This window comes from Marinifilum fragile JCM 15579 (assembly GCF_001310955.1).
GTDB classification, from domain to species: Bacteria; Bacteroidota; Bacteroidia; order Bacteroidales; family Marinifilaceae; genus Marinifilum; species Marinifilum fragile.
The window spans coordinates 1-115,343 of the sequence record NZ_BAZX01000007.1 but is presented as its reverse complement, the minus strand read 5'-3'; the positions used below and the strand labels follow the sequence as shown (position 1 = coordinate 115,343).

The following is a 115,343-nucleotide window of genomic DNA, read 5'->3' as shown; positions in this document are numbered from 1 at the left end:
TCCGAATCCTGAAATGTTTTGCGATTGGCTCCTGTTATTAAGACTGAAAATGTTCCCAATGCCAACAACACAACAATTGCCAGACTGCGCTTAACATTTCGTGCAGCGTTTTTAACCGATAAGTCTTTTAAACTTGGAGTATGATTGCTGAGTTTTGTACCGATTCCATTTAGATAATTATGCACAAATGCAGAAAAAGATACTAAAAACAAACCTCCTGCAGATAGCAACAATTCAGCATTTTGTTCTAAAGATGATGAGAATGAATAGGCTATAATGGCAATACTCAATAGCAATGAAAACAAAGCAATCCAAATAGAGTAGGTTGACTTTTTACCAATAAGATTCTCTTGATGAACATCTTTAATCAGAGCTATAACCGATTGTTTCACCTTTCTTCGGGTTACAAATACGATGCATATTATAGCAATAATCACACCTGAAGCAAATCCAATTATCAATGTACTCATATCCAAATGAACACTCAGCATATTGGTTCGCACCACATCCTGCCAAACAGAATTCAATGCTGACAAAATTAGTTTGTTGTAAATTATACCCAACAATACGCCTAAAACGCCTCCAAGGATTACTGTAATGATCGATTCGTAAATTCGAATTGCAATAATTTTCGACTTGTTGAAACCTAAGCCAAGAAGAATGCCTGTTTCCTCATTTCTGTTATCCAGATTCAAAGAATAGATTAAAATGGTAAGCAGAATTGCTGCCGCAATAATAAAGAAGCTTAAGCTTAGGAACAAACCACCAAAATCTACCATATTGTTGGCTGCTCTTTTCCCTTCGTTTCTAACATCTGCAAAACCAATATTCAATAAATCCGGATGAATCAAATCTTGAATTTCCGATCTGACATCATTCTTTGAATCAAATCTTACAGCAGTATAAGTCCCGTATTTGTTACTCCATAAGTTAATGGCAGTATTCGATGAGATATATGCCTTTGGAGTTCCTTTGTACTTTTTCCAATAATCTTCATCCTTGGGTCTGATTTTTGAAAAATCAATGGGAACACCTGCTTCCCACTCACTACATGAACCTGCATCAGTTAACCCAGGAAATGATGGCATCATGGATTGACCCCAATGCGAATTAGTAATAGGTAAAATATCCTTAATGGTAAATGCTCTCGATTCTTCCACCAATTGTCTTAAAGCACCAATTGTGTAGTATTTAATTTGAAGCACATCCCCAACTTTAGCGTTCAAATCATCGGCTAACCATGAGTTAATAACAACTTCATTTTCTTTAATTTGATAAGTGTCAACTGAAGTGATAAAAGAATATGGTGTTTCCCTGTCATTTACATGCAAGCTATTCACAAAATAACTTAGTACATACTCTTTTTTACCCGAAATTTCATGAACCAAATCAGTAATTGGCGTATCAATAAAAACCCGATCAGATATCAACTCAACTTGAGAATTTTCTTCCAAGCTTTGAATTTTCAAACTGGCATCTTCCAATTTCCAGTTTTCAGACAAGCTTTCCTGTAATTGCTGCAAATCCAGCTCTTTTGAACCATTGGAAGCAACTAAAATCAAATTGGATACCGATTCCAATTCCAACTCTTTTGCTAAGAACTCTCTTGACAGAAATACATTGTATGGAGCAACCTGATTGCTCTTCAAGCTAAATCTACCTAATTGTGAATCATCACATATAGTCTTTACTCTTAGTCTTAAAGCAATATTCTGGTCTTCATCGGATACAAAAGGAGCATTGGCAGGAATTACACTTGCTTTCTTGAGTCGCAACAAAAAAGTATCGCCTTGCTTTACATTCATTCTGTCAGCAAGATTTGCACTCAGACAGGCTTCATCTGCTTTTAAATTATAAACCTGCGTATTGGATAAATTGTCAAAAGAAGCATCAACACCATAAACCTGAATGTTATTGATTCTTGTATTGCTTTCGGGTTGAACCGCTATACCATCAGTCTGCAAAACAGGAACCACATATGCATCCAGATCAGTTGCAATTTCATTTGCTAATTCTGCCCGAACAAAACGATCGCCAGTTGTCATGACATATTCTACTTTGCCCAAACGCAAATTCACCAGTTCATGCAAGCTATTTTTTACAGAGTCACCAACAATCAATGCTCCGGTTAATACTGCCGTACTTACAATTGTTCCGAGCAAAACAGCCAAATGCTGCTTTCGATAATACCACAAACTTTTGAGGATGTATTTCGTTTTATTCATGCAAAGAGGGTTCAAATTGAGATTTATTGCCTGAATTTACTTAAAAACCCAATGCATCCAATATTTTTTCGTTCAACTTGCGATTCTCCCCTTGGTATGGATAACAATGAATATGAATTGCCGGATTGAAATTCATCTCAATAATGGCATAATTGTCTTTTGTTGCTGGTTTAAAGATATCTTCAATCATCATATCCAAACCTGTAATTCTTACACCCAAAGCTGCCGCTGATTTGGCAGCAATTTCCTTATACGAAGGATGAATATCATCAGTAAAATCGATGCTATCACCTCCTGTGCTGATATTGGAATTTTCTCTCAGATATACAATTTCATCTTTTGCAGGAATGCTATCAAAATTTAAGTTCTGATCCTGTAAAAACATTGCTTCTGCTTCCTCCAGTCTGATTTTTTCCAAAGGTGTTCGGTATCCTCTACCACGCAATGAATCCTTATTCTTTTCCTCAACCAATTGTTTTATTGAACTGCTCCCATCTCCTCTAACATTGGCTGGTACGCGATGAAGAATTCCTGTAACCTTTTCATTAATTACAAAGAATCGATATTCCTTTCCAGAAACAAATTCCTCTATCAAAATGCTATTGTCATGCTCGAAAGCGATCTCAACTGCACGCTTGTATACCTCTTCACTATTATTTTCTTTCAAGATTGTTATTCCCAAGCCAAAGTTGGTTGATTTGGGTTTGATCACAATACCTTTTCCTTCGAACAAATCAAAATCTGATTGTGCTTCTTTCACATCGCGATAATCCAGACCAGAAGGAACTCTGATTCCGGCTTTTTCCAGAATTTTCTTTGTAACCAATTTGTTTTCCATCATCAGAACGCTTGAATAATTGTCTAATGATGTTCGTGTGGCCTGCATTACATATTCCGTTTTATCACCTCTGTGTAGGCTTATAAAGTTCTCGCTTCGATCTAAAATTTTAAATTCTACACCACGTCGCAATGCAGCTTTCATTAACAACTGAGAAGACAATTCCAGGTCTTCAAATCCGTGAAAACGGAAGCCACTCATCTCACTTTCGGTTTTGTATTTTTTTGCAAGCTTTAAATGAAAGTTAATAAAGCCTTCCTCTTCTATTTGCTGCTTTACTTTTAGCGAAGAACGTATGTTTGGATTAAGGATTAATCCTTCGGTCTCTTCTAAAGCCAATCGATAACATTCATTATAAGTAATTCCTGCTGATTTTGCAAAATCTTTGACCTCAAACAGGATATTTTGAAGCATCTCATCAATCTTCAGCATATTTCCATCGAAATCTTTCAACAAAAGATCAGGATTCATACCACTGCAAGCCACCCAATCGTGATTTTTAGCAGCTATTTTTTGCTCTGTTTCGCTGTATGTATTTTCTTCCTTTTTGAACAAGCAATACAACATAAACAGGTGAATAAAATACAACCTGTTTTTTGATACTCCCGACTTTTCGAAAGGATCCAAATCCAGAATTCGAACTTCGAGATGCGATATGCTCTTGCCATCATTCGCAAATTTCAAACGAATTGGCAAGTACAATTCCTCATCTAAAAGTAGTTTACCAGAACCAACAAGATTCTTCATAGATTCTTTAAATGACTCTAGACTATTGAAGTCAACAAAATACTCTTCGGCATTTCTATAACCAGCGGAACTTGTTCGAATAGAAACCGCTTTTCTACAGCCCATTCTCATTTTTTCGCCGGTACGTAAGGATTTCATCTTTAATGAAGGATCAGCCTCTGGACTTTCGCCAAACAACCAAACCAAAAGCCAACGGTAACGCATAAAGTTGCGAACCATTTTCAAGTAAACAGCTTCGCGAAAATTAACCTGATTCCCTTTCCACTTAATGGCTTTACAGAGTTTTCTTTCCAATCGATCTGATAATGAAAAATTGAAATGAATTCCAGACAACATCTGTCTTTCCTTTCCATACCTAATAGCCAGTTCTTCCCTGTATTTTTCCTTATGAACTCCTTCTTCTCCAAACTTTGCAATCGGAATTTCTTCCTCTTCTGGCAATAAAGGAGGTAGGCTTTGTGGCCATAAGAACTCCTCACCTAAATTCTCCGAAATCACATCATTTAATGTTTCCAAAAAACCATGAACCTCTGCAATACTCTTTAAAGGTGGTGTAATCATTTCCACCTGACTCTCAGAAAAATCGGTAGTAATAAATGGATGACGAAACTTATCGCCTAAAATCCCTGGATGTGGTGTATTGGCCATTTTTCCCATTTCATCAACACGAACATTTTCTTTTTCAATACCAAATAAACCATCCGTGATACTTGCTTTAATAGCGTTGCAAGTCAATGTTTCTGCAATATTATTGATTAAATGATCCATCTTATTAAATTTTTCCAAAAGTATTTTTCTTCATATATTCTCTAAGTAGCAAATACATTACAATTCCCTTCAATATACTACTTCCTGTGATACTCCACCATACACCATTTAAACTTAAAAATGTATAAAAGCCCAGGAAGTATGCTCCCGGCAAACGCAATGATGTAAAAATAACACTTACGGTTGCCGATATATTTGTTTTTCCCAAACCATTAAATACCCCGGCATTAATCATCTCCAGACACATAAATAGCTGAGAAACTGCTAAAATCATTAAATATTCCTTACCCATTAGAATACTTTCCTGTTCAGGAACAAATATCGAGAATAAGGTTTCAGGTAATAATAGAAAAATAAGGGTAGTTACTGATCCAACGGCAAAAGACATTCTCCATCCTGCCTTGTAAATATTCGGAACTTCAGTTAGATTTTTAGCTCCATAGCTCTGTCCCACCATAATAGTAACTGCCTGCATAAAACCACCTACTATCATAAATGTAATCGATTCTATTTGTACACCAATTTTTTGCACTGCAATGGCATTGGGCCCCCATTCGGCAATAATTCGAGCAAGGAAAATATAAATTATCGAGAATGATATTCGCTGAACCGCTGCTGGTGCACCCACCGCAAAAATGTTTTTAAATTTATCCATGCATGGTAGAATGCCATAGAAATTAATATTGGCAGTCTTTTTATAGATGAATAGAAAATAAACCAAACTCAGTAATCGTCCAATAATGGTAGCATAAGCAGCTCCATCAACTCCTAACGAGAAACCAAAGATTAATATAGGATCGAGTACAATATTTGCCGCAGTTCCAATTAAACTGGCTTTAAAGGATATTTTTGTTTTGGAGTGTGCATTAAACATGCTAATAAATAGGAGATTGGCATAGCTTAATATCACTCCAAATGTGCTAATCACCAAATAAGAAGTGGCCATTTCATTCACCTCCGGATCCTGCATTTGGAAGAAGTTGATGAACTGTTCGGGGAATCCCCAGAATATAGCTGAAAATACCGTGGCGATAATTCCAATTCCCCAAAGTGCAGAGGTAGCAAATCTACCAGCACCTTCCTCATCCTTGGCTCCTACTGAATGTGAAATTTTAATGTTTGCACCAACCGTAACAATTGATGCCATAGCCCATCCCAGATGAAGAAAGAAACCTGCCGACCCAACTGCCGCTACTGCATTACTTCCCAATGATCCTACCCATATCATATCGGTAAGATTATAAGCTGTGTGCAATAAATAAGACCCAATAATTGGAATAGCCAATTTAAATAGATCTTTTCCTACTGCTGAATATTGTTGTTCTCGTTGAAAAAAGTGAGTTATATATCTGATCATAAAAAAAACTCGAAGTACAAGTACAAATGTACAATGTATTTCGAGTTCTATTTCTTAATCTATTGTTAATTTATGAAATCACCCTCTACACCCCAGAAGGAGTACTATGGAAACTGTTATCATTCCTTCCAAAAACCTCTTTGATTTCCTAATCTAAACTTACCAGGTCCGAGAAGTGCTACAGCCAATGCTCCAAATATATAAAGTGCATTTAGTTCTACAACCAAACCACCATATTCGGTAAATTTAAATATTTCGTGAGCATGAGCCGCTGCTGTGGCTACCAATATGGTAAACGAAATCAATAATCCGGAAACTCTGGTATATAATCCTAGAATCATCAATATAGGAGCTACAATTTCACCAACATAAACTCCATACGATAAAAACTGCGGCATACCAGCTTGTCCAAGCACATATTTTACACCTCCAATGCCATGCATCAATTTGTGAATACCATGCGGTAACATTAAACCTGCAACACTTACTCTAAGTAGTAATTTTCCTAAATTTTCCATTCTTCAGTTTTATTAATTTCAAATCTAAAATAGAAAGTAATTCCTTAATAAATTGTTAACTAGCTATAATTTAATTTCGATCAATGGATAAACAAAATCGATTACCTTTGCTAATTCTATAACAATCAATCAACATTTGAATGAGAAGAAATCCGAATTTTCCTTTTGCACCAGCAAAATTTCCATTATTCTATGGCTGGGTAAGTATGGCTGCCGGTACTATTGGCGTACTTTGCAGTATTCCCGGACAAACCATTGGAGTTTCTGTCTTTACCGATTATTTAATTGACGAATTGCAATTGAGCAGAGATGTGCTGAGCACTGCTTATTTAATCGGAACCGTAGCGAGTTCTACCCTATTGACCTATGCGGGTAAAATATACGACAAATTCGGAGCAAGATTTACTGCCATTATTGCGGCATTAACCCTTGCCATTACGCTAATGCTATTTGCTGCTTCAACAGGCATAGCAAGCGGATTATCAAAAGCCTTCAGCATTAAATATTCTGTGGTTTCATTTGCAATGGTATCCATCTTCTTCTTTCTATTGCGCTTTTCGGGACAAGGGGTATTAACTCTTGCATCGCGCAACCTTATCATGAAATGGTTCGACAAACGCAGAGGTTTAGCCAATAGCATTTCCAGTGCCATTCAATCCTTTGGTTTTGCAGTTGCACCTTTGTTTATAGCCATGCTAATTGGTGAATTCGATTGGAGAAGCGCATACCAGATATTGGCAATATTAACCCTTTTGTTCGTGCTTTTTGCATTTATCGTTTATCGAGATAATCCTGAAGAATGTGGTTTAATACCAGATGGAAAAGTACTTGAAGTAAAATCGAAGAACAACACTTCTTTTACACCCAAAAGAGACTATACTTTACCCGAAGCTCGCAGCACATGGGTATTTTGGATTTTTGCCCTTGCCTTATGCTTTAGCGCTTTCTTTGTTACAGGTTTTACATTTAATGTGATCTCTATATTCGATTCATGCGGTTACTCCGAGCAAAAAGCCCTAAGCGTATTTATACCCACATCTATCGTTTCTATTATCACTGCCTTTGTGGGAAATATTCTTAGCGATTATACACGATTGCAAAAACTTTTATTGGTGTATTTAATTGGATGTTTGTTATCGGCACTTGGCGTGGCAATTCTTAATTATCCTATAGGATACTACATTTTAATATTTGGCAATGGTGTTATGGGAGGATTATTTGCAGTATTGGCATCGCTTACCTGGCTCGATTCTTCGGGCGCAAGCATTTGGGAGCTATTAGCGGATTATCCATGTCGCTTATTGTTTTTGCCAGCGCAATTGCTCCTTTGTTCTTTAGCAGAATTTATACACTTACCGGAAATTACTTCCTTGCAGGATATATTGGTGTGGCACTCGTAGTGATTCTTCTCCTTCTATCAGGAAAAGCAAAGAACCCGCAGTTAAATTAACTGCCTGTATTTTAAAGTCATTTGTAAAAATGAAAATAGCGCAAAGAAGTATTGAATCTATGCGCTATTTGTATGTAAAATCTTAGCGTTCTTTTCGTAAAACGCTCCTATGTGATACTTTATTTCTTCAAATTCACTACCAATCGATTAACGGGAATCAAATCGAAATCCCCAAATTGTTCCGCCTCGTAATGCCTGATAAACTCTTTATTAATCATGAAGATTTTGCTGTTGTAGGTATCCTGAGGATAGGTATTCTCTGCATGAAAGTCATCAAAATTGGTAAAGTTTAGCGGACAAGCCGATAACTCCCAGGCATCGCTCCCTGATTCATATATAATAGCGGAAGTCCGTGAGTTCGACAAATAAATGGACGTGATGCATAGATCTGACACAAATCATCAATCAGGAAGTTACATTCCTCTGCCTCATCATCCAGTTCTCGGTATTGTGCCGGAGGATTCTTTCTCAACTCATCAAGAATCGCAAAATACTCTACTGGTAATATCTGAAAATTCATACAACACTCCGAACAACCTTTCTTACATGCCATTTGATCTTTGTGCAGATTTGCCAGTTTCTCACTCAACTCACTTACTTCATCTCTTAATTGACGATACTTTGCCAATTCTTCTCTTGCCTTTTCGTTCATTTCTATTGGATTTTGTGCAAATGTAGAAAAAAGTATTCAACACACACCTTGAATCCCTCCCCTGAAAGGGAGACTTTGGTCGCTGCAAGCGTGCTTTTGATTACTGATAACTGTTCACTGATAACTGAAAAGGAAGAATTTCTACCAATTCAATTTTCTCAGGACTTACAGCAGCACGAATCGGATATACCTCTACTCCACTCTCGTAAGCTTTTTTTAGTGTTGCGGCATAATCAGGATCGATATCGAAGGCTGGCGTGAAGATTTCTACATCGCTGCGTTGAATTACATACACCATTACAGCGCGTTTACCTTCTGCTTTTACTCTCATTAAAGTTTCCAGATGTTTCTTTCCCCTTGTGGTTACCGCATCGGGGAAACGAGCATATTTTCCATCCTTTAAACTAACGTTCTTCACCTCAATAAAACATTCCTCATCCTCATTGCTGGCAAATACATCGAAACGGCTATCCTCGAATTTCACTTCTCGTTTTACTATAGTATAACCCTTTAAGGCTTCTATTTCCTGATTCAGCACAGCTTCATAAACCAATATATTGGGAACCGCTGTATTGATCCCTACCCAATCGCCATTGATCCTGATCATCTCCCATGTGTATTGGGTTTTACGTTTGGGATCATCAACATGGGTGAGATACACCTCCGCTCCTTCCTCCAGGCATGATTTCATACTGCCGGAATTTGAGGTATGTGCAATCACAACTTCACCACTATCCAGTTTCATATCTGTTAAAAATCTTTTGTATCGACGAAGGAATTTGCCATGAACAAGAGGCTTAGGAAATATCATAAATTAATGTTTGTACCGATTATTAATTAGTATGAGTCAATTGTTCGTTTTACTCCAAATGCCTCACTAATTATATATCGGCATGTCAATTTAATATCCCATAGTTCGCTTAGCTTACTCTGAGATTTAAATGGTATCAGAAAAATTCTACTCGAATGACAAATATATACTGATTTGAGCTACTTTTGCCTCATCAAAACCAAGAATCTAAACATGAGCAGCGAAATACTTCCTAAAATATTTATCTATAACCCAACATGCGAAATTGCCATTGCCAATGGTACAGTAAGCTATATGCCGAATAAAACACTTTCGCGATTTGAGAAGGATATAGATGTTTTGCCCATGCATTTTGCCGATGAAAAAGATGTGATTTTGGTCAATCAGTTGCCTGATCAGGAGTTTATAAAGCTTATGCAAGAAGCTGGTATTTCTTTGCCAGAATTCAAACTGTTCGAATCATCTATACAGGATAAAGACTTTGTAAAATCTACCAAAGAGAGTTTGGAACCTTGGGGATGGAGTCCAAGAATTCATCACATTTTCAAACACCTTAAAGATTCTTGTCAGCCAGAATTTAAGAATCGCCCCAATGCTGAATGGAAGGCGGATCACAAGGATTTATATAGTCGCAAAAAGGCATTGGAAGTATTGAACTTTTTTCTGGATCACACCAACAATTCTTTCTATATCGAAAAGAAACAAATTGCTAAAATATGTACTTCTGTTTCCGAAATTGAAAATCTGATTAATCAGTGGAAACAGATCGTGATTAAAGCTCCGTGGAGTTCTTCGGGTAGAGGCCTGCAAGTGCTTCGTCAGTCTCACCTAAATGATTCCATCATACAATGGATTAATGGCACCTTGGGTATTCAGGGCTATGTAATGGTTGAGCCTTTATTGAATAAGAAATACGATTTTTCTCTTCAATATTATATTGATGCCAAAGGTGAGTTGAATTATATCGGAAATGGTTTCTTTGCTACCAACAGCAATGGTCAGTATAATGGAAATAAACTAGGTGGAATGCCTACAGAAATGAAAGAATTTCTTTCTGATGATAAGATGCAACAGTTATCAGAAGACTTGAAGGAAGCTTTGATTGCTTGTGGTGTTGCGCAAAATTACTCTGGCTATTTAGGTGTTGATTGTATGCTATACAGAGATCAAAATGGAGAAATGAAACTTCAACCCTGTCTTGAAATCAATTTGAGATACAATATGGGTATTCTTGCCCTTAAACTTGACAAGCATATACATCCTGAAACCAAAGGAATATTCAAAGTACATTTTCAACCCAAATCTACTTTCGATCAGTTCCATAAAGAAATGGCAAAGAATCACCCATTGAAATGGAAGGATGGCAAATGGTTTGAAGGATATTTGCCTTTGGTGAGTTTTAATCAGAATAAGGTATTTGGAGCCTATTTGTTATTGGAGAGAAAATAATCTGTGCTTATAGTCTATTTTAACTCTTCAACTTTTCCAGACCTTCATAAAAAAGGAGCCCGAAAATCGAGCTCCTTGCAAAGACACATACTAGTTAGCTGTTATTGTAATCCTTATTAAGTCTGTTATTGCTGGATAAGTAAATCCATCATTTACTTCCATAACTGCTTTCACTTCTGTATCCCCTGTATTTGGTCCACTCTGACGTGGCGCTTGATTATTTCCTGCTCCTGGATACTCATTCACTTCGGTACCAGCATCCCATAACATCAATTGATCTGTAACATCACCCGTTACCGGAATTCCATTCTTGAATAGGTAAATTCCTTTATCTTCGAATGCAACAAACAAATCGTTCGACTGCACCAACATTGTAGCAAGATTAAAGTAATCTAGTTCGCTCGCCTCAAAAGTAAATTCATATGATTCTCCTGGGAATATTGGTGCTCCGCCACTTCCTCCAACAGGAACTGAAAATGCTCCATGTGCATTAACACCTTGTAACCCTTCTAATGAAGCATTTAAATCCGCTGGACTGCCATCCTCGGCAAGAGCTTCCAATCCATTCCCAAAATCAGGATTACCATCTTTAAACAATGGTAATCCGCCATGATTTACCACAAAAACACCTGGTGCAAATGGTGAAACAAAACCGCTATTGTCTTCTAAATACATTCCAATATCAGAGTTTCCTCCATCTTCTGCCAGGGCTTCCAACCCATTGACTGCAGCCATATTTTCCTCAAAAATTGGCATTCCTGAATTGTGCACAACCCATACACCTGGTGCTATTGGAGTTTGGAAAGCATACATATCAGATACGTTGGTAACTGTTACAGTAAATTCTGTACCACCATCATGACTTAACTCTACTTTGATCACCTGATCATTTGCCGGATAAGTAAAGCCATCAGCAACTTCTTTCACAGTACCATTTTCTGTAGTTCCTGTATTTGGTCCAGACTGACGTGGGGCTTGATTCACTCCAACTCCTGGTTCTTCGTTCACCTCTGTACCTGCATCCCAAAGCATTACTTCACTGGTTACATCTCCTGTGACAGCATCTCCATTTGCATCATAAAGCGCTAAACCTGTATCACCAAAACCATAAAATAAATCGTTGGATTGTACAAACATGGTGGCAAACGATAAATATGCACCTTTACCTGCATTAAAGGTATAGGAATAAGATCCTCCCGGACCTGCTGCATCAGTGGTTCCAGATTTAAAGAAAGCCTTTCCAGTTTGAACATTTTCTATGGTAACTGTAAAGTTTCCTGAAGCTACAGGAGGTAGAAATGTATCGTTGTCATCGTCGCAAGCAGATAAAACGAATAAGCTTGCGACTGCAAATAATAGTAAATTTCTCATAACAAACATTTTTTGGATTAATACTTTAAAACTTTAATTCAAAAGTACTTTCCTCACAATCCAAAAAATGTAAGCTGTATCACATAAAGGACAGAAAGTGGATTTTCTTATAAATTTTCTAGCCCTCGAATTCGAATTTCTTTTCTTGTGTAATTTATGATTCCATCCTGTTTTAGTTCATTAAACAGTCTGGTTACCGTCTCTCTTTTTGTGCCAATTAGATCGGCAAAGTCTTTTTGCGTCAGAAAATGATTTACAATTACCTCTGAACCACTTTCAATCCCATTCTCTTCAGCCATTTCTTTAAGAAATTCACACAAACGCGTCTTCACGTCTTTATACAAAAGAGCTTCGAACCTGCGCTCCATCTTCTTAATTCTATAGCCGATTAACTTATAAATGGACAAACCAAACTTTTCATTTTGGCGCATCAATTCATACATATCCGGAAGTTTCATTGGACACAGTTCAGTAGGTTCCATACAAGCTAAAGCATAATCATCCCTTTTCTCTTCTCCCAATAAAGCTTTCTCTCCAAAAATCTCCCCTTTACCCAAAATTGCTTTCACGATTTCTTCCCCTTCTTCGCTATAGGAAACTATTTTAACTTTCCCTTTACTCACCATAAAAATGGATTTGGAAGAATCTTCAGGAAAATATATAACATCTCCTTTTTTAAAGCCTTCAAAATGATCTTTTTGGTATTGCTTTAATTTATGTGGACATAGAATTTGAAATAGATTCACATTCTCGAAACACCAAATTGAGTTACTCATTTTATAAGTTGTTTGTGCTTTTATAATAAAGTAGCCCTCTCATAAGGATTGGGAGGGCTTCACTTTTGATCTTAATGATGGTGGTGATGTTTTTCTAACCAAAATACAAATGTGAAAAGTCATGAACTGCATTGTTCAATTTCTCAATAATTTGTAAATCGGTTGTTTGTTTGGCTTTCATTGCATACACACAGATTTCATGAAGTTTTGCCAATAATTTCTGATTCTTCTCCATTTTTTCTGCATCATCGGTAAGCTTTACACGCTGAAACATGAAGTATTGAGTGGCAATCTCCTGTAGTTTCTTAGCATGCTCTTCCTTGTTATTTACCCAGCGAACCAATTGATTGTAATTTACATTCTCCTGTGCGGACAATTCTACAATTTGTTTCATACTCTTCTCGATAGTAGTGATATGTTCGCTCATCAATACAATACGAACCGAATCGGCATATATACCACATGGAATCTCACAATGCGCAAACGCACTTTTTTGATTGCCAACCATTAAAAAGAATGCTAATACAAGTCCTAAACCCGCTGTTTTAATTAATTTCCTCATAACAACTAATAATATTTAATGATTATAAATTCTTATTTAAAATTAATCTATTTAATGAGAAATTCAAAGGCACCTAAGCATTATATGATTGCCGTAAAATTAAAAATTGACGTTTATTCGTAATTAGGCGATTTAACTTCCGCTAAACCATTTTTTAAAACTATTCACTTTTTCTCTACTTACAATCAACTCTTTATCGCAATCTGCATTTAAAATTACCTTTAAGCGAGAGTTTGAATGAACCAACACATCGTTAATTGCATTTATATTTACAATGAAAGAGCGGCTGATGCGATAAAATTGCTTTGGATCTAAAAGATCTTGCAGTTCTTCCATTTTATAATCAATAATGTACCTTTTTCCTTCATCCAATAAAATGAACACATCCCTTCCTTCAGCATAAAAAAGTTCTATACTTTCGGCTCTAAATGATTTTAACTTCTCTCCTACCTTCACCATGAATCTGGTCTTGTAATCCTTTTGAATGTTTGCCAATGCAACACTTAGTTCCTCTATGCTTTTTATGGATTGTTTGCCAAATGACTCTTTCATGCTTTCATACTTCTTAAGCGCATCATAAAGGCTATCAAAAGTAACTGGTTTTAGTAGGTAATCTACACTATTAAGCTTGAAAGCATTTAGTGCATATTCATTATATGCTGTGGTAAAAATAATTGGAGTTTTAACCTGAACTCTATTGAAAATTTCAAAACTTAAACCATCCACCAGATGGATATCTAAAAAAATTAAATCAGCTGAATTTTCAGGCTTCCAAGCCAAACTGAAGACTCTGTAATGGATTCAAATCTATCAAGCACCTTAATTTTAGGATCATATTTGTGTAATAGTCGCTCCAGTTTATCCGCAGCTAATACTTCATCTTCAATTATTATAACTTTCATTTTTAGGCTTAGTGTATTTTGTGTCAGTTAGTCTTCTATATTTATTTTTGGAATCGAAATTTGAATACGATTGTTAACTCTTTGCCATTCAAACTGAGAATCTGTGTAAAAAGTTAATGTCTTTTGTATCGACTCCTTCAATTTTTCAAACTTAGGCAATGGTATTAGTCGTTCAGATGACAAAAATCTAAATAGAATTGTTTCGTCTGAATCTTCAATTGAAATTTCCAATTTTGTATTCAAATCAACTTGCTGGCTGTATTCAATCAGTTGAATGGTTTGTAAAATCATGTTTGGAACTACATGGACATTCTTTATTTCATCCAGAGTCCAATTTACAATTAAATTATCTGAGTAATTGTAATTTCTAAGCTTTATATATTCATCGATTTTTAACTTCTCTTCTTCCAATGTTATTACTTCCGAGTATCGATTGCCAAGTATTCTTCTGTAAAATAAGGCCAGATGATCGATATACTCCTCTGCTCCTTCCACCTCGTCTTTCCTTATTAAACTTATTACACTTTCAAGTGATTCATACAAGAAATCAGGATTCAATTTGTTCTTAAACACTTCCAATTCAAACTCAATACTCTTTCTATTCAGTTCCTCTTTCTCGAGCAAGAGTGAATTTTGCCTATCCAAGAAACGAATGCTTAAATAAAACAGATGAAAAAGAATACCAACCAGTATGAATATAATAAGGAATGCAATGAGTTCGGAAGAAAATTCATTAATCCCAATCACGAACCTAAAGTAGGTTGCAAATAATACATACACCAAACCTACCGTGATTAAAAAGCTTCCAGCATAAATCACCGAAAATTTAATCAGTTTATTTCTTTTTAGAATTCTAAGCCTATCGGTTTTCAATAGCCAAAATCTGTAAGATTCAAATAAAATTGCAGTAACCGCCATCAGAAATATTAATTCTTCAGGACTAAAATTATTACTGATTTCAGCTAAACGATCAAAAATTAATAGCATTAAAAGATATACCAATATCGCAACACATGGTGGTGTAATCAATCGGTATATATTGTTGTTTAAATAATTGGTTTTCATAAGGTAAACATTAATTATTTTCCGATTGAAGTATTAAAGGCAAGCTTACTTTAAAGTGCTCATTTTTATCCAGCAGAATACTGTCATTGGTAAAATATGAATATCGTTTTTTAATATTCTCAATGCCAATTTGAAATGATTCTGGTTGCTCTCGTAATGGATTTATGTTGTTTTTAACGCACAAATAATTATTATCAATTTCTATATCAACTAACAAAGGAGATGTTTGTGAAATTAGATTGTGCTTAATGGCATTTTCAACAAGCATTTGAACAGAAAGTGGTGGAACATATGATTCCATAGCATTTTCAGGAATATTAATTTTTAATTCATAGGCCTCCTGAAATCTTACTTGCAACAAATAATTGTATGATTGAACAAAATCCAATTCCTTCTGGAGTGGGATTAACGGCCTATTGTTTTGCTTAAATATAAATCGATAACTTTCAGCAAACATTCGAATAAACTTCTCAGCCACTTCCTTATCCTTGTAAAGTAAAGATGAAATGGTATTTAAAGAATTAAATAAGAAATGTGGATTCAATTGGGATTTCAATGCTTCAAATTGTAGATTTAGCTGATTGTTCATCAGCTCCACCGATTTGATTTCCTCTTCGCGCATCTGATTGAATGAGTAGATCATGAAATCGATAATACAATACACAAGAACCACCAAAAACAGTATCAAAAGTGTCTTAAATATTTCATCATTGTATATCAACCAAAATTGAGAATAACTTAAATCACCCTTTAAAGAAATCAAGAACATTTCGGAATAAATGGCGATTAGAATCAAACCAATAATATACAAAGTTGAGCTTTGGATTAAAAAACGTATGGCGTGTCGCTGTTTCCAACTCACCAATTTATTGAGATACTTTCCAACAAATAAGGTAGAAATACCAGCCCAAAAACCAAATATTGCACTAGGCAGATATCCGGTTAACTGATATTCAAAACCAGGTAATTCCCCTACATAACTATAAAATGCAAGAATGTAACATAGCATTCCAAGTATAGGACCAATGATAATAAAGCGGAGGTTTTTATTCACGATTATGGATTTCTCTGAATTTACAATTAAAGATACGGCAATGATTTTGTCGAATTGCAATCTTTCTAAAAGAATTCGATTTATCGAGTTTTTCACCCGATAAATCGATCTTATAACATCTATTTCCTTACTTTCCTTTTGAGTAAATGGCTTTCATTACTTTGCCATATTCGTACTCTGAGCTTATTCCCTGTGTTGCTTTAATTAAAGCATCTTTAATTTCCTCATCGTCCAAATTCATTTCGTGGGTAGCTATTAGAAGAAAGCTTGCCAATTCGTAATTTGATGAAATATTTTCTGATTTGGAGATAAGTGTCAGTTGCTGCTTCTTATTTAGATTCCCTTTCATTAAAAGGGATTTATAAAATTTGCTCAATTCATAGCTTGATGAAATTTCATCAGAAGCTTTCAATAAAAAGTCAAATCGATCCTCTCCCAGTTGTTCATACTCAATCAATTGATCTAAAATCCCTTTATAAGTATAATTCGATGATATATTTCCTAACAATTCAGTGAATTCATTTAAATTGGATTTACTAATCATCTCTTCTCGAATCATTGAGTTGATGATTTGTCCCATCTCATAATCAGAAGATACAGACTCAGTAAGTTCTATAATTTTATCCACATTGCCTGATGACAATCCTTCATTCTTAATGATCGATTTAATAATCTGCGATTTTTCATAGTTGGATGAAAGCTCTTCAACTTCACTCAACAATTTATTCATTTGTGCATTTGTAAGCTTATCATCAGCAAGAGCCATCTTCATTAGGTTTGACTTCTCGTAAGATGAGCTGATATCTCCCATTGCATCAATAAAATGCGTAAAGTTTTCTTCATTAAGCTCATTTAATTTATAAACCGATTTTAAAACCTGGGAGAGTTCATAATTGGACGAAATCTCTTCTAAACTGTTAAAAAATTCAGCCGAAATCTCAGGATCCTGAATAAATATAGGGTTGTATTTTTTATAGATCTGCGACAATTCATAATCCGAATTAATTCGATATGGAAATTCTCTAAGCAAACTCTGCAATTCACTCTTATTTAGGCTATTATTCTTTAGTAAATATTTAACCATACGCGAACGATAATAATCGCTATCCGTCTCCTGTAGTTCTTTCAAAAATCCTGTAACACCAGATTTCTTGTATATTTTATTCACTCTATTTTCGAGGTCAATGCCCGAATTTCTAACAATATCCGGAAGCATTTTCTTCATCCATGCACGACCTTTAGGTTCAAAATCAACCTCTTTACTACCCTCATAATAAAGATAATTAATTGTTCCCTCATCGGATCTGATATACAACTTACGTTTCATACCGAAGCTAACCATGCTTATTTTAATGTAAGCATCATCCGACATGGCTTTTACATCTGTATAGTCTTCATTAAATTCAATATCACCATTGGTAGAGATTTTAATATTTTCAACCCGCCAATTGTTATTCTTCGTAATCACAATATCCCAATCGCCATTGCCTGCATTTCCAGCATTACATGATAATGTCGACAACATTACGACTGCCATTAGGCTTAGTAAAAATTGTAAATGTGTTTTCATATGCTTGTATATTATTTTTTGTGACTTTTATATTTTATCCTACGATACAATATTCCAAATAAAGCATACAAGAAAAAAACAAATTGACATCAACTGTAGTTTGGATGTAATGAATTGTAATAAGAAAGTAGTGGGCAAAAAAAAGCCATCTCAATTGAGATGGCCCATATCTTAAATACGATAATTCTTACATGTTCATACCACCACAAACGTGAAGAGTTTGACCTGTTACGTATGAAGACAAATCAGATCCTAAGTACACACAAGTTTTAGCAATTTCTTCTGGTGTACCACCTCTTTTCAATGGAATTTTACCAGCCCAGTCTTTTACTACATCTTCAGGTAATTTACCAGTCATTTCTGTAATAATGAAACCTGGAGCAATTGCATTAGAACGGATACCTCTAGAACCTAACTCTTTCGCAACAGACTTCGTGAATCCGATGATACCTGCTTTAGAAGCTGAATAGTTTGCCTGCCCAGCATTACCGCTAACACCAACTACAGAACTCATGTTGATGATAGAACCACTGCGCTGCTTCAACATTGTTCTTTGAGCTGCTTTAGTAAAGTTGAAAACAGATTTCAAGTTCACATTAATTACTGCGTCCCACTGCTCTTCTGTCATACGCATTAATAAAGTATCTTGAGTAATACCAGCATTGTTTACCAAGATATCAATAGCACCAAATTCTTTTACGATTTCAGCAACTACCTTATCTGTATCAGCAAAGTTACTTGCGTCAGAGGCATATCCTTTTGCTTTAACTCCGTAAGAAGCAATTTCCTTTTCAGTTTCCATTGCTTGTTCGTTGTAGAACAAATCAGTAAAAGCAACATTACAACCTTGTTTTGCAAATTCAATTGCAACCGCTTTACCAATACCACGAGAAGCACCGGTAACAATCGCTGTTTTTCCTTCTAATAACTTCATTTGAAATTCTATTTTTATTAAAAATATATTCTTTATTAAGGATGATGTTCCCGCTTCAAAAGAAGCTCAAACACCAAAATCGCTAACAAATATAAAATATTTTCAGCGATATCTACTTTTGTTTATGTCTCCTAAAAAAGAGAATATCTGTATTTGTTAAAATTCAAAACAAAATTAACTTTATTATACCACACAAGTCCAATACATTACAATCCTAATGCTAATTAATCAACGTGTAAATTTCTTCTAGAAGTTCACTTGCTTTTCCTTGAAGAAAAAAATCAGTAATTCCATCTGTGTAGTTCGATTCTTCCGTATTGATTTCGATGACTATTGCTCCATTTCGTTTGGCCTCGGTAGGAATCATAGCTGCAGGCATTACCTCTCCGGTTGTTCCAATTACCAACACCACATCAGCAGCTCTAGCCGCCTGTAAAGATTTTCGATAAGCAACTTCTGGTATATCTTCACCAAAAAACACAAAATCTGGCTTCAAAATTTTCTTGTCCTTTACACATTTGGGAGGCAATTCATCCAAATTCACCTCAGATGGAAGATAGATTTTACCGCATTGCAAACAAATCAGTTTTTGGGAATTGCCATGAAATTCATACACAATTTTTGAACCTGCCTCCTGATGCAAATTATCGATATTCTGAGTCACCACCGCTTTTAGCAACCCCTTCTCCTCTAGCTGTGCCAACACTTTGTGTGCACCATTATAGCTTGCTTTTCCAAAAAAATCATAAAAGATAGACTTTATAGCCTTCCAGGATTCAACAGGATTCAAGTGAAAATAATCTAAATCCAGACATTGGGGATCATATCTACTCCACAATCCATTTGGTCCTCTAAAGGGCGGTATTCCACTTTCAACGGATACTCCCGCACCTGTAAAAGCAATCATCGATTTTGAATTGGAGATGATATCGGCAACCTTTTGTAAATCTTCTTTCATCTTATAATAATTTTCTTGTAGCTGTAAGATGGAACTTACTATTCATAAATAATTCCCGAATAAAATTCAGAACGGGCTCTTCTCGTATGTGCTGATAGCTATCGGGGTAGTAATTATTTATCAACGAACGTTTCATGATATAATTCAATATTTTACTTGTAACAATGAATGTAAATCTCCATTCTAAAGTTACATTAAAATCCTCTCTTAAAATTTCTTTTCAAAGCTTTACTGCTGATTTGTTGATACTTACAACTAGTAACGATTTATTAACATTGCTGTAATATTCCTGTAACATTAGTGTTTTAACATTGCAGTGTGAAAAGATACAAGTTAGTCTTTTATATACTATGTAACGTATCAAATCAGATTTTAAAATATTAAAAAAATAAGAATAATCGTTTTTAAAACTAAAATTTAAACCAGAATGAAAAAATTTCAATTGCTTTTTACTGCTGTTATTGCAGTTGCCCTAATGGCAAGTTGCGGAAATGCAGGTAAGGATAAAGCTGCAAGTAACGAAAAAGCTAAGACAATTACAGGTGCTGGAGCAACTTTTCCACAACCATTTTATAACAAAATATTCAAGAGCTACACCAAAGAAAAAGGTCTATTGGTAACCTATGGTGGAATTGGTTCTGGTGGAGGAATTCGAAGCTTAAAAGATAAAATTGTTGACTTTGGAGCAAGTGATGCATTCTTAAATGATAAGAAGTTAGCTGATATGCCAGGAGAAGTTCTACACGTTCCTACTTGTTTGGGAGCTGTTGTAGCTGCTTATAACTTACCAGGCAAGCCTGAGTTAAAATTTACTCCTGAATTAATGGAAGGTGTTTTCATGGGTAAGATTACCAACTGGAGTGATGCCAAAATAGCAGCTGTGAACCCAGATGTAAAATTACCAGATATGGAAATTACGGTAGTTTATCGTTCAGACGGATCAGGTACTACTTTCATCTTTAGTGATTACATGAGCAAAGTAAGTGCTGAATGGAAAGAAAAAATTGGTGCTGGTAAAGCTTTAAAGTGGCCAGTTGGTATTGGTGCAAAAGGAAACCCTGGTGTTGCTGGTACAATTAGCCAAACCGAAGGTGCTATTGGTTACATCGGATCTGAGTATGCTTTCGCAATGGGCATTCCTGTAGCAAGCATCCAGAACAAAGCTGGTAACTTTATTCATCCTTCTGTTGAATCTGTAAGTGCATCTGCAAAAGGCGAAATGCCAGCTGATACTCGTGTAAGCCTAACCAATACTGATGCTGTTGATGGATATCCTATCTCTAGCTTTACCTGGTTAATTCTTTACAAAGAACAAAACTACAACGACAGAAGCGCTGATCAAGCTGCACAAACCATCAAATTAATTGAGTGGGTTGTAAGTCCGGAAGCTCAAAAAGAAACTACAAAAGTACACTATGCTCCTCTTCCAGAAGCTGCAGTAGCTAAAGCAAAAGCAGTTCTTAATAAGGTAACTTATAACGGAAAAGCATTAAAATAAAACAATTGACTTTGGTCAAACAACGAGCTTGTCTCAACTTGTTTTCAATTAGTTCTCCAGACTATTAGCTGATACAAGCTCGTTCTTCTATTACACTGAATCGTTCAAATCTTATGAACAGCGAAAAAATCTTCAAATATTTATTAGTTGGCAGCGGTATTCTTATGGTGTTAATTGCCCTGGGAATTGTTGCTACACTATTTGTTGGCTCCATCCCTTCTTTTAAAGAGTTTGGGTTTGGATTTTTATTTTCTACAGAATGGGATCCAACAGAAGGACGTGAAACCTATGGTGCTTTACCATTCATAATAGGTACTCTCCTAACATCCATTCTGGCTTTAATCATTACATTTCCATTCGCTTTTTCAATTTCCTTATTCTTAGGCGAATATTTTAAAAATGGTGCCTTGCCTTCCTTTTTAAGATCGGTAGTTGATCTATTGGCTGGTATTCCATCGGTTGTATACGGATTGTGGGGGTTTTATGCACTAAAACCATTGGTTGCAGAATTGGGTCTTAATGCACAAGGATTCGGAATATTCACATCATCGGTTATTCTAGCGATCATGATTATTCCATATGCTTCTTCACTTGGTGCCGAAGTAATCTCAATGGTTCCTGGTAGTTTAAAAGAAGCTGCTTATTCACTTGGAGCAACACGCTTCGAGGTAGTAAAAAACGTAATTGTTCCGAACGCAGGTTCTGGAATATTTGCAGGTTATATACTTGCACTGGGTAGAGCAATTGGTGAAACCATGGCAGTTACCATGCTTATTGGTAATTCCAATAATATGCCATCAGGAATTTTTGATTTGGGAAACACCATGGCCAGTTTAATTGCGAACCAGTTTGGCGAAGCAGAAGGATTAAAATATACTTCTCTTATTGAGATCGGCTTGATCCTGTTCGTCATCACCGGTATAGTAAATTATATCGGAAAATTAATCATGAAAAAATTATCGGCTTAGCCTTTATTATATAAAGAAATGAATATCTCTACAGAAATATCAGACAGGAAAATGAAGCAACGCTTGTTGAAAGACAAGATTTTTACCAATGTAATGATCTTCCTTGCTTTTCTTTCAGGTGTGCCTTTATTCCTGATTCTATACCAATTGGCAATAAAAGGATATCGTCAGTTGAACATTGGCTTTTTCTTTGAAGAAGCACCTGATACCATGGAAGCAATGGTGGCTGTTGCAAACAACGAGATTATTCCTGGTGGAATTGCCAATGGTATTGTAGGTACATTAATCATTGTTGGGTTAGCTTCATTAATCGCTATTCCGTTAGGTATTATTTGTGGAACCTATCTTGCCGAGAATGCAGGAGGAAAATTTGCAGGTTTGGTTAGGTTTATTGTTGACATGCTTCAGGGTGTGCCATCAATCGTTTTGGGGGTAATCGGTTACATCTGGATTGTTAAGCCAGTGACCAATGGTTTCTCCGCTTTGGCTGGTAGTGTTGCCTTATCAATTATGATGTTACCATCAATTGTGCGATCAACAGAGGAAACATTAAAAATGATACCAGGCACATTAAAAGAAGCTGCTTTATCACTAGGTGTTCCATATCACAAAGTGATTCTTAAAGTGATTCTACCAACAGGTATCTCAGGTATCCTAACCGGAGTAATCCTTGGGATATCACGTATTGCAGGAGAAACTGCCCCTCTTATGCTTACAGCTTTGGGAAGCACTGTTGTTAATACCAATATCACAGAGCCATCAAGTGCTGTACCTCTCTTGGTTTGGGAGTTTTATAACGATCCTAACCTGGTAAATATGATATGGAGCGCCTCCTTATTCTTATTACTATTAATCCTAGGTCTGAATTTATCAGCTAAAGCAATCGCGAAAAAATGGAAAGTACAATACTAAAACAAGTGCAAATGCCTACAGAGCAAAAATATAAAGAGAACGTCGTGATAAAGAATCCAATTGAAAATATTGAATCTCCAGTTTTAAAAATCGATGATTTGTCGGTTTCTTATGGAGGAGATAAGTATGCAATACAAAATGTATCTGCAGGTATTGCCAAAAACAAAATCACAGCAATTATGGGTCCTTCGGGCTGCGGAAAAAGTACACTTTTAAGAGCCATTAACCGCATGCACGAATTGTATCCAAATACTCACAATAAAGGTGGAGTTTATCTGGGCAATGAAAACATCTACGAACTAAATCCAATTCAATTAAGAAGAAAGATTGGTATGGTGTTTCAACGTCCAAATCCATTTCCTACCATGAGCATTTACGATAATGTAATCGCAGGTTTTAACTTGAATGGAATTAGACTAAAGAGATCTGAAAAAGATGAAATCGTTGAAAAGTCGTTGCGAGAAGTGGCACTTTGGGACGAAGTAAAAGATGCACTACACAACAGAGGAACTTTCTTGTCTGGAGGTCAGCAACAAAGATTGTGTATTGCACGCGCTTTGGCATATACTCCTGATATTATTTTGCTTGATGAACCTACTTCGGCTCTTGATCCAATTGCAACTTCGAAAATTGAAGACTTGCTGGTGAAATTGAAGAAAGACTTTACCATTGTGTTGGTAACGCACAACATGTCGCAGGCTGCTCGTATTTCTGACTACTCCATGTTTATGTATCTTGGAGAGTTGGTAGAGTATGGCAAAACAAAACAAATGTTTACCACACCTAAAGACAAGCGCACCGAAGAATATCTAACAGGTAAATTTGGTTGATACATCATCATGCCATGATTCGTTCCCGAAAGCTTTCGGGATCCTAATTATTAATTCGTAATTATATTAAAATGTCAATTAAAAAAGATAAAAAATTCGATAAGCTTCATGCTGATTTCAGCAAAATGAAATTGATCCTTCAGGAACAATTTGAGATTATGGATGAAATCGTATCATATGGTCTGGATATTATCGATGTAAAGAGGGTGGAAAAGTTTGAATCAAATGAAAACAAACTTGACAATCTTGAAATTAAAATGAGCGATAATATCATTCTAACCATGGGCTTACAGCAACCAATGGCTAGTGAATTGCGTTTATTGATATCCTATTTTAGGATGATTGGATTCATTGAGCGAATTGGTGATCAGCTAAATAACGTTTTAAGATTTATTCAGAAAATGGAGCCTCCATTTATTCCCGAAAAGCATCGCGATTCGTTGTTAAACATGTTAGCAATTAGCGAAAAAATGGTACGTAAGGCTTTAATTTCTTTTGAGGATAGCGATATGGAATATGCTATTTGGACCATTAAAAATGATGAATTTGTTGATGAAATGAGATACGATCTTATGAAACGAATGGTAAAAAAAGAAACTCCGGAAGGCGTTGACCAGCATGACATCTATAATCTACTAAACTTTGGAAACATTTTAAGTAGCATTGAAAGAGTTGCAGATAATGCAACCAATATTGCCGAAGCTTCCATTTACTATCAACAAGGCATTGACTTGCGTCACAAAGATATATCTGAAGAGGAGTAAATGGTAATCAGTGATCAGTAACCAAAGATTAGTGGCCTATTACTCCTAATCCATAAACTCTATCATCTCTCTGGGAACTTTCAAGATCTGAATACTTAAACACTTTACTAAAAATAAATAAGCTTAAAAAACCCCCAGAAAGATTTCCAAAAAATGAAGGATTTAAAGATATTAGTAGTCGATGATGAAGAGGATTTGTGTGAAATCCTGCAATACAATCTCCAACAAGAAGGTTTTCAGGTGGATACTGCCTTTTCATCAGAACAAGCATTAAAACTAGATTTGAGCGAATATGATTTCTTTCTGTTAGACATCATGATGGGAGAAATATCAGGTCTGGAATTGGCTAAAATTATTCGTCGTAATCCCGATTTGGCAGATAAACCAATACTGTTTATCACTGCCAAAGGGAGTGAAACGGACAAATTGCTTGGATTTAAAGCTGGTGCCGATGATTATGTCGCAAAACCTTTTTCCGTAAAGGAAGTTATTGCCAGAATTCATGTAATTTGCAAACGTGTTTTCTCTGAATCGAAAAACGAATCAAATTTTGAATATGAAAAATTGAAATTGATTCCAGAATCGAAGCAAGTTACGATCAACAATATTGATGTAGGTTTAACCAAAACAGAGTTTGAAATTTTACACCTGCTTTTAAACCATGCAGGAAGAATTTACTCTCGTGATGAAATCATGAATAAAATTTGGGAGAACGACACCTTTGTAGGCGATCGAACTGTTGATGTGAATGTACGACGAATCAGAAAAAAAATTGGAGAATATCACAATTTAATTAAAACCAAATCGGGATATGGATATTATTTTGATCCCGTGAAACAATAGTTAATTCGTTTTTATACATGACAACAAACTTTCCTAACTCTGGATCAAAATACAAGAAGCGTTTATTTGTCTACTTCTTTTTGATAGTGTTGATTTTTTCTATGCTAATTGGTGGCTTCCAATACAATCAGGAAATTGCCTACCGAAGAGAAAAATTAGAATATGCGCTGAATATTTATACCGAGCAGGTTCAAGAGTTGATCAAACAGAAAGACTTAATCACCAAAAACGAATTTGCAGAAGTTGATTCATTAAGAAGCTTAATGCCTGACCACAATATACGATTGACCGTAATTTTGAGGGATGGTAAAGTTGTTTATGATTCTGATGTTGAAGACATAACCAGACTTGACAACCACATTCATCGACCGGAAATTCAAAAGTCGATTTATAGCAATAAAGGAAGTAACATCAGGTTATCGGGCTCAACAGGACAAACTTATTATTATTATTCAAAGCATTACTACACTCACTTTGTAAGGGCAGCTCTTCCCTACAACGAGAGTGTAGTTTCTTTTTTAAAGGCCAATAAACTGTTTTTCTACTTCCTAATCGCATTGTTTGGCGTAACCATAGTGTTCTTGCTTTATGCAACACAGCATTTTGGAAACTCCATTGCCAAACTTCGAAAATTTGCAATTAACGCGGCCAAAAACAGACCAATTGATCCAAGTGAGAATTTTGGAAAAACCGAACTGGGCGAAATCAGTCATCAAATTGTAAAAATTTACAATAAGCTTAGAAAAACCAAAGAAGATTTGGTTAAGGAGAAGGAAAAACTAATTATGCACCTGCAGATTGCCCAGGAAGGTGTTGCAGTTTTCGACAAAGACAGGAATTTAATCCTTTGGAACAGCCATTTCATTGATTACATCAATTACCTGTCCAACATTTCAACACATAACTACCAGGAAATATTCGAATTGCCTGAATTGACAGAGATTAATGATTTTATCACAACAAACATAAAAAATCTGGAGAAGAACTACATTCCCAATGTTGATATTATTAGCTCTAAAAATGTAGTTACCGTTGGCCATAAAATGTTTCTTTACCAGGTTGTGGTTTTCCATGATTGCAATTTCGAAATCTCGATTAACGATATTACCAAATCGGAAAACGAAAAAACCATAAAGCAAGAAATGACCCTGAACATTGCGCATGAGTTAAAAACTCCTGTTACAGCAGTTTCCGGATTTTTAGAGACCATTAAAGATAATCCGGAAATGCCTGAGGATAAGAAAATCCTTTTCATTGAACGATCCTGTGTGCAAATCAACAGATTATCGAATTTAATTCAAGATATTTCGGTGCTTACCAAAATGGAAGAAGCACAACAATTGTTTACCATTGAGAATGTAGATATTGGCAAATTGTTAAATGAAATGTTGGATGATTTTGAATTGAAATTGAACCATGCCAAAATGAATATCAATCTTCATATTCCTCAGGATTTAACCATTAAAGGCAATTCTGAGTTGTTGGATTCTGTTTTTAGAAATCTAATCGATAATTCGATAAAATATGCCGGAGAAGGAAGCTCAATAGAAATTAGAAACTATTTTGAGGACAACAATTACCATTACTTCTCTTATCATGACAATGGAATTGGAATTTCGGAGGAACATTTGCCAAGAATTTTTGAACGTTTCTATCGTGCCGATAATGGCAGATCCAGAAAAATGGGAGGCACAGGTCTGGGCTTGTCCATTGTTAAAAATGCCGTTGGATTTCATAAAGGACGTATTTTTGTAAAAGCACGAAAAGAAGGCGGTACAGAATTTTTCTTCTCTTTAAAGAAGCAGTTATCTTAAAGTCAAACTGTTCAACAGTCCAACAGTTCGACAGTTCGACAGTTCGACTATAGGACGGTTAGACTGTTATACTTTTAGACTATTGAACTGTTGGACTATTAGACTTTATCCTTATCTTCAAGCTTCATCAAACTACAAAAGTATGTACAAAGCAAATGAAGATAGGTATGAAAATATGCCTTACCGAAGATGTGGAAGAAGTGGATTATTGCTACCTGCCATTTCCTTAGGATTATGGCATAATTTCGGACATGTAGATCTTTACGACAATTTCAAGCAAATACTATTTAGAGCATTCGACAGAGGAATTACGCACTTCGATTTGGCCAACAATTACGGTCCGCCTCCAGGTTCGGCCGAAGAAAACTTTGGAAAGATCCTACGTGAACACCTGAGTCATTACCGCGATGAAATGATCATTTCCACCAAAGCAGGATATCACATGTGGTCAGGCCCATATGGTGATTGGGGATCACGCAAGTATTTGATAGCAAGTCTTGATCAAAGTTTAAAGCGAATGGGTTTGGATTATGTGGATATCTTCTACTCTCACCGACCAGATCCCAATACACCACTTGAAGAGACCATGATGGCTTTGGATCATGTGGTACGACAAGGCAAAGCTTTATACGCAGGAATTTCTAACTACAATGCAGATCAAACTCGTGAAGCAGCTAGAATATTGCGTGAATTGGGTACTCCTTGCCTGATTCATCAACCTAGATATTCGATGTTCGATCGTTGGGTTGAGGATGGATTGCTGGATCAGATCGAAAAGGATGGAATAGGTTCAATCGTCTTCTCTCCACTTGCCCAAGGATTGCTTACCAACAAATACCTTAAAGGGATTCCGGAAAATTCACGAGCTGCCAAATCTCACGGATTCTTGCAAAAAGAACAGATTACCGATAAGGTAATTGATAAAGTAAAAGCCTTAAACCAAATGGCAGAAAAAAGAGGACAAAGCCTGGCACAAATGGCCATTGCATGGCTATTGAAAGATGAGCGTGTAACTTCTGTTCTGATTGGTGCAAGCTCTGTTTCTCAACTCGATCAGAATATTGATAGTGTAAACAACCTAGACTTTGAGATTTTTGAATTGGAAGAAATTGAAGAAATCTTAACGATTGAGATCTAAGTACAGATAATTAAATGGTAAGCCTTTTGATTTGCAATCTGTCATTTATAGAATGTATTGAATGCACTTTCCATTTATTTCATTTTTAAGACTCTTTATGATTTGGAGTGGGTAATTCTTTAGATTCATTATTATATACCTTTTCCTTGTTACATTCACCAAAGTGGGCATTGGAAGGTCAAGCTGATTAGACACAGAAAAATTTTTAGTAAGACGGGGAAGCTGAGAACTTGTTCGAAGATCACCCCACCGCACTTAAATTTTTCAAGTATAAATAGTTTGAGCTTACACGCCCTAGATTTTTTGCATCCTTTTTCATCAATGGAAAAAGGGTGAGCCATGCGGCTCGAGCAAAGCGAAGTTAAACTAAAGAATTGTAGGATAATTTGTTCAAATAATGATTGATTTATTTACCCACTATATTCTATTAGTACCACTTTTATTTACTAAACAATAATTTTTTGACCTCAAACCCAAAATTTTTTGACCTCGATCGTGGTTCTACCCACGCTTGAGGTTAAATTTTAGGAGTAAGTGTGGTTCGAGGCACAGTTTGGACCAAACTTTTTAACAAATAGGTGGGTAAAGACACATTCCGTGTTAAAATTTTTAATTGAGACTGTGTCTTTTTTAAGCCCAAGTGTGTCTCGAACCACGATAGGTGGTGTCTTTTTTAAGCACAAACGTGTCTCAAATGACGATAGGTGGTGTCTTTTTTAACAAATACTCACATTTCTATACATTTTCTGGCTAACTGGATATACCTACTAAGTTAATCCAAACACAATGTCCTTGAAGCATTGGATATTGCTACACCTCTATTATCATGAAATAAATTTATGTATGAAAATTATTTGTTGATTGGTACTTTTTTGTTAATTTCAAACTTGATTTATTGTACAATTAAAATAATTGCCATATGAAATTATTAAAACCCTACGTAAATTTGATCAGGTCAGCATCAAATGGAGTTTACACACTTAATTCGGTAGTATCGGTACCAAAAGGCTATGCTTTAAATACGCTTAGCCAAGGAGAAATTGAAAAAGATGGACAAAAGCTTTGGGCAGTTACTGCAACCATAACCTCTAATGGAAGTGTTGGAACAGAAATCGCTGAATTCTCAGTGCCATTGGAACAAGGTCCAACCGATGAAGTTAAAACAGTGAGTATGGTAATGGTGGATACCGCATTGATGGCCAATCCTACAGAAGACAATAGCACTGATGTGGATTATGATGATGCTGAAGAATTAATGTAATCGTTATTTACAACCTCTATTGATGGACATTAGTTTTAAAACTAATGTCCATTTTTATAGTTTATAATTTTTATCAAAAATCAATGTTTTTCGTATATTAGTTACGCAAAAATATTCTTTCATATTCATGATTAAACGAATACTATTTATATATTTTATAATTTCTCCTTTATTTCTATCTGGACAAATAAACAAATTTGTAGATAAGAAATTAGACTCAATAGTAGGTACGAAAGGAAAGATTCAATTTTTAACTAATTGGACGAATAAAAATTATAAAAAACTACCCGATCATGCACAATATTATTCTGAAAAGTGTATTGAACTTGCCAAAATAAACAATGAATATTCTGCAATAGGTGATGCGTTTAAAACTATTGGTGCAATTCATTATTTAAAAGAACAAAATCTTAAAGCTTTAAACTCTTATTCTCATGCGATGAAGCAATATAAGCTAGCATCTGATTCTTTAAAAACCTATCAGACAATTTATAATATGGGAATTGTTTATAGTAAAAATGAAGACTATGAATTGGCTCTCAAAAGCTATCTATCTTGTTTAGTCTTCTTTGAAAATGAAAAGAAAACTAAAGCTATATCTTTAACTCTTAACAGTATTGGGGTAGTTTATAAAAGACTTAAAGATTATAAAAAGGCACTTCAGTACTATGAAAATTCAGCTAAAATATGTGCCGAAAACAACTTAAATTCAACCCTTTACTTATCTAACACCAATATTGCCAACATCTACTCCATTCAAAATAAATTTCAGGAAGCCCTAAACTATCACAAGAAAAACTTAGATGTACTTAAAGCAGAGCCCAACAAATATCGACTGGCGCAAACTTACCACAACATTGGTGCTTGTTTTCTTGAGATGAAACAATACGCCATAGCTATTGACTACCTAAAACGGAGTTTACAATTAAAAGAAGAAATTGGAAATAAAAACTTAATCATTACCTCTTTAAATGGATTGTCTCATGCAAACTATCAGATGAACAATCTGGAAGATGCGTTATCTTATAGCAGAAGAGCATATCAATTGGGAAAAGAGGTTGGTAATATGGAATTACAAAAAAATAGCACCAAAGAAATTTTCAAAATTTACACACATAAAAACCTCGCTGATAGTGCAATTTTTTATTTTGACATTCATGAGAATTTACGTGATAGCATTATTAACAAAGAAATCTATAAACAAGTTTCCGAAATCCAGACCAAATACGAAGCTGAAAAAAAAGAAGCGCAGATTGCAATATTAGAGAAAGAAAACAATAGCAAAGCCATACAACGAAATGCTTTGTTTGTGATTCTGATATTGATTGGAGGATATGCGGGATTTATTGTCTATTCATATAACAGAAACAAAAAGCTAACAAGATTACTTAGCTTGCAAAAATCACGAATCGAATGGTCAAAAGAACTTCTCGATCATAGGAACAAAGAATTAAAATTGTCAAACCAAACCAAAAACAAACTGTTCCAAATCATTTCTCACGATTTGCGTTCTCCTTTGGCTTCGGTATCGGGTATTTCCCATTTAATACAAATTCTTTTAAAGCAAGGAAGGTATCACGAATTGGATGAAACCAGCCAGGATTTGAACGAATGCGTAACCCGTGTTCTTAACCTTACCGATAACCTTTTGTCTTGGTCTTTAAATCAATCTGGCAAATTGCCTTTTACTCCTGTCATTATTCCGGTTAAGAATCTATTGTCCGGCATACTGGAAATCTACAAAACTGGTGCTCAACAAAAGAATATATTGCTGGAACTATCCATTTCGCAAAACCTTTTTGTGTATGCCGACCGCCCCATGTTGGAAACCGTGGTTCGTAACCTTTTAAATAATGCCTTAAAATTTACACCCGAAGGTGGCTTAATCGTTCTTGGGGCTGAAATGAAAGCAGATCATACCGAAATCTGGATTGAAGACAATGGTGTAGGCATATCGGATGAAGCAATTTCTCTCATATTTGAATTGGATACTAGCAGTAGTGGAACACGCGGAGAAAAAGGAAATGGATTGGGCTTGATACTTTGTAAGGATTTTATCGAGAGAAATCATGGTAAAATTTGGGTAGAAAGTAAAGAGGGACAAGGAACAACCTTCAGGTTTACAGTGCCGAATGCCGAAAAAATCTATACAGAGGAATCTTTATCTCATCAATAAAATAGTATTCATTTTTAACTTGTAGAGACGTAGCATGCTACGTCTTTACTTTTATGCGAACTATTTATTTACAAAAACTTCATAGCCCATTTGTTTTATGGAAAGAGAATAATTACTAATTTTGCGCCCTGAATTAATAAAAGGTCTAGATAAAATGATTTCAGTTTCAAACTTATCAATTCAATTCGGGAAAAAACCCCTTTTCCAGGATGTTAATATAAAATTTACTCCAGGTAACTGCTATGGAGTTATTGGTGCTAATGGCGCTGGTAAGTCAACTTTTCTTAAAATTATTTCGGGAGAATTAGATTCTACTACAGGAAAAGTAATGATGGAACCAGGTGAAAGAATGGCTGTTCTAAAACAGAACCACTTCGAATTCGACGAGTTTACGGTATTGGATACGGTAGTGATGGGACATGCTGAGCTTTGGGCTATCATGCAGGAAAAAAATGCCATTTATGCCAAGCCTGACTTTTCGGAAGAAGATGGAATTAAAGCATCTGAGTTGGAAGAGAAATTTGCCGAAATGGATGGTTGGAATGCTGAAAGCGATGCTGCAGAACTTTTAAGTGGTCTTGGCATAAAAGAAGCGTTTCACTATAGAACCATGAAGGAATTGAGTGGTAAGGAAAAAGTACGTGTATTGCTTGCACAGGCACTTTTCGGTAATCCGGATAACTTACTTCTGGATGAGCCTACCAACGACCTTGACCTTGAAACTGTAATGTGGTTGGAAAACTATTTGGCCAACTTTAACAATACTGTGATTGTTGTATCTCACGACCGTCACTTCCTGGATTCGGTATGTACTGATATTGTAGATATCGACTTCGGAAAAGTTAAGATGTTCTCTGGTAACTACTCATTCTGGTACGAGTCTAGTCAATTAGCAGCTCGTCAGCAGGCACAGCAGAACAAAAAAGCAGAAGAGAAGAAAAAAGAGCTTCAGGAGTTTATTTCTCGATTTAGTGCCAATGTTGCAAAATCGAAGCAAACTACTTCTCGTAAGAAGATGTTAGAGAAATTGAACATTGAAGACATTCAACCATCAACTCGCCGTTACCCTGGTATTATTTTCCAGCAGGAACGTGAAGCTGGTGATAAAATTTTCTCATGTACAGGATTGAGCAAAAGCATTGAGGGCGAAACCTTATTTAAAGATGTTGAGTTCACAATCGAAAAAGGAGAAAAAGTGGTATTCCTTTCAAAAGATCCTCGTGCAATGTCTGCTCTGTTTGATATCATCAATGGAGAAGCGAAAGCAGATAGCGGATCATATGAATGGGGTGTTACCATTACTCCAGCTTACTTGCCATTGGATAACTCAAGCTTCTTCCAGGAACCAGTTACTTTGATTGATTGGTTGGCACAATACTCTAATGACACCAGCGAAATTTACTTGCGTGGATATTTGGGTAAAATGTTGTTCTCTGGTGAGGATATCTACAAAAAAGCAGATGTTCTTTCGGGAGGTGAAAAAGTTCGCTGTATGGTATCAAGAATGATGCTTAAAGATGCTAACTTATTGATTTTGGATACTCCAACCAACCACTTGGATTTGGAATCCATTCAATCGTTCAACAATGCGCTTATCAACTTTGGCGGAACTGTATTGATGTCATCTCATGACCATGAGTTTATTCAAACCGTAAGTACACGTATTATCGAATTAACTCCAAATGGAATTATCGATAAATTAATGGATTACGATGACTACATTACAAACGAGAAGATTAAAGAGCAACGTGAGAAAATGTATCAGGTATAAGTCTATATAAACCTTCAATAATTCATCCCCCGGGCGTTCGCGCTTGGGGGATCTTTTTTTCAGTGATCAATGAGCAGTAATCCGTGATCCGCAAATTATATAATCTAATATTATTCATTCTTCATTAATAATTGCTTATTAAGAATTGTTCTACTATATTTGCATCACTACAAAAACAACCCATCATCTGTATTTTTCGAAATACATAAAAACACAATACTTTATGATTCCAAAAATTGAACGTGCTACAATCGTAGTATTAGATAGCGCAGGTGTTGGTTATTTACCAGATGCTGAAGAATTTGGTGATGTTGGATCGAACACCATCGGAAATATTGCAAAACATTGCGGAGGTATCAGCCTGCCTAACATGCAAAAACTTGGTTTAGGTAACATCATCGATATTGATGGTGTTGAGCCTGAAAACAATGTAAATGGAGCTTATGGAAAAGCTGCTGAAGCATCAAAGGGAAAAGATACAACTACAGGCCACTGGGAAATTGCTGGTGTAAAACTTGAAAAAGCCTTCCCTACTTATACCAATGGATTTTCTGAAGAAACCATCAAGTTGTTTGAGGAAAGAACCGGTAGAAAAGTAATGGCAAACAAGCCAGCTTCGGGAACAGCAATTCTTGATGAATATGGCGATGAGCAAATGAAAACAGGTAATTGGATTGTTTACACATCTGCCGACCCTGTTTTTCAGATTGCAGCACACGAAGAAGTAATTCCTTTGGAAGAATTGTACAAAGCTTGTGAAATTGCTTTAGAGATTTGTTCTGAGCATGAACCAGTAGCTCGTGTAATTGCACGTCCATACCTGGGAAGTGGAAAAGGTAACTTTACTCGTACTCCCAATCGTCATGATTATTCGGTTACGCCACCTCAACCAACGGTATTAGATCGTTTAAAAGAGAATGGCTTGGATGTGATTGGAATTGGTAAAACCAAAGATATTTTTGCAGGACAAGGAATTACCGATTCAAGAGGAACCAACAAAGATAATGTGGATGGCATTGAAAAAACGCTTGTTGCTCTTGAGGAAGATTCTAAAGGTTTAATCTTTACCAACCTTGTTGATTTTGACATGGTATATGGGCACAGAAGAAATCCTGAGGGATACAAAGATGCTTTGGAAGAATTCGATAAATATCTGCCTCAAATTCAAGAAAAGCTAAAAGAAGATGAAATTCTGATTTTAACCGCAGACCACGGTTGCGATCCAACCTACAAAGGAACTGATCATACAAGGGAGTACATTCCTTTAATGGTATATGGTAAGCAAATCAAACTGAATGTTAATTTGGGAACCAGAACTACTTTCGCTGATATTGCAGCAACAATTGAAGAATTGCTACTAGGCAATAAAATTGAAGGAAGTTTTGCCAAAGACCTATACTAAAAGTTTTCAAACCAATAAAAAGAGCTGTTTCTATTATGAAACAGCTCTTTTTGCTATTAATTAAGTTTACTTAAAACATTCTTTATTTTATCAGGATCTGCTTCGTAATATTCAAATTCAGGAATACTTCCCTCTCCTCCCATATTGATATTCGGATTCTGGTATTTCATCTTACTTTTTACCAGTTTTTTGGAGGAACAATGGAATTCACTGGCTCCAGTAATTTCTTTTAGCTTGCCAATATTGTTTTCGTTTACACCACTTCCCGGCATGATAATGATTCTGCCTTCTGCTCTATCCACAAGCTCTTTCAACAAGTCAATTCCCTCTTCTGCTGTTTGCATTCCACCCGAAGTAAGAATTCTATCCACACCCATTTCCATTAGTTCATGCAATGCCTCAAAATGATTTTCAACCATATCGAATGCTCTATGGAAGGTAAAACTCATTGGTTTTGCCAAATCAACCAGTTCTTTTGTTCTCTCCCTGTCAATTTTTCCATCTGCAAGCAAAACTCCTGATACAACACCTTCTACTCCTTCTTCTTTACACGAAAGAATATCCTTCTTCATGCATTCAAATTCGATATCTGAATAACAAAAATCGGCACCTCTAGGCCTAATGATAACATGTACCGGAATACTTAGTTTTTCTTTTACCAATTGTATAGTAGCCAAACTGGGTGTTGTACCACCTTCATAAACACCTGCACATAATTCAATACGATTCGCACCAGCTTGCTCAGCAATTATTGCTGACTTCACAGAATAACAACAAATTTCTAACATTCTATCAAATTTCTTTTCTTGGATTAAGATTTGAAAAGGTAAAAGTAATTTTCTCTCCTCACAAAACACAATAATTTTTAAAATGGAATCGTATTCCACCCCAATTAACTGATTTAACAACCTTTAATTTTATAAATTACGTAAAAAGAACTTTTTTCATTAATTTGTTGTGGATTGATTAACCCAGATTTACCAGACATGATCCACCAAAAACCAATTTTACTATTCCTTAGTATTTTGTTGTCATTGGGTAATATTTTTGCACAACAAAATAACATTCGTTTTAAACGCATCACAATTAATGATGGACTGTCGCTTAGTTCTGTTTATTGTATCTTCCAGGATTCTAACGGATTCATGTGGTTTGGAACCGAAGATGGTTTAAATCGATACGATGGTAGAAACTTTGTGATATACCGAAGTGATCCTGACAACTTAAATACTATAACTCACAAATGGATAGAGCAGATATTTGAGGATAGCAAAGGAAAACTCTGGTTCGGATCTCGAGGTGGACTTACTCGATTTAATCCTGTTAATGAACAATTTACCCAATTTAGAGGCATTGGAAGTAATAAAACTTTAACAAACGATACGATTACCCACTTGTATGAGGATTCTCATAATCGCTTATGGATTGGCACTTTAAATGGAATCAATTGCATTGACATAGCAAAATTAAGTACCATTAACATTAAAAACTCCAAAAATGTCTCCTCCAGGATCAATGGAATTCTTCAGGTAAATTCTAATAAAATTTTAATCGCAACAGATATTGGATTATACTCATACAACCAGGAATCCAATCAAATCATAAAAGAAAAACTTTCTGATTCCCAGGAAGACTTACAAATAACTACTTTGGTTCAAACAGCTAGATCCGTTTTAGTAGGAACCAACAATGGATTTTATATTCTTGATAAAAGCCTAAAAGTCAAGCCTCAGTATTTCCTAAAAGATATTGAAGTGGACAGAATAATACTCGACAAGGACTCCACAATATGGATTTCTACCGATAAAGCATTACTGTACAAAACTAAAGACGCTGTAACATTCAAGAAAGCCGTAAAATCATTCGAATCAACAAATAGCCTTTCCATTAACACAGCTCCCCCACTAATAATGGATAAAAACAACAATTTATGGTTTGGCACATTTGGTTCAGGCTTATTTCGACTAGATCCCGACGGGCAGAGAAAATATCACTACAAAAATAACTCAGCAGATTCGCAAAGCCTATCTGAAAACTCCATTAATTGTATTTTCGAAGACAAAAATGGAGTAATTTGGATTGGAACCTTTGGTGCAGGTATTAGCATCTATGATCCGCAATTGCATAAATTCAATTTATTAAAACAAGATCCTTTAGACCGAAATAGTTTGCCTGGTAATTTTATTTGGTCAATATGTGAAGATAGAGATTCCAATGTTTGGATTGGAACAAACCACCATGGACTTACCAAATATCAGGTAAGTCAAGATACATTTATCAGGTACGATTTTAGACAATCCCCAAAACTTCCACATAAAGCCATCCGAAAAATTTATGAAGATCAAAAAGGACTTATCTGGATTGGTACTGATGGTGATGGGCTCATTCGCTTTAATCCAATGAATGGGAAAAGAAAATACTACAAAAATGACCTAAACAACAAGCAAATCGATTAGTAACAATTCTGTTCGAGTAATTTTTGAGGACAGTGAGGGTTTACTTTGGATTGGCACACAAAATGGCTTAAACCTATTCGATCCGGAAACAGAAAAATTCACACAATTTAAACACTCAGATAATGATCCCAACAGCATTTCCCATAATTTTGTTTATTCAGTAATTTTCGAAGATGCAAAAGGGAATATTTGGATAGGAACCTATGGCGGAGGCTTAAACGTATATAACAAACAATCAAAATTATTCAGAAGCTATACCTATACCAGCAATTCGCAAAACACAATTTCGGATGATGTGGTATTCTCAATTTACGAAGAAGAAAATGGAACTTTGTGGATTGGAACAAACAACAAGTTAAACAGGTTTAATCCGAACACTGAACAGTTTGAACATTTTGGAACAGAAGATGGATTGCCCAATAATGTAATTTATGGAGTTCTTCCCGACAACAAAAACAATTTATGGCTCAGCACCAATTATGGAATATGTAAGTTCTCATTAAAAAACTATTCCTGCAATAATTTTGATGTTCATGATGGATTGCAAAGCAATGAATTTAATGGAGGCGCATTCCATAAAGGAAAAAGTGGCTTGCTCTATTTTGGTGGAGTTTATGGACTAAATATTATAAATCCCAATAAAGAAATTACAGAAAACGCAATATATGATGCGGTACTCACAAAACTCGAAATCCATGGTCAACCTGTAAATGTTGTACCATTAAAATCAAATGACAATAAAATATCATACAATAAAGAAAATGACTCTTATGGTTTTTCGAAAAGTATAGCCTTTACCGATTCAATAGAATTGGATTTTGAACATCGATTTATTTCATTTGAATTCTCCACCTTATCCAACTTTACTCCCGACAAGGTAAATTATGCCTATAGACTTAAAGGTTTGGAAAAAAAATGGGTGTATTCTGAAAAAAGGAATTTTGCCTCCTACTCCAACCTATCTCCAGGTAATTACACTTTTCAAGTAATTGCTCAAAATCCTTACGGAAAATGGAGCGAAACTCCCAGAGAGTTACAAATAATCATTCACCCTCCTTTTTACATGACTTGGTGGTTTATTCTTCTTCTTGTGCTGATAGTTAGTGGAATAATTATTTTTGTATACGGATATCTTTTAAACATCAAAACCAACAAATTACTCAGTGCACAAAACGAGAAAATTAAAATTGCCAATAAAAATCTAAAAGAATCGGAACAAAACCTAAAAGAGTTAGTTGCCACCAAAGACAAGTTTTTTAGGATTATATCCCATGATTTAAAAAATCCATTTACCAGCTTGCTCTCAATTAGCGAAATGATTCATGAAAATTACGAATATGTAGATGAAGAAGAGAAACAAATTGGCATTCGAAAAATACATGAATCTGTTAAGCACATTTTTAATTTGCTAGAAAACCTTCTTACCTGGTCGCGTTCGCAAACCGGAAAAATTAGTTTTGAACCCAGTGAATTTGATTTGTGTGAATTGATATCTGACACCATAAGTCTATACGAAGCTTCGGCTGAAAAAAAGCAAATTAATCTCACAATATTTTGCCCTGAAGAAATAAGGGTGAAAGCTGATAGAAACATGTGTAGTTCTGTTTTAAGAAACCTGATTAATAATGCAATTAAATTTTCTCATAATAACAGCGAGGTTTCGGTAAACGTTATTCCACAAACCAATTTTCATGAAATTCAAATCATTGATCAAGGGATTGGAATTGATAAGGAGAACATTGACAAACTATTCAGAATTGACCTTAAATATAAATCTTCGGGTACAGCAGGAGAAAAAGGCACAGGATTGGGACTAATACTTTGCAAGGAGTTTGTAGAAATCAATGGAGGCAAGATAAAAGTTGAAAGTAAATTAGGCGAAGGAAGTACATTTTTATTCACTCTTCCCTCTGCTTAATTTTTAAGAACCTGTTAAAATAAACTTCCTCCATTTGTATTTCACAAGAATTTAAAGATATTTGCATCTGTATTTATACAAATTTATAGCAAAGAAAAATCTGATGAGAGAAAAAGTTCTTCAACTGGCAAAAGAGAAAAATGCAGTTATCTTAGCACACTATTATCAAACTCCCGATATTCAGGAGATTGCGGATTTCAAAGGTGACAGTTTAGCGCTTGCACAAAAGGCAACTGAAGTAGATGCTGATATTATTTTGTTTGCAGGGGTTCATTTTATGGCCGAAACTGCAAAAATCCTTAATCCAAATACCAAAGTTCTTCTTCCTGATTTGGAAGCTGGATGCTCTTTGGCAGAATCTTGTCCTGCAGAAGATTTTGCAAAATTCAAAGCAAAATATCCCGACCACATGGTGATCTCATATATCAATTGTAGTGCAGAAATAAAGACTCTTTCTGATTTAATTTGCACATCGGGAAATGCTGTACAATTGGTTGAATCATTGCCTAAAGATCAAAAAATTATTTTTGCTCCTGACAAAAACCTTGGTCGCTATATCAACGAAGTTACTGGTAGAGATATGGTTTTATGGGATGGGACTTGTGAAGTTCATGACATTCTTTCAGCGGAAAAAATCATGAAAATGAAAGTTGAAAATCCAGATGCAACTTTAATTGCTCACCCAGAATGTCCTCAGCCTGTTTTAATGCTCGCTGATTTTGTTGGTTCTACAACAGCGATGTTGAAATACACCAAAGAAAGTGATGCCAAAAAATTTATTGTTGCTACCGAAACTGGTATTTTACATCAAATGAAAAAAGATTCACCTGAAAAAGAATTTTTAATTGTTCCTGCTGATGAAACATGTTCGTGCAACGACTGTGCATACATGAAATTAAATACCATGGAGAAAATTTATTTGGCTCTTAAAAATGAACAACCGGAAATCATCCTTCCCGATGATGTAATGGAAAATGCCAAAGCTCCAATTGTAAAAATGCTTGAAATGTCGAAACAGTTGAAACTGTAATTATATAAGAAAAGCCATCAAATATGATGGCTTTTTATTATTCTTCTTTTATTTCTACTCCAGCTAATACACAAGCCTCTTTAAAATGTAATTCATCAACTGCCTTGTATAAAACTGCAAAGGCTGAGTGTATCCAAACTAATGATACAAATACACCTACAACAAGGCAAATAATTCCTAGAATTATAATAAAGAACGATAGAATGCCCATTCCAAAAATTGTCCAGAAATAACCTTTCGTAAGATAATAGCTTAGTTTAACTGCTTGAATTGGATCCACGTTTTTATCCATTACCAGATAAGGAACAAATACCAGTTTACACAACAGGTATATTCCAGGAATAATCAGTAATATAAATCCAAATCCAGTTATACCAATAACCAGTAAATGACTAAGAATAACTACCAGGTATTTTTTAAAGCCTGAAAGTATTTCTTCGAATTGTGGCTCTTTCTTTCTGGCTGCACTTAAATATATCCAGTCAAAACCATAATTAAATGGTGTAATGATCATCACATAGTAGACAAATCCTATTAAATTAAAAAAAGAAATTCCCACAGAATAAGAATCACCAGCATTTTCAAGGTACTGCTTATACCCCATTGGAATATCTAGCAATGCTGCAAGAATAACTGCAAGAAAAAGAATCAAAAAATGATTCTTCAAAACCATCCATCCTTCCTGAAAACATCCCCCAATTGTAGGGTAAACTCTTAAAACCAGTTCCTCTTTACAGAAATCAATTTTCATATTAATTTAAATAATTAGTTGGGTATAGAATTGATTAAAATTAGGTATAAAAACCGAGATGTCTATGTTTATATGATTATTAATAAAATACATGTACAAACTCAAGTCTATTAAATGTAAATAAAAAAACAATTTTCAATAGGGTAAATTCAAACTCATGCATCATAGTAATAGAAACAGGAAATTAAACGATCGTAATTCCATATTAACAGCAATAATATAAACAGATAAAATCATTTTGCCATGAGAACAAATTTTATTTCAAAAATTACCATTCTACTTTCGGCATTTTTATTATTGTCCTCCATTTCTGTATCAGCAGGAGAATGGAAGAAAAAAAAGAAGAAAGAAAAGAATAAGGTACAGCTTGTAATTGATACCTTAAAATACGATGTATATAAAGGTAAAGTACAGGATATAGATTCTAAAGATCCTCTAATTTTTGCAACAGTTGCCGTAAAGGGTGTGAATGTAGCTACAGTTTCAAACAGCGAAGGTGAATTTACACTTAAAATTGCCAAAGGTTTACCTGTTAGCAAAATTGAAATTAGTCATGTAGGATACAAAAACCTTGAAGTTGATATCAAATCTTTAAAACCTAAGAAGAATGTATTGCAACTTCAAATGGCAGTTGTTCCTCTAAATGAAGTCAATATTTATCCTTTAGATCCTGAGCAATTGGTAAGAAGAATATTGATGAAAGTAGGTGAAAATTACTCCACAACACCTAATATGATGGAAGGATTCTACAGAGAAACCGTTCGAAAGAACAGAAGCTATGTAGCAATATCTGAAGCAGTTGTCAACATTCACAAATCAGGCTATAAGCAAGCCAAATCAGACCAAGTGCAGGTTTTTAAAGGAAGAAAAAGCCAAGACGTTAAGAAAATGGATACCCTTCTTTTTAAATTACAAGGTGGACCAGCCACTGCATTGTTACTTGATGTAATTAAAAATCCATACAACTTACTTTCTGAAGACTTTAGCCAGAGCTATAAGTTCTCTTTAAAATCAATTACTCAAATCAATGGAAAATTACATTACGTAATTGAGTTTATCCAAAAAGAAGCTGTTGACATTCCTTTGTACTATGGTTTACTTTATGTAGAAACTAAAAATTTAGCCTTGACAAGTGCAAAATTCAGCTTGAATCTTGATAATCCGGAAGAAGCAAGTAAGTTATTCATTAGAAGAAAACCAATTGGTGTTAAGGTAATACCAACCTCGGCTGATTACATTGTAAACTATCATGAAACCGGAGGCAAGTGGTACTTTAACTATGCTCGTGGAGAAATCAATTTCAAATGTAATTGGAAAAGAAAACTATTCAATACCAACTACACAGCCATGACTGAAATTGCAATTACTGACAGAGATGAATCCAATGTTGTAAAATTCAATCGACATGAAAAATTTAGATCAAATCAAGTAATGGTTGATGAGATTGGAAACTTTGCAGATAAGAATTTCTGGGGAGCACATAACACAATTGAACCAGATCAATCTATTGAGGCAGCAATTCGAAAATTAAAAAGAAAAGCTCGTTAAATCCAATTAACCTACTATTAACTGTTAAAGCACTAATGGAAAGAATTACAAACTCTTTATATGGGGATAACAAAGAGTAACCTGTGGTTCTTTCCATTAATTCCTTAAGAAAGCATCAATAAATTATATTTTTAAATTAAACATATCCTAAGGAATTAAAAACTAAATATCCTATATTAGGAAGTAATTAAACTAATATACAAGGAATACGAAAACGAGGATGTCGGAAGATACAAACGCCATATTATTAAGCATTCAAAAAGGCAATATAGAAGAGTTTGAAAAATTATTTAAGTTTTATTACCCACTGTTATGTCATTATGCAGTAAAATTTGTCAAAAATCCAGATCAAGCAGAAGAAGTTGTTCAGAATTTATTTTGCCAGATTTGGGAAGACAGAAAGAAACTCAAAATTCATAGCTCTTTTAAAGCTTATTTGTACAGAGCAACCTACTTAAATAGCTTGCAATACTTAAGAAAAAAAGGAATTAGAAACCAATACGAAGATCATTTAAAAAACACCAGAATTAACGATTCATCCACAAATCATAGCCTGGAGGAAAAGGAAATTCAAACGATTATACAAAACACACTATCAAACCTACCAGAAAGATGTAGTAAGATATTTAAAATGAGTAGATTTGAAGGATTAAAATATCATGAAATAGCTGATAAACTTTCCATATCGGTAAAAACCGTTGAAGCCAATATGGGCAAGGCTTTAAAGGCATTTCGCAAAAATTTAAAAGATTACGTTAGTATTATTGTGCTTTAAAATAAAATGAAGAACGAAACATCACATAACATTGAATGGGAAATCATTTCGAAGTATTTAAGCGGAGAAATGAGTGAGGAAGAAAAAGCAGCCTTTAAAAAGTTGATAGATTCAAACTCAGAATATGCTCAAATTGTTGCAGCATCAGAAAAGGATTTGGGCTTAATTAAGGATGTAATGCAAATCGGAGAACAATACAATGCGGATATTGCCTGGAGCAAAGTAAGCAGAAAAATTGCCGATAAGAAAAGTGGTAAAAGAATATCTCTAAATGTCAAGAGGGTTCTTCAGTTTGCAGCAATGATTATTGTAGTAATTGGCCTAGGTCTGCTTTCTAACAAAGTTTACAATGATTATCTATCACCTTATCAGACATTTATTTCGCAAGCTCATGAAAGTAACAAATCTATTGTTCTTGCAGATGGATCAACCGTTACTCTCAACGGAGAAGCCAAACTGGTTTACCCAAGAAAATTTAATGCTAACACCAGAAATGTAAGTCTGGAAGGTGAAGCATTTTTTGATATTGCAAAAAATCCAAACAAAGCTTTTATCATTACTGCAAAGGGTGCTGAAATTAAAGTCTTGGGAACATCTTTTAATGTAATTGCCAAGGATGATAAAGTTGAGGTTCTGGTTGAATCGGGTAAAGTTAAATTTTCAGAAATCAACAATAAGGAATCCGTTATACTAGAGAAAGGGGATTTTGCGATTTTAAAAGAAAGCTTACTAAGCAAAAGCTTAATGAACGACGATAATTACTTGTCATGGAAAACGCAAAAAATGGTATTCCGAAGAATGGAACTGAAAGAAGTTGCCAAAGTAATCGAAAGAACTTATCACGTTCAAATTCAGTTTGAAAGCGATGAAATTGCAAAAGAGAAAATTAATACCACTTTCGATCAGGAATCGCTTAGTCATGTTTTAAATAATATCTGTATGTCATTTAATTTGACATATGAGAAAAAAGGTCAAACTATCCTATTAAAAAAAGGAATTTAGTCATCTATGAACAATATTAGAACATATCAAAAATGCTTAATGAAAAAACATACAGTACTTTTCATTCTGCTATTGCTATGCTTTAATATAAATGCTCAAACTCATTTGTTGGACAAAAAGATAAACCTAAACTTATCTGAAACCACTATTGAAAATGCACTGGATAGCATTGAACAAAAAGCCCAATGTTACTTTACCTATAATGCAGACCTATTTAAAAATCGTAAACCTTTAGATATTAATATTAAAAGTGAAAAACTTTCAAGCGTATTAAGAAAATTAATTCCTGATAAAGACCTTAATTTTCATGTTACCAAAAAGCATATTGTAATTGTTCCTGTAAAAGAAACGCTGAATGTACAAGCACCTAAGGAAATTATACCATACATCTCCTACCGAAAACTTGCCGGTATTGTTACGGATCAGAATTCAAAAGAAGCCTTACCATATGCAAGTATTGGAATAAGGGGAAAACATGTAGGTACCATAACCAACCAAGATGGTGAATTCTCATTAAGTATATCTTCGGAGAACTTAAATGACACCTTGGTATTTTCATATGTTGGCTATCAAAATAAGGAAATTGTTGTATCGCATCTGAAAAACAATCAAATTGAAGTGGCGCTGAAGGAAGATTTCATTTCACTTCAAGAAGTCATTATTCGCAATAATGACCCTTTAGTCTTGGTTCGTGCAGCTGTGAATAACATTTACAAAAACTATCCTCAAAAATCAACGAACCTAACCTCCTTTTACAGGGAATCGGTGATGAAAAATAACAAATACATGATTTATTTGGAATCAGTATTAGACATTTACAAAAACTCCTATTCTCAACAAAATGCATTGGAAAGAGTAAAAGTTTTTAAAAGTCGAAAAATCTATGATGTTACCAGATTAGATACCATTTCGTTTAGGCTAAAGGGTGGAATACAGGGATGTTTACAATTAGATATCGTAAAAAACCTACCTGAGTTTTTGAATGAGGAATATACGCATCTATACAATTATCGTTTGGTAGATATCAGCACCTACAACAACCGTTCGGTATATATTATTGAATTTAAGCCCAGACCCAAACTAAGTGAACCTCTATTGGAAGGAAGGTTATTTATTGAAACCACTAATTTGGCTATTATTCGCGCTGAATTTGGTTACGAAAAGTATCGATTGAATGAGCTTAAAGACAGATTCATTGTAAAAGGCAGTTCAAAAACCAAGGCGAAACCAACCATGGTAAATTATGTAGTTAGTTATCGCGATATCAACGGAAAATATTACTTAAACCATACATTGGGGAATTTAAAATTCAAGGTGAAAAATAAAAAGAAATTGTTCTCCAGTTATTTCTCCACTTCATTCGAGATGGCAACCACAAATATAAAATCGGAGGATGTTGTTCGCTTTAAATACAAGGAATCCATACCACCAACAACCATCTTTTCCAATCACCGAACAACCTACGATCCTACATTTTGGGGAAAAAGCAATTTTATAACACCCGAAGAAAGCATTCAGGATGCCTTAAAAAGAATCAACAACAGCATGCAACAAATCGCTTTGGGCAAGTCGGGACTAAATTAACATGAGGTCCGAGTAAAATTAAGAATTGTTGTATCTTTCGAGAAATTATTGAATTGAAAGTATGCCTTGGACTTGTCCCAATTGTAAGAGAATTCTTTCCGGACCAAATCAATATCATTCGTGTTATATTACCGATAAGGAAACACATACCAAGAAAATGGGTGATCGTGTAATGGACACCTTTACTCTATTAGAAGAATATGTGAACACTTTCGAAAATATCGAGATTTTGTACCTTAAAACCTGCATTCAGTTTAAAATTGGTGCAAATTTCTTATCCGTTTACCCTAAAAAAGATCGACTCGTATTGGAATATCAACTCCATCAGGAAGAAGATATTTTCCCTGTAATCTTTTGCAAACGAATATCTAAAAACAGAGTGCTCCATAGGCTTGTAATAGCCGAACCAGAAGATTTCGATACACAAATAAAGGATTGGATAAAGGCTGCCTATTGGACTGTTAGGAAAAAATAATTTATATTTTTGCTTCTCCTCTAATTACAATTGAAATTTTATTAGATGATAAATAATATAAAAAGCATACTTAAAAATCTATCTGGATTAATTATCGGAGCAGTATTCCTTTTTCTTACCCTACATGAAAAACCATTAGGTCCTGTATGGGAAAGTTTAGCAGGAGCCGATTATTTTTTCATCTTCCTAAGTTTTCTGTGCCTGTTTTTGGTATTTTACCTAAGAGCATTGCGTTGGAAACTATTAATTGAAGAAGCAGGAGAAACTCCTAAATCAGATAAAGTGCTTACCTCCCTCCTTTTAGGCTATTTCGTAAACAGCTTTACGCCTAAACTTGGCGAAATCATTCGTTGTACATCACTTCAAAAGAACTCGAAAGTTCCCGTGCCCGTATCTATGGGAAGTGTAATGGCCGAACGTGCATACGACTTATTAATATTAGGATTAGGAATTGTAAGCATATTCTTTATCGAAGTGGACAGACTTCAGGGAATAATAGATTCAACCATTGGTGGCATTTCACACATCTACGGATATCGTTACTTCTATGTATTGCCTATTCTTCTAATTCTCTTTGTCGTTTTGTTCTTGGTAAGTCTCAAAAAACTTAAAAAATCAGAGAAACCAATTATCCAGAAAGTTATAGGATTTTTACAAAGCATGTTTGAGTCGCTAAAACATGGTTTATTGCTAAAAAAGAGATTCAAGTTTATCCTACTTACCCTGTTAATTTGGATAGCATTGGTAATTTTAAATTACATATACCTACTATGTCTGCCTGAAACATCAGAATATTCAATCTTCTTTGCCGTAGTAATTTTATTTATTGGCGGTCTAGGTTGGGCACTACCTAGCCCAGGAGGTATAGGAACCACGCATTTCTTTTTGTTACAGCTATTTTTGGCCTATCAGCTCGATGCCAATGCGGGAATTAGTTTTGGAATATTATCGAACGGATTAACTTTTATTGGAACTCTTGTTTTGGGTGGCTATGGCTACTTTAGATATTGGGTAGAAACCAAACAAAAGAAGAATTAAAACTTTATCGCGCAAACTCAGTTTTTACAACTATCTTTGTCGCAAATTTGAAGACAAAGAATAATGAAGTTTAGCCAATATAGCTTTTCGGAAGATATAAAGAAAAATCTGGAAACACTGGGTTTTAAGCGACCTACAGATATACAATATAAAGCCATCCCTCCCATTGTAAAAGGTGAGGATGTTTTGGCTATTGCACAAACCGGTACCGGTAAAACGGCAGCTTTTGCCATTCCCATTATCGATAAAATTCACAAATCGAAGAAAAACAAAAGCAGTAAAGACATTAAATGTGTTGTAATGGTTCCTACTCGCGAGCTGGCAATACAAATTACCGAAGTGTTTCAGGAAATTGGCAAGTACACCAAAGTAAAGAGCTTTTGTGTTTTTGGTGGCGTTGAACAAGATCCGCAAATTGCAAAATTGCAGAAAGGAATCGACATCTTAATTTCGACACCTGGTAGGATGTTCGACCTAACAAGTCAAGGTTATATCAATTTGAGTGGCATTGATACCCTGGTATTGGATGAAGCGGATCACATGTTGGATTTAGGATTTATTAAAGACATTCAAGACCTAATTAAATTCTTGCCAAGAAACAGACAAACGCTTTTCTTTTCGGCAACCATTACGCCAAAAATTAAGAAGTTGGCCTATTCATTGGTTCGAAAAGCCATTCGCATTCAAATTTCACCGAAAGATCCGGTATCCAGAAATGTAGAGCATTCATTGGCATATGTAAAAATGGATGACAAACGTTTCTTCCTTGAACGCATTGCCAAAGAACATGAGGAAAGTAAAATTTTAGTTTTTGTAAGAACCAAAGTTCGTGCTGAACGTGTACACAAAGCAATGGATCGTGTGGGCGTAAAAACTCAATTGATTCATGGCGATAGAGAGCAAAAAGATCGTTTGGCAGCCTTAAATGAGTTTAAATCTGGCAAGGTAAAAATCTTAATTGCTACCGATGTAAGTGCTCGTGGAATTGACATTCCTAACGTAGATTACGTGGTAAACTACGATCTTCCTGATGTTTCTGAGAACTACGTGCACAGAGTTGGCCGTACAGGTCGTGGAGTACAAAAAGGGACTGCCATTTCGTTTTGCTGCCCTGATACAGAAAAGGAACTTTTGAACGAAATTCAAGATTATCTTGGAGGGGAAATTCAAGTTATGGATATCTCACACCAGGAATACTCTGCAACAATCGACTTTTCGGAAGATTATTCAAAAAGTTTAAAAGAACTTATGGAAGAAGCAGATGAATACTTCGAAAATCCAAAAAAGAAAAAAAGAAAGAAAAAGTAAAATACTTCGAGCTCAAACCAATATAGTTTGAGCTTTTCTTTTGAATATTTATTAAATTCGGTAATTCATTTTGCTTAACCACAAGCAAAAAGGTCTAATACACTAATTTCAATATCTTACACATGCAATCACTTATCTCTCCCGAAAGCAACATGGTGTTGTTTTTCGTTGTGGCAGGTGCTGCCGCCTTTGGAATCTATTCAGAACACAAAAAATGGTTTGGAAAACTATCAGGTATCTTGGTTACCATGATTTCCATGTCCTTATTGGCAATGGCTGGAGTTGTTCCGGTAGCATCCAACCCAAACATTAAGGTAGATGTTTACGAATTGGTTTTTTCGTACTTCATTCCCATTTCCATTCCTATGCTGCTGTTTAGTTCTAACATTGTAAAAATTGTAAAGGAAAGCGGCAAATTGCTTGTGGCGTACATTTTAGGAGCCATAGGGATTGTTTTGGGTTGTTTTTTGGCCTTCAACATTATTGATTTAGGTCCAGATTCTGGTAAAACTGCAGGAGTTATTGCAGCAACGCTTGTTGGTGGAAGTGTAAATTTTATAGCCGCTGCCGAAGCACTTAATTTTAGTACAAACCCATTATTTACAGCTACCATTGCTGTTGATAATTTTGTTTCCAACCTGTACACCCTATTCCTGTTTTTAACTCCATCTCTCCTATTTTTGGCTCGCTTTTTTGTAAAGCCTAAAGCCGAAAATCGTGTAGAAGAAAGCTCAGCAAAAAAAGCTGAATATCCTATCACCATGGAGCGAATTGCCGTTTCGGTATTTATTGCTGCATTAATCGCAGGAGCTGGCAGTTTTGTATCGCCATATTTACAAAGCCTTTTGAATACAGATATCAATTTAAGCATCCTAATCATTACGGTTTTTGCTGTGCTGGCAGCCAATCTGTTTCCAAAACAATTGCAGCCTCTTGAGAACACCGCATTCTCGGTTGGTTTATGGATGATGTATGTGTTTTTAGCAGTAATTGGTGCCGCTACCAATATTCAGCAAATTTTCAGTATCGGACCTGCTGTATTGGCATTCTACCTTACCATTATGATTTTCCACTTTGTGTTTCTACTGGCATTGGCAAAACTGTTCAAGCTTGATGTTTACGAAGTGGTAATCTCTTCGGCTGCCAATATCATGGGCCCGTCGGTTGCTGCTCCTATGGCCGCATCAATGGGACAAAAGAAATTGGTTACGCCTGGTATTTTAGTCGGTATTTTAGGCTATGTAATTGGTACTTTTATTGGCGTTAGTATTGCGATTTATTTGAGCTAGAACTTATAGGTAATTATATATAAAAGGGTTGTTTCATCTAATGAGACAACCTTTTTTCTTTCCTTCTTCCTACTTTTCGATTCCCTTTTCTTACTTACCCATTCATTCTTGTTACAAATCGATTCCCTTTTCCTACTTACCCATTCTTTCTTGTTACAAATCGATTCCCTTTTCCTACTTACCCATTCATTCTTGCTACTAATCGATTCCCTTTTCCTACTTACCCATTCATTCTTGCTACTAATCGATTCCTTTTTCTTACTTACTCATTACTTCTTTCTTCTTTTCTGCACTTTCTTCTTCTTTTTTGTAATATCCTTCTTTCAATGTCTATTATTACCTATCTTGATTCTAACTATACCCATTCTAATATCCTCGAAGTTCTATTGTTTTTTTATATCAATCAATATACCATACTACTTTTCTCATGGTTATGGTTCATTGCAAATGCAATGATCTTTTTTTTACAAACCATACGTGTAGTATCGAACTTAATTGTCTAATAAATGAGGGTAGGTAATATTGCAATAAAAACATTAAATTCATAACCAATATATGCCTACTTGATATATTTAACATATGAATTGAAAATAAAGGGAATAACAAGCGCGATATCGATGACACAAAGCTCTACTAACTATTCTATAGAATTACTTACGGAAAAAAGAATTGAAGAACTGTTTAAGGAACACTATGCGGTTTTAACGGCCTATGCCCATAAATTTCTTTCCGATTTGGATGATGCACGGGAAATTGTCCAAAATGTATTTGTTCAATTAATTGATCACAAAGACACGGTAAAGATTCACACCTCGGCAAAAGCACATTTGTATACCTCTGTTCGGAATGCATGTTTAAATGCAATCAAACAAAAAAACACGCATGCCAAGCATCATGAAAATATCAAGTACTTGAACTCGGATATTGGAACTGGTGTTGACAAAATTTTGGAGCAAACCGAATTAGAGTATGAATTGTATCAAGCCATTGATGAATTGCCTGAACAATGTCAGCGTATTTTTAAAATGAATCGTTTTGATGGTTTTACCAACCAGGAAATTGCCGATCAGTTAGGCATATCAAAACGAACTGTAGAAACACAAATCAGCAAAGCATTAAAAATCCTACGAAATAAAATAGGACCAATGCTAGCTAGCCTGCTGATTTTATGGCTTATGGAAAAAATGTGATTTTTTTTCAAATTTAAATACGTGTAAGGATATTCTTACTTGTCTTACTATTAGAAAAGGGAAAATGAACGAGAACAAACAACATATCGACGAGCAAATATTATTAAGCATTTTAAATCAAAAGGCTTCGGAAAAAGATGTAGAAACATTCGAAAAGTGGATGGCATCAAATCCGGAAAACAAAGCTGCTTTTGATAAAATGCGTAAGATTTGGGAAAAGAGTTCTGAAATTGAGGTATTCGATAAAATTGATGTAGCAGCAGACTGGAAACTGGTAAAATCAAAAAGCGGTGCATCGGTTAAATCAAGAAAACTTAGGGTTTTCATGCGATATGCAGCTTCAATTGTGCTTTTAATCGGTTTGAGTTTTGTGTTGCTTTACCAAACCACTCCTGGATTTGGAAAATTGGCTCAGCAAAAGACAGAAATAAACAAAGATCAGGTTCTTTTGGCTGATGGAACACAAGTTTATTTAAATCAGAACAGCCGATTGGTATATCCAAACCACTTTGGCAGTAAAAAACGAAATGTAAAATTGGAAGGTGAAGCTTACTTTCAGGTAAAATCAGATCCATCCAAACCATTTATAATCACTTCTGAAAATGCGATAATTGAAGTACTTGGTACCGCCTTTAATGTTCGCAACGATGAGTATGGAAGAACCATAGTAACCGTTCAATCTGGAAAAGTAAGTTTAACAGATCAGAAAACTAAAAAAGTGGTTTACCTGACCAAAGGTGAAAAGGGAATTTTGCACAATTCCAATCTTACCGAGTCGGAAAATGACGAACCAAATTTTGATGCCTGGAAAACTGGAATTCTAAGATTTAATAAAACACCAATACCTGTAGTTTTTAAATACATAGAAGACTACTATGGTGTAAAAATTACGAACAGATGCGAAAGAATAGATACGCTGACATTTAACAGCATATTCAACAACGATGATATCAAAGATGTGATATCAGAACTGGAATTGCATCTGAATGTAAAAACAGTGAAAAGAGGCAAGCATCTCATTATTTCAGAAAAAAGTAATTAAATCTAATAGAAAGAAACAATGAAACGAACATGAATTTTAGCATTCTAAAATACACACATGAGAATGATTAAATTCATCGAGAGTTCCATCTAGCCAAAAAATAAAATTTAAACAGATGAAAAATAAAATTGCACTGATATCATTCATTCTATTGTTAAGCGTTTCATTTGCAAAGGCACAAAAAACAGTAGTTAAAGCTAATATGCTTAGTCCATTGGTACGAACAGGATCATTTTTTGTAGAGCATCAATTAAACGATAATAGCAGTATACAGTTGGGCTTACTGTATACCGGAAAAACCTGGGATGAAACACAAATCAGAGGCTGGGGAGTTACACCTGAATACAGATTCTATCTTTCTGATTCACCTGCTCCAAAAGGTTTTTTTGTTGCCCCATACGCCAGATATTTACATTTTGAATTGGAAAACGAAGCCAATAACGAAGCAAAAATGAATGGATTAGGAGCAGGATTAATTATTGGACAACAATATATTTTCAAAGATAGGGTTAGCTTTGAATGGTTCTTTGGTCCAGGTTACACCAATATTGATTTGGATGTAGAATCAGGTGTTGAAGATGACTTTGAAACCGGTAGCTGGGATGGTTTTACCTTGCGAGCAGGAATCACTTTAGGGATCGTATTTTAAAAAATCACAAAACGTATTAAAATAAATAATTACTCGATAATTTGAGTGAAAGGCTCAAACTTGTGTCAAAAAATTTAATAAACAAATAAATAAACATGAAAAGATTATTAATTATTGCAGCAATTGCATTCGGATTTTTCTCAACATCAAATGCTCAAAAAGTAGAATATAAAGTAATTACTTCAGTAGAGTCAATCGTTCCTATGGGAATTGGTCGTTCAAGAATCATTGAAGAGAAAGATCCAATTGAGGCTGCAAATTTCACCACTGAAAGAACCGATGGTAAGAAAAGCAAACAAAAAGCGGTGAAAAGAGCGGATGCAAAAGTCAATCTCTTTTCTGAAACCAAATTATTAAACTTCTATAGTATTGCAGGTATTAATTTCCAGAATATTGCTTCTAATGATGCTTTAATTTCGTCAAAAATTAACAAGCTTACTAACGATGGATGGGAATTGGCCTTTGTTGCTAGTGGTGTTGAAAGTGATAGTGGAAAAGGTGATGGTAAAGGGATATTTATTACCAGATATATCTTTAAAAGGGTAAATAATAATTAATCCCCTCCTGTCAATTGAAATTATAATATATTCATCAAATAAAATGCATTAAATGGGAAGCCTTATGGGCTTCCTTTTGTTGTTTATAATGACAATAATTAATTTTACGGCCTTAACCAATCACATCCTTTAATTCATGGTAAAATTTATTTTTACTTTTTCATTATTGCTATGTTTTCTATCGGCCTATTGTCAGAATGTCAATCTGCAGCAAGAAATTAGCCTTCCCAAAAGTCGTTATCAATTATCCGAACTGCTGGAAGAAATTACAAGTCAAACTAAGGCCCAGTTTAGTTTTACCAGTGAACTAAATACCAATAAAAGGGTTCAACTATCTGATTCGGTTTCATCCATTAGAGATATTTTAAACCAATCAATCAACCTGAAAAATTTTAAGATTCAGGCAAGAGGCGGTAAAATTTTCATTGTCTCTATTCCACCATACGATAGAAAATACAGAATCAGCGGATACATTAGTGATGCCAAATCTGGAGAAGTATTAATCAATGCAACTGTTGCAAACCTGAGCAACTTCACAGGAACAGTTAGTAATAATTTTGGTTTTTATAGTTTGAGCTTAAAAAACAAAACACACCTTTTACAGTTTTCTTTTGTGGGTTACAAAGAGGTACTTCTAGATATTGAGCTGGAAAGAGATACTACCATTAATATATCCTTGCAACCCATAACCATGCTTCAGGAAGTTAAAGTAACCGCAGACGAGAGAGCAAACAACATTAATCATTTATTTGTTAGTACGAATAGTTTCCAGGCCAAAAACATGCAGCAAACCGGTGTTTTTGGTGAAAATGATTTGTTCCAAAACCTAAGACATTTGCCTGGTGTGCAAAACAGCAACGAAGGTTTAGGTGGCCTAAATATTAGGAATGGTTCACCCGATCAAAATCTTATCCTATTAGATGATGTTCCTGTTTATTATTCTTCGCATTTAATGGGCCTGTATTCTGTTTTTAATCAGGATGCCCTCAACCAGGTAAAGTTGGTTAAAGGTGGTTTTCCTGCACATTATGGAGGCAGAGTTTCTTCGGTTTTAGACATTCGTATGAAAGATGGAAATACCAAGAAATTGGAAGGAGGCTATAGTTTGGGATTGCTTACTGCTAAGTTCAATCTAAATGGGCCAATCAAAAAAGATAAAACTACATTCAATTTATCTATCCGAAGGACCTATCTTGATCTTTTGATCAATGGAATTCTGGACCTTTCAGGTAGCGATGTAAATGCTGGCTACTATTTTGGTGATTTGAACTGGAAAATTGTGCACCGATTTTCTCAACGAGATAAACTATACTTCAGTACTTATTGGGGAGGTGATTTGGCCAGTGTAAAAAGCTCAGAAAATATTTCTACAAACATCAGAGAAAAAGTTAGATATAAACTAGGTTGGGGTAATTTTACCAACTCACTACGCTGGAATCATGTTTACAACGATCATTTATTTGGCAACACTACTCTGATTTTAAGTAGATACACTTTTTTGTTGAAAGAAAAGAGAAGTCAAAAAGCCAATGATTCAGATTACATGGAAAATTACATTCATGAATTTAAATCTGGTATTCGTGATTTCTCATTCAAAACGGAGTTTGACTTTATCCCTGATTACAAGCATTATTTAAAATTTGGAGTAGAAGCTTCCCTGCATCACACCAAGCCGGGTAGTGATTTTCTCAAAAACACAAGAGATAACAACCCTGGAATTTCAACTGATGAATTAATCAAATCAAAAGAGCTTAACTTATATGGTGAAGCTCAAATTAGATTTGGTAAAAAATTACTGCTTAATATGGGAACTCGCTGGAGCAGTTTCATTGTCGATAACACCTATTACTCCACAATTGAACCAAGGTTAAATTTGCAATATTTCCTTACTCCAAAATGGTCATTTACAAGTAGCTTTTCTCAAATGACACAATATCTTCATTTGGTAAGAACGAGTACCTTAAGTTTGCCCACCGATTTATGGTTTCCGGTAACCAGAAAAATTAAACCGATCGATTCTTTCCAATATACAACCGGAACACATTATTCGTTTAACGAATCGGTTAAACTAAATATCGAATTTTATCACAAACTAAGTCGAAATTTACTGGACTTGAAAGGAACATCATACTTTCAAGATGTTAGCTCTGACTGGGAAAATATGGTTGAAAGTGGCAAAGGATGGAGCAAAGGATTGGAAGTTGAACTTAGCAAAAGTCTGGGGAAAACAAATGGAAACATTGCCTATACTCTATCTCAATCAAAAGTAAGATTTAAAGGCATTAACAATAGTAAGGCCTATGCTTCTCCTTATGATCGACGACACAATTTTTCCATTCAAGTCAATCAGTTCATTAGCAATAAAACCAAGTTTTCAGCCTTCTGGACTTATGGCACAGGGCTTCCCGCAACATTATCAACTTCAAATATTACAGCAATATCTCCTTATGATCCTTCCTCATTTGAAACTAAAACTGTCTATACGGAAAGAAATTCTTACAGACTTCCTGACTATCATCGTTTAGATTTGTCAATTAGCTTTATGAAGAAAAAGAAACATGGAACAAGATCTTGGGATATAAGCATTTATAATTTTTACAATAGAAAAAACACTAGCTTTATGTATGTATCTACTGATAACAGTACATCTACTGATCCTAAATTAAAAAAAATCAATCTGTTCTCATTTATACCAAGTGTTAGCTATTCCTATAAATTTTAATCCTTTAAACATGAATTATTTTAAATTATTAATCAGCTTAATTTTATTATTACTAGTTATTTCATGTGAAGAGGAAGCTGAACTTCCTACGGCTCAATCTGATCCAATCATTTCAATTAACTCATTAATTGGAGTAGATAGTTTAATTAAGGTCAATTTATCGAAGAGTGTTGGATCTCCTGTTGAAATCCAATACATCTCAGATGCAACAATTACCGCATATAAAAACGATAAGGAATTAGGTGAATTCATTTATCGGGAAAATGGCACTTATGAACTCCCAGAGCAATATCTGGCGAGTGAATCCGAATATCAAATTACCATTACTCATCCAAATTTCAAGAAGGTAACAACACAAACCATTGCTCCCAAAAAAGTATTAATCAACGACATCAAACTTTTGAATGATGTATCAGAAGGTAAAACCACATTTAAATTAAAATTTACTGATGATGCAAGTCAAAGCAACTACTATATGCTACTAGTAAAAGGTATATCAAATAATTACTCGAATGTAATTGAATATTATAGCAACGATATTGTATTTGAAGGGAATTTGAATGTAAATGATAATGGATTCGAACAAAATATGCTGCGAGGTAGCCGAAGTTTTTCCGATGAAAACTTTGAAAGTTCACAAGTTGAGATTTCATTTTATATTTTGAATGATGATTTTTTTGTGGATTATCAAGAATATAAAATTGAGTTGTATCACCTAAATGAAGATTATTTTAATTACGAAAGGTCGTTTGTATCTCTTGAAAATAAAGGCGATTTGCCATTTTCTAATAAAACGAATCTCTATTCCAATGTTGAAGGAGCATTTGGAATTTTCACAAGCTATGCTTTGGATTATAAAATTGTATCAAAACAATAATTTTATGACATTGAGGGTTATATTAAAAATTGATTTATTTTTATTGAACCACACTTAAACTCATTTCAATGTCAAAATACCTTCCTTTCTTAATAATATTAATTTTAAACATAGCGAATCCGATATTTGCACAAGAAAATTTCAAATGGGTGGCTGTAAAAAAAGGTGAAGGATTCAATGCCTTTTTATACAGGAATCAACTTACTCCAGCCAAACATAGCGCAAAATTCAAATCCTTAAACCAAGGGCGCTTCACAAAAAGTGGTCATTTAATTGCAGGAAAAAAATACAAAGTACCACTGCGATACTCCACCTATTCCATTCCACTTCTTGGAAAAGAACATGAAAGTGTAAAGCAAATAGACAATTTGCTTGAAGGTGCGGTCATTCACTTGGTAGCTGGTCATGGTGGTCCTGATCCTGGAGCAGTAGGTAAGGTATCGGGCAATAAAATTTGTGAAGATGAGTATGCTTATGATATTGTTTTAAGATTGGGCAAAGAACTTATGTCGCATGGTGCCAAGGTGCATTTCATTATTAGAGATGACAATGATGGAATTAGAAACGCAGCTTTTTTAAAGCCTGATAAAGATGAAAAGTGCTATCCATCGCAGGTAATTCCAAAAAAACAGACCCCACGCTTAAGACAAAGAGCTGCTGCTGTAAACATTTTAGCGAGGAAGGAAAAGCCAGGAACCTATCAGCGCTTAATTATACTGCATCTCGATTCAAGAAGTAAAAGAAACAGAACCGATGTATACTTTTATCATCATTCTAATAGTGCAAAAGGCAAAAAGCTTGCATTAATGCTTCAGGAAAAGATGAAAGTCAAATACGCAAAATATCAGCCTAACAGGAAATATACAGGAACCATTGGAACAAGAAGATTATACATGCTAAAAACGACCACACCTCCATCGGTGTTTGTCGAACTTGGGAATATCAACAACTACAGAGATCAGATTAGATTTACCAAAACTGATAACAGACAAGCTCTGGCTAATTGGCTTTGCGAAGGAGTTATTGATGATTATAAGGCACAAAAGTAATATCGATTATTAATTTGTATGAGCCATTTGTTCATTTTGTTTCAAATGGCTAACAAATTATATCGGCATTATACCTAACGGATAATAGAGCTTATAACAGCTCTTTTTCTATAAATGATATAAAAAGTAAGAAAAGAAAAGTGTTTTTATTTTTAATCATTTATATAATTTCTAAGCGTAACACTTATGTGTAAATTTCAAAACTACTGGTTCAACACTATTGTGGAAATCCTCATACGATAACATGAGTAATTCGGTATGAGTTCCAGCGTTGAATACGATATCATCATCTTCTACTAAACTTTCTGACACATAAACTTCCAGGTTATAAAGATTTCCAAAAGGAGGCATTGCTCCTACCTCGCACTGAGGAAAAATATCTTTAAACTCCTGTTCGTGAGCTAATTCAACTTTTTTACAGCCTAACATTTGCTTTAACAAATCAAAATCGATTAAATAAGATGCAGGTAATACGGCCATTGCCATTCTACCATCTATTTTAATCATTACAGTTTTTGCAAGCATTTTCCCGGGAATATGGGCCGATGCTGCAATCTGTTGAGCTGTATAAGCTGAAGAATGCCGAATCGTAACATATTTTATCTGTCGTTCATCTAAATATTGCTTTAACTTTCGGATAGGCATAGCGTTCTTGTTCTATGGTTTAAAATTTGCAATCTGCATAAGGCTTCATCACCTTTAATCGGTCAAGCCGATGAGTTATATACCTTTCTTTTCTCACTTTCACCCCTATTTTAGAAGCATTAGAGGGAACTATTAAAATACAAAAAAAAAAGGTGGAAGTAAAGGGTAAAAAGTTTTAAATAAAGAATCTAGACAAAACTCTCAAATGTTAAAAAAATGAAAAAAGAGTGCTTACTACGAAAATTATCGTACTAATATTTTGTATTACGAAATCTTTCGTATAATTTTATCTACGAAATTAATCGTATAACGGAATTCACCACAAAATGCCAAAGAAGATTAAGCCAACCGAAGCAGAATTAGAGATTTTGCAAGTATTATGGACTTATGGTCCGTCGACAGTACGTTTTGTAAACGAAAAATTAAAAACTGGAAGAGATGTTGGATACACAACAACTCTAAAGGTGATGCAAATCATGACGGAAAAAAATATGCTTCGCAGAGAAAAAAACTCTCGAACTCATATTTATGAGGCTATTGTGGAAGAAAAAGAAACCAAAAATCTTCTCATAGATAAATTCATATCTACCCTGTTCAACGGATCAACATCAGGAATGGTATTGCAAGCACTGGGCAATAAAACATGCAGTACCGAAGAACTGAATAAAATTCGCAATTTAATTGATGACATCGAATCATCACAAAAGTCTGAATCCCATGAATAGTTTTAGTTTATACAAATTGGTTGATGCTTTGGGATGGACCCTCCTGCATTCAGTATGGCAAATTGTGATTTTTGGACTTATCGTTTGGATTCTTTTTCGATTTATATCAAAAGATAATGCCAAACTAAGATATGGAGTGGCAAGCTTAGCTTTGGCTTTTATATTTGTGAGCTTTGCCATTACATTTTTCCATTACCTTCCATTATCTAATCATAACAATGGTTCCGATCTAAGTTTAAGTCCTGAACTACTGTTGTATCTTCTCAATAGTAGTCCTGAAACTCTAAATCAATTTAGTTTTGAAAATTTACATATCGACAGGTATTTTCCAATAATGGTGAATATTTGGATTATTGGTGTTTGTATTCTTTCATGTCATATGACATTCAATTATTTGCAAACCATAAAATTACGTAAACACCTCACCTATCCGGTATCGAAAAAGACGCAAATCATTGCCGATAAGCTCAGTCAAAAGCTCAACTTAAATCAAAACATTACATTGTTGGAGTCTGGCTATGTTCAAACTCCATCCTTAGTAGGATATTTTAAACCTATGATTTTGCTGCCGGTAAGCATGCTTAGCGGAATACCAGAAAATCAATTGGAAATTATTATAGCACACGAGTTGGCGCATATCAAGCGTCACGATTATTTATTTCAATTTATTCAAGGCATAATAGAATTGTTATTTTTCTATCATCCTGTTGTTTGGTGGCTATCTTCTGTGGTTAATACCGAAAGAGAACACATTTGTGATGATCTGGCGGTAAAGGTTTGTGGTGAATCCTTAACCCTAATTAAAGCATTAAATAATATGGAAGCAATTAGAAAAAAGAGATTCGAATTGGTATTGGGATTATCAGGTAAAAAGGATAATCTATTAAATCGAGTACAACGAATTGTGAGACAAAAACCTTCGGTGAAAAAGACAAACAAAATCGTTTTTAGTGGTTTATTTGTTCTTCTTCTTAGTGGATTCATTTTGATTTCGAATTTTGCCATTTCGGGCAATGCATTAACTGGCAAGCAATTTTTCTCAAAGATTAATGTGTTAGATCAAAATCAACAAAATGGATCTGATGCTATGCTCCTTGCTCCTGATAAGAAGAAAAGGAAATCTAAAAAGAACAAAAAAGCAAATGAGACGCTTGAATCAACTGAAATTGTTGAAGTGGAATCAGAAATTGAAGATGTAGTTGAAATTACTCCTGAAATAGAACTGGAGGATGTAGCAGAAATTGCACCTGAAATCGAGCTTGAACCTGTTGCTGAAGTGAATTCAGAAGAGGAATTTCCGATAGATTTTGATGTTGATTTTGAGATTCCTCAAGATTCTTTAAAATCAAAAGAGTGGCTCCAGAAAAAAGTAAACGAAATAATTAAGGAGCAAAAAATTGAATTAGAAAAGGCTGCCCAGGAATTACAGGATGTCAAAGTAGAAATGAACTTTGATAAAATGCGTCTGGAAATGGAAAATGCTCTTAAGGATTTGGATGTTGAGCAGATTAAAAAAGAAATGCAAGAGCAGCAAGCTGAATTAAGGAAAGAACTTGAGGAGTTAACAAATCAGAATTTAATCAAGCAACTTGAATTGGAAAAAGAACTTCAGAAGGAAGAACTAAGCAATGAGCTTAAAGAAATTGAATCTGACAAAAAGCTTAATGAAAAAGAAAAAGCTGAAATTAAGAAAAGAATTCAAGAGACAATTGAAAAAGTTAATTCCAAAGAATTTAAAGAGCAGTTGAAGAAAAACATTGAAAGATCTCAGAAATCTCTTCAAGAGCATCTTGAAAAAATGGAATCAGGAGAATTTGAAAAGCAGCTTCAAAAACAAAGAGAATCCATAAAAAAGCAGATTGAAAAATTTAATTCTCCCAAATATCAAATGGAACTTCAAGAAAAACTTGAAAGAAGCAGGGAAAGCATTCAAAAGCATTTGGAAAAACTAAACACTCCTGAGTACAGAAAAGAACTTGAAGAACAAATCAAACAAGAAAAAAATAATAAGAATCAATCCGTTAGAACTAAGGGTTTTTATGAAGGTGAGAATTTACTTATTGTCCTTGATGGAAAAGTAATCGACAAGAACACTTTTAAATCTTTAGAGCCAAGTACCATTAATTCCATTGAAATATTGAAGGACAAGAATGCAACCGATTTGTATGGTGAAAAAGCATCAAACGGAGCCATAATTATTAATACCATTGAAAATAAAAGAAAGACAGCGCATTTGGTTCAAGTAAAAGGAGTTTCAGGAGCAAAGAACCCTCTTTTTATTTTGGATGGTAAACCATTGGATTATGAACAATTTAAAAAGCTTGATTCAAGCAGTTATAAAAGTGTAACTGTATTAAAAGATGAGTCGGCCACTGCCTTATATGGAAAAGCTGCTGAAAATGGTGTTGTGCTTGTTACAAGTAAAGGTGAATCAGATGAAATGTCTAATCAGTTTCGTTTAGAAAACTTTTCCGGAAAAGATGCTCCTTTATTCATTGTTGACGGAAAGAAAACAACAATAAAAGCCTTAAATAAATTGTCACAAAATGATATCGAAAGCGTAACGGTTTTAAAGGATAAATCGGCAATTGAGCAGTTTGGTGAAAATGGTAAAAATGGAGTTGTACTTGTTTCACTAAAAAATAAAGAAGATGTTGACAACACTTCCATTAAAATTAAGGGAAAGCTAAGAAAAAATAGCCCTATCTACGTTGTGGATGGTAAGATTATTTCTGGAAAAGAAATGGATTTCATTAAATCCAAGGATATCGAAAGTATTAATGTCTTAAAGGATAAATCAACCATTGACAAGTATGGAGAAAAAGGGAAACAAGGAGCTATTGAGATTACATTAAAAAAATAAAAACTCAATATCAATTTTATACAAAGGATCACGAAAAAGTGATCCTTTTTTTATAGTATACTCTGATTTGCAAGCAGAATAACAAATTCGTAACTTGATGATGAGAATATAAAAATATGCAACCATGCTTCTAATTCTTGTGATATTATCAAGCTATATCCTTATTAGAATTGTTTCAATATTCAGCAATTATCTAAAAGCTTTTTCCAGAAACGAGCACCTTCGTTTTGCATTTGGTATTGCTGCAATCATCGTAGGCGCTTTGCATATTATGTTCCCAATATTTTTTAGTCACCTATTCTCAACTATTTTTAAATCTACCTATACGGCCACCAGTATTTCAGGATTTATACAAATCATTTGTGGAGTTGGCTTATTAATCCGAAGAGTATACAAGGAAGCTGCCATATTATTAATGATCCTTCTCGCGCTATTTATACCCTTAAGCATTTTTATGATGATGGATTACATTCCTGGACCATTAGGCCCAGAATATGAACCCATTCTAGGATATGTTAGAATCTTATCATTTCCTATATTAATATGGACTTTATTTAAAGTATGTGATATGTCTCCAAGAAAGGGACTTCAAACAGATCGATTTAAACATGATATATAACCAATTACAAACCTAAAATTTAAAATATGAGCTACTATATTAAAAGAAGTACAAACTTTAGCTTCGATGATGCTATTGAACGAATTACCAAAGCTGTACAAACAGAAGGATTTGGAATCTTAACAGATATTGATGTGACTGCAACGTTGAAAGAAAAGATTAATGTTGATTTTAAAAAATATCGCATTCTTGGTGCATGTAATCCAACATTTGCCTACGAGGCATTCCAAGTTGAAGATCAAATTGGAATAATGATGCCATGTAATATTACAGTAATTGAGCAGGATAATGGTCATGTAGATATTTCAATTATGGATCCTACGGCTGCTTTTAATGTAATTGAAAACGAAGAGTTGCAGCCATTTGCCATCGAGCTAAAGAAAAAACTGGAGCGTAGTCTTACCTATCTTGATGAATAACACACAAAAATCTTAAATATGAAATCATTTCTAATTTTAATTATTGTTGTTATTTGCATCCCCAGTTCTATCATCGCACAAAAAGAAAATAAACCTGTTGATCCAACCCGCCAGTTTGACTTTTGGGTTGGTGACTGGGATGTTTATACAGAAGAAAATTTAGTTGGCAAGAATAAAATCGTATTTCTCCAAAATAAAAATGTAATTCAGGAGAATTGGGTTTCTGAGAAAGAAAATTTTACCGGTACCAGTTACAGTTTCTATAATCCAAAAACAGCCAAATGGCACCAAATATGGATTGATAAGAATGGTAACAACCTTCTTCTTACAGGTGAGTTTTCCGATGGCAAAATGGTTCTTACCAGTGGCTTAGACTCTAATATGGGTGAACCAAACTCCAAACACAGAATAACATGGACACAGCTAACAAACGGCAATGTGAAACAAGTTTGGGAATCAACTACGGATAGTGGGAAGAGTTGGAATGTTCAATTTCAAGGGATTTATAAGAAATCAAATTGATAAACTAATTTTGGTTAATATATATTTCCATCTGCATCAACCATTGGTACAAACCTAACGGGTATGACATTGCGTTGAATCACTTCGTCTTTCTTCTTTTCAAGAAGAACCAATTTTTTCACATATTTTAAGCCAACAGGAATCACAAGCTTTCCTCCTTCAGCCAACTGATCAATCAAAGCTTGTGGTATTTTTGTTGGCGAACAAGTTACAATTATGCCATCAAAAGGAGCTTTTTCCGGCCAACCTAAATATCCATCACCATATCGGGTATTAACATTTTCATAGTTTAAAGAATCCAGAACAAAAGCTGCTCTTTTTTGCAATGGTTTTACAATCTCTATGCTATACACTTCTCCACCCAATTCTCCAAGAATAGCGGCCTGATAACCTGATCCCGTTCCTATTTCCAATAGCTTCTCTCCTTCTTCCACCTCTAGCAATTGAGACATTAATCCAACAATATATGGCTGTGAAATGGTTTGTCCATGTCCAATTGGCAATGGGCGATCTTGATAAGCATACTTCTGCAAATAATGGGGCACAAACAAATGCCGTTGTACTTTTTGCATGGCTTTAATTACTTCCGAGTCATTTATTCCCCGGGATTTTATCTGTTCAGCCACCATTTTAAACCTCTGTTCTTTAAAATCCATTTTCTGAACATTTTGTCTCACAGGAATAACAATACCAGTAATAAGCAAAACCAAACCGTATATTAAACTAAAGTTCATTTTATCCCATTTTTGATATTGAAATATACCTTATTAGTTGTATACTATAAATTTACGACTTTATTAGTGCTTATCGAAATGTCCTTGCATGCATCTTTTATCGCAGATGTACTAAAAAGGAGATTTATTTTATTAAATTCACAATTGACCTTTGTCTCTTTAAAGCGCTATAATATGAAGAAGTTTACAATTCTATCCATCTGTTTTCTTATTTCAATTAAACTAATCGCACAACAATTCAATATTGTTGATTTTTCTCGAAACATATCGGCAGAAAACATCAAAAATGATGTATATGAATTGGCTTCAGCAAAAATGCAAGGTAGAGAAACAGCCAAGAATGGTCAAAAATTGGCAGCTGTATACATCTACAAACAGTTCAAAAAAGCAGGCTTAATTGGCTACAAAATGCAAACCGATAGTTTGAGTTATTTTCAAAACTTTTCAATCTACTCCAAAACAGTTCCAGGTCTAAATCTTTCTGTCAATGGAAAAAAACTTAGCGAGTACGAAGATTTTGCATTATCTGGATACAAAAGTTTTAAAGCAGATGATCTTGATTTAATTTATTTAGGAACAGCACCTGATAGCTCGTATACAAACAAAGACTTATCCAATAAGGCAGTATTGTTTCTCACATCCAATTTATATGCTGGTCCTGTAAAGGCTCTTGATATCATTAATAAAACCAATTGTAATATCGTTTTTTACTGTAATCCGCTGAATCCTCATCAGATTCAAACGGTTATGCAAAGACAAAAAAACATGTTTAGTAGGAGACAAATTTTACACCCCAAAAGATTCCCTTTAAATATTCCTTTCGATTCACTAGCTCAACCTGAACAATATAACAGGTATAATAGAATGCTTAGTACTTATCAAGGCCCTATCAGTGCTAAAGCTGTTGCTAAAATCCTAAAGGTAAAAGTAAAAGATCTTAAAAAATGTATCAATGGTAGTCCTTTCAAAATAAAAAACGATGAAAAACTAAAAATTGATGTAGTACTTCAAAACGAGTACAATTTGCAATCAACGGAAAATGTAATTGCCTGTATCCCTGGAACTGAGAAGAAGGATGAATACATCGTTTTATCCGCTCATTACGATCATATTGGAATGAATGGACAAAAAATATATTACGGAGCAAATGATAATGCATCGGGAACTGCAGCCTTGTTGGAGGTTGCCCGAAAACTAAAAAAAGCTGTGGATGCTGGTTTACAACTAAAGCGAAGTTTTGTATTTGCTGCATTTACCGGTGAAGAAAAAGGCCTGTTGGGATCAAAATATTTTGTAGAGTCTAATACTTTTCCTCACAGCAATATTAAAACCAATTTAAATATTGATATGCTGGGTAGAAAGGATAACCGCCATGAGAACCTTAATTTTGTATACCTACTTGGAGCAAATGATCTGGACCCAAAGCTTAAATCAATTACTGATAGTATAAACAATCAATATCCAAAACTCGAATTGGATTATTCCTATGATACTGCAGATAATTTTCTCTATTCTGCATCGGATCAAGCGTCATTTGTAAAAAGAAATATACCCGCGATCTTTTATTTTAATGGATTACACAATGATTATCACAAAACCACAGATACTCCAGATAAAATAGATTATGAAGCCATTAAAAAAGTAAGTAGTTTAATTTTTCTTACAGCTATAGAATTGGCTAATCAAGAGTAAATTAGAAGCATTCACATTAAGTTGTTAGAAGTAATTTTTCGGAAAGATTAAGTAAAACTTAAACAAAAAGAAAACATAAATTCTTTTTTTACGTAAGTTTGTATTGTTCATGGTGAATTCTATAAGCATACAATTATGAGTATCAAAAAATCCTGCCAATATCTTAGTCTTGCGCTATTATTCATGGGAATAATATCTTGTTCGGAAAATGACAAACACACTGGTTTTATCGATCCGAATGAAGAATTATTAGTTGGTTTAAGCAAGGTGGAAGGCTATGATCACACTTACAATTACGATTTTAACATATTGAAAGAAAGGGAAAGTGTTGACTACTATGTTCCTGTTAGTATTGGTCAGGCTCTAAACAGAATTCCTGCTGAAATGAGAAATAAAATCAATCTTATTTCTACATCAGAATTGCCTTTTGAAGTAAATACCCAGAAAGCAAATATTGTTACTTCCTGGAATGACAAAAATAAACTTGTATTTCAAATTCAAATCTCATATCTGGAGAATGATGAAAGTTATGCCACCAATTTCAAAGATTTCTTTACGATTTCAGTAACTCAACATCCAAACAATCCTTTTGATGAAATGAGTGAAAAGGAATTGGAAACTTTGAAAGAGGATCTGGAAAAAAGAAGATACCAAAACTTAAAATTAACCGATACAGATACTTTATACTATTTGCCTAAGTCAGATGATAACATGTGGCCAAGAATGTTTGACTATTACAAATATGTTGAAGCAGAAAAAAGAATTTATAAAGAATCTACAGGATCTTACCAATACTATGCTTGGTACAACGGTTTGATCTACAAAATCGGTTTCAATATGGATGTTAGTGCCATTGACGCCGAAGCTATGGTTAGAGAGATTATACTAGCCAACTAGAGATATAATATTCCCAATAATAAAAAAAGGACGGAAAACCGTCCTTTTTTTATTTGCTTAAATCAATCCTGCAACTGCCTGCTAATGCTTTATCTTCAATTGCTTTTTTTAATAGCAAGGGATCTTTATCCACCTGATAAAGCAATTGATACACCTCTCGAACCGACAAGCTTTTTTCGTTTCGTTCTTTCAATATCAAGTCATCGCCTTTATTTATGTTTCCTTCACGTAAAACACGAATGTATACACCAGGAAAACCAGCTTCAATAAATTCCTTTACCATGTTATCACAAAAAAATCGATAGTTTAATTTAAAACATGGCTGTCTTGGTTGAGTTACCTGCACCAAACACTCACCAATCTCATAAACATCGCCAATTTTCACCTCTCCTTCATCCAATTCTGAAATGCTTAGGTTTTCACCAAACATGCCAAAATCCCATTCCAAATCAGGAAATCTGTTCTTCCAAAAATCATAATGACTAGTAGAATACCAATAACACGCTTTGTCTACTCCGCCATGATACCTTCTGTCAATTACAGAATCATCTTTAACATCCTCTTTGCCCAAATAAATTCCTTCATCTACCGGAAATTTATACATGCCTGTATTCACCAGCTTTCCATGATAATTGATTTCTACTGATGTTCCTTTATTAGTCGACACAACTTTCATAGAAATTATTTTTTAATGGATCTTAAAATATAAACTACCTCTTTCTTCAGACTCTCGTAATCCTCTTGTCTGATATCAAGAATCATTTCAACGCCAATTCCTTTTTGAATGGAATGAAAAACTACAACTGTATGTTTCTTCGTTTCATCATCATTATAGGAACCTAAATACCCCATTGAATTCTCTAACGAGAATAATTCTTGCTCTTTTGCAATTACCTTATGAATATCAACCGTTAACCTTCTTCTTTTAAATGATGAGTAGTCGAGCAGTGTATTCTCTTCTCCGATATATTCCAAAGACAAAATACAGGATGGAACAACTCCACTTTCCAGTGTTTCAACAGCTCCATTTCTGGAAAAAACAAAATTCAACAGCTTACCTTCCTTAAATTGATCTTCCAAACACCAATTCCCTTTTGGAAAACCGATATTGATATCTGGTCCTTCAATAAAAAAACTATTCCTATAGGTTTCTGTTCCAATTGCATCTCCATTCTCCGACCAGTAAGTCCACTTCCCATTTTTTTTACCCTTTTCAAAGCTTCCTTTTTGTGATAGTTCGCCATTTGAATAATAATAGGCAGCAGGTCCGTTTAAAGTGTCGTTTTTAAAGTTTACTGATAAACTAGCCTTGCCATTCGGATAATATTCGAGATACAAGCCATTGGCAATGTTATTTTGTGCGATAAAATCACGCAGTAATTTACCATCTTCCGTCCATAAACGAATATTTCCATCCTGCACTCCCTTTTTATAGGAAAACTGCTTCTTTTTATTTCCATTGGGAAAATATTCAATACACTTGCCATCTTCAATTGCTAATTCCTGAAATCCTTCCTCATACAATCTTTCCCACTCAATTAATTCAACCTTTGGCAAATAATCTGTTTCGGATAGCAATGCACCTGAAATAGTATAATCTTTAACCTGATATTTGCCCTCCAAGATGGGATAAATAACACTATAATATTTAGCATCAGCTTTTTCTATAGAAAGCCAGTTTTCATCGAAATAAACTGTTTTTTGTCCATGACTTAATGAGGAAAAAAAGATCAAACAAAAGAATAAAAGTAGATTTGGTTTCATAATAATGTGTTTTGAGTGAATGTAGCAATATTCATTCCTAAAGTTACTTCTTTAAAAATTTTCTGGCCTTTTCATGAAATTTTAAATGTCGTAATCCATTAATCAATCCTTCGTCGGTATAATAATGCCAAAAGTAATCGAACCTATGCTCTACTCCATGCAAAACTTCAAATTCATGATTCAATTTCAGTTCGTTCAAATAGTCATGCAAATCATAAATGCATCTGCGATTTCTGGTCAGCACAAAACTATCTTCTGTACCTATTTCCAATCGCAAAGGAATTTGTAACTCCTTTAATAATTCCAGATTTTGTGCTGCCAACTTTTTATTAAATGGCAAAGTATAATCACTAACGTATCCCATTCCAACAACTGAAGCAAACTTACCTGGATATTTCAAATAGTAATGAATGGCTCCTGCTGCACCGCGAGAGTGTCCTTCAATTGAAATACTATTATTTTGAAGACCGGCATTGAAGTTATTCTGACAATACTTAACAAACTCTCCCTGTATATCTCCAGCAATTAGACTTTCATTCTCTGGGGTAAACCATTGCACATTTTCTCTGTAATTATCTCCACGAATTCCAGCAATTACAACTGGTTCAATTTTACCATCCAGAATCCATTTGTTAAGCTGTTCTTCATTTACGTATTTATTAAAAGTTGTCTCGTCTCCACCTTGTCCATGCATAAAAATTATCAATGGATAGTTTCTTTCTTTTGAAAAATTGGGTGGCAAATAAACAAAATATGGAACCCAGGAACGTGGACTGCTATTGAAAACAAAAAAGCTTATTTTTCCATCCTTACCTGATGTATCTTTTATTTCATTATAGCTTTCAAAACAATATTTCGAGGCATTCATATTCAGTATATTATCTTTTTATAAAATCTATATTAAGAGCAAATAATTTGCAGAATAAAATTGTATCTTCTACAAAACTAAAAATTATCAACCAATAAAAAATTTTTCGAAGCACATGAACTTTCCATTTTTTGGTTTTGCCTGAAACACTGCATATTTAAATGGTTTCAGTACCCCAATATTAATTCTCTCTATATAGGCATAAAAATTACTGATTAATATAATTTGTGCGTTATTCAAATCAATTCTACATTTGTATCGTTACAAAAACAAAGAAAAATAAACTTTAAAATAAATTCTAAGATGCAAACTTTAATCGGAAAAAAAGCTCCATCATTTCAGGCTAGCGCTGTAGTAAACGGAAATCAAATTGTTGAAGGATTTTCTTTAGATCAATTCGTAGGAAAGCAAGAAGTAGTATTCTTTTTCTACCCTCTTGATTTTACTTTTGTTTGTCCAACTGAGTTAATCGCATTCCAAGACAAATTAGCTGAATTCGAAAAAAGAAATGTAGCAGTAGTAGGTTGTTCTGTTGATTCAGAATTCTCACACTTTGCTTGGTTAAATACTCCAAGAAACAAAGGTGGTATCGAAGGTGTAACTTACCCACTTGTTGCTGACTTATCAAAAACAATTTCAGAAAACTTCGGAGTATTGGCTTCTGAGTATGATTACGATACTGAAGGAAATGCTGTTTCGACTGGTGCTCCTGTTGCTTACCGTGGATTATTCCTTATCGACAAGCAAGGTGTTGTTCGCCACTCTGTAATTAACGACCTTCCATTGGGACGTAACGTTGATGAAGCAATCCGTATGGTTGATGCACTACACCACTTTGAAGAAAACGGTGAAGTATGTCCTGCAAACTGGAACAAAGGTGAAGAGGCTATGAAAGCTACTGCTGCTGGTGTTGCAGAATACTTAAGCAAGAACTAAGAATTAAAAAACAAAATTAATCTCTATACCACTTAGGTGGATAAAATCAAAAAAATACAATATCATGAAAATTAACACTTATCAAGATATCACTACTATCGAAGGTGAAGCAAAAAAAGATTATATCGATAGACACTCAGCTTTCATTCACTGTGATGAATCAGCAAAAAAAGGTGAAAAATTCAAGGTAAAAGTGAAAATAGGTGATGCTTATGCTCATCCAGATGATTTCGATCACTATGTAGCATGGGTTCAATTATGGGATGGTGAGAAAATGTTAACTCAAGCTAACTTCTCTTCAGGAGTACTTGGTGGCGAAGCAAACCAAACCGAAGTTGATTTTTACGTGGTTCCTTCTCGTAAAATGAAATTAACTGCAACTGCTTTCTGTACAAAACACGGATTATGGCATTCAGATGAGAAACTAGTTGAAGTTTCAGAATAACAATTTCATAGATTTGTAAAAAGGGAAACCGTTTGGTTTCCCTTTTCTTTTTTTATTCTTTTTGATCTTTCTTTCCTTTTAAATATTTATCCAAGAAAGTCACAATTTGTCCATACCCTTTAATTTCATTTTCCTTCTTACGGAAACCATGACCTTCATCCGGGAAAACGATGTATTCCACAGGAACATTGTTTTTCTTCACCGCATCAACAATTTCGTCCGATTCCACCTGAAGAACACGAACATCATTTGCTCCTTGAAGCACCATTAATGGTTTGGTTACCTTATCAGCAAAAAATAGTGGCGATTTGTTATACAAGGCAACAGAATCCTGTGTTGTAGGATCTCCCATTTCAGCATATAGAGCTTTTCTAAATGACTCCCAATATGGAGGTATTGATTTTAGTGTTCTCAACCAGTTGGTTACTCCAAAAATATTTACTCCAACCTTAAACTCTTCTGGTGTATAAGTAAGCGCAGCCATAGTCATATATCCACCATACGATCCACCAATAATACCAATCTTATCAGAATCAACAACGCCAGTATTAATTAAGAATTTCTTTCCCCAGATGCAATCTTTCAAATCCACATCACCATGCTTTTTATCGTCCATAGCATAGAATTTCTTTCCATAACCACTACTGCCACGGTTATTTACAGCCAAAACAGCATAACCCTGATTTACCATATATTGAATTAACGAAAAATATCCAACACGCGATTGTCCACCAGGACCACCATGTACCCAAACCAAAGCAGGTACTTTATGATCGGCACTTGCAACTTTTGGTTGATAATAAATAGCAGGAATTGGAAGGCCATCAAATGATTCGTAACGAACTACTTCTGCTTCAACAAGATTTGCCGGATCAATTTCAGGATTCAAGGTGTTGGTTAGCTTTTTGGCTTCATTGTCTCCCATATCAAATACATAAATATTATTTGGAGATACCGATGTTCCAACAACCAATCTTCCTCTTTGTTCATCTTTGGTTAAGCTAATCGATTTGATATCGGCACCAGGAATTTTAGGCAATTGAACTTCTTTTCCTGTTGCAATTTCAACCACTTTAATATTGGTTTTGCCATCCTCATTGATACCTATAATTCTATAAGTTTCATTATAACTGTGATAAGCATACCAAACATCCCAATTGGTTTTATAAACCAAACTTTTCTCTCCAGTTTCAATATTGTACTTGTTTAGATATACAAAATCAGAATCTTCATTACACAAATAATACAAGTAATTATTATCTAAACTGAAGAATTGTGGATTATAGCTTGCATCTCCATGATGTTCCGAAATATGCGTACGCTTGCCTGTATTTCTGTCATACAAATACATCTCATTATTTGTAGTAGTCAAACTTTGTGTTAGTGCCAGGTATCTGTTATTCTTACTTTTTGCTTCAACATCAAAACCATCATTGTTGGTGTAAATTAACTTATGATTTGGATTACCATTAAGAACTGATTCAACACTTACCTGGTACAAATCCATAAACTTAGGATTGCGCTTGTTCGATTGATAAAAGAAAGATTTTTCATCACGATCCCATCCCCAAAAACTTGCTTTGGCATTCTCGAAAGGTGTGAGATCTGTAATATTTCCTTCTTCGTCTCTCATGTAAATGTGATTGTTTTCATTCCCTCCCTGATCAGCCGAAAACAACACCATATCGCTATTAGGGAAATAGGAAATGGCAAAGTAAGACTCCTTTTCGGAGGAAGTTAATTGTTTTTGAGGTGAGCCATCAACAGGGATTTCGAAGAGGTTATAGATCCCTGTTTCGTTACTGCTTACCAATAACTTCGATTTATCAGAAGAAAATGATCCTCCGCTTACACTAATATTTTTGTAGAATTGTTCGATACTGTACGATGGTACAGTAATCTTTTCTTTTGCTGGCTCACAAGATACAAGAGCAACAACAAAAATCAATAAAATCAGATAATTACGTTTCATATTTTTTAAATGAAGGTTAGAAATACTTTTAGAATTAAGTATTGAGAGTGGTGTCAGTTATAAATTTATAACATTGTATTGGCTTTACAAAATATTTATATCCTGTTCAAATCATTTAATTCTGTTCAAGAATTAGCTTTTGCAACCAATCAATTCAATTCAAAAGCTCTATATTTGCCCAATCTTTTTAAAAATGATATTTGAGACTAATAGTATGAAAGAATCTGTTGTTATTTTGTGTGGTGGAGGTCCAGCACCAGGAATTAATACTGTAATTAGTAGCGTTGGTAAAGTGTTTTTAAGAAATGGTTACCGAGTTATTGGTTTACACGAAGGTTATAAAGGTCTTTTCTCTGAAGATCGTAAAATGGAGGAGCTAGACTTTGTAACTCTTGATGCAATTTTCACCAAAGGTGGTTCGCACCTTAAGATGAGTCGTTTTAAGCCAAAAGACAGCGATTTTTCAACCAAATTCTTTATTGATAACAACGTAAAACTATTGGTTACTGTTGGTGGCGACGATACCGCTTCTACAGCAAACAGAATCAGCAAATATTTGGCTGATAATAATGTGAACATTTCAAACATTCACGTACCAAAAACCATCGATAACGATCTTCCATTGCCAGAAGGAACTCCTACATTCGGATTCCACTCGGCAAAAGACGAAGGGGTTAAGATTGCAACAACTGTATACGAAGATGCAAGAACTTCTCAAAACTGGTTCGTTTTGGCAGCTATGGGGCGTGAAGCAGGTCACCTGGCATTCGGAATTGGTGCTGCATGTCATTTCCCAATGATTATCATCCCTGAGATGTTCAACAAAACTGCTATCTCTGCAGAGAAAATTGCTCAATTGGTGATCTCATCTATCATTAAGCGTAGAATCTTAGGCTTGAACTATGGTGCTGCTGTAATTAGTGAAGGTGTTTTCCATTTTATGAGCGATGAAGAAATTGAAAGTACAGGTGTGAACTTTACTTATGATGCTCACGGTCACCCTGAGTTGTTCAACGTAAGTAAATCTCACGTATTTAACATGTTGATTCAGCGCAAGATCAAATCTTACGGACTAAACATTGGAACTCGTCCGGTTGAGTTAGGTTTCGGTTTGCGTTGTTGTCGTCCTATCGGATTCGACTTGAGCCTTTGTACTCTTCTTGGTGATGGCGTTTACAGCCTATTCAAGCAAGGTCACTCGAAATGTATGGTAACTGTTGATCCTAAAGGTGATGTTGCTCCACTTTTCTTGAAAGATGTTGAAGATGAAAACGGAAAAGTGAAGCCTCGTTTGGTGGATGTGAACAGCGAAAAAGTGCAAAATATAATGAATTACAACTTGCATTATCTAACTGAGGAAGATATGGAAGCGGCTAAGGAGTATCTTCCAGATCCAGAAAATTACATTTTCAAAAAGATTTTGAACTGGAATTAAATCAATGAACAATTAGTAATGAGTAATTAATAATTGTAAGGATATAACAAAGGCAGTTGGAGTAATTCAACTGCCTTTGTTCTTATAATTATATGCCAATCAAAGGTTAAAATAACTGTATTAATTAGACAATGATGAACCTTATCACTTTTCAAGCTGTGTTTTTCCCTTCTAGGGAAAAGGGTGAAATAAGAATCATATAATTAAAAATACACCCTTCTGGCTGTTGCCATCTTCCCTAGAAGGGAAGAATTCCTAAATAAACCTTTCTATTGCTTTTCAAGTATTAAATGAACGACTCTCGTCGAAGTAACACTCTGCGTTTTTCCTGTATAAATTCTTTGCGAACTCTGCGTGAAATTTTACTGTTCCCTTATTTGATAAAAAACACCTCTCTCCTGCTCCACTTTTTCGAATCCTTTAAGGCTGGACAAATTTCCCAGACAACGATCGATTTCCTCTTCACACAGTCCAAGCATGGTAATTAAATCTTCAACTGTACAAGGTCTGCGCGATATGGTTTCCTTGATTGCGGTTTCGGTATCCGATCGGAATTGGGTTTGTGTAGACTGCTTGGCTTTGGCAATGATTCTCACATTATCCAATTGCCACAAATCCATTACCGCTTGCAACTCTTCCTGCTAGCTCCACGAAGATTGGTCACAGTACCCGGACGATCCAGAGTATTTAGCTGAACGATATCAGGCTTAATCTTCAAAATGATTTCCTTTAAGGCCAACAATTCCTCCTTACTGTCGTTATAGTTTGGTAAAATGAATACTTCCAGCCAAATTTCACCATTAAACTCAGCACTAAAATCAATCATCCCCTGAATGTAAGCTTCAAAATTGATCTCTTTGTGTGGACGGTTTATTTTTCTGAATACAGGCTCTGTTGCTGCATCTAATGATGGAAGAATCAAATCTGCTTTGTTTAGCGCTTCTCTTACCTTCTTATCGTGTAAAAGGGTTCCGTTGGTGATTACACACACCGGAATATTTGCCTCATTCTGCTTTACAAAGGCAATGATCTCTTCCAAATTGGCATTTAAGGTTGGCTCACCCGATGCCGTTATGGTCACATAATCAGGAGCCTGATTGTGTTGCAAATAATGGCTCAACTCTTCCTTAATTTTATCTGCAGAGATATAATCTTCTGGTTGAACCGATAATTGCGTTGTTCTTCCAACTTCGCAATACACACAATCAATGGAGCACACTTTTTTTGGCACCAAATCAACCCCCAAAGACATACCCAAACGCCTCGATGGGATTGGCCCAAACAAATATTTATACATTCTTTCCTTTGTCATCTTTTGCTAAACTTACAGTTCTCTTTCGAACTGTGATTTTACATAGCAAACCTAATGAAATATCTTAGGATTTTCTCTCTTTCGACAAAATTTCTATTTTTGCATGACACACCTATCAAATTCTAACGGACAATTCGTAAATTTTAAGTAATTAACCATCGGGAATATCCGATTAAACGCACGAATATGTCTGAAAATAATGTAAATGCTTATTTACTTCTTACTTGTCCCGATCAAAATGGGATTGTAGCTAAAATTACCCAGTTCATTTACCAAAGTGGCGGCAATATTATTGCCTTGGACGAACATGTAAATCAAAACCAGGAATTCTTTTCATTTCGTGTGGTTTGGAACATGAAAAACTCAAGTATTCCTGCTTCGGAATTGCATGCAGCTTTCGAGCCGCTTGCCAATGAGTTTAAGGCACACTGGAGAATCGAGTTTTCAGGACAGAAACAACGTGTGGCCATTTTTGTATCGAAATACGATCATTGCCTGCAAGAGATTTTATGGCGATACAACATGAACGAGTACGAGATTGAAATTCCATTGATCATCTCCAATCATCCCGATTTGCAACACATTGCCGATGCTCATAACATTCCTTACCACGTTTTCCCAATTACAAAGGAAAACAAACAGGAACAAGAGGCCAATGAGATTGCCCTTTTGAAGGAACATGATATCGATTTGGTAATACTGGCTCGTTACATGCAGGTATTATCACCAGCTTTTATCGGAGCCTATCGCAATAAAATAATAAACATTCACCACTCTTTCCTTCCTGGATTTGTGGGCGGAAACCCATACAAACAGGCCTACGAACGCGGTGTAAAAATGATTGGTGCAACCAGCCATTTCGTGACAGAAGATTTGGACGAGGGACCGATTATCGAACAAGATATCATGCGCATTACGCACAAGGATACCATTCCAGACTTAATTCGAAAAGGTCGCGATTTGGAACGTATTGTTCTGGCTCGTGCATTGAGCTACAAAGCCGAACATCGTATTATTGTGGATGGTACCAGGACAATTGTTTTTGGGTAAAATTACCTCACCCTAACCCTCTCCTCAAGGAGAGGGAATTTGAACTACCAAGTTTTATGGATGGTAAATTACTTGTGGACACACTTGCTGGTTCGAGTTTGCAACTCGGACCTTATGCAAATTTCGCAGACGCTGCCATATACAGAACATTTTAACCACAAATCACAGAATTGCGGCAGTGAGGGAGATGCTCCCATTGGACTAATTGATACCCTCACTCACAGTGAGAGCATCAAATAAGTTATTCTTTCAGTACAAAAGTCTGACTACACATCACCTCACCTTCATGTATGATCTCAAAGATCCATTCGCCCAATTGCATTTCCCAATCGAACTCGAAGGTGTAGAAGTCGAAACCTAGCTCGTCGCTGTATTCGTCTTTTTCCTCGGTGGTTTCGATAAATGCTTCATTGGTTTCAGGATTAACTAATTTAGGATGCTTGATTCTACACACAAAATCAACACGTTCTGCAATCTCCGATTCCGTTTCGAAGCGATAGCTGATTCCAAAACTCAAGCCTTTCTCAGGATTAATGACATGGGTTCTTTCCTGAAACTCCATATCGTCAGAATGCAAAAAGTAGCCTGTTGAACTGCCAGGAACATATTCCTTCTTCGTCTTCCCAATGGCTTTACAAATTCCGTAATCAACTATTTTTATTTTCATGCTTAATGTCTTTACTTGATACCCTCAATTGAAATGAGAGCGTCAAAACTACAGATTTTTTTATAGTCTACTCTTCGCTGGTTCGAGTTTGTAACTCGGACCTTATAAAAATTCGGCATACTCTGCTAAATACAGAACAATTTTATCCACAAGTTACAGACTTGCGGCAGTGCGGTGGAATTTACGGTCCTATAAAATCGAATTTAAAAATCCTTTACACCACGAGCCCTGATTACAAATCAGGGCTAGCGAGACACATCAAAACTACCGTTTTTTTTAGTGGTTGAAAAAATCACAAACCTTATTAAATACAGTATCAAAATCGTTGGTGAGTTCCTGTGATGGCTTGCCATTGGAAGGAAATGGATTTTCATGGGTATATTCTCTGTCAAAATCCAACTCATCAACTTTTATGTCAATATCATGGTAAGCTCCCTTCAAAGTATTTATTACTTCGTAGGAAGGAATTACAACATCTTTTTTTAGTGTGATTGCATAAATTTGATTTTCATATTTTTTAAACAACTCCTCTCTAAAGCATCTCATTTTCTGGTAATCCAACATCGCATAAAATATTTTCCCTTCCAAATGATCCTCCTCTATATAATGGTTTAGCAAATTGTCTTTTTGTAACATTTTCTCAAAATGCTCAACCAAAAATGAATACAAGGCAACATTAGCTTCACTATCAAGAATAAATTTAGAAACCGGAGATAAACGATTAAAGGTAGCACCACTGCAAAACAGACAAACCTTTGTGTTGGCGAAATAATTCTTGTGATTGCTTAATTTTAAGATTTGAGCCAGAAAGCCTCCTATGGAATAGGCAAAAATATCAAATTCAAAATCCTTGCTAATAAAATCATGTTTGCCTTTTTTGCACTCTTCAATAAACTGGATGATATCATAATAAGTCTGCAAACCTGACCAAATAAAACGTTGTGGCATTGAATGTAATCGCATACTTATGGCAACATTCGACAGCGTAGAATTCACAACATTAGGATATCTCTTTTTTCGCTCCTCGCTTAGCTTGTACATGCCTCTTTTGTTACTCCAATGTTTTGGTGCTCGCTGCATGTGAAAAGCAATTGGAAATAATATTACGCTGCTTCCTGTACCTTCACAAATCGATTCGGCCCAAGGCAGATATTTATCCCAGTCTTTCTCGTTAAAACCATGAAAAAGAAACACTACTTTTTTGGTAGATTCTACTCCTGCAGGCTTTATAATATGATACTTGAAAAATCGATTTTCTTCAATAGAAATATCCTTAACATGAACATTGTGGTTAATGGTTCCGACCTCTGTATAAAAAGGCGATTCATGTTTTAAATCCATATGATGAGATACACAATGGTAGTCGATAACTCCAGGAAGAATTTTATAGGATAAGGATTCAAATTCACACTCTTTCAACTCTGTTCTATTATTCATAACTCCTTAATTTTAGAATACTAACTCATTTTATTGCTTCTTTATTGCCGTTTATGTAATACCAATTGTATATCAAAATGATTAATGCCGATACAGATTTATAATCCTTGGCTAATAGTTTAATTACATACTTAGCACAGATTACAAATCTGCGCTAGCGAGGGGCAAGGATTCGTGAAGCTGCCCCTCGCTGGAGCGGATTTGCAATCCGTGCCCATCATTTTATAACCAAAATATCCAACAAACCCTTCTCACCACTATAATCAACGGCACTACTATACACATAATCCTCAGCTCTAAATACAAGCCCTTCCTCAACCGGATTATTATGTAGATAGTTCAGTTTTTGATCAATAACCTTATTACTCCATAATTCTATTGGTTTGTTATCAGCTCTCCAAAACCGATTACCTTTTTCTGTTGCAAACTTTTGAAGCAGCCACTCTTTTCTGCTTTCCTGATTATTAGCTTTAATTGCCTCAATAATTGCTTTTGAAGTAAACTTTTTAAAATCTCTTAAGATATCTGATAATAAAAAATCTCCTTTGGCACGTGCTATCAAATGAACATGATTGGTCATTATACACCAAGCAAATAGTTCCAATCCTTTATTTTTCTGACAATAATCCAGATTCTTAATAAGAATATCTTTATAACAATTACGTGTAAACACATCAACCCAGCCTTGAACTGCAAAGCTTATAAAATAAACACCTTCTGGATTATAGAACTTATACTTACGACTCATAGATATTAGTTTGAAATATAAATATGCAAAAGCCCAACTGTAATAGTCAAACGTTTGTGCATAAGACTAATAAATTAATTCAAATACTGGCTTATTTTGCACAATGCCGATGTAGATTTATAATCCTTGCTAATAGTTTATTTACATACTTAGCACAGATTACAAATCTGCGCTAGCGAGGGGATTTATTCATGTTGCCATATCAAAGCCGCTACCGTTTATTGTTTTTGTTACATTATCTAGTTGAGCGTCACCGCCCTTTAATTTTAACTTTTGTTATGGGCTAGCATTATTCAATTTTTAAACTGGTTTTAATTTTTGTATTTCTGTTTATCACAATTAATTCCATAGAATTTTTTGCTTTGTAAACTGAATCTCCTTGGCTAATAAATTGATGAATATCCCACTCTTCACGTGTTTCAACGGTGAAATTTAAGAAGCAGATTCTATTATCAATTAGTTTATCCAATATAATAGTATTTCCTCCACGATTAGTGGATATTAACTTCACTATGCCAGATTTTTCTTTGGATATTAGCTCATCATAGGAAGATCTAAATTCTTTTCTTTCTATCGAACCTTGTATTAATATTATAGCGAAAATTATTGCGCCAAAAACTGTAACAATTAGTATGAATTTTTTGTATTGTTTTAATTCGCTCAATTTATCCAATGTCAACATTTACTTTCGTCTATTAACTTTAATATCATCGATCATTAATCTGGGTTATGTAGTATGCTTGCCCATAACGTTGGGATAACCCAACCAATTGTTTTATTTCACTAATAAAAGTTTGGTTTACCTTACTATATTAAAGAACAATCCAATCTTTCATCTAAAACTCCAAATCTACAAAATCCCCAACCAACACCCTCATTATTTCCAAAAAACATATCAGTACAAATCAAAATTTATATATTAACATATCTCACCAACATTTCAAGCAACACCAATATCAACATATTCCAATATAAAACTCAGTAAAAAGATGAATTGAATGTAGTTTGCACACAAAATAATGAGCAAATGAGTTGTGGCCTTTATTTTGTGCAAATAGAAGCTTAAAGATCGATATGGGTGTCTATTTTGTACAAATCTGGGCGTTTTAATCGTTAAAATTTGGAATTTTGTACAAATTTATCGTTCAGGATCGTTAATCGTCTAAATTTTGTACAAACCTGGTCGTTTAGATCTATTTTTACGCTGATTTTGTAGAAAATTCGTATTGAATATCAATAGACGTAACGATTTTGTACAAAATTTCAGGTCAAGATTATTAAAGACGACTATTTTGTAAAAAATTGCCTCTCTCAAGCATCCAATCGTATTATTTTGTACAAAAGAACACTCAAAATTCATCGGAAAGGGAAATTTTGTGCAAAATTTTGCTTCCCATCCATCTGAATGAATCATTTGCCACAAAAAGAAGTCTAAGATCAGCAATGACGGTATCTGTAGCGCAAAACAATCACCACATCAATATTTATCTTAAAAATGCGACAAAAACTAATGAAGTTATAATAATTGGTTTAATCAACCAAGACATTCTTACTTTATTTCACTTATCATACATTTTTAACAGTTATTAACATTACTTCCTAAATTATATTTCTTAAATTTTGATTGCTTTTAGCCCTTAACACAAAAAACTAAAACAAAATGTCAACAAGCATTTATTTTTACTGCAATGGTGATGAGGTCAATAGTATCGGCAAAACCATTGAAACAGAAAGTGTAAAAATTGATACCAGTGAAGATCCTATTTTTACCCAAATTATTGCTGAAGAGAAGCAAGAACGTTCGGTATTGGAAAACAGTATCAAGTACAATAAAAGAGGTTCTGTTAGCAAGGAATTAAAGGAATTGGACGATATTTTCGACAATGACTTTACTTGTTTGAAAGGCTTTATTATTGCCAACCGAAACATGACCAGTGAAGAAATTGCCAATGATGCCAACGAAATTTGGGATTTAATGGGCAAGTACAATCGCCAGCTTCACAACTTAAGTTTCGAAGGGCAGTTTACCAATGCCAATATCCTGTTCTCAAAACTTGAAGAGCCTGTTATGAAGGCCAAGATTGATAAAATGATTGGCGTAAGTGATTGTCTTGCAAAAGCAAAGGCATCCTTAAAAAATGTTGAGCTTTGCTACGAGGAGCTGAACGCTCAGGAGTCGCAAATTGAGGAAGTGATTGCTCCATCGAGTCAGAAGAACATTCTTCGCAACATCATTAACGAAAAGTTGTTGCCGCATTTGAACAACTGGAATATGGTGCAGCCCGATAAGTATGGTGCTTTATTGGATGCCATCGAGCGAAGAATTGAAGAGGTAAACGCTAAAGCGCGTGCTCGTAAAACCCGAAATGCCAATGGTGGCATTGAGGATGAAACCACCGAAGATTAATTCCATTTTTATAAATTTTAAGGACTAATGCATGGGGCACACTCTGGTGTTGCCCTTTTTTGCGTTCTTACCTCATCCTACCCCTCTCCTGAAGGAGTTAATCTTTATGCACAAATATGAAATAGCAATACTAATTAGTATCAGATGATTTTTGAGTAGTATTATCAAGTAGAGTTTTTCCCTTAAAAGGGAAAATGCCTACAGGCAAAAGGGTGAAGTAATAAAAAATAAAGCAAAAGCACCCCTCTGGCTATCGCCATCTCCCCTAAAATGGGAGAATTTGGAAATTAAGGGATTGTTCATCTAATTCTCTATACATTTTATTAAAATGATAATTGTGTTTAAAGATAACAACCATCTAAAGTAGAAGGCATGTGGAAATGCTGTGTGCAGAATCCCTAGACTTGAGCTTTAACCCAAGCAATCCCCATTATTCATTATCATTACTCATTGTTAATTGTTAATTGCTAATTATTCATTGTTCATTGTCTTTCGTGCCAGGCGGTGACAGAAATCTTGCTTTTCGTTTCCCGAATGTCCTTTTATCCAGTTGAATTCCATCAGTTTTCCTTTGCAAAGTTCATTCACCTCTTTCCAGTGTTTTGCAAATTGAACATCGCGACCAAAGGCGGTTTGCCAATGGTTGTGTTGCCAAAAATGCACCCATTGTACCAATCCTCGAATTACAAAACGGCTATCGGTATTAATCTGTATTTTCTCGACCGATTTTAAGCGCTGTAAGCCATCCGTTACGGCAAGCAGCTCCATCATATTGCTACTTCCTCCTTCAATCAATCGGGAGTAGATCTGCTGTGTACCATATGGATCTTCGGTAAATCCGCCATAGGCAGATTGATTGAATTCCGTAGAGTGCGATGCATCGGCATAGATTTTATGAATGTCTTTGGTTTCGGTCTTACTGGTTGTAATTTGTAGCACACTTTTTCGTCGGTCAACCCTGATGTAGGTATTGAAATCGGCCTCCTCTAAAAATCGAAAATCCTCTATAAACACGCAGTTGATGGTTTGATTGGGTTGCAAATTTCCTTTAATGGCAGAACGCACCACCTTTTTGAACTGAAATTTTAGCCTGTGAATGGTTGCCGCTAAATTCGACTCCTCTTCAAATTTGATCTCTCCCTTATCGGATCATAAAACAAACGAATGTTTTCATTTTCATCAGAAAGAAAACATTCAACCCGATCTTCTTTTATGGATTTAACCTGTAGCTTGATTTTTATTATTTCCAATTTGAATCCTTTTTCTGCAATTTAAGCTTTAAGATTAATATAGCTTATGTTTTGGGTGGCAAAATTACATCAACCATGAAAACACCTCACCCTTTCCCTCTCCTGAAGGAGAGGGAATATCTACGAATTAAATTAGTAGAGAATTATAACAAATACACTCGCGGCGATGATCTGGAGAACTTCCCTTCTCCTTAAGGAGAAGGGACCGAGGGATGAGGTGATTTCCAGCTAAAGCAGAGAATAAAGGGACGTAGTCCTGTTTTCTTCATAGGAATATAATGTTCCATATACATATTAGGGACGTAGTGCTGATATCAAAATATCATTACCTGATTCTTAAATATATTATTGATTTTATATGCCAGGGCTATGCCCCTCTGGCAATTCCAATGTTTATTTTTCTACGAAGATTTTAGGGCTAAAGCCCCTTACCTAATTTATGAATCACAAAAAAAAGCCATCCCCACAATGGAGATGGCTATATTTTAAGACGCTGACAGGTATTTTTACCAGATTACTGCACGTTGTTCTTCGGTGCGGTACAATGGATCTGTTTCAGCAATTTCGAATGCTTCGTAGAATTCAGGAATGTTGAACAATCCACCATTTACACGGTATTTACCTGGTGAGTGAACATCTTCCTTAATTAATTTTCTTAGGTACTTATCGCGAGTGTTACCTCTCCAAACTTTTGAGTAAGCCAGGAAGAAACGCTGCATGTTAGTGAAACCTTCTATATCTGCTGGCTGATCACCATCTAAAGCCATTTTGTAAGCTTCCAAAGCAACAGTTAACCCACCGTAATCAGCAATATTTTCACCAAGAGTTAGTTTACCATCAACATGAAGATCTTCGAATGCGTAGAATCCGTTGAATTGCTCAACCAACTTCTCTGCTCTAGCGTTAAACTTCTCTGTATCTTCAGCTGTCCACCAGTCTATCATGTTACCATCTTTGTCGAATCTACGACCAGAATCATCGAAACCGTGAGTCATTTCGTGACCGATTACAACCCCAATTGCACCGTAGTTTACAGCATCGTCACCATCTAAATAGAAGAATGGAGGCTGTAGAATTGCAGCTGGGAATACCACTTCGTTCAACAATGGGTGGTAGTATGCATTTACAGTTTGTGGAGTCATACCCCATTTTTCTGTATCAACAGGCTGACCTAATTTTGCAATGTTTTTAGCATCGTAGAATTTAGCAGATCTCCACAAGTTTTGAATGTAAGAATCAGTACCTACTTCTAGTTTTGAGTAATCTTCCCATTTGTCAGGATAACCAATCTTCACACCAAAAGCATCTAACTTAGCCAATGCTTGTGTTCTTGTTGAATCGCTCATCCAATCCAATTTCTCAATTCTTCCGCGCAAAGCAATTTTCAAGTTGTTTACCAACTTGTCCATTCTCTCTTTGGCTTCAGGTGGGAAATATTTTGCAACGTACAATTGACCAACAGCTTCGCCCAATACGCTACCTGTAGCATCCGACATGCGTCTCCAACGTGGCTTTTGTTCTGTAGCTCCGGTTAAAGTTGTTCCGTAAAAAGCAAAGTTTTGCTTCTCCAATTCAGTTCCAACAGAACCTGCTGCATCATCTAAAACTTTCCATTTTAGGTACAATTTGATATCATCCATTTTCTCATCAACCAACATCTGGTTCAATTCTGCCATGTATCTTGGATGCATAGTAATTACATACTCTTTGATATCAGCGCCTCTTTCCTTGAAATATGTTGCCCAATCGAAGTTTGGATATTCTTTCATCAATGTTTCAACCGGCTTAGGGTTGTACATTGCTGGATAATTTCTGTTTTCTAAACGAGTGTTGAATTTAGCTGCCATGCGAGTCTCAAACTTCATGATTCTCTCCGCATTTTTTGCAGCAACATCAGCATCTTCGCCAATCAATTCGAACATTTTGGCAACGTGCTTCACAAACTCAGCGCGAATGTTCAGGTTGGTTTCGTTATCTACCACATAGTAATCGCGATCGGATAATGAAAGACCATCTTCTGACAAATACATGCGGTTTACCTCAGTATTTTTCATATCCTGCTCAACACCTGCTCCAAATAAAGCGCTAATTCCCAATTGGTGCAGGTGAACCAATTCTTTGCGAAGGTCTGTAGTATTCTGCAGGCTTGCAATTCTTTCGAATTCTGGCAACAATGGCTTGATACCAACTTCGTCAATCTTCTTTACATCCATTGCAGTTGCATAGAAATCTTTAATCTTTTTCAGATTACTTCCTTCTTCTACATTTTCAGCTTTAGCTGCCTCTTCCAACAAAGTGTGAACTGCTTCGTTGGCTTTTTCACCAAGGATATCAAAAGCGCCATAACGACTTCTATCTGCAGGAATTGGAGTATTTTTCATCCAGGTTCCGTTAGCGTATTCAAAGAAATCCTCACCTGGTTTAACAGATAAGTTCATGTCCTCTTTTTTGATCACACCAATGCCTTTTTGTGCTTGCTGTGAACATGCAACTGTAATAGCAAGAGCGGCTCCAAGGCCTAATGCTCCCCATGCTAGTTTTTTCATGTTTACTGTTTTTATAGTTTAGTTTTGATTCTTGGTTTTCTTAAAGTTGCCGAATTTATAAAAATTCCGAACAATAAGCCTATTTTTTCGATAAGCAGGACAAATCTCGGGATAAGACTCTTTGCTTATCTTCTGCGAAAGCAATATGTTTGCATTCGTAAATAGAACAACACAGGATGAATCAGGACGTGAGCAAGGGAAAAGTAATATTGGGAATGAGCGGAGGAACAGACTCTTCGGTAACTGCAATGATGTTGCAAGATCAGGGCTATGAAGTAATTGGAGTGTCACTTTGGTTTTACTCCAACAATCATTCTTATGATGAAAATGACAAGTATCCTGACTTTATTGTAGATGCTCAAAAACTTGCCCATAAACTTGGCATGGAACATCATGTTATCGATGCACGAAAAGAATTTAGGGATACAATCATCCAATTCTTTTTAGATGAGTACCTGGCTGGTCGTACACCTAGTCCTTGCATACAATGCAATCCGAATTTGAAATGGAAATTATTGCTCGAAAAAGCCGATGAACTGAATTGTGATCACATTGCAACGGGTCATTACATTACCATTGAGGATGAGAACGGATTGTTCTACATCAATAAAGGAAAAGATCCTGCCAAAGATCAATCCTACTTTCTTTGGAATCTTCAACAAAACATTCTCTCCAGAACACTAACTCCTCTTGGAAAATACACAAAACCTGAAGTTCGGGAGATTGCAAAATCTTACGGCTTCGAAGAGGTGGCCAAGAAAAAGGAAAGTATGGGTGTTTGCTTTATGGATCGAAAAGACTATCGTGACTTTTTACAAGAAATGATTCCTGATTTGAATGAGAAGATCGGAAAAGGAAAGGCTGTTGATATAAATGGTAAAGTATTGGGAAAACACGATGGTTATCCTTACTATACCGTAGGCCAAAAGCGAGGTATTGAATTGGAAGAAAAAACGGGTTTAATGGTCAGCCGAATTGATGCCAAGAACAACACCTTAATTCTGGAGAAAAAAGCCGATTTAAATAAGCTACAGCTTAAAATATCTGGCTACTATTTCCATAATATCGAGGATATCAAGCAAAACAATATTACCACAGTGGTAAGGGGTCTTGGATTAAATCCTGATGGCTATTCAAAGATTACAATTTTGGACGATAATGAACTATTGGTGGATTTGGAAAACCCGGCTTGGGCTATGGCACCTGGGCAACCGGTAGCTTTTTACATTGGCAACAAACTTATTGGCGGTGGTTTTGCCGAATACAACGATTAATCACACTTTGTAAAGACGCATGGCCATCCGTCTCTACAGTACTAACGATATTATAAATGACTGACGGAATCAATAAAACAGAACTAAACGAAGAATTGATCAAACTGATTCAAATGCGAATGCCATTTGGCAAATACAAAGGTCGATACCTTATCGATTTGCCAGAACCTTATTTGGTATGGTTTCGTGAGAAAGGATTTCCTCCTGGAAAGTTAGGCGAAATGCTAGCATCTATGTACGAAATTAAATTGAATGGACTGGAAGGAATGTTGCGTCCGTTGTGCAAAAAATATCAATAGAATTATACCGTTAGAGACGCAAAGCCTTGCGTCTCTACAACCAGCACATTTAAATGTTTATCTGCAAGGCCATCGATTTAAACAGACAATACACTTCTGTACCTGCATCCAAATTCATTTTTTGTTGAGAGGCCTGTGTAATAGATACAATTAAAAGAAATCCAACATCAACAAGACAATAGGTTCTGTTCTCTTTTTTAATGATTTTGGTAATATTTCCCTTCAGTTGGTTGCGAATAGAAATGTCGCTTATTTCATTCAAGGTGATCGCTATGTCTTCGGGACGTAAAGAAACATTTAACTCATCTCCCACTTTGCAGCAATCGTTAATTAATTCCCGCTCTACATGAATTTCATGACTGGCTTCACGATTGATTAATTGGGTTAAGCCATTCTCAACATCATGCGATTCTACCTTAAATGGAATCACATTCATCAGGCCTGCTCCACGCATGATATCCAATGATTTTTCCGACTGTATCAAATCAAAATAATTACCATGCCCTTCTACTCTACCATTGCGTAGTAAAAACAGTTTCTGCGTCAGACTAAGCAAATCAGGTAAATCATGGCTCACCACCAACATGGGAATACCAAGTTTTTTATTGATTCTAATCAGATAAGGAATAATTTGTCTACGCAGGGCCACATCCAAAGATGAAAAAGGCTCGTCCATTAATAGTAATTTTGGAGCACTTAACAATGCTCTTCCAATAGCTACCCGTTGCCTTTCACCTCCTGATAAACTCTTGGGTCTTTTCTCCAGTAATTCACGTATTTCCAATAAATCCACTACCTCATCGAAATGAATAATTTGTTGAGCTTTATCGGCATAAACACTTCCAAACAATAGGTTCTTTCGCACTGTCATGTGAGGAAACAATCTGCCTTCCTGAAAAACGTATCCAATTCTTCTTTTTCGAGGTTTTACAAGTGTATTATTTTCCGTATCCAGCACCAGTTCATTACCAATCTCAATATGCCCTTCATCCGGATTTTCCAGTCCAGAAATCAAATGCATTAAAGTGGTTTTTCCAGATCCAGAAGGACCAAAAACCCCAGTAATTCCCTTCAAAAAATCAACCTCAACATCGAGAGAGAAATTTCCTTTTTGAATTTTTAATTTGGCCGATAATGCATGCATATTCAGTAATATATTTTGGATAATTATTTACGATGATGAAGTTTTTTTACCAAAATCTCAGAAAAAGACATGGCTGCAAATGAAAATACAACAGCTACCAAAAGCAATCTAAAAGCTGCAGTTTCATGCCCGGGAACCTGAATTTCATTAAAAAGCGCCAAAGGTATGGTTTGAGTTTCACCAGATATGTTTCCGGCAAAGATTATGGTTGCACCAAACTCTCCCAATGATCTGGCAAAAGCCAAAACAAAACCACTTATAATTCCTGGAAGTGCCAATGGCAAAGTAACACGAATAAAAGTCTGTAATGAATTTGCTCCTAGTGTTTTTGCAGCTTCTTCGTAGCCTGGATCTACCATTTCGATAGACAAACGAATGGCACGAATTGCCAAAGGAAATGAAACCACCATTGAGGCAAGTACAGCAGCATAGAAACTAAATGCCAACTTTATTCCGAACCAATTATTCAGGTACTTGCCAATTAATCCATTTGTTCCCAATAACAAAAGCAATATAAATCCTGTTGCAACAGGCGGAAGAACCAAAGGCAAATTCACAAAACCTTCTACTATTGATTTTCCTCTGAAATGTTTGCGAGCCAACCACCAGGACAATAATACCGATGGAGGAAGAATAAAAACAGCACACCAAAAAGCAACACGAAACGAAAGTCCGATTGCCAGCAATTCATCTTCACTAAAATTTAGCAGTTCATTCATATTCATCCAGATTGAATCCGTTTATTCTCCATATCCTTTTCACCTCTTCCGATTGAAGGTACAACAAAAATGAATTTAAACTTTCAGATCTCTCCTTTTTTGCAGCACCCACATAGGCAATGGCTTCACATGCAGTATTTGGAAATCGATAAACAATATTGACCTTTTCAGATTTCATTGCATCTGTTTCATAAACGATACCCATTTCAGCTTCGCCCATTTCAACCATTAACAATGCATCTCTAACATTCTTTGCAGGCAAATATCTATCAGCAAGATCTCTTTCCCATCCATAAAATTTAATAACCTGCATTGCATACTTACCTGCTGGAACATGTTTAGGATCGCCAATGGACAATCGGCCACTAAATTGGTTCAAAAAATTGTTCTCTACCTCTTCACTATTTAGCTTTTTATTATTGCCTACAGGAACAATGGCCACCAATCGGTTTGTTGCTAAATTCTTTATTGTGGTCTTTTTAACCAACTGCAAGCTGTCTATGTAATCCATCCATTTTTTATTGGCAGAAATGTAATAATCAAAATCAGCTCCACTTTCAATTTGTCTGGCCAATATCCCCGATGAAGCAACATTTAGCTTGACCTTAATACCAGTTTCCTTCTCAAAACTTCTGGAAATTTCTTGAGCAACATTTGTTACACTGGAAGCAGCAAATAAGGTAATTTCATTTTTTCTATTCTTTTTATTCGAACAAGAAAAAACAAACATCGATAATATGATTACAATTACAGTTTTCTTCATGTATAAATGCTTAGCAAAACATGAAAATAGTAATTTTTAAAGAATACTGAACTCCTTAAAACAATATGATACCAGATTGATCACCTCTAGCTCATAATTAGCAATTGTTTAGCAGTTCTTATTTTGATTCATTTTGGATAATTTCCGCACAAGCACACTATTGATTTATCCTCCAAATCAATGAATTATACAATACAAAATCCTATGGTATTTTGAAAGTTTTTATTTTCTCGGCTCACTATCCATTCTGAAATAAATGGATTGAAAAAGTTTAGATAGACAAAGAAAGAGATATCAGTTTGAACCTCACCCATTAAGACATAGCCCGTTTTGCAGCCATGGTTCCAAACTATAGCAACAACATTTAATTCGTTAGAGCAAGATAGAGTGATTACCTATGATAGACGTCTAATTTTGGTAAGAGTGCTTACAGCCTTAAACTGATTCAACAACAAAACCTTGAGGTTTTGCGTTTGAAAAAATTGACGAACCGGACCAAATCTAACGATTAAGCCTGTACAGAATAAAGTCGAATACAATTCCCAATCCTTATTTAAAAGAACAACATGAGCGATAGTCAACAGTGTAGCGAAATAAACCAATCGATGCAAGGTTTTCCAATGTCTTTTCAACAACTTCATTGATCGACGATTTGAAGTAATGGTTAGTGCAAATATTATTATTGTTGAAATTCCTGAAAGAATTAAAGGTAAATCCGAAACAACTGCAAAAAATCCTTCATGATACAGAAAAAAGAAAGCATGTAAAAAAACATAAACACCACAAGATATTCCCATTGCCTGTCTTACAAATAGATTGCTTTTGGTGCCAAATACAATCTTAAATGGTGTAATCATTAAAACAGCCATTAGCCATCGTATAGCCCATTCACCTGTTTGCTCAATTGCAATTTCGATTCCTGGAATAATATCTCTTCCAGTTTTGAGTGCAACTTGTTCGGCCAGTTCGATATCATCAAAAAGAATAAAATCAAACTCAGGATATTCGAAATTGAAACTAATCAATGAAAAAATCTTAATTAAAGGAAATAATGCCAACACACAAACCATCAACCACGCGAAATTCTTCTGTAGAAAACTCATAACTTCAACTATACTTGTAAATCCCTCTCAATTTATTTAGAATAGTTCAAAATTGGGATTTATTATTGAAGATGTAAATACCTAGATGTTGGTATTTATTGCATAAAAAATAAGCGTATCTATCCCACCCTACTGATATTTTGCAAGCGGTTCATATCGAGAATTTTTATGTATCTACCATCAACAGAAATGATTTTATCTTTCACAAACACACTAATTTGCTTGGAAACACTTTCTCTACTCGTACCAATCATGTGTGCAAGTTCTTTACGAGTTAATGGCAAATCAAATTCTTGTTTCTCAAAAATAACTATTGCAAAATAAAGTATTGCATCCGCAAGCTTTCCGTAAATTTTCTTTTGGTGCTGATCAATAAAGCGATGGTAATTGTTCAAACTATCGTTACATACCGAAGAAAGTATCTCATATCCAAAACGCCCATTCTCTTTTATAAATTGAGAGAATACATTCAAATCAATGTAACAAACACGTACAGTGGTTAATGCAGCATATGAATAATGATTGTTGGTATCAGTAAATATAGAATGCAAACCCAAATAGGAATGTGGCTTAACAACCTGTAAAATATACTCTTCCTGGAATCGGTTCTTTCCATACTCCTTCGCTAAACCTTCTCTTAAATAAACAATATGCGAAGTCCTTGATCCTTCAGCCAAAATAATTTCGCCCTTTTCAAACTTAACTTCGTTGCAATTTTTGCTTAGTAATTCTAGTTCAGATTCCGATAAAGTTTGCGAAGCACATGAACGATCGTCGCAGGTTTGACAATTGGAAAAAATCTTATAATCTGGCTGATGAAACATGCTAAAGAATAATGTGAAATATATCACAAAGATAAGATAAAACAATCACATTCTTTATTGAATATATGCACAATAGCCTGTTGTAACTTTGTATTGGGAGGTATTCCTTTTGATTAAAAGAAGTAATATTTAGAAAAATGAAAAAATTGTTGTTTACAACATTTCTATTGGCTTGTTTTCTGTTTATAGATTACCTGATTTTAATAGCTGTAGGATGTTCTGCATTTAAATGTGGAGCCCAAGAAGGTTTTTATTGTGGTTTTTATTGCAAGTTTGCATTAAGTCTAATTACGTTATCTGTAATTGGAGGGCTTTATTGCGCCAAGAAACTTGTAAATAATGCATTATAAATTCAGGTACATCACAAAATACTTTATACAAAACGAGGCTGCACCAAATGGTGTACAGCCTCGTTATTTTTTTATTTTTTCACGGAATATTTACAATCCCAAATTTTTATTTTTTATTACCTCATCCTGAAGACGACGGGCCAACTTTTGTTCCCTTACCAATGCGTTTTTTCTATGAGTATCAAACTCTTCTCTAACCTCGTCCAAAGTTTGCTTGGTTTCAACGGTTACAACATTACTTCGTTTAAACATCATAAAGCAAACACCAGCTACAGCCAATGAACCTAGAATAAGTACCCACATTAAAGTATTGTATGTAGATTTAGACAATTCCATGCCTAAAAATTTCATACTATCCTTCATACGGATGGTTTCATCCAATTCCTTTTTTAAATTCTGAATTTCAGTATTAAGATTATCAATTTCCCTTCCCTGATTATCTACTTTAGTTTCAGATTTTTTAAGGAAAGATTTTAGTTGGTTTAGAGAATCTTGAACATTTGATTGGTATTTACTCAACATCTCCACCTTAATCACTTCATGACCTTGCCAATTACTTGATTTTTTTGTCATATATTGAAATTGGCTACTTATTGTTCCATTATCCAAGGATGGTTTCGCTTCCTGTTGGGTCGATTCAGTTTCCTGTGCCGATAATGTTAACGAAAATAAAAACAGTAAACAGTACGTAAGAATTGATTTGTGCATTTTAATTGGGTTTCTATTATTAATTTAAGCTCTGATTACAATTAAACGATCAACATGTCTTAAAATTGCCAGCTGTTCATTTTTTCTTAAACATTTTTTAGGCAGAATTTCGACTTGCATTTATGTTACCATAAAGAGATCTGATGACCAACTTTTGCAATATACTGTATTTTGTAGCGTTTGTTACATTTTTTTTCTCTAATTCTCTAATTTTTATTAGAGCATACTGTTGAATTGTAATTAATGGCAATACTATTTCTTCTCTAAGATTAATCGAATCTTTTAAGAATAAAGCATTTTGCATTAACTCATCCTGACCAGATACCTTCAACAACATTTCTATGCTTAATTGATATTCATCATAGATCCACCCCCAGAACTCGCCAAATTCTTCATCATTCTTCATATACTCGGTAAGTTTAAAGTACGACTTACAGATGGATTGCATACTATTTGCTACTAGCGTTCGAAAAAACAATGATGAATTGTACAAATTTTTACAGTCAGAAAGTAATCCTTCCTCTTCTAGTTTCTTTAATGATGATCCTACACCAAAAAATCCTGGAACATTCTGTTTCATTTGGCTCCATGCTCCAACAAAAGGAATTGCTCTAAGATCTTCGAAATTCAGTTTCTCGGTTTGCTTTCTCTTTCCCGGACGACTACCAATATTTGCTTTACCATAGTATTTTAAAGCACTCATCTTCTCCAGGTAAGGAACAAATTTATCTGATGATTTAAACCTTTGATATTCTGCCAAACTATATTCCGAAAGTTTTTCCATCACTAATCTATCTTTGTCACTCAACACCTTGTCCGAGTCATCAAATAAACTGTTTTCCAATACTGCAGAAATTAATCGCTCCTGGTAAAATCTTGCAGAATCCCGGGTTCCGAATTTAGAACTAATGGTTTGTCCTTGAATGGTAACTTGGATTTCGCGATTCTCTATCGTATTTCCCAATGATGAATAGAATTTATGTGTATTTCCACCTCCGCGTGCTGGTGGTCCCCCACGACCATCGAAAAATGCAACTGTAATTCCCATTTCACGAGATAGTTTGGTAATATTCTCCTTCGCTTTGTAGATATTCCAGTTTGCCGAGAAATACCCTCCATCCTTTGTTCCGTCAGAAAATCCAAGCATTATGGTTTGTTTCTTTCCTCTGCTTACAAGATGCTCCGCATATTCTTCATTCTCATAAAGCTTACGCATGGTAATCGCAGCTTTTTCCAAGTCATTAATGGTTTCAAACAGAGGAATAATATCCAATGGAATTTCACCCTGCCAAGCACACATTTTAGCCATAGCAAAAACTCTTGCCACATCATCTTCACCTCTACAATTGCTTATAATTATTCGATTACAAGCTTTCACTCCGTTTCTTTTCTGAATTTCCTTAATGGTTCCAAAAAGACTCAAAGTATCTTTTATCACTTCATCATCCGACTGGAATAAAGAAACCGGAGTATTCAGTTTGGTTAATTCCTCAAACTCCAAACTACAATTTTGATCCTTCAATTCTGGAGCTGTGGAACAAAGCACATCAAAGGCTTGCTTTATAATTCTGCTATCCTGCCTGATATCTATTCCAGCGAAATGAGTTCCGAACAACAAGACCTTGTTCCTAAATTCATGCAACAATTCTACAAAGAAACCATCATGCTCTTCTATCAATTGTTTTTCAATTACCGCCAAGGATTGAAGGATTTCTTCCTGCTGCATCCTGGATGAGGTATCTTCACCATTAACTGCTTGCAGTATTCTCTCTCCAGAGCAAGTAGTTTCTCGTAAACGCCTTTAAAACTTAATCTTCTTCGCAGTTTTCTGATATCATCGTGATAATTTGACAGTAGAATACTTCGCAACCTATCAGCCACAGCTAAAGTAGTATCTACCTTTACAAAAGGATTACCATCGCGATCGCCTCCAGGCCAAAATCCGAAAGTAAGTACATTTCCGTCCTGCTCTTCCGGATTACTCACTTCTTTCATCAAATCTCCATACAATTCGGATGCAGATTGATAAAATATGTTTTCGAGATACCAGCTTAAACTTTTGGCCTCATCATAAGGCGTTGGTCGTTCCTTTTTATAGAAGGGAGTTTTACCAAGCTGCGTTAATAACATTTTTATCTGCAGTAGGTCATTCTTTTGAATGGCATCAATTAAATCATTAATAATTGCCAATACCGTACTTGGGTAAAACTGTGTTGGGTGCGCTGTCAATACAATTCGAACTGCCAGACTTTTTAACGCCTCACCAATTTTCTCCTTGCTTTCACTACTTGATAATCTGTTTTTAATCGATTCTATCTTTCCTCTTCTTTCCGGATCATGCAAATCTAAAAAAGCCGCATCTTCCAAGGCATCCAATAATACTACTTGACGCTCAATATAGTTAATCACACGAAACATGAAATCCAACTGTTCCGATTCTGTTTTAAAATTGGTTTGCTTTTCGAAAAAATGATCTAAAATCTCAACAGGAGATTTTCCTTCCTCTAATCCCTTACGACAAGTATCCTTCATAAGGGGAATAAGAATACCTGTTCCGTGTATGCCATCTAACGGAAGCGTTAGAAAGATACTATTGTACAATTTGTACCGAAGTTCAACTTCGTTTTGAAATGTTTCTGATTGCATAGGCCTTTATATTATTATTCTCCCCCTTTAATTCTTCATTCAAGATAGTAAAAAGAGTGAATTGGCATAAAAGATACAATCAGAAACTTGAAGATTTATTTTTTTATTTCAATCATTACTGGCAAATGATCAGATGGATATTTACCATCTACTTTAAGATCAATAATTTTGTAATTGACTATTTTTGTTGAGTTATCCACAAAAATATAATCGATTCTATCTGTTACGGGCTTATCGTGTTCAAAGGCATTAAAGGTTCCAATCTTTGATTTAGTTTTTGCTTTAATATGAGAATCAATCATATTATCGGCCAAATACTTTATGGCTTTACTTTCTGGCTTTAAATTTAAATCACCCATTAAAACAACAGGCAAATTTCCCTGATTCAATTGTTGAATTTTCTTCAAGATTAACTTAGCACTTTCATATTGAGCTTTTTCTCCAACATGATCGAAATGAGCATTAAACACCCAAAATTGTTTTCCTGATTTCTTATCTTCAAATAAAGCATATGTGCATATTCTCTCAAGAACAGCATCCCAGCCAACCGATATTTCATTTGGAGTTGTTGACAACCAAAATGTAGATTCTTTTACAATTTTATAAGCTGAATTTTTATAAAAAATAGCACAATATTCCCCTTTCTTTTTCCCATCGTCTCTTCCAACTCCAACATATGAATAATCTGTTAAGTTCTCATCTAAAAATTCAAGTTGATGACACAAACCTTCTTGTGTACCGAATACGTCCGGATGATACTCACAAATTAGGTCAATGATATTTTCTTTTCGAAGTTCCCACTTGTTTATGCCATCATTGGGATTATCGTATCGCAGATTATAGGTCATAAATTTTTGGGCATACAAGGAATTCATTAGTAATCCCAGTATTATTATGATATTACATATTACTTTCTTCATTTTTCTTTTCAAATTTGAAAAAAGGCTGCACTTAAAGCACAGCCTAACTAAACTATTTCGTTGATTTTAATACAAAATGCAATTCTCCACCTTGCATTATTTGCTGATGAGTAATGGTTAATTCTTTGTACTCTTCACCATTTAGCAATACCTTTTCAATGTAGTGGTTTTCTTTGCCTTGGTTTTCGGTAGTAATGGTAAAAGTTTTACCATTCGGCAAATGCAAAATTCCTTTTTCAACCCAAGGTGAAGTAATATCATAAACTCCATTCGCCGGATTTACCGGATAGATTCCTAAAGACGAAAATACCATCCAAGCAGACATTTGACCGCAATCCTCATTACCACAATATCCATCTGGTTGAGTAGTGTATTGGGTATTGATAATTCTGCGAACCATTTCCTGAGTTTTCTCTGCTTGATTGATATAATTGTACAAGTAGGCAACATGATGACTTGGTTCATTTCCGTGAGCATATTGACCAATCATACCTGTGCTAAATATCGGCAACTTATCATCTGCCGTAGGATAATAAGTAAACATTGAATCCAATTTCGCCGAAAATTTGTCCTCCCCAACTGTTTTTATAAACTCTGGCACATCTTGAGGTACATACCAGAAATACTGCCAGGCATTACTCTCACAAAAGTAATTGGTATATTCCTTAGGTATGAATGGTGAAACAAAATTTCCTTTAGGATCTTTAGGTCTAAAGAAAGTTGATTTTGGATCGTATAGATTTTTCCAATTTTCTCCTCTTTTTAAGAAATATTTGTAGTCTGCTTCATTATTTAAAGCTTTTGCAAACTGTGCAATACACCAATCATCGTAAGCATACTCCAATGTTTTTGAAACAGACCAGTTTTCACCTTCTTCATCAGTAGGAACATAGCCCAAGTGCATATACTCATCAATCTGGCGACCTTTCTCCATTGCCGATTCTTTACAAGCTTTGTAAGCTTTTTCAACATCCATTTCAATTCCTTTAAAATAAGCATCTACAATTACCGGAACCGCATGATATCCAATCATCATATTGGTTTCGTTCCCTGCCATAGACCATACAGGCAACAAACCTGTTTCATCGTAATGAATTAGAAAAGATTTGATGAAATCTTCTACTTTATCAGGACATAAAATTGTGTATAATGGATGTGCAGCTCTGTAGGTATCCCACAATGAGAAAGTATCATAGCGATCAAATCCCTCTGCTTTGTGGTATTTTCCATCTGCACCTTTGTGCATTCCATCAATATCTGAGTGCAAACTAGGAGTAAGATATAAATGATACAAATTGGTATAAAACAATTCTTTTTGTTCTTCATCTGCTTCAATCTCAATCTGAGACAATAAGTTCTCCCATTCTTGATCGGCTTGTTTTACTACACCATCAAAATCCCAATGATTTAGCTCTGCCTTCATATTCTTTTTTGCTCCTTCAATGGAAGCAGAAGATAAGGCAACTTTTACCAAAATTTCTTCAGGATTTTCAATGTCAAAATTTGCGATCAATTTTGTTTTAGGAGAGGTAACCGACATATTTGCCGACTTCTTATCTCCTTCAAACAATTCAACAGATTTAAAAGCTTTTGAAAATTGTGCAGTAAAATACAGATGTTGATCTCTTGCCCAACCATTTGATTTTCTGTATCCCGATATGGTCGAATCATTCTCAACAATTATTTTAGTATCATATGGGTTATCCCAATTCAATTTATATCCCAAATCCAAAATAATTTTAGAATCAGAATCTTTAGGAAAACTGTATCTGTGAAAACCTACTCGCTTTGTAGTGGTAAGCTCAGCGGTAATTCCCGAACTCAACAATTCCACTTTATAATAGCCAGGTGAAGCTTCCTCCTTTTCATGAGAAAATTTTGAGTATGGACGATAATCTCCTTCCGGTGTTAAATTATCTGTAAAACGACTATTTAAAGGCATCAAAAGAATATCATACATATCCCCTGCGCCAGTTCCTGATAAATGAGTGTGACTAAATCCAGCTATGGTTGAATCAGGCCAAAAATACCCTGCGATTCTATCCCAACCTGGCAAACCGTTATCAGGACTAAGCTGCACCATACCAAAAGGCATTACTGCTCCAGGATAAGTATTACCTGGTCCATCGGTACCTACGAAAGTATTTACATAGCTAGTTAATTTCCGCGGCTCTGCCTGCTTTTTATTGCACGCAAAGAGACCAATCATTGCCAAACAAAAGGCTAATAATCTCATAATAAGTAAATAGTTTATTTTCCAAATAAAATGGAAAATGTAAATAGTAAATTGGCTTTTGGAAATATGTTCCAAATATAAACAAAACATGCATTCATATCCTACAATTCGTGCAAAAGCTGTTTCATTTTTTTAATAAATTCTAAGAAATGCATTTCCAATATTCATTAATCACTTCCTAATTATCCGCTATTGATTTTTAAGATCTAAATGAATAAATATTTTAGTAAATTAGATAACTACCAAATTTTAACCTAAAACTCAATGAAAAAACTAATTTACACAGTATTCCTTCTTGTAATTATTTACTCATGCACTCAACAAAAAGAATCAGGTATTAAAAATATCCGAAAAGGAGAATATTTAGGAGAAATTAAACCGGATAGCATCGCCAGGTTATTTGCACCCAACTTCGTATCCAGTCATCTGCATGAAAGAGACTTTACCATGAGTCCCGATGGTAAAGAAATATACTATACCATCAGAAATGGCGCTGACTATTACATTGCCACTTCCAAACTGGTAAATGATGTTTGGACTGAGCCTAAATTTGCTTCTTTTTCAGGAAATCCAGCATACAAAGATCTTGAACCATTCATTACCCGAGATGGCAAAAAATTGTTCTTCATGTCCACAAGACCGCCCAAAGGAAAGGAACAAAAAGATGGATGGTTCTATCAAAACATTTGGGTAATGGATAAAACAGTTGAGGGATGGTCGGAACCATATGAACTAGAAGGACCAATAAATACTGATTCAGGACAATATTATCCAACATTAACCAATAGTGGTACCATTTACTACACACACGAAGAAAGTAAAAATGTGCAAGTCATATATCGATCGAAATTGATTGATGGGAAATATCAAACGCCAGAGCGTCTTCCTAAAGAAGTAAATCCTACCAATATGCAATACAACTCGCTGATTGCACCTGATGAGAGTTACCTTATTGTTTGTACTTTGATTGAAGGGAATAGCATTGGTCGAGCAGATTATTATATCAGCTTTAATTTAGGGAATGATAATTGGACTCCTTTAATGAATATGGGGAATAAAGTAAATTTCCCAAACACATTTGCATTGTCGCCATCTTTGTCTCCTGATGGAAAATATTTTATCTTTTCTAATAACAAGCAAATACGTCAGGAAAGGCCAAATCTCAAGGAGATAAAGAAAAATGCTGTTTCTCCACAAAATGGAAATCTTGATTTGTATTGGATAAAAACCGATTTTATAGAAGATCTTAAAGCAGAAGCTTTAGCAAAACAGAACAAACAGTAGGCATATGAAGATTTTATTGACCGGCGCCAATGGTTATATAGGTAAACGATTACTTCCTGTTCTCTTGGAACAAGGTCATACTGTGTATTGCTGTGTTCGAAACAAGCAACGGTTTACGCATAAAGAATATTTCCATCCAAACATTAGGGTATTAGAAGTGGATCTTCTAGATCCAAAATCTTTAGAGAAAATTCCAAAAGATATTCAGGTCAGCTACTACCTGATTCATTCAATGCTTCATGGTACTGTAGGATTTGATGTTCTCGAAAAACGATGTGCACAAAACTTTGTAAACTGCCTAAAGAAAACGGAGAATCGACAAATTGTATACCTTAGCGGCATTGCCAATGAAGAAAAACTTTCAAAGCATTTACAATCGAGAAAAGAAGTTGAAGACATCCTAAAAGAGAGTCGCAGCTATGTGACCATTTTAAGAGCAGGAATTATAGTTGGTTCTGGCAGTGCATCTTTCGAAATTATTCGCGATTTGGTAGAAAAGCTACCAATAATGATAACCCCACAATGGTTATTAACCAAATGTCAACCCATAGCCATTCGCAATGTAATTGAGTATTTGCACAAGGTAATTTACAACAAACACTGTCTGAACCAGACCTTTGATATTGGCGGAACGGAAGTTCTAAGTTATAAGGAAATGCTATTGCAATATGCTGAGGTTCGAAAACTGAATAGAAAGGTAATCACTTTACCCATAATGACACCTCGCCTTTCTTCCTACTGGCTATTTTTTATAACTTCAACATCCTATAACCTAGCGGTAAACCTGGTTAACAGCATGAAAGTGGAAGTGGTTTGCCGACCAAATGATTTTGCCCAAAAACTTGATATTCATCCAATCTCATACAAAGAAGCGATTGAAAAAGCTATGGGTAAAATCAAACAGCAGATGGTAATTTCATCCTGGAAAGATGCCTTAAGTAGTGGAATATTATCGAACAAAAACTTTAAGTATGTAGAGCCTCCAAGTTTTGGTTGTTATTTTGATACCAAAATTCTTCCTGTGAAAAACAAACAATTGGTTTTGGATAATGTTTGGGCTTTAGGTGGAGATAGAGGCTGGTATTATGCAAATTGGCTATGGCAATTTCGTGGCTTTTTGGATAAGCTGTTTGGTGGTGTTGGCCTAAATCGTGGACGAAGACATCCTTCGGAAATAGAGATTGGCGACTCTCTGGATTTTTGGAGAGTATTATTGGCCGATAAAGAAAATAAGAGGTTATTGCTCTACGCTGAAATGAAATTACCGGGAGAAGCTTGGCTCGAATTTTCATTGAAGCAAAACCATCTGCAGCAAAAAGCCATTTTCAGACCCAAAGGCTTGGCAGGAAGACTGTATTGGTATTTGAGTTACCCATTCCATGTTTTTATATTTAAAGGAATGATTAATGGCATTATAAATTACAATAAAAGATCATGAAAAAACGCGTAACAGGAATAGGTGGAATCTTTTTCAAAACCAAAGATCCCAAAAGAACAAGAGAATGGTACAACAAACATTTGGGCATTCAATGTCCTGATGAATATGGTGGTGTATTTGAATGGCAAAAAACCAGTAAGCCTGAAGAAACTGGATTTACCATTTGGGGGCCGTTTGAGGAGAACACTGAATATTTTCAGCCTTCAAAGAAAGATTTCATGTTCAATTATCGTGTTGAGAACCTTGAAGAATTGCTTACAATTTTAAAAGAGGAAGGGGTTGAGATTGTTGGAGAGATGCAAGTATTTGAATATGGAAAATTTGGCTGGATTCTTGATCCTGAAGGAAATAAAGTAGAACTTTGGGAACCTATTGAAGGCCCATTTAGTGAGATGTACAAAGGAAAGTCAACCTCTGAGTAAGATATACACATGACAAAACCAATCGTTAATTTTTTAGATCCCTTAAGTATACCGGACGAAAATTTAAAGTATTCCATAGTTTGTTCGAAATATCAAAATACATGGGTGTTTGTGCGTCATAGAATGCGCGAAACATGGGAAATGCCTGCTGGACATATTGAAGCGAATGAAACAGCACTACAGGCAGCCAGAAGAGAGCTGTACGAAGAAACCGGAGCCAAAGAATTTAGCCTTAAATTAATTGCCGACTATTCCTGCGATTGGAAAGGCGAAATCAATTATGGAAGAATCTTTTTTGCCAATATTACTTATTTGGGAGAATTGCCTAAATCTGAGATTGCAGAAATTCGTTTCTTTAAGGACTTGCCTGAGGATTTAACCTATCCTGATATTCAGAATCTAGTCTTCGAAGAGGTGAATCAGATATTAATAAATAACTCTAATAGCCATGTCAACTGTATTTAGCATTCTTTTTAACACTAAAATGACCTATGAAAAGTTAAATAATAAATTTTCAGATGAGCTAAGTGGATATAGTGATATTATATTCATGATTTATGGTATTCTAATTGGATTAGATTCTGTTTTTAAAGATTACCCATATTTCAATGAATCTGGTTTGGGAATTTTGCTGTTTCTAATTTTATTAAGCATAGGAGTTTCTGTAATAGTAGGTAGATATATTCTACCGTACATTACATTACTTTTCGGAAAATTATTGAAGGGGCAAGCTGAATATATAGATATAAAGACTGTTTTTGCATATTCATTAATTCCAACATTAATCAAACTTTGTATACTTATACCTTTGTATTTTAACATTGAGAACATTCAATCACACACTTATTTTCTAAATATATTTAATTTAGCATTCTATATTCTATCTATTAAGATTCTAATCCAAGGGTTAAATTTCTTTAATGATTATGGATATTTTAAAGCTCTCATAAATATTAGTCCTTTTTTAATCATATGGATCATCCTAAACATTATAAGTGCAATCAAATATATATAAATGTCCCAAATCAATTTCCACTCCGATTTTTATGAGGCCATTAAAGATGGCAACAAAACTCAAACTGCAAGAGTTGATGAACCTGCTCCTGAATTGGGAAAAGGCGAAGCCATTTTTGATGACAAGCCTTCAATAGAAATACGAATTACGAAAGTGACACACAAGAATTTTAAAGAATTGACAATAGCAGAAATCAAGAAGGATGGCTTTGATACGAAAGAAGAATTATGGTCTGTTTTGCTGGGATTTTATCCTGACCTAAAACAAACAGACCATTTAATGTTGATTGAATTCAAAACTGTATAATTCTATTTTTCAAATAACACACAAACAGGTTTAGGTGCTTTTGTCTCATCAATGAAAGTGAGTAAGCCTGTTTCTTTATTGCGCTTAAAGCATACCAAATTATTGGTATTCTGATTGGCTACAAGCAAAAATTTCTCATCAGGACTAAGGCTAAAATTACGAGGATGTTCACCACGTGTAGACTCATGTCCTATCAATTCCAGTCTTCCATCTTCCAATACAGCATATATCACAATGCTGTTGTGTCCGCGATTAGAACCGTACAGAAACTTTCCATCGGATGAAATGTGAATATCTGCAGTAAAACTGCTTCCTTCAAAAGCTTGTGGCAAGGTATTTACATTATCAATAGTTTGTAAGCTTTCTCCCTTTAGAAGGGTGATTGTATTGCTTAGTTCATTAATCACATAAATAAATTTGCCATTGGGATGAAAGGCCAAATGTCTTGGCCCTGACCCTTCAGGCATTACAATGCGTTCTGTATGGTCAAATTTATCATCCTTAATGGTAGAAGTCCACAATTCATTGGTTCCTAAATCCACAGCAATTACTCTATCTTTATTGGGATGAAACCAAATACTATGAGCGTGTGGAGCATCTTGTCTACCCTCAACGGTTCCTGATCCTTTGTGCTGATTCACATCCATCAGTTCAGAAAGGTTTCCTTTTTCATCAACTCGCAGTAAACCCGTATTTCCACCGGTATAGTTAGCTGTTAGAACAATACCCTCCTTTTCTGTAACAAAACAAGGATGTGCTCCCCCACTCGATTTCCTGCTGATCAACTCAAGCTGATCACCTATCTTATAGCTTTCAACACTCCCTACTCCATCCAATGAATTGATCTCATTTATCGCAAGCAAATTTTTACCCTTATTGGCAAAACACAAAAAAGATGGATTCTTGGTTTCAGCTTGTAAACTCAGTTCGCCAAACTTTCCCGATTTGTTCATTGCGATTTTATAGATTCCCTTAGAGTTGGTATCGGTATATGTGCCGATATAGATAGAATAGGCTGCCTGAGTCATTTTCTTCTCTTTTGATTGATTGCATGATAGCGCAAAAATAGATATCAGCACCAGTATGATTGTAGATTTATTCATGAGATTTGAATTAATTCACTCAAAGATAAGAGAAAATTATGGGCATCAACTATATTAATGGATAGGAAAAATTACCAAGCATAAAACCTGAGTCACTACAGAAATTAAGGTTGATTTTTTCAATTGGAATAGAAGAATAATACAGTGGAAACTTCCTTTACTTAATTATCGACATAGAATATTGAATTGAGACCATACTTTTTCCAATGGGAAAGAAAAATGAAGTCATGGGAAACATTCTTTCGTCAATTAATGGGTACTTTTTTCAAATTGACTTAGAAATTTAGTTCAGGGGAAGGAGAAAAATGAAATTGAATCACTTCTGGAGTAAATTGAAAAAGGGATTTGATTAATTGAAGGGTGAAAATATCACAGGGCGAGTCAAAACTCTATCGGGGTCAGTATTTATAAAGGATTTTCACCTTTTTGCGTTTACTACACTTATTTATCAACAAGCACAATCTTTCGTTTCACTTGTTTATCGAGATACTGAATGAGTAAATAGTAGACACCAGAAGAAAGTCCATTCATATTCAAATCCATATGATTGCCCGAATTCAAATATTCCATTACCTTCCTTCCTGTAGAATCGAAAGTACTCAACCGAAACTCATTCACCTCATCGTGTTCAATTAATATGGTAAAAATTCCATTGCTTGGATTTGGATATACTTTTACCTCTCTTTCGGCCTCATCGCCTGGGTCTGGTGTAGGATCTGGATCGGTATCTGGATTCGGATCTCCAGCAATGGTATCACGAACTACCAACTGGTGCGTTCCTTCAGATAGATCCACTGTAATCTCAAAAATCCCAGCTTCATTCGAATCTCCAACTCGCTGCAATTCATCGTCAACAAACACACCAAATGAGTTATTGGTCTGCATATCCAAAGCAAAAATCTTAATGGTTCGGCTTCCCTCTATCGGGTTGACCATATAAGAGGAATTTAAAGTATCGCCCTTTGCATGGAACAGATACAGGTGATTCTCCCAATCAACACCAATGGTGCTTTCGTTTTTAAACAGTTTGCCACCTGCATTCGATGGATTTTGATTGTCTCCAATCTTTATGGTATGCAGATAAACCAAATCCTCACTTACTTGCGTTGGCTCAACCTCAATTCGCCAGCTTCCAGGGTGTGCCGAAACGAAATTGGGACTATTGTCTGGAGGATAGTTGGTTCCATTTACCCAATACTCATACGCACTTCCTCCAATTAAAGTAGTTGTTGTTGATTCTGGCAACAAGGTACGTATGGCGACATTTCCATTCCCATGCGATGCTTTATAATCTCTGCCATTATAAGTTATGATTTTATCAGAAACTGTAGTACTCACCACCTGACCATTGATATCCGGACGATTGGCAAAATGATTGATGTACTTTGCCTTTCGCTCTCTCGATGATACATTTAGCAGGTGTAGATGATCCAACACCAAAACTCTATCGGGTTTGTGATACAAAAGCCTGCGTTCGAACCTGTCCAATTTATTGGATGCATAAGAATCTGCAGCATCGCTGATATAATAAGCATACTCGTCGCCAGCAGCAAACTTTAGCCACTCTCCCCTTCTGTGATCACTATCTGTAACATCACCCACATTCTCCAATCGATCGGTCCATATCTGTCCACCATCATTCGAAACGGATCGGCCAAAAGCACGATACGACTCCGAACCATCGAAAACACAAATGGAATTGTGCGCAATGGTACGCGAATAGTAATTGTTGTAATGATTCGTGGCATAAGAATCGTAATGACCAGCATCCAATATTTGAGGTTTGTCTTTTATAATTACAAAATGGTTGTTGTCTCTGTGCTCATGATCCGCTCGTTTGGCTGGAGCACAATAATACCAAATCATGGTAGCATCCTCATTCCATGAAGTTCGGCTAACCGCCAGTCCGGTTTTGTCAGCCCACCAATCCAATGGTGGCTCAGGATGCGAAACCGTAGGGGTCTCAAAATCTTTAAACAGAAGTTTCTGAAAAACCAGATTCGAATTGTTCAGGTATTGAGCTGCACCATATTTTTGAACCAAGTACTGGCTTCTTTCGTCGCCAAACTCTGCTGCATGACGATACATTACCCTGTTGGCCTGATCTAAATTGATTACCGCATCCCCCAAATGAATGGTATAATTATCTGGACGATAGAAATACCAGTACTGATTGATCGATTCTCTAATCCATGATTGTTCTTGATAGTAATCAGTACCTGTTGCAATTTTCATATCATCAAAAAACTGGTACTGTCGTGGCAAACCGAACATAGAATAAGCTGCTCCCCAATTCCAACCTCCATCATCATCTCGAAAGTAAGCAAAGGCTGGTAGAATGCCATTTTCCCATTTGCCAACCAAGGTTTTGTACCAGGAATTTACATCCGACATCTGGCCTGATGATAATCCATCTGCACCATGAAGTGCAAGTACAGCATGCATGGTAATTCCGCAATTATAAATGTTATGGCTGGTTACATAGCTATTACCTGAAGAGGTTAGAACATAGTTATCCATAAAGTATTCCAAAACCCGAAACAACGCTTTGGAGAGTTGTTGCCTCTTAATCTGTGGAACATCATTGTAAGTCCAATCGAGAAGAATGGCTCCATAATTACAATTATCCCTTAGCAGATTCTCTTTGGTATCTCCTGAGTAATTGTCGAAGTTTAATGAATTTAGGTATTCAACATACCTCGATATAATAAATTCGCAGCGTTTCAGTGCCAAGCCATCAGTCCCCAATTTCAATAAAAAGGCAGTCATACGTGACATTTGGAATGCATCACTCGAACCAAACTCGTAATTCCATTGAGTGGAATCCGATCCAACCATGTAGGTTTTTGAACTGGTAACCCAATTTCTATCGTAAGCACTCTTAAATCGCTGATAGGTTTCCTGACACTCCCCACTGGATATATTCGCTTTTAACCAGTCAAAGCGCTCCTTGCCCAATTCTATTCTTGGATGTTGTTCATTAACAAGTGGAACATCCTGAGAATAACAACCAAACAGTAAAAAGAAAAACAGAAATACCAATACACTTCTCATCTTGTCCCTTCTTTTGACATATCGAAGTATAAAATACAAAAATTCAAGGGATTAAGCAGATTAATATTTCGTAAAACTGCTTATTTAGAATGACGAATCACACCTGCGAATACAAATAGAAATTAAGCAATTTGAGTATTCAACTTTCTGAACTCTCTGATGATAAAGATTCCCGCTATCATAGCTGAACCTACATCCGAAATTGGCCCTGCAAACCAAACTCCATCAAGCCCCAAATAATCTGGTAGGATAAAAAGAATCGGAATCAAAAGAATTACTTGTCGCATTAAAGTAAGCAAGGTAGACACTCCTGCTCTTCCGATGGATTGAAAGTAGTTTCCTACTATGATCTGAAATCCGACTATCGGTAGTGCAATCAAGAATGTTCTAAGTCCTTTGGCTCCTACTTGCAATAATTCCTTATCCGTACTATTAAATGCCAGTACCATGGTTTCCGGGAACAGCTGAACCAATATCCAACCAATTACTGCAATTCCTGTGGCTGCAGTCATACAAATTTTCAACGTCTCTTTTACCCTCTGGTAGTGTTTTGCACCATGACTAAATCCAAAAATTGGTTGTGATGCCATGTTTATGGCAATAACGGTCATAACAATTAACATGGCAACCGAATTGATGACCCCCATGGCCGCAATGGCTACATCATTGCTAAATTTAATTAGCTGTATATTGTATAATCCTTGCACAAAGCTACCTGCAATTTGCATAGAAAATGGTGCAAATCCAATGCTAATGATATACCAAATGATTTGTGGATTAAGCTTAAAATTAGTGGCGCTCAACCTTATTACGGATCGGTCACTTCTAAAGTGTTTGATCACCCAGATGCACAATATCAGCTGAGAAATAATTGTTGCATATGCTGCTCCTGCAACTCCCATATCAAGCAGGAATATAAAAATAGGATCGAGAACAATGTTGGTTCCTGCACTAATTAACATGGAGTACATGGCAATTTTTGCATTCCCTTCAGAACGAATCAGATTGTTTAAAGAAAATCCAACCACATTAAATACAGCACCATAAAGTATAATATTTAGATATTCATTTGCAATATCCATGGTATCTGTCGACACTCCAAACAGTCGTAAAAGAGGATCTTTAATTGTAAATCCTAAAACGGTAATGAATGCAGATACAATGAGCATTAGAATAAAAGAGTTACCCAATACCCATTCTGCCCTTTTAAAGTCTTTCTTCCCTAAATTAATTGAGATACGAACACCTGCGCCCATTCCTATTAACATTCCAAATGCCATAAGAATTAACATGATGGGATACACAGCACTTAATCCGGAAAGTGCTATCGATCCAACGCCTTGGCCAATAAATATTCGGTCAACCACATTATACAGCGAGTTGATTACAACTCCTGTAAATGCAGGCCAAAAATACTTCCACAGCAAGCTGCTTACTTTGGCATTCTCTAATTCGTATACGTTTTGGCTGTTTTTATCCATAGAAAGTGGGACAAATGTACCAAGAATGCCTGGCAACAAAGACTAATTCCAAATAAAATTTATCAAAAGTCGGTAAGTGGTATTTGTTCACAGGCAAAAAGCCTCTGATTGCCTGTAAACTTATGCGAGAAAAGTTAAATAAAAAAAGATGTTTAGCTTTAAAGAATTATTTCAGTTTATATCGATCTCTTTCCGCAAAATAGTCCATTACAATGGTTCTACTATTAAATTTAGCCGAATGTAGAACTCCATCCGGTATAAAATAATGATCACCTTTTCTGTATTTTTGGGTTTCCTCATTAATTGTCAGATCCATATCACCATCGATTACCATGCCCCACTGTGCACCGTGTGAATGTCGAGGAACTTCACCAATTGGTTCAATATCGAAAAATACAATCTGATGATTTTCACCTTGCGCAACCCAACCGCGAACTCCATTAAAAGGAATATCAGCTTCAGGTAAATTCTTAATCATGTCTGGATAGATGTCTTGCATTTAGAATAAGTTTTAAATTCGCTTGAAATTTACAAATATTTACTGCCTTCCCTTACACTAAGCGGAGACAATGGATACTTTGAGATAAATTCTTTGACCCAATCGGGATTAAATTTGGAATACTGACGCAATGCCCAACCTATGGCTTTGTTCACAAAAAACTCTTTGGTCAGAGTATTTGCAATGATTGCCTTTGATAGTAATTCTGTATCAACATCATCTTTGAATTTTAATTGGAAAATAATTGATACACGTTTCAACCAAATATTCGAGCTGATGATCCAATTACTTATCACCTCTGTCTTTAATTCAGGATATTTTTTACACAATACACCTACCAATGGAGCCAAGGAATCAACAGAGTCCCACCAGGATTTCGTAATAATCAATTGCTCTAATTTTGAGATATCCTTCTTCTCAAGCTCTTTCTTAAGTTTTCCGAGATAATCCAGAGCCAGATATTGAAATTCTCGTTCGGGAAGTTCCCAAAGATAATTAACCAAATTCCAATCGATCATTTTATCCTTAGTAACTTTTCTCAAAAAGCCTTTACTCAATTCATCCCTTTTTGGTTTAGGTAATCCAAGAAATGGAAAACGACATTTCATATATGCCGACATTTTAATGGCATTTTCTTCATCGAAGTTCTTTCTGAATTGCTCTACTATTCTAATGGTTTTTGTTTGCATGATGACATTGGTTTTACAAAAGCTCAACTATACTATTTTTCAGCATCGAGCTGTTTTTTTCTTCTTTCCTACTCTTCCTTTATCTATTATTTTTTGTAAATATTCTGGTGCAAAAGGTACTTTGCATGATGTTTTTCCCGTGTACACATCTACTTTGCCTATCTTCTCTGCAATCTTCACAGACAAGTTGGTTAATTCCGCCACATAGGCACCAAGAGAGATTACAAAACCATTCATGGTGTATTTTACCCTGTTCGATGAAGTATGAATATTCTTTTCAACACGTAACAAAAGTCTTTTTAGTAATTCTATATCCAATTCTTCATCTGGCTTTAGAGCAACCAAACTCGATAGAGTTGACCAACCAGCAGCTGCTGTGTTTTCTTGCTTAGATTCAATCCATTCCAAAGCCAATTCGAAACCAAATTGAGACTCTGCAGCAATCCAAGGCACAGTGTATTCACTAATCATGTACCAATATGCACCCTTCACCCACTTCTGAAGATCTGCTTTAGTCATCATCTTTTCATCTGCAATTAATCCGGCCAAATACATGGCATCAGAATTACCTGAATCGTACAATTCCAACGAAAGCTGGTAATCCTTTTTGATTTTCCTCACAATTTTCTTCAGGTCCTGAACCTTCACGCCGTAAAATGGCTCACGAGCTCCATGTTTTACAAGTACACTTTTTGTTCCTTCGTTTCCGTAAGATTCCAACTCTTTAAATACTTCCTCTTTGGTCATTATATTGGTATTATCTTTTATCTTGACACTCATTTTCAACCTCAGTTTTTTCAGGATGTTCAACTCCTAAAACAATGGCATCAGGCAACCGTTATTTGATATCAGCAGCACGAGCCAATCCATTTACTGCTTCTATTCTACCATTTGTACCATACATTTCAAATGCAGTCTTTTCATTTGAATTGATTAACTGGCAAGAAACTTCGGAAGAATTTGTCCAAAATTCATCTTTAGCTGTGCTGGCAAAGAAAATCAACTTTTCTGATTCATGATTTAACTCAATTGCAAGTTGAGAATGATAAAGTTTAAGTGTCTCCTCTAGATCCTCTTTAATTTTCTTATGAAATAAAAAGCCATGCATAGCCTTAACATCCATTTCATCAATCAATACAACTGATGAAGATCTCCCTGAGAGCCTCTCAGATTTTAATATTTGAACCTGATGATGTACCTCACTACAGCCATACAATTCTGAGCCATTAAACATTTTCCAATTTGATAGAAATGGTTCTACATTTCGGGTTGTGATACTCAATTTTAGTTTTGGCTCAAAATTGGAATTACAATAAGCCAAATCATTCTGAACAGGAAAGCTGAAACAAATTTGCTTAGCAGTCCCAAAAAAATTGTTCACTTTATAGTTAGCAAGATCTTTTCCCCGTAAAGTTATTTTCCAATACTTATCAATGATAAAATGATAATGATCCTCAATATCCAAAGAATATCGACTATTTAATTCAATTCTATCATGCAAATGGACTAACGAGCTTATTCTTATTTTGCCATTGATCCAATCGGACAGATTCAGATCTTTTGATATATTCAGTTTGGTAAAAGTGATTTTTATTCTCCAGGATAAATCATTGTAGAGAATGGCTTTAAAATCCATTGGCAAGCCTGTACCTGGATAAAAAGCATTTCGTAGAATCAAATGGTAATCTTCCTGTTTCTTTCGAAATATCAATTTTGGATTGCCGTCAAAAGATTTCAGATCAATATTCCAAGAATTTCCTTCATCGGAAAAAAACGTAATGGATTTCTCACTCTTTTTGTATTGAATATCATTTCCAAGAAGCTTTCCAAAAGCATTTAAAGAAGGTTGCAAAGCAAGAAATCCAAACCCCAGTCCTTTTAGAAAATTTCTTCTGCTACCTAATCTGGATCGTCTACTGTCTTCAACACCTCTCGCTATTTTCAGCTTTTTAATATCTACTAATTTCAAGCTCATTTCCCTCCGATTTATCCAATAGAATAGAAATTAAGAAAGACCGAGCTGAATGTCAAGCAGAAAGTAAATTTATTTTTATTGAGTTTAAATAAATCTTGATTAATGATATTAAAAAAAAGCTTCATCTTATGATGAAGCTTATGCATTAAATTTAAATATCATTTTCGGAATGTCTCATTCCAGATTTTTTCGAATTTGCTCTCATGATTCTATATCGCTTACCAAAAAAGTATCGAAAGCTTAATTTGGCAATTTGAGTTTCTCTGTACTTGATTTCCTTATTATAAAACTCAGGATCCGAAGTATGTATCTTAAATCTGAAAGTATTGAATATATCATTAGCTGTAAAAGACAAACTACCTCTTCCTTTTAATACTTTTCTACTTAATCCTAAATCTACATAGTACAAATTTTGATATTTTCCTTGAGCAACCAAGATTTCTGATTGATAACGGAAGCTCGCCTGAAGTTTAAACCACTTTTTGAAGTTCATGATTGAAGTTACTTTCCCTTCAACTTCCCACATATCACGTGTACCAAACTTATATCCTTCTCCTGGTTTTGTTTCTTCATAAATACCTGCCACATATCCACTCAAGCTCCACCACTTATTTAACTTTGTTGATGCTTCAACCTCCAGAGCAGAGAAAAACTTTGAATCAAAATTACCAAATTGAACAATAGATCTATTGTTATCATCAATTAAATCGATATTGATTAATTAGATTTTTATAGTAATTCACATATAAGGTAGTTTTGTAACTTGCCTTTTCTCTATCGAAAGACATTGACATTTCTGCATTATGGTTGTAATAGGCATCCATATCCTGTGATCCTAACCTTTGATTTTCGGGATCGCGAAGGTTTTGGAAAGGATTTAACATTCCTGAATTAGGTCGATATATCATTCTACTATAAGCCAATTGCCATTGCTTCTTATCCGAAATCTGATAAGACAAATGAATACTTGGGAAAAGATCTAAATAATCATCCTTAAATTCTTTATTGGTATTAATATCAGAATATTCGGCACGAAGACCTAATTCGTAGGCAAACTTCCCTTTTGAATCAGAATACATTGCATACAATCCGTGGATGTTTTCTTCGTAATTAAAATCGTAAACAACCGAACCAACCTTATAATCTATTTCGTTATTTCTATAAAGATATCCAGTTTGAAACTTGCCTTTATCCCCAACAGGAAGCTCATAATCCACCTGAGCGACAGCTTCTTTCCTTGTCGTTTTGTAAAAATCTGAGTACAAGTTTGTGATATTAGCAGTTGATTCCAATATTTCATCTTGAGCGAAATTTTGGATATTAAAATACTCTGCATAGTTACCAGCATTGTCAGCAGCATTATCTGTATAAGCCAAATCTATCGAGAGAGTTTCCCCTTTCTTAGCAAACTTGTGCATATAAGAAGCATTGTAAACCCATGAATTCATATCTAAATCAACAGCACTGGTTCTATAATCAATAATTGGCATTGCACTACTTACTACATTTGCACGAGTATAATCATAGCTTCCATTCCAATTTTGAAGAACATCTTGGTACTTGGCTGAAAAAGTAAGCGTGTTATTATCATTAATCAAATAATCCAAACCCAATTTTCCAATATGATATCGATTTCCAAAATCAACATCTGCATTTTCCAAAAGAAGAGTATGTGCATCTTCCTTCTTAATCTCTCTTTGCACATTGTAATCTCTCCCTGCCCAATCATCTTTATAATTATATGAACCGAAAAAATTCACTTTTCCAGTACGATAATTTCCACTAATACCACCAGATTTCTTATCCTTAGTACCTACCGTTGCAGCTACACTACCATTAAAGCCCTTTATTCTGTCCTTTTTCATGATAATGTTAATGATACCTCCTGCTCCCGTTGCATCATATTTGGCAGAAGATGTACTGATTACTTCAATACGATCAACATCGTGAGCGGACATACCATTTAAAACTTCAGCTGGATTAATACCTAGAAGACCACTGATTTTTCCATCAATCAAAATTTTCACATTAGAACTTCCTCTAAATTGTATTGCTCCTTCAGCATCTACACTCAATTTAGGCAGGGTATTCAAAACTTCATTTATGGTTCCTCCATCCGCAACCGGCGATTTGGAAACATTGTAAACAGTTTTACCAAGTTCTACCTTGGAAAATTCTCTATTTCCTTCAACCTTAACTTCTGAAATATTTTTGGTGTCTATTTTAAGTTTTACGGGATTAGTTAGAATCTTACTTTCTCCATTCTTAATATCCAACATTTTACTACTGTACGTAATATACCCCATATACTCAACCTTAAAGTAATAGGATCCAGCACTCAATTTTTCCAGCAAAAAATCGCCTCTCTTATTTGAAATTGTTCCTTTTACAAGCTTTGAACTATCTGAAGAATAAATGGAAATTGTTGCAAACTCCAATGGTTTGTTTGATTGGTTTTCAATAATTTTTCCCTTTAGCGAAGAACTTCCTTTTT

At 35.1% G+C, this 115,343-nt stretch carries 102 protein-coding genes (1 of these 102 running past the window's edge); 52 read left to right on the top strand and 50 right to left on the bottom strand.

What is annotated here, in order from left to right; translation table 11 throughout:
• The 4 genes from JCM15579_RS07900 to JCM15579_RS07885 form a co-directional block, all read right to left on the bottom strand.
• Positions 1 to 2,225, bottom strand: the 5' portion of a protein-coding gene (locus JCM15579_RS07900; RefSeq protein WP_054718249.1) for an ABC transporter permease. Its footprint begins 1,042 nt before the window's first position; only the first 2,225 of its 3,267 coding nucleotides appear in the window; its start codon is at positions 2,223 to 2,225; the stop codon falls past the left edge of the window.
• A gap of 40 nt (positions 2,226 to 2,265) precedes the next feature.
• Entirely contained in the window at positions 2,266 to 4,578 is a 2,313-nt protein-coding gene (gene gshAB / locus JCM15579_RS07895; RefSeq protein WP_054718246.1) for a bifunctional glutamate--cysteine ligase GshA/glutathione synthetase GshB, read from the bottom strand.
• A 4-nt stretch (positions 4,579 to 4,582) separates the two neighbouring features.
• Positions 4,583 to 5,935 carry an MATE family efflux transporter gene (locus tag JCM15579_RS07890; RefSeq protein ID WP_054718243.1) on the bottom strand — a complete coding sequence of 451 codons (1,353 nt, stop codon included), beginning with the start codon at positions 5,933 to 5,935 and terminating at the stop codon, positions 4,583 to 4,585.
• Positions 5,936 to 6,054: 119 nt separating this feature from the next.
• Positions 6,055 to 6,453, bottom strand: coding sequence for a DoxX family protein (locus JCM15579_RS07885; protein ID WP_054718240.1), 399 nt, complete (start codon positions 6,451 to 6,453; stop codon positions 6,055 to 6,057).
• A 140-nt stretch (positions 6,454 to 6,593) separates the two neighbouring features.
• On the opposite strand from JCM15579_RS07885, the gene JCM15579_RS07880 reads away from it, so the two are divergent.
• The gene (locus JCM15579_RS07880) at positions 6,594 to 7,853 is read left to right on the top strand and encodes an MFS transporter (RefSeq protein WP_054718238.1); all 1,260 of its coding nucleotides are present in this window, start codon (positions 6,594 to 6,596) and stop codon (positions 7,851 to 7,853) included.
• 339 nt (positions 7,854 to 8,192) lie between these two features.
• Here the strand turns inward: JCM15579_RS07880 and JCM15579_RS07875 are convergent, their stop codons facing one another.
• Both JCM15579_RS07875 and sfsA read right to left on the bottom strand, forming a co-directional pair.
• Complete coding sequence (locus tag JCM15579_RS07875) at positions 8,193 to 8,555, bottom strand: YkgJ family cysteine cluster protein (RefSeq protein WP_054718235.1); 363 nt, start codon at positions 8,553 to 8,555, stop codon at positions 8,193 to 8,195.
• A gap of 100 nt (positions 8,556 to 8,655) precedes the next feature.
• The gene (gene sfsA, locus JCM15579_RS07870; RefSeq protein ID WP_054718233.1) at positions 8,656 to 9,366 is read right to left on the bottom strand and encodes a DNA/RNA nuclease SfsA; all 711 of its coding nucleotides are present in this window, start codon (positions 9,364 to 9,366) and stop codon (positions 8,656 to 8,658) included.
• A 213-nt stretch (positions 9,367 to 9,579) separates the two neighbouring features.
• On the opposite strand from sfsA, the gene JCM15579_RS07865 reads away from it, so the two are divergent.
• Positions 9,580 to 10,815 (top strand): hypothetical protein, encoded by a 1,236-nt coding sequence (locus JCM15579_RS07865; protein ID WP_054718230.1) that lies wholly within the window; start codon positions 9,580 to 9,582, stop codon positions 10,813 to 10,815.
• A gap of 90 nt (positions 10,816 to 10,905) precedes the next feature.
• Here JCM15579_RS07865 and JCM15579_RS07860 read toward each other — a convergent pair whose 3' ends face one another.
• From JCM15579_RS07860 to JCM15579_RS07820, 9 genes are all read right to left on the bottom strand, one after another.
• Positions 10,906 to 12,186, bottom strand: a complete 1,281-nt coding sequence (locus JCM15579_RS07860) for a spondin domain-containing protein (RefSeq protein ID WP_157471391.1) — start codon at positions 12,184 to 12,186, stop codon at positions 10,906 to 10,908.
• Positions 12,187 to 12,293: 107 nt separating this feature from the next.
• Positions 12,294 to 12,962, bottom strand: a complete 669-nt coding sequence (locus JCM15579_RS07855) for a Crp/Fnr family transcriptional regulator (RefSeq protein WP_054718225.1) — start codon at positions 12,960 to 12,962, stop codon at positions 12,294 to 12,296.
• Between the two features lie 94 nt (positions 12,963 to 13,056).
• Entirely contained in the window at positions 13,057 to 13,524 is a 468-nt protein-coding gene (locus JCM15579_RS07850; protein ID WP_054718222.1) for a superoxide dismutase [Ni], read from the bottom strand.
• Between the two features lie 132 nt (positions 13,525 to 13,656).
• The gene (locus tag JCM15579_RS07845) at positions 13,657 to 14,304 is read right to left on the bottom strand and encodes a LytR/AlgR family response regulator transcription factor (protein WP_054718219.1); all 648 of its coding nucleotides are present in this window, start codon (positions 14,302 to 14,304) and stop codon (positions 13,657 to 13,659) included.
• 149 nt (positions 14,305 to 14,453) lie between these two features.
• The gene (locus JCM15579_RS07840; protein ID WP_054718216.1) at positions 14,454 to 15,491 is read right to left on the bottom strand and encodes a histidine kinase; all 1,038 of its coding nucleotides are present in this window, start codon (positions 15,489 to 15,491) and stop codon (positions 14,454 to 14,456) included.
• 10 nt (positions 15,492 to 15,501) lie between these two features.
• Positions 15,502 to 16,641, bottom strand: a complete 1,140-nt coding sequence (locus JCM15579_RS07835; RefSeq protein ID WP_172677396.1) for a sensor histidine kinase — start codon at positions 16,639 to 16,641, stop codon at positions 15,502 to 15,504.
• A gap of 31 nt (positions 16,642 to 16,672) precedes the next feature.
• Positions 16,673 to 18,115: a hypothetical protein gene (locus JCM15579_RS07830; RefSeq protein WP_157471389.1), complete on the bottom strand. Its 1,443-nt coding sequence runs from the start codon at positions 18,113 to 18,115 to the stop codon at positions 16,673 to 16,675.
• A 187-nt stretch (positions 18,116 to 18,302) separates the two neighbouring features.
• Positions 18,303 to 19,049, bottom strand: a complete 747-nt coding sequence (gene fabG, locus JCM15579_RS07825; RefSeq protein WP_054718206.1) for a 3-oxoacyl-[acyl-carrier-protein] reductase — start codon at positions 19,047 to 19,049, stop codon at positions 18,303 to 18,305.
• 220 nt (positions 19,050 to 19,269) lie between these two features.
• Entirely contained in the window at positions 19,270 to 20,007 is a 738-nt protein-coding gene (locus JCM15579_RS07820; protein WP_054718203.1) for an SIR2 family NAD-dependent protein deacylase, read from the bottom strand.
• A 427-nt stretch (positions 20,008 to 20,434) separates the two neighbouring features.
• Here JCM15579_RS07820 and pstS point away from each other — a divergent pair, with 427 nt between their 5' ends.
• The 12 genes from pstS (at position 20,435) to JCM15579_RS07760 (ending at position 35,384) form a co-directional block, all read left to right on the top strand.
• Positions 20,435 to 21,505, top strand: a complete 1,071-nt coding sequence (pstS, locus tag JCM15579_RS07815; protein WP_054718200.1) for a phosphate ABC transporter substrate-binding protein PstS — start codon at positions 20,435 to 20,437, stop codon at positions 21,503 to 21,505.
• Positions 21,506 to 21,618: 113 nt separating this feature from the next.
• Positions 21,619 to 22,473 (top strand): phosphate ABC transporter permease subunit PstC, encoded by an 855-nt coding sequence (pstC, locus tag JCM15579_RS07810; protein WP_054718197.1) that lies wholly within the window; start codon positions 21,619 to 21,621, stop codon positions 22,471 to 22,473.
• An 18-nt stretch (positions 22,474 to 22,491) separates the two neighbouring features.
• The gene (gene pstA / locus JCM15579_RS07805; RefSeq protein ID WP_083464593.1) at positions 22,492 to 23,385 is read left to right on the top strand and encodes a phosphate ABC transporter permease PstA; all 894 of its coding nucleotides are present in this window, start codon (positions 22,492 to 22,494) and stop codon (positions 23,383 to 23,385) included.
• An 11-nt stretch (positions 23,386 to 23,396) separates the two neighbouring features.
• The gene (gene pstB / locus JCM15579_RS07800; RefSeq protein ID WP_177326917.1) at positions 23,397 to 24,215 is read left to right on the top strand and encodes a phosphate ABC transporter ATP-binding protein PstB; all 819 of its coding nucleotides are present in this window, start codon (positions 23,397 to 23,399) and stop codon (positions 24,213 to 24,215) included.
• Between the two features lie 71 nt (positions 24,216 to 24,286).
• The gene (locus JCM15579_RS07795) at positions 24,287 to 24,979 is read left to right on the top strand and encodes a phosphate signaling complex PhoU family protein (protein ID WP_054718194.1); all 693 of its coding nucleotides are present in this window, start codon (positions 24,287 to 24,289) and stop codon (positions 24,977 to 24,979) included.
• A 153-nt stretch (positions 24,980 to 25,132) separates the two neighbouring features.
• On the top strand, positions 25,133 to 25,822 hold the full coding sequence (phoB, locus tag JCM15579_RS07790) for a two-component system response regulator PhoB (RefSeq protein ID WP_054718192.1): 690 nt from the start codon (positions 25,133 to 25,135) through the stop codon (positions 25,820 to 25,822).
• Positions 25,823 to 25,839: 17 nt separating this feature from the next.
• Positions 25,840 to 27,636: an ATP-binding protein gene (phoR, locus tag JCM15579_RS07785; protein WP_054718189.1), complete on the top strand. Its 1,797-nt coding sequence runs from the start codon at positions 25,840 to 25,842 to the stop codon at positions 27,634 to 27,636.
• A 142-nt stretch (positions 27,637 to 27,778) separates the two neighbouring features.
• On the top strand, positions 27,779 to 28,774 hold the full coding sequence (gene mgrA, locus JCM15579_RS07780; protein ID WP_083464592.1) for an L-glyceraldehyde 3-phosphate reductase: 996 nt from the start codon (positions 27,779 to 27,781) through the stop codon (positions 28,772 to 28,774).
• Positions 28,775 to 29,693: 919 nt separating this feature from the next.
• The gene (locus JCM15579_RS07775) at positions 29,694 to 30,035 is read left to right on the top strand and encodes a hypothetical protein (RefSeq protein WP_054718186.1); all 342 of its coding nucleotides are present in this window, start codon (positions 29,694 to 29,696) and stop codon (positions 30,033 to 30,035) included.
• Between the two features lie 127 nt (positions 30,036 to 30,162).
• Entirely contained in the window at positions 30,163 to 32,211 is a 2,049-nt protein-coding gene (locus JCM15579_RS07770; protein WP_054718183.1) for a tetratricopeptide repeat-containing sensor histidine kinase, read from the top strand.
• Between the two features lie 154 nt (positions 32,212 to 32,365).
• A complete protein-coding gene (locus JCM15579_RS07765; protein ID WP_054718180.1) occupies positions 32,366 to 33,982 on the top strand; it encodes an ABC-F family ATP-binding cassette domain-containing protein in 1,617 nt (538 codons plus the stop codon).
• Between the two features lie 223 nt (positions 33,983 to 34,205).
• Positions 34,206 to 35,384, top strand: coding sequence for a phosphopentomutase (locus tag JCM15579_RS07760; RefSeq protein WP_054718177.1), 1,179 nt, complete (start codon positions 34,206 to 34,208; stop codon positions 35,382 to 35,384).
• Positions 35,385 to 35,440: 56 nt separating this feature from the next.
• Here the strand turns inward: JCM15579_RS07760 and JCM15579_RS07755 are convergent, their stop codons facing one another.
• Positions 35,441 to 36,172, bottom strand: a complete 732-nt coding sequence (locus JCM15579_RS07755) for a copper homeostasis protein CutC (RefSeq protein ID WP_054718374.1) — start codon at positions 36,170 to 36,172, stop codon at positions 35,441 to 35,443.
• A gap of 198 nt (positions 36,173 to 36,370) precedes the next feature.
• On the opposite strand from JCM15579_RS07755, the gene JCM15579_RS07750 reads away from it, so the two are divergent.
• The 3 genes from JCM15579_RS07750 to nadA all read left to right on the top strand — a co-directional run bounded on the left by JCM15579_RS07750 (position 36,371) and on the right by nadA (position 40,788).
• On the top strand, positions 36,371 to 37,840 hold the full coding sequence (locus JCM15579_RS07750) for a ligand-binding sensor domain-containing protein (RefSeq protein WP_054718174.1): 1,470 nt from the start codon (positions 36,371 to 36,373) through the stop codon (positions 37,838 to 37,840).
• The gene (locus JCM15579_RS07745; protein WP_306305811.1) at positions 37,836 to 39,758 is read left to right on the top strand and encodes a sensor histidine kinase; all 1,923 of its coding nucleotides are present in this window, start codon (positions 37,836 to 37,838) and stop codon (positions 39,756 to 39,758) included. The genes JCM15579_RS07750 and JCM15579_RS07745 overlap by 5 nt, the downstream gene beginning before the upstream one ends.
• 103 nt (positions 39,759 to 39,861) lie before the next feature.
• Positions 39,862 to 40,788, top strand: coding sequence for a quinolinate synthase NadA (gene nadA, locus JCM15579_RS07740; RefSeq protein ID WP_054718168.1), 927 nt, complete (start codon positions 39,862 to 39,864; stop codon positions 40,786 to 40,788).
• Positions 40,789 to 40,825: 37 nt separating this feature from the next.
• Here nadA and JCM15579_RS07735 read toward each other — a convergent pair whose 3' ends face one another.
• Positions 40,826 to 41,539 carry a hypothetical protein gene (locus JCM15579_RS07735; protein ID WP_054718165.1) on the bottom strand — a complete coding sequence of 238 codons (714 nt, stop codon included), beginning with the start codon at positions 41,537 to 41,539 and terminating at the stop codon, positions 40,826 to 40,828.
• A gap of 243 nt (positions 41,540 to 41,782) precedes the next feature.
• Here JCM15579_RS07735 and JCM15579_RS07730 point away from each other — a divergent pair, with 243 nt between their 5' ends.
• The 15 genes from JCM15579_RS07730 to JCM15579_RS07660 all read left to right on the top strand — a co-directional run bounded on the left by JCM15579_RS07730 (position 41,783) and on the right by JCM15579_RS07660 (position 58,644).
• Complete coding sequence (locus tag JCM15579_RS07730; protein WP_054718162.1) at positions 41,783 to 43,087, top strand: carboxypeptidase-like regulatory domain-containing protein; 1,305 nt, start codon at positions 41,783 to 41,785, stop codon at positions 43,085 to 43,087.
• Between the two features lie 220 nt (positions 43,088 to 43,307).
• Positions 43,308 to 43,862: an RNA polymerase sigma-70 factor gene (locus JCM15579_RS07725; protein WP_054718160.1), complete on the top strand. Its 555-nt coding sequence runs from the start codon at positions 43,308 to 43,310 to the stop codon at positions 43,860 to 43,862.
• Between the two features lie 6 nt (positions 43,863 to 43,868).
• The gene (locus JCM15579_RS07720; RefSeq protein WP_054718157.1) at positions 43,869 to 44,864 is read left to right on the top strand and encodes a FecR family protein; all 996 of its coding nucleotides are present in this window, start codon (positions 43,869 to 43,871) and stop codon (positions 44,862 to 44,864) included.
• A gap of 39 nt (positions 44,865 to 44,903) precedes the next feature.
• Positions 44,904 to 46,448 (top strand): carboxypeptidase-like regulatory domain-containing protein, encoded by a 1,545-nt coding sequence (locus tag JCM15579_RS07715; protein ID WP_172677394.1) that lies wholly within the window; start codon positions 44,904 to 44,906, stop codon positions 46,446 to 46,448.
• A gap of 61 nt (positions 46,449 to 46,509) precedes the next feature.
• On the top strand, positions 46,510 to 46,923 hold the full coding sequence (locus JCM15579_RS07710; protein WP_054718151.1) for a DUF5655 domain-containing protein: 414 nt from the start codon (positions 46,510 to 46,512) through the stop codon (positions 46,921 to 46,923).
• A 45-nt stretch (positions 46,924 to 46,968) separates the two neighbouring features.
• Positions 46,969 to 47,961: a lysylphosphatidylglycerol synthase transmembrane domain-containing protein gene (locus JCM15579_RS07705; RefSeq protein WP_054718148.1), complete on the top strand. Its 993-nt coding sequence runs from the start codon at positions 46,969 to 46,971 to the stop codon at positions 47,959 to 47,961.
• Between the two features lie 63 nt (positions 47,962 to 48,024).
• On the top strand, positions 48,025 to 49,269 hold the full coding sequence (locus tag JCM15579_RS07700; protein WP_054718145.1) for a DEAD/DEAH box helicase: 1,245 nt from the start codon (positions 48,025 to 48,027) through the stop codon (positions 49,267 to 49,269).
• 122 nt (positions 49,270 to 49,391) lie between these two features.
• Positions 49,392 to 50,558, top strand: coding sequence for a DUF819 family protein (locus JCM15579_RS07695; RefSeq protein ID WP_054718142.1), 1,167 nt, complete (start codon positions 49,392 to 49,394; stop codon positions 50,556 to 50,558).
• A 617-nt stretch (positions 50,559 to 51,175) separates the two neighbouring features.
• Positions 51,176 to 51,748 carry an RNA polymerase sigma-70 factor gene (locus tag JCM15579_RS07690; RefSeq protein WP_054718139.1) on the top strand — a complete coding sequence of 191 codons (573 nt, stop codon included), beginning with the start codon at positions 51,176 to 51,178 and terminating at the stop codon, positions 51,746 to 51,748.
• Between the two features lie 64 nt (positions 51,749 to 51,812).
• Positions 51,813 to 52,790 carry a FecR family protein gene (locus JCM15579_RS07685; RefSeq protein WP_054718136.1) on the top strand — a complete coding sequence of 326 codons (978 nt, stop codon included), beginning with the start codon at positions 51,813 to 51,815 and terminating at the stop codon, positions 52,788 to 52,790.
• A gap of 115 nt (positions 52,791 to 52,905) precedes the next feature.
• Positions 52,906 to 53,439 (top strand): DUF3575 domain-containing protein, encoded by a 534-nt coding sequence (locus JCM15579_RS07680; protein WP_054718133.1) that lies wholly within the window; start codon positions 52,906 to 52,908, stop codon positions 53,437 to 53,439.
• Between the two features lie 95 nt (positions 53,440 to 53,534).
• Positions 53,535 to 53,996 (top strand): hypothetical protein, encoded by a 462-nt coding sequence (locus JCM15579_RS07675; protein WP_054718129.1) that lies wholly within the window; start codon positions 53,535 to 53,537, stop codon positions 53,994 to 53,996.
• 136 nt (positions 53,997 to 54,132) lie between these two features.
• Positions 54,133 to 56,718: a TonB-dependent receptor gene (locus JCM15579_RS07670; RefSeq protein ID WP_054718126.1), complete on the top strand. Its 2,586-nt coding sequence runs from the start codon at positions 54,133 to 54,135 to the stop codon at positions 56,716 to 56,718.
• A 10-nt stretch (positions 56,719 to 56,728) separates the two neighbouring features.
• Positions 56,729 to 57,595: a DUF4249 domain-containing protein gene (locus JCM15579_RS07665; RefSeq protein ID WP_157471387.1), complete on the top strand. Its 867-nt coding sequence runs from the start codon at positions 56,729 to 56,731 to the stop codon at positions 57,593 to 57,595.
• A gap of 68 nt (positions 57,596 to 57,663) precedes the next feature.
• On the top strand, positions 57,664 to 58,644 hold the full coding sequence (locus JCM15579_RS07660) for an N-acetylmuramoyl-L-alanine amidase family protein (protein WP_054718121.1): 981 nt from the start codon (positions 57,664 to 57,666) through the stop codon (positions 58,642 to 58,644).
• Positions 58,645 to 58,815: 171 nt separating this feature from the next.
• Here JCM15579_RS07660 and JCM15579_RS07655 read toward each other — a convergent pair whose 3' ends face one another.
• On the bottom strand, positions 58,816 to 59,289 hold the full coding sequence (locus JCM15579_RS07655; protein ID WP_054718119.1) for an aminoacyl-tRNA deacylase: 474 nt from the start codon (positions 59,287 to 59,289) through the stop codon (positions 58,816 to 58,818).
• A gap of 326 nt (positions 59,290 to 59,615) precedes the next feature.
• Here JCM15579_RS07655 and JCM15579_RS07650 point away from each other — a divergent pair, with 326 nt between their 5' ends.
• The 5 genes from JCM15579_RS07650 (at position 59,616) to JCM15579_RS07630 (ending at position 64,437) form a co-directional block, all read left to right on the top strand.
• Positions 59,616 to 60,014 carry a BlaI/MecI/CopY family transcriptional regulator gene (locus tag JCM15579_RS07650; protein ID WP_054718117.1) on the top strand — a complete coding sequence of 133 codons (399 nt, stop codon included), beginning with the start codon at positions 59,616 to 59,618 and terminating at the stop codon, positions 60,012 to 60,014.
• A complete protein-coding gene (locus tag JCM15579_RS07645; RefSeq protein WP_054718114.1) occupies positions 60,007 to 62,877 on the top strand; it encodes a M56 family metallopeptidase in 2,871 nt (956 codons plus the stop codon). Before JCM15579_RS07650 ends, JCM15579_RS07645 begins: the two co-directional genes overlap by 8 nt.
• A gap of 124 nt (positions 62,878 to 63,001) precedes the next feature.
• A complete protein-coding gene (locus JCM15579_RS07640; RefSeq protein WP_054718111.1) occupies positions 63,002 to 63,496 on the top strand; it encodes a DoxX-related protein in 495 nt (164 codons plus the stop codon).
• A 26-nt stretch (positions 63,497 to 63,522) separates the two neighbouring features.
• Positions 63,523 to 63,915, top strand: coding sequence for a DUF302 domain-containing protein (locus JCM15579_RS07635; RefSeq protein WP_054718107.1), 393 nt, complete (start codon positions 63,523 to 63,525; stop codon positions 63,913 to 63,915).
• A gap of 18 nt (positions 63,916 to 63,933) precedes the next feature.
• The gene (locus tag JCM15579_RS07630) at positions 63,934 to 64,437 is read left to right on the top strand and encodes a hypothetical protein (protein ID WP_054718104.1); all 504 of its coding nucleotides are present in this window, start codon (positions 63,934 to 63,936) and stop codon (positions 64,435 to 64,437) included.
• A gap of 14 nt (positions 64,438 to 64,451) precedes the next feature.
• Here the strand turns inward: JCM15579_RS07630 and JCM15579_RS07625 are convergent, their stop codons facing one another.
• Positions 64,452 to 65,171, bottom strand: a complete 720-nt coding sequence (locus JCM15579_RS07625) for a protein-L-isoaspartate(D-aspartate) O-methyltransferase (RefSeq protein ID WP_054718101.1) — start codon at positions 65,169 to 65,171, stop codon at positions 64,452 to 64,454.
• Between the two features lie 174 nt (positions 65,172 to 65,345).
• On the opposite strand from JCM15579_RS07625, the gene JCM15579_RS07620 reads away from it, so the two are divergent.
• Both JCM15579_RS07620 and JCM15579_RS07615 read left to right on the top strand, forming a co-directional pair.
• Positions 65,346 to 66,863 carry a M28 family metallopeptidase gene (locus tag JCM15579_RS07620; protein WP_054718098.1) on the top strand — a complete coding sequence of 506 codons (1,518 nt, stop codon included), beginning with the start codon at positions 65,346 to 65,348 and terminating at the stop codon, positions 66,861 to 66,863.
• Between the two features lie 135 nt (positions 66,864 to 66,998).
• Positions 66,999 to 67,760 carry a hypothetical protein gene (locus JCM15579_RS07615; protein ID WP_157471385.1) on the top strand — a complete coding sequence of 254 codons (762 nt, stop codon included), beginning with the start codon at positions 66,999 to 67,001 and terminating at the stop codon, positions 67,758 to 67,760.
• A gap of 49 nt (positions 67,761 to 67,809) precedes the next feature.
• On the opposite strand, the gene JCM15579_RS07610 is transcribed toward JCM15579_RS07615, so the two are convergent.
• Genes JCM15579_RS07610 through JCM15579_RS07600 form a run of 3 tightly spaced genes read right to left on the bottom strand, consistent with a single transcriptional unit; the run spans position 67,810 to position 70,392 of the window.
• Positions 67,810 to 68,436 carry an MOSC domain-containing protein gene (locus JCM15579_RS07610; RefSeq protein WP_054718092.1) on the bottom strand — a complete coding sequence of 209 codons (627 nt, stop codon included), beginning with the start codon at positions 68,434 to 68,436 and terminating at the stop codon, positions 67,810 to 67,812.
• Between the two features lie 5 nt (positions 68,437 to 68,441).
• On the bottom strand, positions 68,442 to 69,524 hold the full coding sequence (locus tag JCM15579_RS07605) for a toxin-antitoxin system YwqK family antitoxin (RefSeq protein WP_054718088.1): 1,083 nt from the start codon (positions 69,522 to 69,524) through the stop codon (positions 68,442 to 68,444).
• A gap of 43 nt (positions 69,525 to 69,567) precedes the next feature.
• Positions 69,568 to 70,392, bottom strand: a complete 825-nt coding sequence (locus tag JCM15579_RS07600; protein WP_054718085.1) for an alpha/beta hydrolase — start codon at positions 70,390 to 70,392, stop codon at positions 69,568 to 69,570.
• A gap of 303 nt (positions 70,393 to 70,695) precedes the next feature.
• Between JCM15579_RS07600 and JCM15579_RS07595 the strand changes: the two genes are divergently transcribed.
• Positions 70,696 to 71,328 carry a peroxiredoxin gene (locus JCM15579_RS07595; RefSeq protein WP_054718082.1) on the top strand — a complete coding sequence of 211 codons (633 nt, stop codon included), beginning with the start codon at positions 70,696 to 70,698 and terminating at the stop codon, positions 71,326 to 71,328.
• A gap of 64 nt (positions 71,329 to 71,392) precedes the next feature.
• A complete protein-coding gene (locus JCM15579_RS07590) occupies positions 71,393 to 71,773 on the top strand; it encodes a desulfoferrodoxin family protein (protein ID WP_207784541.1) in 381 nt (126 codons plus the stop codon).
• Between the two features lie 52 nt (positions 71,774 to 71,825).
• On the opposite strand, the gene JCM15579_RS07585 is transcribed toward JCM15579_RS07590, so the two are convergent.
• The gene (locus JCM15579_RS07585; RefSeq protein WP_054718076.1) at positions 71,826 to 73,745 is read right to left on the bottom strand and encodes an alpha/beta hydrolase family protein; all 1,920 of its coding nucleotides are present in this window, start codon (positions 73,743 to 73,745) and stop codon (positions 71,826 to 71,828) included.
• A 193-nt stretch (positions 73,746 to 73,938) separates the two neighbouring features.
• Between JCM15579_RS07585 and JCM15579_RS07580 the strand changes: the two genes are divergently transcribed.
• Positions 73,939 to 75,180 carry a 6-phosphofructokinase gene (locus tag JCM15579_RS07580; protein ID WP_218186102.1) on the top strand — a complete coding sequence of 414 codons (1,242 nt, stop codon included), beginning with the start codon at positions 73,939 to 73,941 and terminating at the stop codon, positions 75,178 to 75,180.
• 362 nt (positions 75,181 to 75,542) lie between these two features.
• Here the strand turns inward: JCM15579_RS07580 and JCM15579_RS20730 are convergent, their stop codons facing one another.
• Both JCM15579_RS20730 and JCM15579_RS07575 read right to left on the bottom strand, forming a co-directional pair.
• Positions 75,543 to 75,800, bottom strand: a complete 258-nt coding sequence (locus JCM15579_RS20730) for a hypothetical protein (protein WP_218186101.1) — start codon at positions 75,798 to 75,800, stop codon at positions 75,543 to 75,545.
• Positions 75,800 to 76,492 (bottom strand): radical SAM protein, encoded by a 693-nt coding sequence (locus tag JCM15579_RS07575; RefSeq protein WP_218186100.1) that lies wholly within the window; start codon positions 76,490 to 76,492, stop codon positions 75,800 to 75,802. The genes JCM15579_RS20730 and JCM15579_RS07575 overlap by 1 nt, the downstream gene beginning before the upstream one ends.
• A gap of 186 nt (positions 76,493 to 76,678) precedes the next feature.
• On the opposite strand from JCM15579_RS07575, the gene purU reads away from it, so the two are divergent.
• On the top strand, positions 76,679 to 77,542 hold the full coding sequence (gene purU / locus JCM15579_RS07570) for a formyltetrahydrofolate deformylase (RefSeq protein ID WP_054718068.1): 864 nt from the start codon (positions 76,679 to 76,681) through the stop codon (positions 77,540 to 77,542).
• 241 nt (positions 77,543 to 77,783) lie between these two features.
• Here purU and JCM15579_RS07565 read toward each other — a convergent pair whose 3' ends face one another.
• The 4 genes from JCM15579_RS07565 to JCM15579_RS07550 all read right to left on the bottom strand — a co-directional run bounded on the left by JCM15579_RS07565 (position 77,784) and on the right by JCM15579_RS07550 (position 81,058).
• The gene (locus tag JCM15579_RS07565; RefSeq protein ID WP_054718065.1) at positions 77,784 to 78,209 is read right to left on the bottom strand and encodes a DUF3859 domain-containing protein; all 426 of its coding nucleotides are present in this window, start codon (positions 78,207 to 78,209) and stop codon (positions 77,784 to 77,786) included.
• A gap of 276 nt (positions 78,210 to 78,485) precedes the next feature.
• Positions 78,486 to 79,646, bottom strand: coding sequence for a DUF6051 family protein (locus JCM15579_RS07560; RefSeq protein WP_054718061.1), 1,161 nt, complete (start codon positions 79,644 to 79,646; stop codon positions 78,486 to 78,488).
• Between the two features lie 217 nt (positions 79,647 to 79,863).
• Complete coding sequence (locus JCM15579_RS07555) at positions 79,864 to 80,394, bottom strand: REP-associated tyrosine transposase (protein WP_054718059.1); 531 nt, start codon at positions 80,392 to 80,394, stop codon at positions 79,864 to 79,866.
• Between the two features lie 289 nt (positions 80,395 to 80,683).
• Complete coding sequence (locus tag JCM15579_RS07550) at positions 80,684 to 81,058, bottom strand: hypothetical protein (RefSeq protein ID WP_172677393.1); 375 nt, start codon at positions 81,056 to 81,058, stop codon at positions 80,684 to 80,686.
• Between the two features lie 996 nt (positions 81,059 to 82,054).
• Between JCM15579_RS07550 and JCM15579_RS07545 the strand changes: the two genes are divergently transcribed.
• Positions 82,055 to 82,801, top strand: coding sequence for a DUF6261 family protein (locus JCM15579_RS07545; RefSeq protein ID WP_054718052.1), 747 nt, complete (start codon positions 82,055 to 82,057; stop codon positions 82,799 to 82,801).
• 471 nt (positions 82,802 to 83,272) lie between these two features.
• Here JCM15579_RS07545 and JCM15579_RS07540 read toward each other — a convergent pair whose 3' ends face one another.
• Both JCM15579_RS07540 and JCM15579_RS07535 read right to left on the bottom strand, forming a co-directional pair.
• Positions 83,273 to 83,869: an RNase H family protein gene (locus JCM15579_RS07540; protein ID WP_054718048.1), complete on the bottom strand. Its 597-nt coding sequence runs from the start codon at positions 83,867 to 83,869 to the stop codon at positions 83,273 to 83,275.
• A 688-nt stretch (positions 83,870 to 84,557) separates the two neighbouring features.
• A complete protein-coding gene (locus tag JCM15579_RS07535) occupies positions 84,558 to 86,597 on the bottom strand; it encodes a M13 family metallopeptidase (protein WP_054718046.1) in 2,040 nt (679 codons plus the stop codon).
• Positions 86,598 to 86,773: 176 nt separating this feature from the next.
• On the opposite strand from JCM15579_RS07535, the gene mnmA reads away from it, so the two are divergent.
• Positions 86,774 to 87,871, top strand: coding sequence for a tRNA 2-thiouridine(34) synthase MnmA (gene mnmA, locus JCM15579_RS07530; RefSeq protein WP_054718043.1), 1,098 nt, complete (start codon positions 86,774 to 86,776; stop codon positions 87,869 to 87,871).
• Between the two features lie 56 nt (positions 87,872 to 87,927).
• Entirely contained in the window at positions 87,928 to 88,170 is a 243-nt protein-coding gene (locus tag JCM15579_RS07525; RefSeq protein ID WP_054718040.1) for a DUF3820 family protein, read from the top strand.
• A gap of 49 nt (positions 88,171 to 88,219) precedes the next feature.
• Here the strand turns inward: JCM15579_RS07525 and modC are convergent, their stop codons facing one another.
• The 10 genes from modC to JCM15579_RS07475 form a co-directional block, all read right to left on the bottom strand.
• Positions 88,220 to 89,314, bottom strand: a complete 1,095-nt coding sequence (gene modC / locus JCM15579_RS07520) for a molybdenum ABC transporter ATP-binding protein (RefSeq protein ID WP_054718037.1) — start codon at positions 89,312 to 89,314, stop codon at positions 88,220 to 88,222.
• A gap of 23 nt (positions 89,315 to 89,337) precedes the next feature.
• Positions 89,338 to 90,033: a molybdate ABC transporter permease subunit gene (gene modB, locus JCM15579_RS07515; protein ID WP_054718371.1), complete on the bottom strand. Its 696-nt coding sequence runs from the start codon at positions 90,031 to 90,033 to the stop codon at positions 89,338 to 89,340.
• Positions 90,026 to 90,796, bottom strand: coding sequence for a molybdate ABC transporter substrate-binding protein (gene modA / locus JCM15579_RS07510; RefSeq protein ID WP_054718034.1), 771 nt, complete (start codon positions 90,794 to 90,796; stop codon positions 90,026 to 90,028). Before modA ends, modB begins: the two co-directional genes overlap by 8 nt.
• A gap of 395 nt (positions 90,797 to 91,191) precedes the next feature.
• Positions 91,192 to 91,899, bottom strand: coding sequence for a ferric reductase-like transmembrane domain-containing protein (locus JCM15579_RS07505; RefSeq protein WP_054718031.1), 708 nt, complete (start codon positions 91,897 to 91,899; stop codon positions 91,192 to 91,194).
• A 119-nt stretch (positions 91,900 to 92,018) separates the two neighbouring features.
• Positions 92,019 to 92,750 (bottom strand): Crp/Fnr family transcriptional regulator, encoded by a 732-nt coding sequence (locus JCM15579_RS07500; RefSeq protein WP_172677392.1) that lies wholly within the window; start codon positions 92,748 to 92,750, stop codon positions 92,019 to 92,021.
• Between the two features lie 413 nt (positions 92,751 to 93,163).
• Positions 93,164 to 93,781 (bottom strand): hypothetical protein, encoded by a 618-nt coding sequence (locus JCM15579_RS07490; RefSeq protein ID WP_054718024.1) that lies wholly within the window; start codon positions 93,779 to 93,781, stop codon positions 93,164 to 93,166.
• 97 nt (positions 93,782 to 93,878) lie between these two features.
• The gene (locus tag JCM15579_RS20725; protein WP_218186099.1) at positions 93,879 to 95,507 is read right to left on the bottom strand and encodes a phosphoenolpyruvate carboxylase; all 1,629 of its coding nucleotides are present in this window, start codon (positions 95,505 to 95,507) and stop codon (positions 93,879 to 93,881) included.
• Entirely contained in the window at positions 95,471 to 96,427 is a 957-nt protein-coding gene (locus JCM15579_RS22265) for a phosphoenolpyruvate carboxylase (protein ID WP_218186098.1), read from the bottom strand. The genes JCM15579_RS20725 and JCM15579_RS22265 overlap by 37 nt, the downstream gene beginning before the upstream one ends.
• 95 nt (positions 96,428 to 96,522) lie before the next feature.
• Positions 96,523 to 97,347 (bottom strand): endonuclease/exonuclease/phosphatase family protein, encoded by an 825-nt coding sequence (locus tag JCM15579_RS07480; RefSeq protein ID WP_054718021.1) that lies wholly within the window; start codon positions 97,345 to 97,347, stop codon positions 96,523 to 96,525.
• A gap of 52 nt (positions 97,348 to 97,399) precedes the next feature.
• Complete coding sequence (locus tag JCM15579_RS07475) at positions 97,400 to 99,583, bottom strand: GH92 family glycosyl hydrolase (RefSeq protein WP_054718018.1); 2,184 nt, start codon at positions 99,581 to 99,583, stop codon at positions 97,400 to 97,402.
• A gap of 264 nt (positions 99,584 to 99,847) precedes the next feature.
• On the opposite strand from JCM15579_RS07475, the gene JCM15579_RS07470 reads away from it, so the two are divergent.
• Genes JCM15579_RS07470 through JCM15579_RS07445 form a run of 6 tightly spaced genes read left to right on the top strand, consistent with a single transcriptional unit; the run spans position 99,848 to position 104,048 of the window.
• Positions 99,848 to 100,867: a TolB-like translocation protein gene (locus JCM15579_RS07470; RefSeq protein WP_054718015.1), complete on the top strand. Its 1,020-nt coding sequence runs from the start codon at positions 99,848 to 99,850 to the stop codon at positions 100,865 to 100,867.
• 4 nt (positions 100,868 to 100,871) lie between these two features.
• Positions 100,872 to 102,305 carry an SDR family oxidoreductase gene (locus JCM15579_RS07465; protein ID WP_054718014.1) on the top strand — a complete coding sequence of 478 codons (1,434 nt, stop codon included), beginning with the start codon at positions 100,872 to 100,874 and terminating at the stop codon, positions 102,303 to 102,305.
• Positions 102,302 to 102,727 carry a VOC family protein gene (locus JCM15579_RS07460; protein ID WP_054718011.1) on the top strand — a complete coding sequence of 142 codons (426 nt, stop codon included), beginning with the start codon at positions 102,302 to 102,304 and terminating at the stop codon, positions 102,725 to 102,727. The genes JCM15579_RS07465 and JCM15579_RS07460 overlap by 4 nt, the downstream gene beginning before the upstream one ends.
• Positions 102,728 to 102,736: 9 nt before the next feature.
• Positions 102,737 to 103,192, top strand: a complete 456-nt coding sequence (locus tag JCM15579_RS07455) for an NUDIX hydrolase (protein WP_083464588.1) — start codon at positions 102,737 to 102,739, stop codon at positions 103,190 to 103,192.
• Positions 103,176 to 103,742 carry a YIP1 family protein gene (locus tag JCM15579_RS22260; protein ID WP_054718005.1) on the top strand — a complete coding sequence of 189 codons (567 nt, stop codon included), beginning with the start codon at positions 103,176 to 103,178 and terminating at the stop codon, positions 103,740 to 103,742. The genes JCM15579_RS07455 and JCM15579_RS22260 overlap by 17 nt, the downstream gene beginning before the upstream one ends.
• The gene (locus tag JCM15579_RS07445; RefSeq protein WP_054718002.1) at positions 103,743 to 104,048 is read left to right on the top strand and encodes an ASCH domain-containing protein; all 306 of its coding nucleotides are present in this window, start codon (positions 103,743 to 103,745) and stop codon (positions 104,046 to 104,048) included.
• Between the two features lie 2 nt (positions 104,049 to 104,050).
• Here the strand turns inward: JCM15579_RS07445 and JCM15579_RS07440 are convergent, their stop codons facing one another.
• The 9 genes from JCM15579_RS07440 to JCM15579_RS07400 all read right to left on the bottom strand — a co-directional run.
• Positions 104,051 to 105,151 carry a lactonase family protein gene (locus tag JCM15579_RS07440; protein ID WP_054717999.1) on the bottom strand — a complete coding sequence of 367 codons (1,101 nt, stop codon included), beginning with the start codon at positions 105,149 to 105,151 and terminating at the stop codon, positions 104,051 to 104,053.
• Between the two features lie 441 nt (positions 105,152 to 105,592).
• Positions 105,593 to 108,205 carry a T9SS type A sorting domain-containing protein gene (locus JCM15579_RS07435; RefSeq protein ID WP_054717995.1) on the bottom strand — a complete coding sequence of 871 codons (2,613 nt, stop codon included), beginning with the start codon at positions 108,203 to 108,205 and terminating at the stop codon, positions 105,593 to 105,595.
• 122 nt (positions 108,206 to 108,327) lie between these two features.
• Positions 108,328 to 109,686: an MATE family efflux transporter gene (locus JCM15579_RS07430; RefSeq protein WP_054717992.1), complete on the bottom strand. Its 1,359-nt coding sequence runs from the start codon at positions 109,684 to 109,686 to the stop codon at positions 108,328 to 108,330.
• A 166-nt stretch (positions 109,687 to 109,852) separates the two neighbouring features.
• A complete protein-coding gene (locus tag JCM15579_RS07425) occupies positions 109,853 to 110,185 on the bottom strand; it encodes a cupin domain-containing protein (protein WP_054717987.1) in 333 nt (110 codons plus the stop codon).
• Between the two features lie 29 nt (positions 110,186 to 110,214).
• The gene (locus JCM15579_RS07420) at positions 110,215 to 110,874 is read right to left on the bottom strand and encodes a DNA alkylation repair protein (RefSeq protein ID WP_172677391.1); all 660 of its coding nucleotides are present in this window, start codon (positions 110,872 to 110,874) and stop codon (positions 110,215 to 110,217) included.
• A gap of 39 nt (positions 110,875 to 110,913) precedes the next feature.
• Positions 110,914 to 111,654, bottom strand: a complete 741-nt coding sequence (locus JCM15579_RS07415; RefSeq protein ID WP_218186097.1) for a DNA alkylation repair protein — start codon at positions 111,652 to 111,654, stop codon at positions 110,914 to 110,916.
• A gap of 58 nt (positions 111,655 to 111,712) precedes the next feature.
• Complete coding sequence (locus JCM15579_RS07410) at positions 111,713 to 112,849, bottom strand: hypothetical protein (RefSeq protein ID WP_054717981.1); 1,137 nt, start codon at positions 112,847 to 112,849, stop codon at positions 111,713 to 111,715.
• 151 nt (positions 112,850 to 113,000) lie between these two features.
• Positions 113,001 to 113,531: an outer membrane beta-barrel protein gene (locus JCM15579_RS21855; protein ID WP_506256065.1), complete on the bottom strand. Its 531-nt coding sequence runs from the start codon at positions 113,529 to 113,531 to the stop codon at positions 113,001 to 113,003.
• Positions 113,532 to 113,547: 16 nt separating this feature from the next.
• On the bottom strand, positions 113,548 to 115,343 hold a 1,796-nt coding region (locus JCM15579_RS07400), incomplete at its 5' end, for an outer membrane beta-barrel protein (RefSeq protein WP_083464586.1).

Excerpts from the sequence above, each read along its gene's own strand:
- gshAB (WP_054718246.1), bottom strand. The coding sequence starts at position 4,578 with ATGGATCATTTAATCAATAATATTGCAGAAACATTGACTTGCAACGCT.
- JCM15579_RS07890 (WP_054718243.1), bottom strand. The coding sequence starts at position 5,935 with ATGATCAGATATATAACTCACTTTTTTCAACGAGAACAACAATATTCA.
- JCM15579_RS07885 (WP_054718240.1), bottom strand. The coding sequence starts at position 6,453 with ATGGAAAATTTAGGAAAATTACTACTTAGAGTAAGTGTTGCAGGTTTA.
- JCM15579_RS07880 (WP_054718238.1), top strand. The coding sequence starts at position 6,594 with ATGAGAAGAAATCCGAATTTTCCTTTTGCACCAGCAAAATTTCCATTA.
- JCM15579_RS07875 (WP_054718235.1), bottom strand. The coding sequence starts at position 8,555 with ATGAACGAAAAGGCAAGAGAAGAATTGGCAAAGTATCGTCAATTAAGA.
- sfsA (WP_054718233.1), bottom strand. The coding sequence starts at position 9,366 with ATGATATTTCCTAAGCCTCTTGTTCATGGCAAATTCCTTCGTCGATAC.
- JCM15579_RS07865 (WP_054718230.1), top strand. The coding sequence starts at position 9,580 with ATGAGCAGCGAAATACTTCCTAAAATATTTATCTATAACCCAACATGC.
- JCM15579_RS07860 (WP_157471391.1), bottom strand. The coding sequence starts at position 12,186 with ATGAGAAATTTACTATTATTTGCAGTCGCAAGCTTATTCGTTTTATCT.
- JCM15579_RS07855 (WP_054718225.1), bottom strand. The coding sequence starts at position 12,962 with ATGAGTAACTCAATTTGGTGTTTCGAGAATGTGAATCTATTTCAAATT.
- JCM15579_RS07850 (WP_054718222.1), bottom strand. The coding sequence starts at position 13,524 with ATGAGGAAATTAATTAAAACAGCGGGTTTAGGACTTGTATTAGCATTC.
- JCM15579_RS07840 (WP_054718216.1), bottom strand. The coding sequence starts at position 15,491 with ATGAAAACCAATTATTTAAACAACAATATATACCGATTGATTACACCA.
- JCM15579_RS07830 (WP_157471389.1), bottom strand. The coding sequence starts at position 18,115 with ATGAAAACACATTTACAATTTTTACTAAGCCTAATGGCAGTCGTAATG.
- fabG (WP_054718206.1), bottom strand. The coding sequence starts at position 19,049 with ATGAAGTTATTAGAAGGAAAAACAGCGATTGTTACCGGTGCTTCTCGT.
- JCM15579_RS07820 (WP_054718203.1), bottom strand. The coding sequence starts at position 20,007 with ATGAAAGAAGATTTACAAAAGGTTGCCGATATCATCTCCAATTCAAAA.
- pstS (WP_054718200.1), top strand. The coding sequence starts at position 20,435 with ATGAAAAAATTTCAATTGCTTTTTACTGCTGTTATTGCAGTTGCCCTA.
- pstC (WP_054718197.1), top strand. The coding sequence starts at position 21,619 with ATGAACAGCGAAAAAATCTTCAAATATTTATTAGTTGGCAGCGGTATT.
- pstA (WP_083464593.1), top strand. The coding sequence starts at position 22,492 with ATGAATATCTCTACAGAAATATCAGACAGGAAAATGAAGCAACGCTTG.
- pstB (WP_177326917.1), top strand. The coding sequence starts at position 23,397 with ATGCCTACAGAGCAAAAATATAAAGAGAACGTCGTGATAAAGAATCCA.
- JCM15579_RS07795 (WP_054718194.1), top strand. The coding sequence starts at position 24,287 with ATGTCAATTAAAAAAGATAAAAAATTCGATAAGCTTCATGCTGATTTC.
- phoB (WP_054718192.1), top strand. The coding sequence starts at position 25,133 with ATGAAGGATTTAAAGATATTAGTAGTCGATGATGAAGAGGATTTGTGT.
- phoR (WP_054718189.1), top strand. The coding sequence starts at position 25,840 with ATGACAACAAACTTTCCTAACTCTGGATCAAAATACAAGAAGCGTTTA.
- mgrA (WP_083464592.1), top strand. The coding sequence starts at position 27,779 with ATGTACAAAGCAAATGAAGATAGGTATGAAAATATGCCTTACCGAAGA.
- JCM15579_RS07775 (WP_054718186.1), top strand. The coding sequence starts at position 29,694 with ATGAAATTATTAAAACCCTACGTAAATTTGATCAGGTCAGCATCAAAT.
- JCM15579_RS07770 (WP_054718183.1), top strand. The coding sequence starts at position 30,163 with ATGATTAAACGAATACTATTTATATATTTTATAATTTCTCCTTTATTT.
- JCM15579_RS07765 (WP_054718180.1), top strand. The coding sequence starts at position 32,366 with ATGATTTCAGTTTCAAACTTATCAATTCAATTCGGGAAAAAACCCCTT.
- JCM15579_RS07760 (WP_054718177.1), top strand. The coding sequence starts at position 34,206 with ATGATTCCAAAAATTGAACGTGCTACAATCGTAGTATTAGATAGCGCA.
- JCM15579_RS07755 (WP_054718374.1), bottom strand. The coding sequence starts at position 36,172 with ATGTTAGAAATTTGTTGTTATTCTGTGAAGTCAGCAATAATTGCTGAG.
- JCM15579_RS07750 (WP_054718174.1), top strand. The coding sequence starts at position 36,371 with ATGATCCACCAAAAACCAATTTTACTATTCCTTAGTATTTTGTTGTCA.
- nadA (WP_054718168.1), top strand. The coding sequence starts at position 39,862 with ATGAGAGAAAAAGTTCTTCAACTGGCAAAAGAGAAAAATGCAGTTATC.
- JCM15579_RS07735 (WP_054718165.1), bottom strand. The coding sequence starts at position 41,539 with ATGAAAATTGATTTCTGTAAAGAGGAACTGGTTTTAAGAGTTTACCCT.
- JCM15579_RS07730 (WP_054718162.1), top strand. The coding sequence starts at position 41,783 with ATGAGAACAAATTTTATTTCAAAAATTACCATTCTACTTTCGGCATTT.
- JCM15579_RS07725 (WP_054718160.1), top strand. The coding sequence starts at position 43,308 with ATGTCGGAAGATACAAACGCCATATTATTAAGCATTCAAAAAGGCAAT.
- JCM15579_RS07720 (WP_054718157.1), top strand. The coding sequence starts at position 43,869 with ATGAAGAACGAAACATCACATAACATTGAATGGGAAATCATTTCGAAG.
- JCM15579_RS07715 (WP_172677394.1), top strand. The coding sequence starts at position 44,904 with ATGAAAAAACATACAGTACTTTTCATTCTGCTATTGCTATGCTTTAAT.
- JCM15579_RS07710 (WP_054718151.1), top strand. The coding sequence starts at position 46,510 with ATGCCTTGGACTTGTCCCAATTGTAAGAGAATTCTTTCCGGACCAAAT.
- JCM15579_RS07705 (WP_054718148.1), top strand. The coding sequence starts at position 46,969 with ATGATAAATAATATAAAAAGCATACTTAAAAATCTATCTGGATTAATT.
- JCM15579_RS07700 (WP_054718145.1), top strand. The coding sequence starts at position 48,025 with ATGAAGTTTAGCCAATATAGCTTTTCGGAAGATATAAAGAAAAATCTG.
- JCM15579_RS07695 (WP_054718142.1), top strand. The coding sequence starts at position 49,392 with ATGCAATCACTTATCTCTCCCGAAAGCAACATGGTGTTGTTTTTCGTT.
- JCM15579_RS07690 (WP_054718139.1), top strand. The coding sequence starts at position 51,176 with ATGACACAAAGCTCTACTAACTATTCTATAGAATTACTTACGGAAAAA.
- JCM15579_RS07685 (WP_054718136.1), top strand. The coding sequence starts at position 51,813 with ATGAACGAGAACAAACAACATATCGACGAGCAAATATTATTAAGCATT.
- JCM15579_RS07680 (WP_054718133.1), top strand. The coding sequence starts at position 52,906 with ATGAAAAATAAAATTGCACTGATATCATTCATTCTATTGTTAAGCGTT.
- JCM15579_RS07675 (WP_054718129.1), top strand. The coding sequence starts at position 53,535 with ATGAAAAGATTATTAATTATTGCAGCAATTGCATTCGGATTTTTCTCA.
- JCM15579_RS07670 (WP_054718126.1), top strand. The coding sequence starts at position 54,133 with ATGGTAAAATTTATTTTTACTTTTTCATTATTGCTATGTTTTCTATCG.
- JCM15579_RS07665 (WP_157471387.1), top strand. The coding sequence starts at position 56,729 with ATGAATTATTTTAAATTATTAATCAGCTTAATTTTATTATTACTAGTT.
- JCM15579_RS07660 (WP_054718121.1), top strand. The coding sequence starts at position 57,664 with ATGTCAAAATACCTTCCTTTCTTAATAATATTAATTTTAAACATAGCG.
- JCM15579_RS07655 (WP_054718119.1), bottom strand. The coding sequence starts at position 59,289 with ATGCCTATCCGAAAGTTAAAGCAATATTTAGATGAACGACAGATAAAA.
- JCM15579_RS07650 (WP_054718117.1), top strand. The coding sequence starts at position 59,616 with ATGCCAAAGAAGATTAAGCCAACCGAAGCAGAATTAGAGATTTTGCAA.
- JCM15579_RS07645 (WP_054718114.1), top strand. The coding sequence starts at position 60,007 with ATGAATAGTTTTAGTTTATACAAATTGGTTGATGCTTTGGGATGGACC.
- JCM15579_RS07640 (WP_054718111.1), top strand. The coding sequence starts at position 63,002 with ATGCTTCTAATTCTTGTGATATTATCAAGCTATATCCTTATTAGAATT.
- JCM15579_RS07635 (WP_054718107.1), top strand. The coding sequence starts at position 63,523 with ATGAGCTACTATATTAAAAGAAGTACAAACTTTAGCTTCGATGATGCT.
- JCM15579_RS07630 (WP_054718104.1), top strand. The coding sequence starts at position 63,934 with ATGAAATCATTTCTAATTTTAATTATTGTTGTTATTTGCATCCCCAGT.
- JCM15579_RS07625 (WP_054718101.1), bottom strand. The coding sequence starts at position 65,171 with ATGAACTTTAGTTTAATATACGGTTTGGTTTTGCTTATTACTGGTATT.
- JCM15579_RS07620 (WP_054718098.1), top strand. The coding sequence starts at position 65,346 with ATGAAGAAGTTTACAATTCTATCCATCTGTTTTCTTATTTCAATTAAA.
- JCM15579_RS07615 (WP_157471385.1), top strand. The coding sequence starts at position 66,999 with ATGAGTATCAAAAAATCCTGCCAATATCTTAGTCTTGCGCTATTATTC.
- JCM15579_RS07610 (WP_054718092.1), bottom strand. The coding sequence starts at position 68,436 with ATGAAAGTTGTGTCGACTAATAAAGGAACATCAGTAGAAATCAATTAT.
- JCM15579_RS07605 (WP_054718088.1), bottom strand. The coding sequence starts at position 69,524 with ATGAAACCAAATCTACTTTTATTCTTTTGTTTGATCTTTTTTTCCTCA.
- JCM15579_RS07600 (WP_054718085.1), bottom strand. The coding sequence starts at position 70,392 with ATGAATGCCTCGAAATATTGTTTTGAAAGCTATAATGAAATAAAAGAT.
- JCM15579_RS07595 (WP_054718082.1), top strand. The coding sequence starts at position 70,696 with ATGCAAACTTTAATCGGAAAAAAAGCTCCATCATTTCAGGCTAGCGCT.
- JCM15579_RS07590 (WP_207784541.1), top strand. The coding sequence starts at position 71,393 with ATGAAAATTAACACTTATCAAGATATCACTACTATCGAAGGTGAAGCA.
- JCM15579_RS07585 (WP_054718076.1), bottom strand. The coding sequence starts at position 73,745 with ATGAAACGTAATTATCTGATTTTATTGATTTTTGTTGTTGCTCTTGTA.
- JCM15579_RS07580 (WP_218186102.1), top strand. The coding sequence starts at position 73,939 with ATGATATTTGAGACTAATAGTATGAAAGAATCTGTTGTTATTTTGTGT.
- JCM15579_RS20730 (WP_218186101.1), bottom strand. The coding sequence starts at position 75,800 with ATGGATTTGTGGCAATTGGATAATGTGAGAATCATTGCCAAAGCCAAG.
- JCM15579_RS07575 (WP_218186100.1), bottom strand. The coding sequence starts at position 76,492 with ATGACAAAGGAAAGAATGTATAAATATTTGTTTGGGCCAATCCCATCG.
- purU (WP_054718068.1), top strand. The coding sequence starts at position 76,679 with ATGTCTGAAAATAATGTAAATGCTTATTTACTTCTTACTTGTCCCGAT.
- JCM15579_RS07565 (WP_054718065.1), bottom strand. The coding sequence starts at position 78,209 with ATGAAAATAAAAATAGTTGATTACGGAATTTGTAAAGCCATTGGGAAG.
- JCM15579_RS07560 (WP_054718061.1), bottom strand. The coding sequence starts at position 79,646 with ATGAATAATAGAACAGAGTTGAAAGAGTGTGAATTTGAATCCTTATCC.
- JCM15579_RS07555 (WP_054718059.1), bottom strand. The coding sequence starts at position 80,394 with ATGAGTCGTAAGTATAAGTTCTATAATCCAGAAGGTGTTTATTTTATA.
- JCM15579_RS07545 (WP_054718052.1), top strand. The coding sequence starts at position 82,055 with ATGTCAACAAGCATTTATTTTTACTGCAATGGTGATGAGGTCAATAGT.
- JCM15579_RS07535 (WP_054718046.1), bottom strand. The coding sequence starts at position 86,597 with ATGAAAAAACTAGCATGGGGAGCATTAGGCCTTGGAGCCGCTCTTGCT.
- mnmA (WP_054718043.1), top strand. The coding sequence starts at position 86,774 with ATGAATCAGGACGTGAGCAAGGGAAAAGTAATATTGGGAATGAGCGGA.
- JCM15579_RS07525 (WP_054718040.1), top strand. The coding sequence starts at position 87,928 with ATGACTGACGGAATCAATAAAACAGAACTAAACGAAGAATTGATCAAA.
- modC (WP_054718037.1), bottom strand. The coding sequence starts at position 89,314 with ATGCATGCATTATCGGCCAAATTAAAAATTCAAAAAGGAAATTTCTCT.
- modB (WP_054718371.1), bottom strand. The coding sequence starts at position 90,033 with ATGAATGAACTGCTAAATTTTAGTGAAGATGAATTGCTGGCAATCGGA.
- modA (WP_054718034.1), bottom strand. The coding sequence starts at position 90,796 with ATGAAGAAAACTGTAATTGTAATCATATTATCGATGTTTGTTTTTTCT.
- JCM15579_RS07505 (WP_054718031.1), bottom strand. The coding sequence starts at position 91,899 with ATGAGTTTTCTACAGAAGAATTTCGCGTGGTTGATGGTTTGTGTGTTG.
- JCM15579_RS07490 (WP_054718024.1), bottom strand. The coding sequence starts at position 93,781 with ATGCACAAATCAATTCTTACGTACTGTTTACTGTTTTTATTTTCGTTA.
- JCM15579_RS20725 (WP_218186099.1), bottom strand. The coding sequence starts at position 95,507 with ATGCAGCAGGAAGAAATCCTTCAATCCTTGGCGGTAATTGAAAAACAA.
- JCM15579_RS22265 (WP_218186098.1), bottom strand. The coding sequence starts at position 96,427 with ATGCAATCAGAAACATTTCAAAACGAAGTTGAACTTCGGTACAAATTG.
- JCM15579_RS07480 (WP_054718021.1), bottom strand. The coding sequence starts at position 97,347 with ATGAAGAAAGTAATATGTAATATCATAATAATACTGGGATTACTAATG.
- JCM15579_RS07475 (WP_054718018.1), bottom strand. The coding sequence starts at position 99,583 with ATGAGATTATTAGCCTTTTGTTTGGCAATGATTGGTCTCTTTGCGTGC.
- JCM15579_RS07470 (WP_054718015.1), top strand. The coding sequence starts at position 99,848 with ATGAAAAAACTAATTTACACAGTATTCCTTCTTGTAATTATTTACTCA.
- JCM15579_RS07465 (WP_054718014.1), top strand. The coding sequence starts at position 100,872 with ATGAAGATTTTATTGACCGGCGCCAATGGTTATATAGGTAAACGATTA.
- JCM15579_RS07460 (WP_054718011.1), top strand. The coding sequence starts at position 102,302 with ATGAAAAAACGCGTAACAGGAATAGGTGGAATCTTTTTCAAAACCAAA.
- JCM15579_RS07455 (WP_083464588.1), top strand. The coding sequence starts at position 102,737 with ATGACAAAACCAATCGTTAATTTTTTAGATCCCTTAAGTATACCGGAC.
- JCM15579_RS22260 (WP_054718005.1), top strand. The coding sequence starts at position 103,176 with ATGTCAACTGTATTTAGCATTCTTTTTAACACTAAAATGACCTATGAA.
- JCM15579_RS07445 (WP_054718002.1), top strand. The coding sequence starts at position 103,743 with ATGTCCCAAATCAATTTCCACTCCGATTTTTATGAGGCCATTAAAGAT.
- JCM15579_RS07440 (WP_054717999.1), bottom strand. The coding sequence starts at position 105,151 with ATGAATAAATCTACAATCATACTGGTGCTGATATCTATTTTTGCGCTA.
- JCM15579_RS07435 (WP_054717995.1), bottom strand. The coding sequence starts at position 108,205 with ATGAGAAGTGTATTGGTATTTCTGTTTTTCTTTTTACTGTTTGGTTGT.
- JCM15579_RS07430 (WP_054717992.1), bottom strand. The coding sequence starts at position 109,686 with ATGGATAAAAACAGCCAAAACGTATACGAATTAGAGAATGCCAAAGTA.
- JCM15579_RS07425 (WP_054717987.1), bottom strand. The coding sequence starts at position 110,185 with ATGCAAGACATCTATCCAGACATGATTAAGAATTTACCTGAAGCTGAT.
- JCM15579_RS07420 (WP_172677391.1), bottom strand. The coding sequence starts at position 110,874 with ATGCAAACAAAAACCATTAGAATAGTAGAGCAATTCAGAAAGAACTTC.
- JCM15579_RS07415 (WP_218186097.1), bottom strand. The coding sequence starts at position 111,654 with ATGAGTGTCAAGATAAAAGATAATACCAATATAATGACCAAAGAGGAA.
- JCM15579_RS07410 (WP_054717981.1), bottom strand. The coding sequence starts at position 112,849 with ATGAGCTTGAAATTAGTAGATATTAAAAAGCTGAAAATAGCGAGAGGT.